Consider the following 115,343-nt stretch of genomic DNA (forward strand, 5'->3'; position numbering starts at 1 on the left):
AGTCCATCCTCGTCACCGACGACCCCCTCGCCTCCACCCTCAAGACCGAGTCCGACTGGGCCGTCAAGGCCAAGCTCCTCGACAAGCCCGACCTCACCGGCATCTACGACCTCACCCTGCTCAACAAGGTCCTCAAGGCCGCCGGCAAGCCCGAGCTCTCCGACGCCGGCCTCGGCGCCAAGTAGCCGACCGGCGCGGAGCGTCCGCGTGAGGGGCCGCCCGGGTCATAGTGGATCAAGACCCGGGCGGCTTCCGCCCCGCACGTACGACACACGGGGAGTTCCCTCATGCACCTCCACCGGAGCCGGTCCACGGCCCTGGCCACCCTCGTCGGGCTCGCTCTGGCCCTCACCGCCTGCGAGGGCTCCGGCTCCGCCGGCGGGGCGCCCGCGCCACCCGCCACCAGCCGCTCCGCGGCGGCCTCCGACGCCGCCCCGGCTCCGACGGCCACCGCGACGCCGGCCCCGACGCCGTCCGGCACCGCCGCCCCGACGTCCGCGGCGAGCCCCTCGCCGGACGGAAAGGGCGCCGAGGACGACGCCTACGCGTACACCCACCCCTGCTCCGCGCGGAACCTCACCGTCAAGGTCACCGCTCCGCAGGGCTTCCCGGCGACGGTCCGCGTCATCACGGTGACCAACAACGGCTCCACCGTCTGCGGACTCGACCTGCACCCCGCCGTCGGCTTCAGCGCCAAGGGCTCCACCCTCGGTGTCCAGGCGACGGCCCCCGACGGCCTCGGCGGCGCTCCGGCCCATCCCGTGCGGCCCGGCGCCACCGCCTTCGCCGCGGTGGACCTCAACCCGGCCGGCGTTCCCGGGCCCCTCGCCGACGAGATCCACGTCCTGGCCGACCCGAGCCACATGCCGAACGCGGACAGCACCAGCCTTCCGCTCGCCACGCCGGGAACGGTCGCCCGGCCCAAGGTCGGGCTGTACCACTTCAGCGCCCGCCAGTCCTTCGACACCCTCCGGTAGCGACCCGGAACTGGACCAGCCCGCGGCCGGAGGCTGACCGGGCCCCTTCCGGGCACACGGGTCGGCTCTCGCTCGGTGGGCTCGGGCTGTCCGACTCCTGGGGCGTTTCGACGGCTTCCTCGTCAGGACGGGGCGGGCGACGGGGGCGGGGCACCGCACGGGTGTGCGGTGCCCCGCCGTCGGCGGTGGTGAGGGTCAGCCGGTGGTGAGGGCGGTGTCGTCGATCACGAACGAGGTCTGGAGGCTGGAGTCCTCGGTTCCGGTGAACTTGACCGTGACCGTCTGGCCCGCGAAGGAGGACAGGTCGAAGGTCTTCTGCGTGTAGCCGGAGTTCTTGTCGAGGTTGGAGTAGCCCGCCAGGGTGGTGGAGCCGGCCTGCACGGTGAGCTTGTCGTAGGCGACGGTGGTGGTGGTCTCGGCGGTGTCGATGTGGAGGTGGAAGCTGAGGGTGGCGTGGCAGCCGGCCGGGATGGTCACCGTCTGGGAGAGCGAGTCGGTGTGGGTGGAGCCGTATCCGTCGAGCCAGGCCTTCCAGGAGCCGGAGTGGGCGGCCTCGCCGGCGCTGTTGTCGATCACGCCCGTGCTGGCGGTCCAGGGGGCGGTGCCGGTTTCGAAGCCCTGGTTGCCGAGGAGCTGGGCCGGGGTGCAGTTGCCGCCGGTGGGGGTGACGGTCCAGGTGAAGGAGGCGCTGCCGGTGGCGTTGGTGGTGTCCTTGGCGCTGACGGTGACGCTGTAGGTGCCCGCGGTGGTGGGCGTCCCGCCGATCAGGCCGGTGGAGGCATTGACGGAGAGGCCGGGCGGGAGGCCGGTGGCGCTGTAGGTGAGGGTCTGGCCGCTCGCGGAGTCGGTGGCCTGGATCTGGAGGGTGGCGGCGGTGCCCACGGCGGTGGAGCGGTTGCCGGGGTTGGTCACGGTGACGGTGTTGCCGCCGGTGGAGCCGCCGGTGAAGGCCGCGGTGCCCTGGGGGGTGCCCAGGCCGGTGGGGCCGTCGTAGCCGGGCTTGGCGGTGCACAGGTAGCCGCCGCCGCAGGAGCCGTTGGCGCCGCTGGTCACGTCGTTGAGGGCGGCGGTGTGGGCGTAGGGGAAGGACGCCGGGGTGGAGCCGGCGGCCGGGGTGCCCGCGAGGGCGTACACGGAGGCGATGATCGGCGCGGAGGCGCTGGTGCCGCCGTAGACGTTCCAGCCGCTGGCCTGGTAGCTGTCGTAGACCGCGAGGCCGGTGGCCGGGTCGGCGACGGCGGAGACGTCGGCGACGGTCCGCTTGGCGCAGCCGGTGTCGGTCTGCCAGGAGGGCTTGGTGGTGTAGGCCGAGCAGCCGGAGCCGGCGCCGTTGCCTCCGGAGCCGGTGCCCCAGACGCTTTCGGACCAGCCGCGGGTGGTGCCGCCGGCGCGGCTGAGGGAGGTGCCGCCGACCGCGGTGACGTACTGGGAGGCGGCCGGGTACTCGACGCCGTAGCCGCTGTCGCCGGAGCTGACGGTGATGGCCACGCCCGGGTGGTTGAAGTAGGAGGCGTCGGAGGCGGGGTCGGTGGAGTCCTCGCCGCCGCCGTAGCTGTTGGAGACGTACTTGGCGCCCATGGTCACGGCGCGGTTCACGGCGGCGCCCAGGTCCGCCATGGACGGCTGGTTCGCCTCGACCAGGAGGATGTGGCACTGGGGGCAGACGGCGCTGACCATGTCCACGTCGAGGGAGATCTCGCCGGCCCAGCCGGAGTCGGCGGTGGGGTAGCTCGTCCCGCCGTTCTGGTCGACCTTGCGGAAGCAGCCGTTGGCGGTGGTGCAGGCCGGCAGGCCGTACTGGGAGCGGTAGGCGGCCAGGTCGGACTCGGCGTTCGGGTCGTCGTAGGCGTCGATGATGGCAACCGTCGCCCCGGCACCGGCGGCGGCCGGCAGGGCGTAGGCGCTCTGCAGGTCGGCCGGGCCGTAGCCGGAGGGCAGGAGGCCCGGCGCGAGGCTCGCGTGCTGCGGGACGTCGGTGCGGGCCAGGGCGTGGCAGGCCATGAAGGCGCGCTGGGCCGGCTCGGAGCACAGCCGACGGGTGGGCGCGGCGGCGGGGGCGGTGGCCGGGCCGGCGGAGGGTCCGGCCGCGACGGCGGACGGGGACGCGAGGGCGAGCATGCCGCCGGAGATCAGGGCTGCCACCGAGAGTAAGGCGGTCGCGCCGCGACGGCTGGGCCGTGCGACGCGCTGGAACAGGGCGTTGCGCAAGGAACTGCCCTCCATGGGGGGTTGGTTGCCGCGTCGCAGGGATTCCGGGCAGGACGAAGCCATGACAGGTACATGACACCCGAGAGGCGGCGCGGGGGTGCGGATGGCGCGGATGCGGCGGTGCGCGTGCTGTCACCACGTGCAGTGGTGGCCAACGCCGAAGGTATGGAGATTCAGGCCAAGGGGACACCCGTCACATGGCAAAGGGTTGGCTCTGAAACAGTGTTGGCCGCGTATACCGTGTCTTCCATGGAGTCGGACGACGGCGCGGTCAACGATCTGGTGGCCCTGGGGCTCTCCCGCTACGAGGCGCTGGTCTACCTCGCGCTCGTCCGGCGGGAGTCCTACACCGCCGCCGAGGCGGCGCGCGCCGCGCAGGTCCCCCGGCAGCGCGTCTACGACGTCCTCGACGCGCTCGTCCGGCGACAGCTGGCCGTCCCCCGTCCGGGCCGGGTCACCGCCTTCTCGGCGGTCGCCCCCGAACTGGCCCTGGCGAGGCTGATGGCCCGTCAGCGTCAGTCCCTGGAACGCCTGGACCAGGTGTCGGTCGCGCTCACCCGGGCCCTGTCCCCCGTCTGGAACGACGGCCGGACGCACACCGACCCGCTCGACTACATCGAGGTCCTGCGCGATCCGCGGGCCATCGCCGCACGGTTCGCGCGCATCCAGGAGCAGGCCGTACGGGAGCTCCTGAGCCTCTGCAAGCCGCCCTTCGTCGCGCCGCCGGCCAACGACGAGGGCATCGAGGCCGTCCGCAGGCTGCGCCGGGCCGGCGGCACCGCCCGCGCCGTCTACACCCTCGACGCGCTCGACGACCCCGAAGTCACCGAGAACGTACGGCGGTTCGCCGCAGCCGGGGAGGAGTCCCGCTTCGCCGCGCGGCTCCCGCTCAAACTCGTCGTCGCCGACGCCTCGCTGGTCCTGTGCGACATGCCCGACCCGGTGGCCGGCACCCGTGCCACCACCGCCCTCTACATCGAGCACCCCGCCCTGGCGACCTGCCTGCGGATGGCGTTCCTCGCCGTCTGGGAGCAGGCCGAGGACAGGCCCGGCGCGCGCGGCGGCTGACGCCCCGGCACGGCGTCGCCGGTGGCGGTCACCGGCTCGCGTCGGGTCGCAGCTCGATGCGGTCGGGGGCCAGGTCGACCGCCACGCGGTGTTCCATGCCCAGGGCCGCCAGGAACTTCTGCGGGAGCTGGACGCGTCCCGAACGGTCGAGGACCACGTACTCGCGCTCGCTGACCGATTCCTCGCCGTGCTCGTCGGTGACCAGGCTGCGCAGGACCTCGCTGCTGGTGCGGCCGTCGCGGATCGCCACCGTGCGGCGGACCTCGCCCGCCACCATGGGGTCGTGCGTGACGATGACCACCGTCACGCCGAGCTCCTTGTTCACGGTGCGGAAGGCCTCGAAGACCGCCGCGGCGGTCTCCGAGTCCAGTTCGCCCGTGGGCTCGTCGGCCAGCAGCACCCTGGGGTCGTTGGCCATCGCCACGGCGATGGCCACCCGCTGCTGCTGGCCGCCCGACAGCTGCGCCGGGTGGCGGTCGGCCAGGTCGGCGATCCCGAGGGCGTCCAGCACCTCCGCGGCCCGGGCGGCCTGGCGGGCGCGGGCGCCGCGGCGGGCGCCTCCGGACCGCAGCTGCATGGGCAGGGCCACGTTCTGGGCGGCCGTCAGGAACGGCAGCAGGTTGCGGGCCGTCTGCTGGAAGACGAACCCGACGGCTTCGCGCCGGTAGCGCAGCCGGTCCCGCGCCGACAGCTCCAGCAGGTCGTAGCCGGCGACCGCCGCGCTGCCGGCGGTCGGGACGTCCAGGCCCGCCAGGATGTTCAGCAGGGTGGACTTGCCGCTGCCCGAGGCCCCGACGAGGGCCACCAGGTCGCCCTGGGCGACCGTCAGCTCCAGCCCCTGGAGGGCCTGCACCTCGATGCCGTCCGTGCTGAAGATCCGCACCAGGCGGTCGCAGACGATGGCGGCGTCCACCGCGGGGGTGCGCGGCGCCGTGGCGGCCGTCGCCCTGCGCCGGAGTTCCTCGTACGTCGGCTGGTCGGTGTTCAACGCTGGTCTCCCGCTCTCAACTCGGTGGTGATCTGCCGCCGCCCGGACGTCGCCGCCTCGACGAGCACGGCCGCGGCGACCAGGGCGGCCAGGCCCAGGGCCGGTGTCAGCACGGGCCCCGCGGTGAGCCGTACTCCCGTCGGCACGTTCGCGCCGACCAGCGTGGACAGGTCCATCGCCGGGCCCAGCAGGGCCACCGCGGCCGCCGCCACCAGGGCTCCGCCCAGCGCGGCGGCGACGGTCTGCGGCAGGGCCTCGGCGAGGATCAGCGCCACGCCCTGGCGGCGGCGCAGCCCCATGGTGCGCAGCCGGGCCAGCAGGGCCGCGCGTTCGGGGACGGTCCGCAGCAGCGTCAGGAGGACGGCCAGCAGGGCGAAGCCGGCCGCCGCGGCCACGCAGGACCAGAACAGGCGCTCGGCCGAGCCCTGCAGGGGATCGGAGCCCAGCTCGGCGACGTACTCGGCGCTGGTGCGCACCAGGTACCGCTCGCCGCTCTGCCGTGCCCCGGAGTCCGGGTCCCGGCCCGCGGCCGGGGCCGCGGGCCGGTCCGGTGCGGGGGCGGCGGCGGGTGACGCGGCCGGCGTGGTGGGGCGGGCGGCCTGGGTCAGGGCGCGCAGCCGGTCCGCGTCGACGGGGCCGAGGGCGAGCCACAGGTTGGGCCGGGCGCCGCCGGGGACCAGGGCCGTCGCGGGGCCGGCCGGCAGGACGACGGTCTCGCCGCCCGGGCCCGTCGGCGCGGGGGTGCAGTCGATGGTGCCGGCGGCCCGGACCCGCAGCTCCCCGCCCGCTCCCGGCCGCAGGGCGTGGGTGCCCGGGCCGGCCCGGGCGGCCAGTCCGGCGCTGAACAGCACCGGCACGGGGGCGTCGGCGGAACCCGTGGCGCCGCCGCCGAGCGGGTCGGGGTCGAAGGCGCCGCAGCCCAGGGAGCGGGACAGGGCCGCGTAGGCGGCGGGCTCCGCGACGACCAGGGTGACCCGGGTGCGGCCCTCGGCGGTGCCGAGGACGAAGGAGTCGTCGTCCGTCCACAGCGCCACGGACGTCCGCACGCCCGGCAGTCGCTCCGCCGCCTCGACGAGCCCGTCCGGGAGCGCCCTGCCGCCGACCGAGGAGATCGCCGCGTCGCCGCCGATCGTGCGGTGCGCCCCCTGGACGCGGGCCGCGTCCACCGAGTCCATGATCGCCGCCCCGAACCCGCCGGTCGTGACGGCCAGGAGCAGCGCGAGGAGCGGCAGGACGGCGGGGCCGGTCCGGCCGCGGCCGGGCGTACGGGCCCTGCGGCCGCCCGGGCCGCGCGCGGCCCGTACCAGCCCGAGGAAGCCGACCAGTCCGCGGCGGTGGCCTGCGGCGCGGGCGAGCCATCCGGTCAGGAGCGGCAGGAGCCGGGCCAGGAGCAGTCCCCCGCACAGCGCGAGCAGCAGCGGTGCGGCGATCAGCAGGGGGTCCGGGTCGCCGCCGGCGGGGGCGACCCCGCGCCGGCGCACCTCCCACACGGCGGCGCCGGTGGCGGCGAGGGCCAGCAGCTCGGCCACGGGCCGGCGCCACCGCGCGGGCGGCCGCGGCGGGGTCAGCAGGACGGCCGCGCGGACCGGAAGGACCAGCAGGGCGAGCAGGGCGACGGCCCCGGCGGAGAGCAGCGAGGCCGCGAGCCGGGGCGTGGGCAGCAACAGGACGGCGAGCGCGGTGGCCGCCGCGGCCGCCGGGAGCACGGTGACGGCGCCCTCGCCGAGCAGCCGGGCGACGATGCCGGAGCGTGAGCCGCCCCGGGCCAGCAGCAGCCTCAGCTCGGCCTCGCGGCGGTCCGCGGCGAGTGCGCCGGCCAGGCACAGGACGACGAGGGCGACCCCGGCGACCCCGGCGGGCCCGATCGCCGCGAGCGGGGCGGCGGCCCGGCTGCGGGCCCGGGCCTGGGTGAACAGCTCGGGCAGCCGCGAGTTGGTGCGGAGCATGTCCCGCCCGGTCTGCGTGACGAGTTCGGCGGCGACGGGTCCGGTGACGTACGAGGCGATGTCCTGCTCGGTGACGGCGAGCCGGTCCGCGCGCAGCCGGCCGGTGTCCACCGGCAGCCGCCAGAAGTCCTCGGCGGTGGAGCTCCAGCCGTCCAGGCGGGGGAGGTCGGCGGCGCCGACGAGGGCGTCGGCGCCCCAGTACATGTTCTCGCCCTGGTAGTACTCGCAGGCGAAGGCGAGGCATCCCAGGTCCACCCAGTAGTCCTCGGTCTCGTCCGGGACCGTGTAGAGGCCGACGATCTCCGCGCGGAGGCCGCCGCCGGGCACGCGCGAGGTCGTCAGGACGGTCCCGAGGCCGGCCCCGATGGTCCGGGCGGCCCGCTGCGAGAGGGCGATGCGCAGCGGGGGCCCGTCGCCGGTACCGGCGGCGCCGGGTGCCGCTCCCGCGGCGGGTGCGTCGTCCGGCCACTGTCCTTCCACCAGCCGTACGTGGGCGCGGGAGTCCCGCACGTAGAGCAGCCGCGTCACGGGCGGCAGGCCGGACGGGGCGGAGAGTCCCGGGTTCAACAGTTCGCGGCCCTTGACGGTCCAGGTGCCGTACACCACCGCGTCCGGGTCGACGCGGAAGCTGCCTCCGGTGTGGGCGAGCAGGGTCCCCCGCGTCGCGTCGAGGGGACCGGTGCCCTGCCCCGTCTTCGGGGGCGGGGCGGTCGCCACCAGGCTGGTGTAGGCGGGTCCGCCGCGTTCCAGGAAGGACCGCAGTGCCCGGTCGGCGCCCCGGTCCTGGGCGCGTGGCAGCGCGGCGGCCAGCAGGACGGCGACGAAGGCCAGGACGGCGGCGAGCAGGCTGCCCAGCCGCGCCGCCCGCAGCCGGGTCCTGACCCACGGGGCGGGCCGCGGGCCGGGCCGGGCAGCGGCCGTGGACGGCGCGGCGGCGTGGTCCGGGGCCGGGGAGGACTGCGGGGTCGTGGACGGCGGCGGGGTGGTCACATGTCCTCCACGGGGCGCAGCCGGGCGGCGATGTCGCGGCCGCGGGGGCCGCCGAACGCGGCCGACAGCAGGGGGACGGCCGCGATGGCGGCGGCCGTGAGCAGGGTCTGCCCGAGGGGCATGTCCACCCGTACGGGCGGGAACGGCCGGGTCGCGGCCGGTGTGAGCACCACCAGGGGCGCCATCAGATGGACGAGGGCGACGCCCAGCCCGGCCCCGACCGCGGTCCCGAGGACGATCAGGGCTCCCCCCTCGGCGGCGGCGGCCCGGGCCAGCGACCGGCGAGGGGTGCCGAGCGCGAGCAGCACCGAGAACTCCCGCCCGCGCACCCGGCGTTCGGCGGCGGTGGCGGTCGCGAAGCCGATGGCGGCGAGGACGGCGCAGGCGGCGGCGAGGGCGGCCAGCGCGCTCTGCGGGCCGGCGCTCAGCGGGTCGTCCAGCAGGCCGGCGGTGATCTCGGAGCCGAGCTCGACGCGTTCGGTCCTGACCCCTGTGCGGAGCGCGTCGGCGACGCGGGCCGGGACGGGGTCGGTGGCCGAGGCGGCGGGCAGCCACCACTCGGTGGGCGGGGCCGGCTCCCGGCCGGCCGTTTCCAGGAGGAACCGGCCGAGGGTGCCCAGGTCGACGGCGAGGGCCGTTCGTCCGGCCACGGGGAGGGCTTCGACGGCGGCGGTGATCCGCAGCGGGACCGTCACCCCGCCGACGGTCACGTGCACCGTGTCGCCGGTGGAGGCGCCGAGGGCGCGCAGGTAGCGGGTGGTGGCGACGGCGGGGACGGGGGTGGCCACCGGGGCGGCGGGGGTGGGGAACAGCAGGGCGTGGACGCCCTTGTCGGTGCCGAACCCGCCCCAGTAGCGCAGCCGCAGCAGGTCGGTGGAGCCGGGTGCGGCGGGCGACAGCACGGGGAGGCCCGAGGAGCGGGGCTCGGAGGGGGGCGCCAGCTGCCAGCCTCCGGTGGCCCCGGGGCCGGCCGCGGCGGGTGCCGCGGGAGACGCGACCGGTGCGGCCGTGCCGTCGGCGGTGTCGGAGGCGGCGATCCGGCGCAGGGTCAGTTCGGAGCCGTCGCCCGCGGGGCCGCCGTCCCCGGCGTACGAGAGCTGGACGCCGGCCAGCGCCAGCGGGGTGGCGGCGGAGCCGATCGGGGCGTCGGTCAGGGCGTCCAGGGGGAACCGGAGGGTGGCGTCGCCGCCGGCGGGCAGGGGGACCCGCGGTGTCGTGTGGGTGACTCCGTACCGGTCGCGCAGCAGCAGGCTCACGGCGGACCGGCTGGTGCCGGCGGACCGTACGGTCACGTCGAGGTCGACGCGGCGGGGCGAGCCGGGCAGGGTGACTCCGGGAGGTGCCGCGGGGGCGGCTCCCGTCCGGCCTCCGGCGGCATCCGGTCCGGGTACGGCGAGCGGGGCGAACAGCTCCCGCATGGGGCGCCCGCCGCGCAGGTCGGCGCGCAGGGGTACGTGTTCGCCCGCCTTGACGGCGTCCAGGGCGAGGAGGTCGGCGGTGCCCCCGCCCGGCAGCGGCTGGGCCTGGCGGACGACCGGGATCAGGCGGTCCCCGCCCGGGAGGGACCCGTAGCGTCCGCCCTGTCCCATCGGGGACATGCCGCTGTCGGAGATCCGCAGTCCGCCGGCGGTCGCGAAGTCCGCCTGGTCGCGCTGGGAGGCGGACCAGGCGGTGTGCTGGCCGAGGGCGAGGACCCCGCTGGAGACGGCCAGGACGAGCAGCAGCACGGGCCCGGTGGCCCGGCCGGGCCGGCGGGCGAGCTGCCAGCCCGCCAGGGCGGGGCCGAGGCCCCGGCCGCGCGCCGCGAGCCGTCCCCCGGCCCGCGCGGCGAACGGCAGCAGCCGCAGGACCAGTAGCGTGCCCGCGCACAAGGCGAGGACCGGGGCCGCGACGAGGACCGGGTCCACGCCGAGCCCGCCGTCGGCGGGGCCGGTGTCCGGGGTGGCGCCGTCGACGCCCCCGTACTGGGACAGCTGCTGGTGGCAGAGGACGGCGAGGGCGACCACGGCCAGGTCCAGTCCGGAGCGGGCGGCGCCCGTCACCAGGGCCTGCCGGCTGCCGGCGCGGCGCAGGACGGCGGCCGAGGCGCCGCGCAGGGCGGCGGGGAGGGTCGTGAGCAGGACGCAGGCCAGGGCGCAGCCGGCCGCGACCGGCCAGACCAGCCAGGTGTCGGGGATCTCCAGGTGGACCCGGCCGAGCGGGCCGAACCGGCCGAACAGGCGCAGCAGGGGCGGTGCGAGCAGGGGTGCCAGGACGGCGGCCGGGAGGGCGAGCAGCAGGGACTCGGCCGCGCCCAGGGCGCCGAGGCGCCGGCGGGAGGCGCCGCGCGCGGTGAGCAGGATCCGCTCCGGTTCCTGGCGGGCCGTCACGAGGTGGGCGACCAGGAGGAGGGCGGCGGCGGAGAGGACGGCGAGCTGGAGGGCGCCGACGAGCAGGGTGGACCGGGCTACGAGCAGTCCGGAGTCCAGTCGGGCGAGCAGTTCGGGCAGTTCGGTGGCCGTCTGGAGCGAGGTGGTGCGCTTGAGGGCGGCGCCGGCGGGGCCGGCCGCGGTGCGGACGGCCCGGGCCTCGGCGCCGGTGATCGTGCTCAGGTCGGGGGTGAGGAGGGTGCCGCGGTAGTCCTGTAGGACGCCGCCCTCGGTGAAGGCCGTGTCGTCCACCATGAGCGGGCCGTAGGTGGTGAAGCTCGCGACCTGGATCTCGCGGCCGCCCAGGGGGTCGAGCCGCCAGTACCCCGAGTCGGGGTCGGTGGCCCGGTAGACGCCGGTGACCAGGACGGTGAGCGGGGGCCCGCCGAACCGGTCGTCGAGCCGGACGGTCGCGGGCAGGGCGGACTCGGCGAGCCCGAGGCGGGCGAGCGCGGTGCGCGGCAGCGCCGCCTGGAGCGGCCGGTCCGGGGCGCCGGCGGGGGCGGCCGCGGGCCGGGGCCAGTCGCCGGCGAGCAGCCGTACGTGGTCCCGGCCGAGCGCGGCCAGGACGGTCAGGTCGGCGTCGTGGCCCGCGGCGGCGGCGCCGGGGAGCCCGTAGGAGCGGCTGCGGGCCACGCTCTCGGAGGCCACCGGCAGCTTGCCGAACACCTCGCCGGCGAAGGCCCGTACCGCCTCGTCGTCCTGGGCGCGCGAGGAGACGGGCCGGCCGCTGGTGACGGCGACGGTGGTCCGTGACCGCTCCGGGCCGGTCAGCGCCCGGCGCAGCCCCTCCTGCGCCACGCCGTCGGTGAAGGCGGCGAGCGCGGTCAGCGCGGTGGTGGTGATCAATACGGTGAGCAGTGCGGCCACCGCGAGGGGCCAGCGCCCGCGCAGCCGGCGCACGACGAAGCCGAGCACGTGTTCCGATCCTCCCCCGTCCGGACTCTCGCTACCGGATAGCGGACGATGCTGTCAGATTCGGATCATGGACGGAAGGGACTTGCGTGAAGAGTGAGACAGGTGCGCAAATGTGAGCAGAAAACGACAGCGGCCCTCCGTACGGGAGGCAGGGGGCCGGGAGCGCCGCGCACACGACTCCACGGGGGATCACATCTCATGACGGTCCATCAGCCCACGACGGCGACGGACACGGCGGCGGACACGGCGGCGGAGGGGCACGGCGACGGGCCGATCGTGGTGGTGGACGACGTGCACCACAGCTTCGGCAGCGGAGCGCAGGCCGTCCACGCCCTGCGCGGGGTGTCCTTCGAGATCCGGCGGGGCGAACTCACTGCCCTGCGCGGCCGGTCGGGCTCCGGCAAGACCACCCTGCTGAACCTCGTCGGCGGCCTCGACACCCCGGCCGCGGGGCGGATCACCCTCGACGGCACCGACCTGGCGTCCCTCGACGAAGCAGGCCTGCTCGCCCTGCGCCGCGACCGGATCGGCTTCGTCTTCCAGTCGTTCGGCCTGATCCCCGTCCTGTCCGCCGCCGAGAACGTCGGCATACCGATGCGGCTGCGCCGCGTCCCGGCCAGGGAGCGCGAGGAACGCGCCCGCACCCTGCTCGCCCTGGTCGGCCTCGCGGACCACGCCGAGCAGCGCCCCGGCGAACTCTCCGGCGGCCAGCAGCAGCGCGTGGCGGTGGCCCGCGCCCTGGCCAACGACCCCGAGCTGATCATCGCGGACGAACCCACGGGCCAGCTCGACCTGGAGACCGGCCGGTCGATCATGGAACTCCTGCGCGCGGTGGTCCGCGGCAAGGGGGTCACCATCCTGGTCGCCACGCACGACCCGAACCTGATCGAACTCGCCGACCGCGTCGTGGAACTCCGCGACGGCCGCATCCTCGCCCCCGGAGCGGACGCCGGCCCGCCCGCCGGGGCTTAGGCCGTCTCTTCGGTGGACGGCTGGGCTTCCGGGTGCGTGCCGGGGCGCTCGCGCCAGAACGCACCCGACGCCGCCCGGCGCACCAGCATGAGCACCACGCCGGCGCCGACCAGGAAGAGGGCGATGACCAGGGGCGCGCCCAGCCCGAACCAGGCGGTCGCGCTCGCCGAGTTCCGGGGGTCCGCCATGTCGAGGACCGACTCGGCCAGCAGCCAGACCAGCAGGGCCGCGCCGGCCAGCGGCCCCACGCCGAGCAGCAGGAAGGGGCGCAGGCCCCGGGTGAGCCGGCGGCGGTACCAGACGGCGCAGGCGATGCCGGTGAGGGCGTAGTAGAAGGCGATGAGCAGCGAGAGCGCGGTGAGGGAGTCGGCGAGGGCGTTCTCGCTGATCCGGTGGATGACGACGTACCAGACGATGGCGGTGCCGGTGACCCACCAGGTGCTGATGGCGGGCGTGCCCCGGCGGGTGTCGATCCGGGCGAAGCGGGCGGGCAGGGCGTGGCGGCGGGCCATGGACAGGGCGGTGCGGGAGGCGGGGATGATGGTGGTCTGCGTCGAGGCGAGGGCCGAGGTGGCGACCGCGAGGAGCAGGATCCAGTCCCAGCCGCCGAGCACCTCGTGGGCGAGGGCGGCGAAGACGTCCTCCTCGGTGTCGGCCCGTCCCGCCAGGTAGGCGGTGCCGGCGTAGGCGACGACGGCGACGGCCACGGACAGGTAGGTCGCGAGGAGCACGACCGTCGACCAGATGCCCGCCCGGCCCGGGGCGTTGGCGGAGTCCTTGGTCTCCTCGGTCAGGTTGAGGGCCGATTCCCAGCCCCAGTACGCGAACACGCCGAGCAGCAGCCCGCCGGTGAGGGCGGAGCCGCCCGCGCCGAAGGGGTTCAGCCAGCCGGCGGCGGGGCGTACGGCGTCCAGGCTCCCGGTGCCGGCGTGGACCCGGTACAGGGCGACGGCCGCGAACACGACGAGGCAGACGACCTGGAGCAGGACGAGCGCGTTCTGGAAACGGGCCGAGGCCTCGGTGCCCCGTACGCACAGCCAGGACATGACCAGGATCAGCAGGACGGTCAGGGCCTCGCGGACCGCCGCGTTCCCGGCCAGGCCGTCGGCGCCGACGGCGAGCAGCCCGAAGCCGACGGCGACGTCGGCGAGCGAGCCCACGACGAGCACCCCGGTCATCGCGATGGCCCAGCCGCCCAGCCATCCGGTGGTGGGGCCGAGGGCGCGGGTGGCCCAGGAGAAGGTCGTGCCGCAGTCGGGATCGGAGCGGTTGAGGTAGTGGAAGGCGGAGGCGATGAGCAGCATCGGGACGAAGGAGGCGAGCATGACGCCGGGGGCGTGCACGCCGACCAGGGCGACCAGGGGTCCGATGACGGCGGCCAGCGAATAGGCGGGTGAGGTGGCGTTGAGGCCGATGGCGAGGGCGTCGAGGAAGCCGATCGCGTCCGCCTTGAGCGCGCCGGCCGGGGCGGTGGGGGTGGTGGCCGTCGCGGGTTCGGTGGCCGTCGCCGGTTCGGTGTGCTGCCGGGCGGCGGTCTCCGTGGGGGTGTCTGCGGCCATCGTCCCTCGCTGTGCTGAGTGCGGTGTGGGGGCCGCGCCGCTGCCGGGCGCGGTGTGAACAGGGCGTGAACTGCGACGAGGAAACCCGCGCGGCCGCTCGGGGGTCAATGGTGTTGGCATAAGGGCCGCCGGACGGGGCGGCGCGGGGGGTTCAGCGGGGGCGCGGCGCCTGGAGCCTGGCCTCGGCGCTCGCGAGGAGCATGTCCAGGGCGACCGGGTAGGCACTGTGGTTCATCCGGGCCGCGAGCAGGCGTCCGGTGGCGGCGATGTGCGGGTACTCGTCGGCCGGCAGCCGGGCGTAGGTGGACTCCCACTGCTGCTCGTCGGAGAGCCGCGAGGCCTCGGTCAGGGCGAGGGCGCCGGCGTCGAGGGCGGCGAAGGCCAGGCTCTGGTCGATGAAGGCGTGGTAGATCAGGACCGCTTCCGGGTCGGGGAATCCCGCGGTGCGCAGGATGCCGAGGACGGCCTCGTCGGCGGCGATCTCGCGGGGCCGGCCGGTGACGCGGCTCGCGGTCAGCACGGCCGCCTGGGGGTGGGCGAGGTAGGCGCCGTGGATGCGCAGCCCGAGTTCTCGCAGGTCGGAGCGCCATACCCCGGAGGCGGACCATCCTTCGAGGGCCCGGCCGATCAGTTCCTCGCCGATGGCGAGGGTCAGGCCGTCCATGCCGTCGAAGTACCGGTAGAGGGTGCTGGGGTCGGCGCCGAGGGCGGCGCCGAGCCGGCGGGCGGAGAGGCCGGCGCTGCCGTGTTCGCGCAGCATGCGCAGGGCGGTGTCGACGATCAGCCGTTCGGACAGGACGACGCCCTGCCGGGTGGGGCGCCGCCGTCTGCGGGCGCCCTCGGGAACCACTTGCTTGGCCATGGGTGGACCTTATGCCAACACCATTGACCTTATCTCGCGGGCCCGGCTTTCATCCCTCGCACGGGGCACGGACCGTTCGTGGACCCCACCGAGAGAGGGTTTCGTCATGCGTGTTCTGCTTGTGGGCGCCGGCGGCGTCGGTACCGCGATCACCCGGATCGCGGCCCGCCGGGACTTCTTCGACCACTTCGTGGTCGCCGACTACGACCTCGCCCGCGCCGAGGCGGCGGTGGACGCGCTCGGCGAGGGATCCGGCCGGTTCTCGGCCCGCCGGATCGACGCCTCCGACGGGGCCGCGGTGGCCGCGCTCCTCACCGGCGAGCGGTGCGACGTGCTGCTGAACGCGACCGATCCCCGCTTCGTGATGCCGCTGTTCGAGGCGGCCCTCGCCGCGGACTGCCACTACATGGACATGGCGATGTCGCTGTCCCGCCCGCACCCCGGCCTGCCGTACGCCGAGTGCGGGGTCAAGCTCGGCGACGAGCAGTTCGCCCGGGCTGAGGCCTGGGAGAAGTCGGGGCGGCTGGCCCTGGTGGGCATGGGCGTGGAGCCCGGCCTGTCGGACGTGTTCGCGCGGTACGCGGCGGACGAGCTGTTCGACGAGATCGAGGAGATCGGCATCCGCGACGGGGCGAACCTGACCGTCGAGGGGTACGACTTCGCCCCGTCGTTCAACATCTGGACGACGATCGAGGAGTGCCTGAACCCGCCCGTGGTCTACGAACGCGACCGCGGCTGGTTCACCACCGAGCCCTTCAGCGAGCCGGAGGTCTTCGACTTCCCGGAGGGCATCGGCCCGGTCGAGTGCGTCAACGTGGAGCACGAGGAGGTGCTGCTGGTCCCGCGCTGGGTGGACGCGCGGCGGGTCACCTTCAAGTACGGGCTGGGCGAGGACTTCATCGGGAAGCTCAAGACCCTGCACGCGCTGGGCCTGGACTCCACCGGGCCGGTCACGGTGCGCGGGGCGGACGGCACCCCGGTACGGGTCTCCCCGCGCGACGTGGTGGCCGCCTGCCTGCCCGACCCGGCGACGCTGGGCGGGCGCATGTCGGGGAAGACCTGTGCGGGCACCTGGGTGAAGGGCACCAAGGACGGCCTGCCGCGCGAGGTGTACCTGTACCACGTGGTGGACAACCAGTGGTCGATGCGCGAGTACGGGTCGCAGGCCGTCGTGTGGCAGACCGCGGTCAACCCGGTGGTGGCGCTCGAACTCATGGCCGGCGGGGTCTGGGACCGGTCCGGGGTGCTCGGCCCGGAGGCCTTCGCGCCGCGCCCGTTCCTGGACCTGCTGACGGCGTACGGCTCCCCGTGGGGCCACCGCGAGCAGGGCTGAGCGGCGGCCCCACGGGGCGGGCGGGGTCAGTGCCGGGCGTCCGCGCGGGGCCGCTCCAGGACGAAGGTGTCGACCGGGGTCAGCTCTCCGTAGGGGCCGTCGAAGGTGTAGTACGTGACGTGCATCCGGGTGCGTCCGCTGCCGCGGGTGCCCGGGTCGACGTCGAAGGCGGCGAAGCCGTGGGGGTGGACGCGGTCCTGGACGGCGCGCCAGGGGGCGTCCTCGGTGAGGTAGACCGGCTTGCGGTGCCGGCCCTCGGGTTCCTTGCCCACCTCGACCACGACCCGGCCCTTGGGTTCCTCGAACAGGTCGTCCTGGGTGGTGGCGAAGTTGCCGCCGCCGCCGATGATCATGTGCACGGTGCCCTTGCCGGTGTCGGCCACGTCGGTGGCGGTGGACACCGGGATCGGGGTCCGGGTGTCGTTCGGCAGGGCGCCGCGGACCGGCAGCGAGCGCTCGTAGTAGTGCTCGTGGCCGCAGAGCACCAGGTCGACCCCGTAGGCGTCGAAGAGCGGGCCCCATTCCTGGCGCACCCCGAGGTCGCTGCCGCCACTGCGGTGGCTGGAGATCATCGGGTGGTGCATGAAGACGACGATCCAGTCGATCCCCCGGTCGGCCCGCGCGGCCTTCAGCTCCCGCTCCAGCCACCGGCGTTGCACGCCATCGGAGTATCCGCGCAGGTAGAGGTCGCCGCTGTCGACGATGGCGACGTCGTCGTTGGCCAGGCTGACGAACCGGACCGAGCCGACGGTGAAGGCGTACCACAGACCCCGCGTCGCGGGGTCGGCGGCCGAGGCGGCGCCGGGCAGGGCGAAGTAGGTCTGGTAGCCGGTGAGGCCGAGGGGGCCATTGCCCTTCTCGGTCTCGCCGTTGCCGACGCAGGGCATCCAGGGGCGCAGCCGCGCCGAACGGCTGTTGCCGATGAACCAGTCGGCCCAGGTCGCCACGCGGTCCTCGCCGATGGCTCCGGCCACGCCCGCGTAGCACAGGTCGCCGTTGACCAGGTTGAACAGCGGAGCGACCCGTTCCACCGCGGCCACGATGTCGCCGGACGCCTCGGTGCCGCCCTGGGTGCTGGTGTAGAGCGGGAAGGGGCCGAGGGGCGGCGGGGTGTCCTTGGTGGGCCACTTGAGGGTCCGGCGCAGGTTGGGCGTGCCCTGGTCGCCGAAGCTGGTGAAGGTGAACGCGGTCCGGCCGCGCGGCGCCGTGGTGAACGACCCCGTCTCCTGCGCGGCTCCGTCGTGCCCGGCCGAGTACAGGTAGGCGGTGTCCGGCCGCAGCCCGGTGATGCGGGCGTGGTGGACGTACACCTCGCGCTGGGAGAGCCCGTCGCGGTAGGTACGGGTCTCCGCGTCGACCACCCGCCCGGAGCCGCCGTCCGGCGACCCGAGGCGCACCCGCGGGCGCCGCACGGACTGGGGGCTGATCCAGGAGACGGTCATCTCGGTGGCGGGATCGGCCCCGAACTGGAGGTGCAGCCCGGCCACACCGGGCACTCCGATACGGCTGGGCGTGCGCTGCAGCAACGGCGCCCCCGCCGCCGGCGGTCCCCCGGCGGCCGCGGCGCTCCCGCCGCCCCCGACGACGACGGCGGCCGCTCCGGCGGTCGGGCCGGTGAGTAAGGTCCTGCGCGGAATCGACATGGAACGCCTTCTCTTGAACGGAAGTTGACCGCGTGAACCCTAGGCGTGATCGACCGCTCCCAGGCCCGCGCACCTCACTCTTGAACGAAAGTTTCCACGCCGGCGTCCGCGGGGTCCGTCCGGAGCGTGACCGTGAAGCTCCGGCCGTAGGCCCGGCGGGTGTCCACGTCCAGGCGGGTTCCGGTGGGGACGTGGCGTACGCGCACCTGTGGGTCGCCCTCCACCGGCCGCAGCCACCGGCCCGCCAGCAGCACCCCCACGGCGGGCCGCCCGGTGGTCGGGTCGGAGACCGCCACCCGTACCGTGCCGGGGGCCGCGCCCTCGGGCCGCCGGCCGACGATCACGGAGCCGGGCCCGTCCAGGCGCAGGGCCGCGGTCCCGTGGGCGCCGGGGGCGAAGCAGTTCGCGGCGAGCAGACCGAGGCCGGTGTGCGCCACGGCCTGGAGGCGGGCGGTGTTGGCCAGCACCCGCAGGGGCCCGCCCCGCCGGCCGTAGCCGCGCAGCCGCTCCTCGTCGGCGTGCGGCACCAGGGCCCACGCCGCCCGCAGCGGCGGCGCGCCCGCCGGCCGGTCGAAGGCCGCCGTGAACACCCGCCGGGTAACGGGGGCGGCCGGGTTCGCCAGGCGCAGCGCCCGGGGGCTGCCGGTGACGAGGTCCAGGCCGACGCGTACGGGGGGCGCGTCGAGGAACAGGTAGCCGACGGCCGTGCCCCGGGTGGGATCGGCGTACCGCAGCCACCGCAGGCCGCACGGGGCCGTTCCCCCGCCGGACGCCGCCCAGGGGCGGCCGTCGCGGAGGGCGCCGGTGACGAGGATCCGGTCGTCCGGGTGCGCCGTGCGGGCGTCGACCGTCGTCGTCACCGCGCGTCCCGCGCGGTCCCCGACGTCCGCCGCCAGGACGACGATCTCGTCGTCGAAGAGGAACCAGGACTTGGTCGCCGTCGCGCCGCGGTACACGGTGAAGCCGGGCGGCAGCAGGGCCCGGTCCCGGAACGCCGCGTCGTCGCTCTGGACCATTCCCGCGGCGCCGTACGCGCCGAGGACCGTCCCGCCCGACCAGGCGGCGGTGCCGCGCGGGAAGTACACGTAGGCGTTCTGCGCATCGGAGGAGGCCGTGAACGCCGGGACGTGCGAGGGGTCGTCGTAGTACAGGGCGCCGCCGTAGAGCTCGGGCACGGTACGGCGGCGCTCGACGGGGGCGCTCACGCCGGGCAGGCCGTAGGGGGAGACGGTGGCGTAGTGGCCGACGTCGTGGCCCGGGCCCTGGTCCTCGCCGGACAGGTACAGGCGGTGGGCCCCGTCGCCCTGGAACCACGGCATGAGGTTCTCGCCGTTCAGGTACTCGTACTTGGCGGTCCGCGTGGAGCTGCGGGCCACGACGAAGGCGTAGCCGGGGCGCCGGTGGACGGTCCGGTCCATGGCGTTGAAGGCGAAGCTGCCGCGCCGGGGCGCCAGGTCCGCGGGGCGCACGGCGGGATCGGCGAGGAGGTCGGCGTAGCGCGCGAAGGAGAGCGGGGAGACGAACGCGGCCGGGTCGCCGTCGACCCGGCAGCCGGCGCCCAGGTGCCTGGCGTAGGCCCGCAGGACCCGCGCCCGGGCTCCCGTGGTGAGCGCGGACAGCCCCAGGACGGCCTCGCACACGGCCCGTGTGTCGGCGTACCCGCCCTGCGGGCGGGTGAGGGCCCGGCCCTTGACGGTCTCCGTCATCCAGCCCTCGAAGACCAGCGGGGCGAAGCCGTCCCGGACCCACCCCGCCACGGCCGCCACCGCGTCCGGCCCGGGCCCCAGGCCCGTCCCGTCGAGGAGGGACAGCGCCTCCACGACGCGCGTGAGCAGCGCCGTGCCGTAGGAGCCGGTGGAGGCGACGCAGCCGTGCTGCACGAACGAACCGTCGCGGTGGAAGCCGTCGGTGACACCGTGCCTCGGGGCGTACGGGTCGAGGGGCGCGAGCACCGTCAGCTGGTCGGCGACGGCTTTGCGGATCCTGGCGGGGTCACGGAGCAGCGCCCCCTGCACCATGCGGTTGGTGGTGATGTCGGCGAGGTTGGCGGCGGTGTGGAACCGCGAGTCCAGGTCCACGTCACCGCCCGTGCCGTGACCCAGTCGCCGGTCCATCGCCGCCGTGTACGCCGCCGTCAGCCCGGGGTACAGCGCGGCGGCCTCCGGTGCGAGCAGCGCCAGGGTGCGCCCGGCGTGGCGGGGGATGCCGATCTCCCACGGAAACCAGTTGCCGTGGTTCGCCGGGGCCCGGTCGCCGTAGTGCTCCTCGTACAGGCGGACCAGCCCGCCGAGCACCCTGCGCCGGGCGGCCGGGTCGCCGGACGGGCCGGGCGCGGTGCCGTCGGGGAGGCGGGTGGCCAGAGCGATCCCGTACAGCCGCCGGTACGTCTCCTCCAGCCGCGCCTCGGAGTCGCCGAGGGGGAGCCCCGCGAAGAGCTCCCGTCCCGTGGCCCGGTCCATGGCGGCGAGGTCGGCCCGCGCCGCCCGGGCCAGGGCGCGGAGCGGCTCCCGGGTCTCGGGCCGGCGGTTGGAGGCGGCGGTACCCGCGAGCAGGTCCACGAGGTTGGCGAGCAGCCGAGCACACGGGGCGTCGTCCTGCGGGACGCCGTCCCGCCCGGGGCCGCCGGCGGCGGACCGGCCCCGGAGGACCGGGGGGACACCGGCGCAGGACAGGGCGTTCAGCAACCGCCTGCGCGTCACGTCCACCGGCACCCACTCTTCCGCCCGCCCGGGCCGCCCGCCGTCGGCCCGTCGGCCTGTCGGCCGGAGCCAGCCAACCACGCGCGGCGCCCGGCATGAGGGGTCCGACACGCCCCGGGAGGGCCCGGGCCCCGGCACCGGGTCGGGCCTTGCCGTGGAGGCAAGTGACGTTCCAGGGGCTGCTTTCGCGGGCGTGGACGTCACCGTCGGGGCGATGTGCACGGGGCCGCGCCGTCGCGGCGCGTGCCGTAGCCGTAGCCGTAGCCGTAGCCGTAGCCGTAGCCATTGGCACGGGGATGCGCCGTGGGGGGTGACCGTCGGGAGGCCACGGGCGGGCGGCTCCGGGACGCGGCCGCCGTGCGGGTGCCGGCTGCGGGAGCGGGGGGGGAGGCGTGCCCGGGGTCCGTCCGGCGCGAAGGCGCCGGCGCGCGGGGCGGGGTGTCCCGTCGCCTCGCCCCCCGACGCCCCCTGGCGGCGGCGCCCCCGGTCGTGCGGGTGCTGCACGCCGAGCCGCGGGCGGACCCCGCCCGGCTGGAGGAGGCCCGCGCGCCGGCCGACGCCGTCCCCGCGGCGCGGCGCGTGCCCGGGGCGCGCGGGGCCGTCCGGGAGGCGGTGGGCAGTGGGGAGGCCGCCCCGCCGCTGGATGTCCGTGCCCCCGGCGCGGCGCGGGCCCCGGGTGCGCGGGGAGGCGGCGGCCGGCGGGGAGGCCGCCGCGCCGCCGGATGTCCGTGCCCCCGGCCCGGGGGGTGCATGGGCACCTGGTGCCGCCGGCTCGGCCGTGGGGGCCGGGGCGGTGGGGGCGTCCCCTTCCGTTCGGGCCGCCCCTGGCCGCGTCCGCCGCCCGGCTGCGGGAGTCGGGGATCGGGGCGGCGACACGGTCGCCGTCCACGCACGGCGCACGCCGGCGCTGGCCCTCGCGCTGGTGGCCGTCGCCCGCGGCGGCGCGGCCTTCCTGGCGTGCGACTCCGCACCCGGCCGGCCGCCTGCGGCTCCAGGCCGGGCAGGCGCGGGTGAAGGCACGGCTCGCCTGCGACCCCGAGGGCGTCCCCGACGGGCTCGCGGACGGCCTGCCGGTGATCGACGTGCTCGGCGGCGCCCCCGGCACCCCCGACAGCCGGTCCACGCCGGCCGACGCCGGCGCGGCCGCCTACGTCGCCTTCAACCACCCGGCCGCGTCGCCGTCCCGCGGGAACGCGGGCGGGCGCGGACGGCCCGGCCGGCCGGATCCAGGGACCCGGCTGCGGCTCGTCGTCGCCGTACGGCCCGGCCGCCGGCCCGGCTCGCGGTCATCGGCTGCCAACGGCCGCGCCCGCACGGCCGACCGCGGTCAGGGGTACAGCCGGAGCCCCTCCACCCCCATGGGGCAGGGCAGGACACCCGCTTGCGCCTCCGACTTCCGGGTAGCCGCACCGCATGGACACCACGACCGAAACCACGCCGCTGCGCGCCGTCGCACTCGTCTGCACCCTCGCGCCGTCGCCGAAGCCGTCCAGTTCCCAGCTGCTGGCGGAGCAGACCATGGCGGCCCTGGCCGATCACGGCGTCACCGGAAAAGTGATCCGGATCGCCGACCACGACGTCAAACCCGGCGTCCAGGCCGACATGGGGGACGGCGACGCCTGGCCGGAGATCCGCGACACGATCCTGGGATGCGACATCCTTGTCCTGTCCACGCCCATCTGGCTCGGCCACCCCTCCAGCATCGCCCAGCGCGTCCTGGAACGCCTCGACGCCGAACTCGGCGAGAGCGACGACGAGGGGCGGATGCTCACCTACGGCAAGGCCGCCGCCGTGTGCGTCGTCGGCAACGAGGACGGCGCCCACAAGGCCAGCGCGGACCTCTTCCAGGGCCTCAACGACGTCGGCTTCTCCCTCGCCCCGAACGCCGTCACGTACTGGGTCGGCGAAGCCATGCAGGGCACCGACTACCAGGACCTCGACAAGACTCCCGAGAAGACCGCGGCCACGACCCGGACCCTCGCCGCGAACACCGCGCACCTGGCGCGCCGGCTCAAGTCCGCCGTCTACCCGCCCTCGTCCTGAACACCCGCCCCCGATCCTGCCGGAAGGAGACCGTCATGCCCTCCGACGACCGGACCCCCCGCCTCACCGATCCGGTGACGCTCCACCCCCGTCCTCCGTTCCCCGAGCAGAACCAGGACCATCCCGGCTCGACCGCGGCGATGGACCCGCGCCCCGACCACGGCGAGGACACCTACGAGGGCCACGGCCTGCTGGAGGGCCGCAAGGCGCTGGTCACCGGCGGCGACTCGGGGATCGGCCGGGCCGTCTGCCTCGCCTTCGCGCGCGAGGGGGCCGACGTCGTCCTCGCCCACCTGCCCGAGGAGGCCGACGAGGCGGAGGAGACCGTCCGCCTGGTCCGCGGGGCCGGCCGCACCGCCGTGGCCGTCGCCTGCGACATCCGGCACGAGGACGAGTGCACCGCGCTCGTCGGCCGGACGGTGGACGAGTTGGGCGGCATCGACCTGCTCGTCAACAACGCCGCCTACCAGATGTCCCAGCCCGACGGGATCGAGGCGATCACCACCGAGCAGTTCGACCGGGTGATGAAGACCAACCTGTACGGGATGTTCTGGCTCACCAAGGCCGCGCTGGCCCACATGCCCCGCGGCGCATCGGTGATCAACACGGCTTCCGTGCAGGGCTACCAGCCCAGCCCGCACCTCCTCGACTACGCCATGACCAAGTCCGCGATCATCTCCTTCACGCACAGCCTGGCCCAGCTGCTCGCCGAGCGCGGCATCCGGGCCAACGCCGTCGCGCCGGGACCGGTGTGGACCCCGCTGATCCCCGCGACGATGCCCGACCCGACGGAGTTCGGCGAGCAGTCACCGCTGGGCCGGCCGGCGCAGCCCGCGGAGATGGCACCCGCGTACGTCTTCCTCGCCTCCGACCGGGCCTCGTACATCACCGGCGAGATCGTCAACGCCACCGGCGGAACCCCCCTGCCGTGACTCCGGACGAGGCCCTGCGCCGGATCGCCTTCCTCCTCGAATGGCGCGGGGCGTCCCCGTACCGGGTGCGGGCCTTCCACACGGCGGCCGACGCCGTCCGCGGCCTGCCCCCGGGCCCGGTGGACGTCGCCGAGGCCGAACGGCTGCGCGGGGTGGGGCCGGTCACCGCCGAGGTGATCTCCCAGGCCTCGGCGGGCGCGGTGCCGGCCTACCTCGCCCGCCTGCAGGCCGAGGCCGGCCCGGAGGCCCGGGCCGGCTGGCGCCTCGCGGCGGCGAGCACCGGGGACTGCCACCTGCACTCCGACTGGTCGGACGGCGGCAGCCCGCTCGACGACATGGCCGCCGCGGCCCGCGCCCTGGGCCACGAGTGGGCCGTTCTGACCGATCACTCGCCACGGCTGACGATCGCCCACGGGCTCAGCCCCGACCGGCTCAGGAGCCAGCTGCAGGCCGTGGCCGCCGTGAACTCCGAGCTGGGCCCGGACTTCCGGCTGCTGACGGGCATCGAGTGCGACATCCTGGAGGACGGCTCGCTCGACCAGGAAGAGGACCTGCTGGCCCGGCTGGACGTCGTCGTGGCGTCCGTGCACTCCAAGCTCCGCTCGGAGCCCGGGCCGATGACGGCCCGCCTGCTGGCCGCGGTCCGCAACCCGCACGTCGACGTCCTGGGACACTGCACGGGACGCATCGTCACCGGCCGGGGGCGCCCGCAGTCCCGCTTCGACGCCGAGGCCGTGTTCGCCGCGTGCGCGGAGTCCGGCACCGCCGTGGAGATCAACTGCCGGCCCGAGCGGCGCGACCCGCCGGACGACCTGCTCGCGCTGGCCGCCGCCGCGGGCTGCCGCTTCGCCGTGGACACCGACGCCCACGCGCCCGAACAACTGCACTGGCAGAGCACAGGCTACGCGCGGGCGGCCCGGATCGGGCTGGGGCCGGACCGCCTGATCACCACCTGGCCGCTCGGACGGCTGCTGGACAGCAGAACCGGCACCCGATGAACGCCGTGTATGTCGGCCGGATGTCGGCGCGGACGGCGGCCTGTCGGCGTGGTGTGGGCGGCCTCCGGGAGCGTGGAAGCGGGCGTGGCCGCCGGGAACGTGCGGGCCCGTCCGCGTTCCTGACCACACCGAGCTCCCGGGAGCCCTCCATGCCGTCCGCGCCCTCCGTACCCCCGACCCCTCGGTGGGACGTCCACCGGCTGCCCCGCGCCGAAGGGAAGACCTTCCTGGTCACCGGCGGCAACGCGGGCATCGGGTACTTCGTCGCCGAGCAGCTCGCCGGCACCGGGGCCACGGTCGTCCTCGGCAGCCGCGACGGGGCGAAGGCCGCGGCGGCGATCGCCTCCATCGGCTCGCGCGTGCCCGGCGCCGAGGTGAGGCACGTGCCGCTGGACCTGGCCGATCCCGCTTCGGTCTCGGCCTGCGCGGACGCGCTCGGGCTGGACCGCCTGGACGCGGTCGTCCACAACGCCGGCGTCGCGCTCGACCACCCGCCGCGCCGCGCGACCCGGGACGGCCACGAGCTGATGTTCGCGACGAACCACCTGGGACACTTCGCGCTGACCCACCACCTCGCCCCGCTGCTCGCGGCCGCCCCGGGGAGCCGGATCGTCACCACCGGCAGCTTCGCCGCCAAGTCCGAACGGCTGGACCTCGACGACCTCCAGAGCACGCACGACTACCGGCCCAAGCGCACCTACGCGCGCTCCAAGCTGGCCCAGATGCTGTTCGCCCTCGAACTCGACCGCCGCCTGCGGGCCGTCGGCAGCACGACGCGGAGCGTGCTCGTGCACCCCGGCGGCGCGCTCGACTCCCTCACCCCCTCGCGCCCGCCGGTGCACGTCCGCACCGCCGGCGCGCGTCTGGGCCACTTCCCGCTCCGCCTCGTCGTCCAGGGCAAGGACGCCGCCGCATGGCCCGCCGTGCGGGCCGTGCTCGATCCGGGCGTGCGCGGCGGCCGGATGCTGGCTCCCCGAGCGTTCGGGCTGCGCGGCACGCCCAGGACCGAGCCCCTCTGGAGCCACCTCGCCGACAGGGAGACCGCGGCACGCCTCTGGTCGGCCAGCCGCGACCTGACCGGCACCGACCCGGCGTTCCCGGGCCACGGCCCGGCGGGCGGGCCGGACCGCGCCGCCCCCTCGCTCCCGCACGGCTTGTGAGGGGCCGTCGGGAGTGAGGGGGCGGCGTGGCAGGACGGCTTTGTGTCAGCGGACCGTGACGGTGACTCCGGACGAGGAGACGTCACCCGACTGCACCCGGAGTTCCTCCAGGCCCTTGGTGTTCAGCTTGGCGTCCAGGGCGTAGCTGCTGCCGTTCTTGACGACGGTGTCGGCCTTGAGCGTGGTCCACTTGCCGTTCTTCTTGTGCTGGAGGACCACCTTGCTCCCTATTTTCAGGCCCTTGCTGCGGCCTGTGACGTGGACCTTCTCCCCGGCCTTCACTTCCTTCTTGTCCACGGTGATGGTCAGGCCCGCCTGTTCGGCGCTCGTGCTCGTGCTCGCCTTCGGGGAAGGCGAGGCGGCGGCGTACGCGGTCGCGGCGCCGCCCGCCAGCAGCGTCGCGGTGAGGGTGGCGGAGGCAAGGGTGCGCAGGATGGACTTCACGGTGGCTCCCGTCTGGGGCTGGGCAGGAATCCCCCCTCGCGCTCCGAGGCTAACCAGCCGCCGGGCCGCGGGCGCCGGAATGCTACGCCGAACGGGTGGCGGCCCACGGCGGCGCCGACGCCCCCCGCCCCATCGTTTCTGCATGCCGCCCCATCACTCGGCCAGGTGGTTTGAGCCGGGGATCCGTAGGCCTGGTCTGGGCGTGGACCCCCCGGGCCGGGAGCCTGGGAACGGGCGGTCGGGCCGGCCGCGTCGGGGAGGCGGGAGTCAGCAGATGAAGGTCAACTTCGCGAAGTTCCAGGGCTCACTGCCGTACGCCTCCGAGCTGTACGGCGTCTACCAGCCGCTGCTCGGGTGGCGCTCGGCGCGGCTCGCCGAGCGGTTCGGCACCACGGGCCCGGCCATGCGCCGCTCGCTCGCGGCGGCGCTCACCGATAACATGCGCCCCTCCTATACCGTGACCCCGGCCTCCGCCGCGGCCGCCTCGCCCGCCGTGGCGATCGACCCGGGCGCCCCGGTGCCCTCGGTCGCCTCCGCCGTGCCCGCCACCCTCGACTCGCTGGTCACCCGGGCGCTGCTGGCCCGGATCAAGACGGCGGACCTCGCCGATCCGGCCGTCTGGGACCGTCTCGTGGGGCCGGGGCCCGACGGGCTCGCCGCTCTGCTGCGCATCGCGGAGGAGAAGATCGCCCAGGGCGGGGTCATCGTCCACGCCACCACCTCCGACGGCCGGCGGGCGGCGGCCACCGCGACCGCCGCCGCCGACTCCACGGCCCTGGCCGCCGCCCAGGAGTCCCGGGTCGCGGGAGCGTTGAAGAACCTCCAGGCCGCCGGCCGCTACGACGTCCTGCACGCGATGTTCGCGACGGGCGGCCACCGGGTGGACGTGCCGGAGGTCGACGCCCTGGCCGCACTGCTCGGCGGCGGACCGCCCGTGTCCCCGGGAGCGCGGGTCGGCCCGGCCGCCACCACCGCCGGCCTGCCCGAGGCGTCGTTGTCCCCGCTCGGTGTCGTCCACCTCTTCCGCCAGTACTTCTTCGAGTTCGACTCGTTCCTCGGCCCCCCGGTCCAGCACATCTGGCTCAGCCCCGGCTCCGCGGTCGAGCTGATCGAGGTCTCCACGCGCCGTACCCTCACCGAGCGGACCACCGAGGCCTCGGAGGAGGTCACCCAGCGCAGCGAGCAGGAGAGCCGCTCCGAGGACGAGCTGTCGGCGTCGGTCAGCGAGGAGAACCAGAGCAGCAGCAAGTTCGGGGTGAGCCTGGAGGCGAGGACCAGCGGCAAGCTGGGGGTCTTCAACACCCAGGCCACCGCCCGGACGAGCTACGACTCGGCGGACGCGCGCAAGACCGCCAAGGAGCAGACCCACAAGCAGCTGCGCCAGCAGACGATCAAGCTGTCCACGGAGATCAAGCGCAGCTTCAGGTCGACGTTCAAGACGGTCGTGGAGACCACCGACACCTCCAGCAAGCGGTACCTGCTGCAGAACACCACCGACAAGCTCGTCAACTACGAACTGCGGCGCAAGATGCGCCAGGTGGGGGTCCAGGTCCAGGAGATCGGCACCCAGCTGTGCTGGCAGACCTACATCGACCGGCCGGGCGACGAACTCGGGGTCGCCGAGCTGGTCCACGTCGCGCAGCCCCCGCAGGGGCAGGTCCAGCCCGCCCAGCTCGTACCGATGCCCGAGCAGTACCAGGAGACCGTCGAAGGCACGTACAAGGGGCCGGACGACGACTACTTCGACGATGCGCTGGCGGACCTGCTGCTCTATCCGAAGTACGGGTACGAGTACAAGAGCCACACCAACGTGCAGTGGCTGAGCAGCAACGTCGCCGATCTGCGGGTCAGTCAGTTCGCGGAGGGCAGCAGCCGGCTGAGGCTGCGGATCGTCGGGCACAGCGGGGACGACGGCGAGATGTTCCCCTACCGCTTCACCGTCAACTACGGTCCCACCTCGGCCTATGTGGAACAGGTGAACAAGGTGAACGCCGAGCGCCTGAAGGAGGTCGACCAGGAGAAGGAACGGCTGGCGAAGGAGGCGTTCTTCAAGGCCGCCCAGGAACGGGTCAAGCTCGCCGCGGGCATCAGCCCCCGCCGCTTCGAGGATCTGCGGGAGGAGGAGCAGATCGTCGTCTACCGCAGCCTGGTCCGCCAGCTCTTCAAGGGGAAGGGCCTGTCCGGCATCAGCAGCCAGACCCAGCACATCATGGCCGAGCTGGTCCAGACATTCTTCGACGTCGACCGCATGCTGTACTTCGTGGCCCCCGAGTGGTGGGTGCCCAACAAGCTGGCCGTGAAGGAGAACCTGGGCTTCGACGGCTCGGGGACCACGGAGAAGGAGTTCGAGAAGAGCACCGTCGTCGGCTGGGGCGGCACCAGCAACACCGGCGAGGACTACTACATCACCGCCGACTCCCGGCCCGCCCGGCTGGGGAGTTCCCTGGGCTGGCTGCTCCAGCTCGACGGCGACAACCTGCGCAACGCCTTCCTCAACGCCCCCTGGGTCAAGGCCGTCGTCCCGATCCGCCAGGGGCACGAGTTCGAGGCGCTGCACTGGCTGACGAACGCGGGCGTCGAGGGCACCGACGGGCTCGACGCGCTGTACGCCGAGTCGGTGCCGGGCGAGCGCGGCCGCATGCTGCTGGTGCTCAAGCGGTACGCCTGGAAGGACCCGGCGCTCACCGCCCGCTACCGCGACCTGCCGGCCGAGGCGCTGACCGTCCACGACGCCGTCCGCTACCTGGCCGTCGTGGTCGGCGGGGACTGGCAGAAGTCACGGGTGAAGATCAGCGACCGTCTTCCGGACGGCACGCCCGTGAACTACCTGCCCACCGACAAGGTCTACGAGCGGGGCTTCGATCCGCTCGGCGACGGGTTCGAGGCGGACGGCGCCGAACCCTTCCAGGTCTTCGACCAGTGGATCGAGGTCATGCCGACCGATCAGATCGTCGCCACCGAGGTCCGCTACGACCCGAAGACCGGGATGCAGCTCTGAGATGGCGACGACCCTCCTCACCCTCGCCGTGACCGACGTCCTCGGCCGGCCGCCGCAAGCCGGGACCGTCGCCGAGGTGACGCTGACGTGGACGGACGCGGCGGGGCCGGTGACCCAGCTCGTCACCGTCCCGCTGGACCGCCCCGTCACCCGGGCGGTCCCGGCGGAGGAGTGGAGCCGTATCGACCTCGACGTCGCCCACCCCGACTACGCGCCGGAGTCGGTCACCCTCACGCGCAGCCCCGGCGCGCCGGTGTACTGGGACAACCGGGGCGCCGTGGTGACCCGTGACGGGGACGAGCTCCTCCTCACGATGGAACTGGGCCGCGTCCGCCAGTCGCCGGTGACCCCGCCGCCGTACACGGGGACCAAGGCGCGGGGCGACCAGCCGGGAGTCTTCTTCCGGGAGACGGCCGGCCAGCCGAGGAGGTACGCGGTGCTGAACACGCCGGGCCCGCCCGCCACGCCCCTGTGGCTGGAGAAGGCGACCGTCCGCACGCTCACCGACGCGGCGCCGGCCCGCGCCGAGCAGGACGGCTGGGACCGGCTGCGCACCACCGACCAGGTGGTGGCGCTGACGGACACCGGGGGCTTCCTCTGGCTGGAGTACGGCGGCGACGCCGACGCGCGGCCGCCGCAGCCGCGCTTCCTGGTCGCCGTCTGGGCCCCGAAGCGGCCCCCGTCTGCGGGCCCGTCTGCGGTCCCGTCCGACTGCATGGACGTCGTCTGCTACTTCACGCCCTCCACCGAGACGCACGGTTACCCGGTCTCCGCCTACCCCTTCCGCACCCACTACCCGTACAGCGTCAAGAGGGACACCACGGCCGACCAGCCGTACGTCGTCGTGGGCTACCGGCACCTGCTGCGGGACCTCAATCTGGTCCAGGCGCAGCACGTCTCGGGCCGCCCTGCGGTGGTCGTCGTCCCGATCCTGCCCGCCCTGCCCCCGGGCAAGGACAACGAGAGGTTCGCCTGGCAGCCGTTCAACTCCCAGGAGGGGATGCACCGCCTCCTGCTGGAGGTCGTACGCTTCCTGCACCGCTTCGGCTACGGCGGTTCGGGCACCGATTTCAGCCGCTGGCAGGGCAGCACCGCGCCGGTCGGCTCGCTGCCCCCGCTGCCCGCCGCGCGCCGCAGCAGTCCGGTGGCCACGCCCCCGCCGGCCCTGGGCAACGTCACGGTCTCCGGGTTCAGCAGCGCGATCACGGGCCTCTTCCCGCTCCTCACCCGCAGGGAGATCTCGCTCCCCGAGCACTTCCCACGCCACCTCTTCGGCGGGGACGCGGCGGCGTTCGACGCGGTCTGGCGCGAATGGTGGGACCTCGACCTGGAGCTGAAGACGGAAGCCACGGGCATCAAGGCCGCCGACTACGAACGGCAGCTCCTCCAGTGGTTCGCCGGCGGGAACGACCGCCGGCTGCGCCTGTACCACTGCGACCACACGATGGGTGACACCCCGCCGGCCCGGCGGTTCGCCGCCCTCTCCGCACTCCCCCACAAGGCCAGTGCCCTCCCCGGCCTCGCCGACACCTGGCACTCCGAGGACGGCCGCTGGACGGCGGCGTTCTACCGGACCAGGCTCCTGCGCGCCAGGGCCAGCCCCGACGACGTCCTCCCCCTCTTCCCCCTGGAATCGGCCCCCACCACCTTGACCCACCCCTTCACAGCGGCCCTCGGCTTCGGCCACGCCTCGAAACTCCGCGCCGTCTGAAACGGACCGGTCAGCCCCGGTTCGTCAGGCCGTGAACGGCTCCGCATCGGGCACGCCCCGACCGGCCGCCGATCCGGCGGCCCGCTCGATCTTCGCGAAGTGGGCCGCACGGGCCCCCGCGTCGATCGGCTTCTCGTGTTCGGCGCGCAGCCCGGTCCGGCCGTCGAGGCCTTCGCGGAGGATGTCGGCCTGCCCGGTGTGCCGGACGCACTCGCCGAGGACGTGGACCATGACGGCGAACAGGTTCGTGTCGGCATGCGGCTCCGGCCACCACGGCACATGGCCGGGGGCGTCGAGGGGAAGCTCGCGGATCGTCGCGTCCGCGTGTCCCCACGTACGCCGGTAGAAGCCGACGATCTGGTCCCGGGTCTCCTCCTCGGTCGCCCACAGATCGCTGCCGTCGGAGTCCTGCCACCGGGGCAGCGGTTCCGGGGACGGGCGGCCGAAGACCTCGCCGAAGTACCTGGCCTCGACGGTGGCCACGTGTTTGACCAGGCCGAGGAGGTTGGTCCCGGTCGCCGTCAGAGGCCGGCGGGCGTCGTACTCGGACAGCCCGTCGAGCTTCCAGAGCAGCGCCGTGCGGTCCCGCCGCAGCCGCCCGCGCAGGGTGTCCTTCGCGAAGTCGTCGATCATGCGGCATGAGCCTGCCATGAACCGCCCACCACCTCAAGATCCCTCCCCGCCGGCCGGGCGGCACTCACACCGCGCGCCTGACCGGCTCCAGCCCACGGTCTGCGAACCGGCGAACTCAGTACGTGGGGCAAAGGTGCGTACGGACCGCGTCACGGATCTTGGCCGCCTTGGCCGGCCCGAATCCGTCCGGGTGGTTGGGCGAGGTGAACCTCTGGTTGGTGAGGTCGATCTGCTTCTGGTCGTCCTTGGGGAAGTTGGCGATGGACTCGCACTGGTTGCGGCCCCGGTCGACTGCCTTGTCGGGCTTGGTGTTGACGATGTCGGGATCGATGGCGGTCAGGGCCGCGAGGTACTTCGTCTGCGTCGCCGCATCCGGCTTGGGCGGAATCCCCTTGCCTTGGGGCGTCGTGCTCCCGGTCGACGGGCCACTGGCCGCCGCGGGCGTGCCGGGAGCGCTCGGTGCGGCAGCGGGCGGTGTCTTCGCCAAGGGCTTGTCGGAGGGCTTGTCGGTGGTCTTGTCGCTGCCGCAGGCGGTCAGGCCGGCGGCAACGACGAGCGCTGACAGTGCTGCTGCGATGGCGGTGCGGTGCTTCACGATTCTCCCCTGTGCCGTGACTGTGTGCACAGGTGTTGATCGCTCACCGTGGTCAATGGTTGTACGGTCGGCGCCTCTTTTCGGGACGCTGCCGCTGGTCCGCGGTCTCAGGGCGCGCGGTGGGCGTATAGGTCACGGAGCAGGGCGATCTCCGCTCCGTGGTGGATCACCTCGCGGTTGATGTGCAGGACGAGCGTCGCCATCGGCTCCTGCGCGTAGGCGCCCTCCGCCTCGCCGCAGGGGCGCGCCAGCCCCTCCGTGCCCATGGAGCGCACTCCGGCGGTCCACCGCGCGTACGCGGTGTCGAGCTGCTCCAACGCCTCTGCCGCGGTGCCCGGGTACGCGTACGTCATGTAGTCCACGGCCGGTCCGCCGAAGTGCGAGGCGCCGCGAACCCCCAGCACCCCGACGAGGAGGTGGCCGAGGCGCCAGGCGATCGTGGTGACCGGCGGGGAGACCGGCTCCGGATGGGCCCAGTCGATCGTGAAGGCGCCGGAACCAGCCTGCACCGGGGCCGTGCCGCTGCCGCGCGGCCGCACGGACCAGCAGTCCGGTACGGGTTCCCAGAAGAACTCGTCGTCGGTGAGGCCGTCCAGCCGCGGCCGCAACTGGTGGTGCCAGTGCCAGTCGAGCTGGTCGGCGAGGAGGGTGTTCCAGTCCGGTTCCATGGGTCCCACGCCAGGACGGCGTTCCTTCCGATCGAGTGCCACGCGCGCCGGCGCGGCCCGGAGCTACCCGTCCGTGCCGGTGCGCGGCGGGAAGGCGAGGCCGGTGGGGGTGTTGAGGCCGACGGGGTTCAGCACGGTCTGGGTGCCGTCCGGGCGGAGGCGGAGCACGCGGTTGTTGAAGGCGTCGGCCACGTAGAGGGTGCCGCGGTGGTCGAGGGCCAGACCGAGCGGGTCGCTCAAGCCGGTGAAGGGCACGGTGGTCTGCGCACCGGTCGCGGCTGCGATCTTCACCACGCGGTTGTTCCCGCTGTCGGAGACGTACAGGTCTCCGGTGTCGCTCAGGGCGAGCCCGGTGGGCTGGGAGAGTCCCTGGGCGGGGACGGTGCTCTGGCCGCTGCCGTCGGCGGGTACTTTCACGACGCGGTCGTTGACGAAGTCGGAGATGTAGAGGTCCCCGCCGGGTGTCAGGGCCAGTCCCCAGGGGTGCAACAGCCCGGTGGCCGGGACCGTGGTCTGGCCGCTGCCGTCGGCCGGCACCTTCACGACGCGGTCGTTGAAGCTGTCGGCGATGTAGAGGCTGCCGGACGCGTCGACGGCGAGGCCCAGCGGGCGCGAGAGCCCGTCGGTGGGAACGGTGCTCTGCCCGCCCCCGTCCGGCAACAGCTTGAGCACTCGGTTGTTTCCGGTGTCGGCGATGTAGAGACTGCCCGCCCGGTCCCATGCGAGACCCGTGGGGCGTACCAGGCCGTCGAGGACGAGTACGCCCGGGCCCCCGCCGTGGGTGGGCAGGGCGACCACGCGGTTGTTGCCGTAGTCGGACACGTACAGCCTCTGGCCGCCGTGCTGGTGGTGCCCGTCGTGCGCTTGGGCGGCGTCCACGACCTGCGCGGGCAGCACGCACAGGAGCAGCAGTCCGGCGAGGGCGGCGCGCCGCCGGATCAGCCGCCGCCGGATGCGGCCGGCGGGGGCCGGGGGTTCGTCTTCGTACGGCCTGACCGTGATGCGTTCCACGATTCACCCACCTGTTCCGTGACCGGCCGGCAGCCCTCCGACGTGCCGGCCTGCTCCCGCCGACCCTAGGCAGCGGCTGCGGACGTCACGAGAGCCACGCCGCCAACGGCGCCGCGCGCCACTCCGATGCCCGGCGGCGGAGTCAGTCCTGCGGTGCGCGGCGGCAGGCGCTGGCGGCGTCGGCCGCGGGGACGTGTTCGTTGCGCAGGATGCGGTAACACGACCGGAAGGCGCCACCCTCGTGCGAGGCGCCGGCCGTACACGCGTCGTCCACGACCTGGACGTCGGCACTCGGGACCTGCTCCAGGACGTGGTAGTAGCAGCCTCGCGGCGTCGCGCTCGCGCTCGCGGTCGGGGTGAGGGCCGCCGTCCCGCCGAGGGCGAGGGCGAGGCCGCCGGCGACGGCGGTGGCACGCTGGAGCAGGTTCATGACGGTCGGATCTTCCGTTCGATGGATTCGGGGCAAGCCTGGGCGTGGAAGCCGGCCGGTGGGGGCCCGTGCCAGTCCAGGCACAGAACGGTGGCGTCGTCCCGGGGCGGACGTCCGCCGTAGGCGTCGGTGACCGCGCCGACCAGCGTGCGGACCACCTCGCGGGGGTGCTCGGCGGCGGTCTCGCGCAGGAGGCCGGGCAGGTCGACCGTTTCGGCGTCGCGTTCCTGCATTCCGTCGGTGTAGAGCAGGAGGCGGTCACCCGGTTGCAGGTCGAGGTCCTGGACCCGGTAGGTGCCCTGCTGGGCGACGCCGAAGGGCAGGTCCACCGCCAGGCTCGGTTCGGTGACGGCGCCGTCGCGGAGCCGCAGCGGCCACGGATGGCCCGCGTTGACGAGCTGGGCGCGGGTGCCGTCGAGGGCGATGCGCAGGAGCTGCCCGGTGGCGATGCTGCCCCGGCCGTGGTCGAGGAGGGCCTGGTGGAGTTGGCGGGCCTGTTCGGGGAGGTCTTCTCCGGCGCGGCGGGCGCCGCGGGAGGCGTTGACGAGGAGGGTGGCCATCAGGGACGCGCTGACGTCGTGGCCCATCGCGTCGGTGATCGACAGGTGCAGGGTGTACTGGTCGAGGCTGTAGTCATACGTGTCGCCGGCGATCTCGGACGCCGGGACCAGGGCGCCGGCCAGGGTGAACTGGGGTGCTTCGCAGGCCGAGGCGGTCGGCAGGAGCTGGCGCTGGATTTCCGCGGACAGGCTCACCCTGGTGGTGCGGTTGGCCCAGTGGTAGAGGTCGGTGAAACGGCGGTCGGTGACGATGACGTAGGCCAGCGCGTGCGCGGCCTCCTGCACCTGGGCCAGGACGTCCGGTGTGGCGCCGGTGAGGAAGAGTTCCAGGACGCCGATGGTGTCGCCGCGGTTGGTGACCGGCGCGAGGACCCGCTGACCCTGCTCGCCGTCGGGTGCCAGGACCAGGCGCTGGTCACGCAGGACCTCGTCGTAGGCGCTGCTGCCGGCCAGGGGCACCTGCTCGGCCCGGTCCTCCTGCTGCTGGGTGGCCGTGTCGTGGACCCGCAGCAGACGCCGGCCGACGACATCGACGAACAGGAACGACACGTACCGGGCGCCGAACCGGTCGCGCAGATGACGTGCCACCACATCCAGGGAATCGACCGGGGCGGCGGTTTCCGCCGCGGCCAGCACCTGGGCCAGTCCGATCCGGCCGCCTTCCACACCAGCCTCCCGAATCGCCGCTTCTCCTGGCCGTCCGGCCGACACCATCACCACCATCACCACCAGAGGGTCCCGCCATCCTGGCAGCCATCCGCGAGGTCCCATACGCCGACGCCTCCCCGCCGGCCATGGCCCCGACGAGAGCCACGCATCTGCGTCACGATAGGAGGGACACGGCGGCAACACGGCCAGGGCAGGCGCGTACAGCGGAGAGACCATCCGCTTGGCGTCCCTCACCAGGCGCTCGGCGGGTGCGACCGGGCCGACGCTGAGGATTCCATCGGGCAGGGGATGGCCCAGAACCAGCCGTGGTCGGGCAGCGAGTACCGCATCAGTCCCCCAGGTGGCTACGTTGCGCGGCCGCGTCCGAACCGGCCGAACGCCGTCTCCCCCGGCGGCACTGTCCGTGCCACGATGGGGCATGTGACCCGTGACGCGTCGCCGCAGGCGATCCCAGAGGTCCCCGGTACCGCCCCGGCGGTCACATCGCCCCTGGCGGGGTGGGAGAGGAGACCGCTGACGGTCGGCGCGGAGGAGGAGTACCTCCTGGTCGACCCGGTGACACGGGAGCTGCGGCCGGAGGCACCGAAGGTGGTGGCGGAGGCCGCCGGCGAGCTCGGGGACCGGGTGACCACCGAGATCACGGGCTACCAGGTCGAGGTGCGCACCGACCCGCACTCCCGGCTCGACCTGTTCGCCGAGCAGGTGCGCTCGATGCGCGCGGCCGTGGTGCGTGCCGCCGCGCGCCACGGCCTGGGCGTGATCTCCAGCGGCACACCGGTCCTGCCGCATCCGCTCCCGCCCCCGATGACCGAAGGCCTCCGCTACGCCAGGAGCGTCGCCGCGTTCGGCGCCCTGGACGACGAGCAGAGCATCTGCGCCTGCCACATCCACATCGGCGTCCCCGACCCGGAAACGGCCCTCCAGGCCGGCAACCATCTGCGGCACCGGTTACCGGCCCTGATCGCGCTGGCGGCCAACTCCCCCTTCTGGCAGGGCCGGGACACCGGCTACGCGAGCTGGCGCACCATGGCCTGGGCCCGCTGGCCGGCCGCGGGTCCGCCCCCGTACGTCGAGTCGCGGGCCCACTTCGAGAGCCTGGTCGCCGCTCTCACCGCGACCGGAGGCATCCTGGACCGCGGCGGGCTGTACTGGGACGTCCGGCCTTCCCACCACGCACCCACCCTGGAGGTCCGGGTCGCCGACGCCGGCGCCTGCGCGCAGGACACCGTGCTGCTCGCGGCGATCGTCAGGGCCCTGGTCGACACCGCCCTGGCCGACATGGAAGCCGGACGGCCCGCCTTCCGGCCGTCCGCCGAGGTCCTGCGCGCCGCCTGCTGGCGGGCCGCCCGCGACGGCCTGACCGGCGAAGCCGTCGATCTGCGCAGTCACCGTCTCGTCCCCGCGACCGCCGTCGTGGACGACCTGCTGGCGGACGTCCGGCCGTCGCTGCGGCGGCACGGGGACCTGGAGACCGTGACGGCGGGCTGGGCGGCGCTCCGCGCCGCCGGCGGCGGCGCCGACCGCCAACGGGCCGCACACCGGGACCGCGACGACCTCACCGATGTCGTCGACCACCTGATCCGCGCCATGACCGCCGAGTAGGCCCGCGCTCGGGCTTGGGCCGGACGAGTGTCGCGAAGTCCGGGAACCCGACGGCACGTCGCCCCGCCTCCTCATGGGGTGGCGTGGGCGCACCACGTTCGGGGGCGCCCGTCACGAAAGTCGTCGGTCGCGGGAACTGCGGCCCTTCGCCGTCCGACCAGTGGGATGTGGACGGCGGACGCCCGCCGCTCCACAGGGTTCGGAACGACGGAAGGCGTGGGATGGGCGGGCTGGACGTACGCATGAGGGCGGTCGCCTGCCGGCACGGCCGGGTGGAAGCCGTCTCCGACGTGAACCTGGAGATCGCCGCCGGTGAGCGCGTGGCGCTGACCGGGACCAACGGCTCCGGCAAGACCACGTTGCTGCGTGCCGTCCTCGGCCTGCACCGCCAGGTGACGGGATCGATCGCGGTCGGCGGCCGGGAGACCGGATCCCCCGCCGAGTGGGCCTGGCGGCGCCGGGCCTGTGCCTGGATCCCCCAGAAGCCGGCCGCCGGCCGTTTCCCCCTCCTCGGCGCCGAGTTGCTCGCCGGCAGTGCCGCTCCCGAGGACGCCGGGGAAGCCGCCGGTCGGCTGGGGGTCGGGGCTCTGGTCGACCGGCCGCTGCACACCTTGTCCGGCGGACAGTTGCAGCGGATGTACCTCGCCCGAGCCATCGGCTGCGTCGCGGCGGGCGCCCAGGTGCTGCTGGCGGACGAACCCACCGCCGCCCTCGACTTCGACGGTCAGGCGGAGGCGGCGGACGTCCTCGCCTCGCTCCCGGTCACCCTGATCGTCGTCACGCACGACCGTGCCCTCGCGGAGCGCTGCGACCGCGTACTGGAGATGGCCGCGGGCCGGCTGCGGGAGGTCCGGTGACCCCGGTGACCCTCGCCACCGCCGACCTCGGTGCCCTCCTCCAGCTGCTGCCCGTCCAGCGGGCCGGGCTCGCGCTGCTGCTCGCTGCGGTCGGCCTGCCCGTCATCGGGGTGGTCATCGTCGGGCTCGACATCATGCCGGTCCGGTTCGCCATGATGCACGTCGCGCTGCTGGGCATCGCGGTCGGACTGCTGACCGGCCTCGACCCCATGCTGTGCGCGCTCGTCGCCTGTGCCCTGGCGGGAGCCGGAGTCGCTCCGCTCGCCCGGACGTCCGATGGGCTGTCCGGGGCCATGGGCCTGCTGATGAGCCTCGCCATCGCCGCCGCCCTGCTGCTTCTCGCCGTGTCGGGGGTCAACGCCTCCGGGGCCTTCGCCCTGCTGTGGGGGTCGATCCTCTCCGTCGGCACGCCCGACCTCGTCGTGCTCGCAGTGCTGGCCGCGGTCGTACCCGGCCTGTTCTGGTGGCGGCGGCGCGACGTCGGTCTGCTCCTCTACGACCGGGAGCTCGCCCAGTGCTCCGGCGTTCCGGTCCGGGCTCTGACCACGGCGCTGCTGGTGCTCGTCGCGATCGCCGTCGCCGGGGCCATCAAGCTCACCGGGGCCCTCCTCGTCGATGCCCTGACCCTGCTGCCCGCGCTCGCCGCGCGCCGCCTGGGCGGCTCGCTGAAGTCGATCACCCTCTGGGCGGTCGGTATCGGCGTGAGCGTCAACGCGGCCGGGTTCCTGCTGGCCCTGTGGCTGGACTGGCCGCCCGGCCCCGTACTCGTCCTGACGGCGGGGGCAGTCGTCCTCGCCGTCCATTTCCTTCCCGAACGGAGAATCAGCTCATGGCGCGCACCCGCGTCCGCATCACTTCCCTCCTCGCACTGAGCGCGGCACTCGCCCTCGTCACCGGCTGCGGGAGCAGCACCGACCCCGGACCGGCAGCCGACGGCTCCGCGAAGGCGGGCGCTCCGGCCGCGGGGAGGGGCAAGCCCGTGGTGGTCGTGACGACCACCTGGGAGGGCGGGTTCGCCAAGGCCGCGGGAGCCGAGGACGTCAAGGTCATCGTGCCGCAGTCCGTCCACCACGCCCCCGATTACGACCCCAGGCCCTCGGACCTCGCCGCCGTGGCCAAGGCCGACTTCGTGCTGTACGCGCCCTTCGAGCCGTACGCCGCGAAGATCAAGGAGGCGGCCGGGTCGAAGGCGAAGCTGGTGGAGGTCGACCTCGACAACGACCCGGACAAGGTGAAGGCCGAGGTGGACAGGCTGGGCGGTCTCTTCGGCACCCGGGACGCGGCCGCCAGGTGGAAGGCCGGGTTCGACATCGAGTACGCGAAGCTGAACAAGGACGTCCAGGCCGCGTGGCCCGGCGGCAGGAGCCCCTCCGTCGTCACCCAGGTCTTCACGGGCTGGGCGGCGAAGCTCGCGGGCGCCACCACGGTGGGTACCTACGGGCCCGAGGCGGTGACCCCGGCGCAGCTCGCCGAGCTCTCCGCGAAGAAGCCGTCCCTGGTGCTGGACAACGCCCACATGTCGACGGGGACGGTCCTGCCCGACTCGGGCGCCAAGCAGGTCAGGATCGTCAACTACCCGGGTGAGGACCTGGACCTGCTGCCGGTGTACCGCGACGCGGCGGCCGAACTGAGGAAGGCCATGGGCACCTCCTGAGCACCGGCCGCACCGGCCACAGCCGCGCGATGCGGTGGCCGCTGCTCGACGGGGAGGGGCGGGAAGGCGTCTTGCACGCCTTCCCGCCCTGTGCCTAGCGGGACCACACCGTCCCGCGCGCCTCGTATTCGAGCATGGTCTCGATGTTCGTGGCCGTGTCCGGGCCGAGGTGGCGGCGTACGAGCCACAGGGCGAGCTCCAGGCCCGAGGTGATGCCCCCGGCGGTGACGAGGTCGCCGTCGTCCACGACGCGCGCGCCCTTCAACACGCCACCTTGGGCTTCGAGGTCGGGGCGTGCCTTGTGATGGGTGGTGCACGGCCGTCCGCGGGTCAGTCCGGCGGCGGACAGCAGCATGACCCCGGTGCAGAGGGCACTGATGGTCAGGCCCGGGCGGGGCGCCGCCCGCAGCGCGCCCGGGAGGGTGCCGCGCCGGATCTCGGCCCAGACGCCCGGGGCGTCACGGCGGGCGTAGCCGCCCCCCGGTACGACGATCACGTCCGCCTCGTCCGGGGCCCAGCCGTGGTCGACGCGGACCCGGGTGCCGTACGACGCCTGGACGGATCCCGGTCGTGAAGAGGTGACGTAGCGGACCTCCACCGCCCGGTCCGTGAAGAGACGGGCGGCGGAGAAGACCTCGTACGGGGCGGCGAAGTCGAGTTCCTCGACGCCGTCGAACATGACGATGTGGACGCGCAGGGGGCTTCCGTCCCGTGCCCTGGCGGGTCCGGCAGCGAGGCCTGTGGCGCCGACGGCGCCGATCGCGGCCGACGCGCGGAGTAAGCCCCTTCGGTTCATGCGGTGTTCCTGCTTCCTGTGTGTCGGTGCGGCGGTTCTGTGGGGTGGCCGGTCATCCGGCCTGGGCGAGCGGCGCCGGGGCCGTCAGCCGTTCGCGCAGTGCCGCCCGGTCGGGCTTGCCGGCCGCCGTCAGGGGGATCTCGTGGACGCCGAGGAGGCGTTCGGGGTGTTTGTGCCTGTCCAGGCCCCGGGCCGTCAGGTGGTCGGTGAGGGAGCCGAGCGTCAGCGGCCCGGTTCCCCTGGGCACGACGCAGGCTGCCAGGCGTTCGCCCATCAGGGGGTCGGCGAAGCCCACGCACACCACGTCCCGGACCTGCGGGTGGGAGCGGAGTTCGCGCTCGACCTCGGCGGGGCTGATGTTGGCGCCGCCGCGGATGACGATGTCCTTGAGGCGTCCGACGACGTGCAGGACGCTGTCGGCGTCGAGGTAGCCGAGGTCTCCGGTGCGGACCCAGCCGTCGGGGGTGCGGTAGCGGGCGTCCAGGTCGGGGGCGCCCACGTAGCACAGGGGCGTCATGGGGCCCCGGGAGATGATCTCCCCGATGCGGCCGTCGGGGAGCGGTTCGTGGGTCTCCGGGTCGGCGATGCGGATCTCGGCGACCCGGGGGTCGGGATGGCCGGCCACGACGCCCGAGGCATCCGTCGGGGGCACGGTGTTGGTCAGTCCCGTGTGGCAGTTGACGCCGTCGGCGGACCCGTAGAGGTTGACCACCGGGCACCCGAAGGCCTTCGCGGCGGCCGCCGCGGTGCCCTCGTCGAGGGGAGCTCCGCCCAGGACCAGGGCGGTGGGGGCCGGCAGCGTCTCGCCCGTCGCGTCGAGGCGTTCGAGCATCATGCGGACCATGGTGGGCACGCCGAGGACGTGGGTCGGCTCGTGCTCGCGCATCGCCGCGATCGCGGTTTCCGGTGAGAAGTGGTCGAGCAGGACCAGGGTGCCTCCATGGCGGGCCAGGGTGACGGCGGTGCCGTTGGAGCCGAAGGCGGAGGCGAGCGGTACGAGGAAGAGGCAGCGCGGTGGGGTCCCGTCCGGGATGAGGGAGGCGAGGAAGTTTCCGCGTCCGCCGGCCAGCGCGTTGTGCGAGTAGGCGATCATCTTCGGTTCGGCCTCGGAGCCCGAGGAGACCAGGATCCGGGCGGCGCTGTCGGGGTCCGGGCGGGCGGGGACGAAGCCGGTGGGGTCGCAGCGCATGAGGTCCGGCCACGACGCCGTTCCCTCGGGTGCGGTGCCGGGGCCCACGGCGATGACGTGCCGCAGGGCGGGCAGTGCGCGGGAGAGCGTCCGCAGGTCGGCGGCGTGGTGGAACTCGCGGTGCTCGATCGCGGCGATGACGGCGACGGCTTCGGCCCGGCGGAGCAGGCACTCGGCTTCCAGGGTGCCGCGGCCGACGGGGAAGGGCAGGGCGACGGCGCCGAGGGCGGCGAGGGCCAGGTCGGCGATGACGGCGCTCCGGTTGTTGGGCAGTTGCACGCCGACCACGTCGCCCGGGCGTATGCCCAGGCCTCTGAGGCCGGTGGCCAGACATCGCACCTTGCGGTCCAGGGCGGTGTAACAGAGTGCGCCCTTGGCGTCGAGGACGGCGGTGTGGTGCAGGTCGGCGATCTGGCGGGCCCGGAAGAGGCTGTAGAGGTCGAGGTCGGGGCAGGTCCCGTCGACCACCCAGGAGCGGCGGAGTTCGGCGGGCAGCAGGTCGTGCAGGGCGACGGTCACGCGAAGCTCCAGGGGGCGGGAACGGCGGGGGCACCGTGCGCGTCGCGGCTGATCGAGCCGGCGAAGCGGGTGTCGTGGTGCAGGTCGGCGAGGTCGGTGGTGACCTCGGTCGCGGCCAGGCCGCGGCGGCGCAGCAGGGCGAGGGCGTCACCGGTGGACAGTCCGGTGAGGTCGTGGGCGGCGGCAGCGGCGGCGCTGTCGTCGGCGGGGGCGATCCAGCCGTCACCGGTGGGGAGCGGTCGGCGGAAGCCGGCCGGGCGGCGGGGGTTCTTCCCGCGGGCCACCCGCGCCAGGGCGGGAGCGGTGAGGGTGTCGGCCGCACCGAGGAGCGAGGAGTCCACGCGCACGCCCTGTCCGGTGCGCTCCCGCAGCAGCAGTCCGGCGAGCACGGCTTCGGCGCCGTGCAGCCCGCCGAGGACGTCGAGGAGCGTCATCAGGGACGGTGCGGGCGCCTCGCCTTCGGGGCGCACGGCCTCGCCGACGCCGGTGCGGGCCTGGACCATGAAGTCGGTGCCCATCGGGGCGTCTTCGATCCGGTCCGCCCATCCGCCGGTGTACGCGTACACGAGGGCGGGATGGTGCCGCGCGAGGTCATCGGAGTCGAGGCCCAGCTCGGCGGCCTTCCCCGGCGCCCAGTTGTGGAGGAAGACGTCGGCTTCGGCCACCATCTCCTCGAGCCGGCGGCGGTCCGCCCCGGACTTGATGTCGATCTCCACCGCCTTCTTGCCCCGGTTGAGGGCGAGCCAGCGCGCGGAGATCCCCGAGCAGGCCGGGGGCATGCCGCGCAGCGGGTCCCCGCCCGGCGGCTCGATCCGGACGACCTCGGCACCCAGCAGGCCCAGCAGGTGCGCGGCGAGCGGAGCCTGTATGCGGCGGCCCGCCTCCAGCACGGTCAGTCCGGCCAGCGGCCCGTCGGCGGGGGACACGGCGGCCGGCGATGCCGCGTCGGGCTTCCCCCGGTCTGCCGTGTCGAACGGCTGGAACGACCACGGGGCCGCGCCGTCGCCTTCCGCATACCGCTCGGCCAGCGTGCGCAGCACGCACACCTCGGCTCCCGACAGCTCGGCCGCCCGCCGGATCCGGTCCAGCGGGTTCGCCCGGGTCACGGCGTGCAGGGCTTGCGGGAAGGGGGCGCAGGCGGTGGCGTAGCGGAACTGGAAGGGCCGCCAGCCCGCCCGTATCGCATCGGCAGGGGCGTCGAGGTGGCGCCAGAACCCCGCCCACGCACTCGGGTCGAGCGTCTCCAGCTCGAACAGGACACCTTCGGCGGAGGGGAAGGGCGGTCCTCCGGGGGCGAGTTCGGCGGCTTCGGCCTCGTCCGCTCCGGCCGCCGCGAGGTACTGGGAGACGGCGAGGAGCCCGGCCCGGTCCGCGCCGACGGTGACCGGCGACGCGGTGGCTCCGCGGGCCTGGCCGATCAAGCCGGCGAGCAGCCCCTGGACGGCCAGCACGCCGGTGCCGGTCGAGACGTAATCCGCGGCCAGTCCCCGCGGGCTGCCGTCGCGCCGGCCGTGTACGGCCATGACCCCCGTGGCCGCTTGTACGGTCGCCTCGTCGACCAGACCCTTCTCCACGTCACCCCAGGTGACCGTCGCGTGCGCGGGCTCGAAGCCGCCTCCGGTGAGCGTGAGGGCACCGGAGCCTTCCCAGGGTCCGGCCGTGTCCTCCTGAGCTCCGAGCAGCCGCAGGTGGTCTGCGACGACGCTCGTGATCCGCGGGGGCCCCGAGGTGTCGAGGCCCAGTGGGCCGAGGCGCAGGGTGTCGAGCGGCCTGACCGTCTGCGTTCTTGCTGGGGGCGCCATGCCTCTCCTCTCCCGGTGCGGCGGTGCCGTCACCGAGGTCGTTGCCAAACGCGGGAACCCGGGAGCGTGCGCACCCGACCAGTTCCACGGACAGACAGTCGGACAGACGTTCCCAGGAGTTCCCGGGAAGCAGGGAGAGCGCGTTGCCGGTTTCAGGCCTGACGAGGAACGAGCCGCACCCATCGACGGCGCGGATCAAGGAATTGCGGGAGCGGATCGATCGGTTCGTCCGCACGCTGATGATCCCGAGGGAACCGGTGCTCGACGCGGGCGGCCCCCGGGCGGAGGCGGCCATGGCCGAGGTGCAGGACCGCGCCCGCAAGGAGGGCCTGTGGGCCCTGCCCCTGCCCGCCGAACTGGGCGGCGGAGGCCTGCCCTTCTCCCTGTACGCCCAGCTGGCCGAGGCGGAGGGCGCGAGCGACCACGGGCCAGCCGCCCTCGGCTCCGCCCCCCTGCTCGACGTGACGATGCTGGGACGGCACGCCTCGAACGAGGTCCGCGAGAAATACCTGGAACCACTGGTCTCCGGCCGGATCCGCGCCTGCTACGCCATGACCGAGCCGGACGTACCCGGCACCGACCCCTTCCTGACCGCGACCCGGGCCGGCCGGGAGAGGGACGGCACCTGGCGGATCGCCGGCCGCAAGTGGTTCACCTCCGGCGCGGCCGGCGCCGATCTCGTGACCGTCATGGCCCGGACCAGCGGCGCACCCGGCGACCGCGAGGGGCTCTCGCTCCTCCTCGTCCCCACCGACTCCCCCGGCTTCCGCATCGTCCGCGAACTGCCCGTACTCGGTGCGACGGGCCAGTACGAGATCGCACTCGACGACGTCCGGGTGCCGGACCACCACCTGGTGGGCGGTGAAGGCCGGGCACTGGACGTCGCCGGCGAACGGCTGGCCCTCGGCCGCACCCTGCGCTGCCTGAGATGGCTCGGCCAGGCGCAGCGCGCCTTCGACCTCCTGTGTGAACGCGCCGCCACCCACCGCGGCTCCCGCGGCCCGCTCGCCGGCCACCAGCTCGTACAGCAGCACGTCTTCGACGCCCTGCTCGCGCTGCGCACCACCCGCCCCCTGGTCCACGAGGCGGTGGCCCTGGTCGCCGCCGGACAGGACGCCCGTACCGAGGTCGGCCTGGCCAAGGTGGCCGCCGCCCGGATGCTGCAGCAGGTGGCCGACTCCGCCATCCAGGTCCACGGCGCGGCCGGCCTGGGCCCGGACACCCCGCTTCCCGCCCTGTTCCGCGGCGGGCGGGCGGCGCGGATCCTGGACGGTCCGGACGAGCTGCACATCACGTCCGTGGCCAGGAGGGTTCTACGGGGCTACGCCGCCGGGCCCGTCACACCCGGGTGAGGTCGACGAGGCCGTCCAGTGCCGCCAGGCCGAGGGCCAGGAAGAAGTCCCCCCAGACCAGCTCGTGCCGTACGGCGAGACCCTGTGCGGCGTCGTAGCAGCCGTCCAGCAGCATCCCGGCCGGACCCCGGACGCCGTCGCGCGTGAGATGCGCCCCGGCCAGCCGGCTCAGGATCGCCGTGCCCCGGTCCGCGCACGCGGCGGTCCACGGTCCCGGCACACGGGCGAGTTTCAGCAGGGCGACCGCCGTGATCGCGGCTGCCGAGGTGTCGAGCGGCCCGTCCGGGGCGTCGTCCCCGGCCGACGGGATCAGCGGCCCCGCCAGGACGCCGTCCCGCGCCAGCAGCCGCTCGGCCGCTTCCGCCGGCCTCGCCCTGCGGTGCGCGGCGAGCGGCGGCCGCAGGAGGGCGTCGGCCGTCGCGAGGAGCAGCCACGCCCGACCCCGGCTCCACCCGGGCCGTGGTTCCTCGCACGGCAGCCAGGCCCGGGTCGCGCCGTCGAACCGCCAGGCGGGGGCCCGCTCCTCCCCCGCCTCACCGAGGCACAGGTCGAGGTGCCGGCGCAGGTGCGCCGCCGCCCCCGCCACGCCTGCCGGCCCGGCTGTCGCCAGCAGGGGCACCATGCCGGGTACGCCGTCCACGCGGGCCAGCATGCGAGGGCCGCCGAACGCACCGCCCCAGGGCACCATGCCGTGTTCGGGGTCGAGCGCGGCGAGGCAGGCCCGCGCCGCCCGGGCCCGTAGGGCGGCAGCCGCTTCGTCGCCGTCGGCGAGTGCCGTCCCGTACCAGAGGATCAGGCCGCGGGTCGCGGTGTCGGCGTCCGCCCACGGTGCGAGGCGGGCGGTGCATGCGGCGGCGGAACGCCGGTCGGCGTCGTCACCGGTGTGGCGGGCCCTCAGCCACAGCAGGCCGGCCCAGAAACCACCGGCCCACGAGCCGCGCCCGGTCGTCGTCCAGACGCCGTCCTCGGGGGCGGCGTACAGCGGGAAGCGGTCCCCCACCTCCGCCCGGGACCGCGCCACCCGGTCCATCACGGCCGCCAGCGCCTGCTGCGCCCAGTCGTGGGAACTCACGCGCCGCGCTCCCGACGGTCCCGACGGGCCCACAGGAAGGCCACGGCGCCCGCCACCGCGAACTCCGCCGCCACCAGCAGCCAGCCCACCCCGTACCGGCCGCGCTCCGCGAAGGCCCCGAACAGCGACGGACCCACGGCGAATCCCGCGAAGAACCCGGCCGCGACCAGCGCGGAGTCCTGGCCGGCCCGCCCGGCGGCGGCCCGCTGCATGACCAGGACCATGGAGACGGCGTTCCCGGAAACGGCGAACACCCCCACCGCCACGACGCCGAGCCACACCAGCGGACCCGCCACCCGCGCGGCCCCCAGCAGGACGGCCGCCCCCAGAGCGCCGCACGCGAGCCATCCGGGCAGCCGTTCGGCCCGCCCCGGGCGGGCGGCCCTGGACCACCCCACCCGGCCGGCGATCCCGGACACACCGAGGACGGCGACCAGGGCGGCGGCAGCGGTGGGACCCATCCCCAGCCGCTCGGTGCCGTAGAGCGCGACGTACGTGTTGACCGAGGCGATGCCCGCGCCGAGGAAGAGCGAGAACACCGCCAGCCAGGCCACCATGCCCCGGGGCACGAGCGCGGCCCCGGGCGGGGACGGAGGTGGCGGTGCGTCGTCCGGCAGTGACCGCAGCGCCCAGCCGGCCGCCAGCAGGGCCGCGCCGGAAGCCGTCCACACGGCGGCCCGCCAGCCCAGGCCGCCCGCGAGGGCCGCCAGCGGCAGCCCGGCCGCGAACGCGCCCCACTGGACCCCCGACTGCTTCAGACCGGTCACCTCTGCGCGCCGGGCCGGCGGGACGGCGGCCAACACCGCCTTGTTGGTTGCCGGGTTGGCCAGCGCCTGCGGTACGCCGCCCAACGCGACCGCACCCAGCAGCAGACCGGTCCCCGGCGCGGCGCCGATCAGGCCGAGCGCGAGGGCGGAGACCAGCAGCAGGAGCACCAGCGAGCGGCGCGGACCGACCCGGTCCACGATCCGCCCGCCCACGGGCGACAGCACGGCGGCCGTCGCGAAGCCGATCGTGGTGGTCAGCCCCAGCACCGTCGGTGAGATGCCCAAGTCGTCGACCAGGCGTGGTCCCAGCGCCCCCAGCAAGAACAGCTGCAGCATCGAGAACGCCATGGCACTGGTCAGCAGCGCCGTCAGGCGCCGGGCCGCCGGCCCCTCCAACTTGGCCGGATCCAGAGCCCCTTGAGCTGGTGCCACGGAGTTCTCCCCTTCCCGTAGGGTGCACGCATGCGCCGACTGGGAAGGCAGTCGGGTGGCACAGCCCCGGAGTTCCCGCTCTCCTCTGTGCCGTGCGCCACAGCCGACCGACACCCGTCGCGCCACCGGCAGGATGAGGACTTGTCATGAAGTGCGCACCCGCCTGCCCGGTCCCGGATCCCGGTGCGAAGATGAACGCGCCATGACGCCAGGCCACTGTTCCCGAGCCGCACGGGCTGCGATGTTCGCAGTCGTCTGCGTGCTGCTCGCGACGACCGGCCACGTCCTCATGTCGGGCCGGGACGTACCGTGGTGGGCCGCGCTGGCCGCCCTCGCGGCGACGGCGACGGCCGCCTGGGCCACGGCGGACCGCGAACGCGGACTGCTCGCCGTCACCACGGCGACGGTGGCCGTCCAAGCCGTGCTCCACACCGGGTTCACCCTGGCGCAGTCCCTCCTCACCCCGGCCCCCGCCACCCCGCCGGCACCGGGTGCCGCTCCGGCCGGCGACCACGCCCATCACGCGATGCCGTCCATGCGGATGGACGGCATGCGCATGGACGGCATGCACGGCATGGACGGCATGCACGACATGGCGTCCGCGGCATCTTCCGCAGCCGATGCCGTGATGCCCTCCACCGGGCATGACATGGCCGGGATGTCCCCGGTCGGGATGCTCGCCGCGCACCTCCTGGCCGCCCTCCTGTGCGGCCTCTGGCTCGCCTACGCCGAGCAAGCCGCGTTCCGCCTCCTGCGTGCCGTCGCAGGATGGCTGCGGGCACCGCTGTGCCTGGTGTTCGGCCCGTTCGCGCCGATCCCGCACCGGTCGTGCGTCCGCATGCGCCGGACCCGGGACCGGCAGGTCCTGCGCCGCCTGTTCCTCGTCCACGCCATCACCTCGCGGGGTCCTCCGACGGGAACCGCTGTCCTGTGACAGCCGGCTCCCCGAGCGGACGCTGACGGCACGCACCGCGCCGTCGCGCCTCGGGCATCGGCCATGCCCTCCGGCAGGCCGTACCCCTTCATCGGCTTCCGCCCCGCGCGAAGCCGAACTCCCCTTTGCCCTAAGGACCTTGTGGCGATGACCCCTGCCCTGACCGAGCAGCTCCCCACCTCCGGCGAACCGACGCGCCGCCATGCCCCGAACCCGGAGGCCGAGGTGACACGCCTGGCTCTGGAAGCCCGCGACGGCGACCCGGCCAAGGTCGACCGCTTCGTGCGCACCCTGCACCGGGACGTGTGGCGTTATGTGGCGTACCTCAGCGCGGACGCCCAGGCGGCCGATGACCTCACCCAGGACGTCTTCCTGCGCGCGCTCGCGGCGCTCCCCCGGTTCGAGGGCCGCTCCTCGGCCCGCACCTGGCTGCTGTCGATCGCCCGCCGCACCGTCGTCGACAGCGTCCGCCACGCCGCCGCCCGGCCTCGGGTGTCACACCACCAGGACTGGCAGATCGCGGCCGAGCAGGCGCAGCCGCGGGGCGTACCCGGATTCGAGGACGGCGTCGCCCTGGCCGAACTCCTGGCGCTCATCCCGGCCGAACGCCGGGAGGCCTTCGTCCTCACCCAACTCCTCGGCCTGGGTTACGCGGAGGCCGCCGAAGCGGCCGGCATCCCGATCGGCACCGTCCGCTCCCGGGTGGCCCGCGCCCGTACCGACCTCGTCGCGCTCCTGACGGACGCGGACCCCGCGCCTCCCGCCGCAGGACTCCGGCCCACGCCGCGGACGGACCGGCGGGGCCAGGGCGCCGGCGGGCGCCTGGTCGCGGTTTCCCGGGGGTGACCCGCCCGGCGCGGCCCTTCCCCGGCGGCGGATGCCCGCATCACCACCGGGGGAGGGCCGCGTCGCCGAGGACCCTCCTGCCGTGGGGGTCACGGGCGTGCCGGCCGGGACTCCGGGTGCAGGGCCGCGTATTCAAGGGGTGCGGAGGGGTCGATGGACAGGTCCAGCTGTGCCGGTTCGGAGCCGGCGCGTACGAGCAGGTCGCCGACGGCCGCGATCATCGCCCCGTTGTCGGTGCACAGGGTCAGCGGCGGCACCCGGAGCTCGACTCCGGCGGCCGCGCAGCGCTCCTCCGCGAGGGCCCGTACGCGCGAGTTGGCCGCGACGCCTCCCACCACGACCAGCGTCCGCACGTCGTACGCGCGGCAGGCGGCCAGGGCCTTGCGGGTCAGGACGTCGGCGACGGCCTCCTGGAGGGAGGCGGCACCGTCGGCCAGCGGGAGTTCCTCCCCGGACTGCCGGTGCCGCTCCGCCCACCGCGCGGCGGCGGTCTTCAGCCCGGAGAAGGAGAACGCGTACGGGTCGTCGCGCGGGCCGGTCAGCGGCCGCGGGAACGCCACCGCGCACGGGTTGCCCGTACGGGCGGCCCGGTCGATCGCGGGCCCTCCGGGATACGGCAGCCCGAACACGCGGGCCACCTTGTCGAAGCACTCCCCCGCCGCGTCGTCGACGGTGTCACCGAGGTGCAGGATCGGGTCGCGGACGAGGTCCCGCACGAGCAGCAGCGAGGTGTGTCCGCCGGACACGATCAACACCATGCACGGGTTCGGCAGCGGCCCGTGCTCCAGGGTGTCCGCCGCCACGTGCCCGGCCAGGTGGTGGACCCCGTACAGCGGCACCCCGGCCGCGAAGGCGAGCGTCTTCGCCCCGGCCAGACCGACCTGAAGCGCGCCGGAGAGTCCGGGACCGGTGGTGACGGCGACGGCGTCGATGTCGCGCAGGCGCAGCCCTGCCTGGTCGAGGGCCTCCTGGACCACCGGGGGGAACGCCTGGAGGTGCGCGCGGGCGGCGATTTCCGGCACCACCCCGCCGAAGCGGGCGTGCTCGTCCATGCTCGACGCCACGACGTGCGCGAGCAGCCGTCCGCCGGACACGATCCCCGCGCCTGTCTCGTCGCACGACGACTCGATGCCCAGCACCACCGGAGCGCCCACGCCAGCCTCTTTTCGCACACTCTTCGTTCTTGCAAGCTATATGCAACAAGGTACCGGGTGGAGCCGCCTTCGCCGGCCTTCAGCTCCAAGGCTGCTGGACCAGCCAGCTGGTGTCGGCGGCCCAGTCGGTGGCGCTGTCCCAGGCGTTGCTGCCGCCGTTGCTCGCTATGTAGGCCGTGTACGCGTAGTGGCGCAGATACTTGGCGGGGTAGTTGGCGGACTGGAACGAGGCTCCCCGGCCGCTGTTGCCCGGAGTGGGGCAGAAGGTGGCGTCCTGGGCGAAGGTGCCTCCGCCGTCATCCGCGTTCAGGTAGAGCTGGAAGTTGCGGTGGCGCAGGAACCGGCCGGGTACGTCGGCGGACTCGAAGGAGAGGCAGGAGGTGTTGGCCAGGCCGGCGCGGACGGTCCAGGTGGCCGCGGCCTTGGCGGCGGCGGGGCTGGAGGAGTCGAGGGTGGAGAGGACGACCTTGGCGTCGGTGTCGTCGTGGCGGAGGTAGCCGGTGGTGCAGCAGGAGGTGGTGGCCCGCAGGGAGATCCGCGCGCCCGGGGTGAGGGAGCCGGGCGTGCCGGTCGGGGCGCTGCTGTAGCCGGCTGCGGCGATGTTGGCCTGGACGGCGTTCTCGGTGGCGTCGGAGGGGTATCCCGAGGTCATCACGCCTTCATAGAAGGTGCCCGCGCTCCCGTTGCTGTTGTCACCGCCGATGCCGAGGATGATCGCGCCCTGCTTCTTCATCGGGTTGTAGCCGGCCACGTTGGGGCGCACACCGCTGTAGTAGGTGGACAGGCTGCCCGCCTGGGCGTTGCCGCCGCGGATGGCCCACTGGTTGGGGCCGCCCTTGACGAGGGCCGTCTGGAACCGGTTGGCGATGCTCGGATCGCTGGCGTTGTAGCCGCGGTTGACGCCGGAGAACAGGCCGTTCTCCAGGTCGGCCATGACCCAGGGGCCGGCGCCGCTGCCGTAGCCCCAGCCCTTGTTGTCGCCGAAGTAGATGGCTTCCATGGTGCCGTTGCCGTCGTCGTTTCCGGTGGTCTCGGCGTTGCCGTAGTCGAAGCAGCAGCCGCCGTTGAAGTGGGTGCCGTCCAGCACCGCGTACATGCCCTCCGGCTGGTCTCCGGTCGCGATGCCGGTGGTGTGGTTGTTCCGGTAGCCGGTGCCGGGGGCCACATAGACGCCGTACGCCTTGTGGCCGGCGAGGGTGACCGGCGCCTCGACGGCGTTGGCCAGGTTGTCGCTGCCGCCCGCGGCCGGGCCGGGGAAGTGGCCCCGGGGGGCCTGGGTGAGGTGGTTGCCCTTGCCGGTCTGGTCGTACAGGGCGGTGATGACGCAGCTGGTGCCGGTACAGAACGCGTCCTGCGCCGCCGCGTCGGCGTAACCGCCGCTGCCCAGTGGGCCGATGTCCTCGACCGCGTTGTCGGAGGCCCGCCTCACCTGGTAGAGCGGGCCGCCGTACGCCGCGTACAGGGCCCGGGTGGTGCTGTGGGCGGCCACGCAGGGAGTGGCGCCCGCGGCGTAGATGTCACAGGGGCCCTGGGTGACGGCCTGCGAGGGGCCGGTCGCGGCCACGAGCAGCCCGGCGGCGAGGACTGCGGCGGAGCAGGCCGCGCGCACGGCGCGCCAGCCCTTGCGGGTCCGTGGTCCGGTCATGGTGATCTCCTTCAGGGAGGTGGGGCGGAACCGGCGCGTCCCGGGTACGGGACGGTGCCGGGGCGGTGGCGCTCCTTCGCCGAACGGAGGAAGGGCCTCCTCGCCTTCTTGTTAGCGCTAACAATTCGCATCGAGCGACGGGCGCAGAATGACGACCTGAGAGACCCTCACTATCGCCAGCGCCCCGAAGCACCGTCAAGGACCGTGCACGGAAGTATCCCGCTGCCGCATGCGCACACCCGGTACGCTCACACGCGATCCTTGTGAGCGCTCACACTCACCAGGGCGGCAATGGCCCGCCCGACCGCCTCCGGCGCTCCCTGCGACCCTGCCACCGGCGTGGACGCGGCGGCGGGGCTGTGCGAGCCTGGGCCCCATGTCGATCACCGCCACCGTCGCGGTCCTGCTCATCGCAGCCGTGCACGTCTACATCATGGTCCTGGAGATGTTCCTGTGGACCGGCCCGAGGGCCCGGGCCGCCTTCGGGACCACCCCCGCGTTCGCCGCCGAGACGAAGACGCTCGCGGCCAACCAGGGGCTCTACAACGGATTCCTCGCCGCGGGCCTGGTGTGGGGTGCCGTCGCGTCCGATCCGGTGGGTTTCCAGGCGAAGGTGTTCTTCCTGGCGTGCGTGGCCGTGGCCGGAGCGTACGGTGCCGCCACGGCCAGCCGGAAGATCCTTTTCGTCCAGACCGTGCCGGCCCTCGTCGCGCTGGCCCTGGTGCTGGCGGCCCGGTGACGACCGGGGGACGTCGGGCCAACTAGTAGAAAAATTAAGGGACTTGGCATTGACGGGGCTTGCTCTACGCGCGTCATCATGGGCCGCATGAGGATTCCCCCACGCATCGCGGCCTTCGGTGGAGCCACCGCCGTCGCCGCCACTCTCCTCGCGGGACCGGCCGCCCACGCCGCCCCCGCGTCCGTCACCTCCACGGCCTCCGCCGCCGTGAAGGCCGTCGGCAGCGTCTGCTACTCCGCGCTGCCTTCCCAGGCACACACCACGCTGACCCTCATAGACCAGGGCGGCCCGTTCCCCTATCCCCAGGACGGCGTCGTCTTCCAGAACCGCGAGCGTCTCCTGCCCGCGCACACCGCCGGCTACTACCACGAGTACACGGTGATCACCCCGGGCTCGCCGACCCGGGGGGCGCGCCGGATCATCACGGGGCAGGCGGCGCACGAGGACTACTACACCGCCGACCACTACGCCTCGTTCCGCCGGGTGGTCTTCGGCTGCTGAACGCCGGACGTCGCACGCAGGCGGGCCCGCCCGGGAAGTCCGGGCGGGCCCGCCACCGCGATGTCAGCGCTGCAGTGTCAGCAGGCCCGGCCTGTAGGGCCACAGGCCGTAGTCGCCGCCCACCCTGGGGTCGCGCCCCTGGTAGAGGAACTGCAGGTTGCAGGGATCGACGGTGAAGGTCTGGTCGGCGCTGGTGCGGATCAGTTCGCCGTGGCTGATGTCGTTCGTCCAGCCGGCGCCGCTGTTGGCCTTGCCGGCGAAGGGGTTGCCCTCGGTCGCGGCCTGGGGGGTCCAGGAGCCGTCCAGGCTGGTGGCCGTGAACGAGCGGAAGTAGCGGCCCTGCGCGCCGATCGCCTCGACGATCATGAGGTACCGATTCTGGCCTTGGAGCTTGTAGACCTGCGGCGCCTCGAACAGGTTGTCCGTCGTGTCGCTCATGACCACGGTCGAGGTCGTGCCGAAACTGCCCGGGAAGTTCCCGATCGGCATGCCGGCCCGGTAGATCCTGCCGTTGTCACCGGCGAAGAACAGGTACATGTCCGTCCCGTCGCCGATGAGCGTCTGGTCGATGGGTCCGGTTCCGGTGCCGGCGATGCTTCCGGAGAAGAGCTCCTGCTCCGCCGACCAGCCGTTCGGGTTGGTGGGGTCGGTCGACGTCCGGTAGGAGAAGGCGGTCCTGCCCCACTGGTAGGCCAGCACCCAGATGTTCTTCGGCGCGAAGTAGAAGAGCGTGGGCGCGACCGCGGAGGAGGACATCCCGTTCTGGGCGGCGGAGGCCATGTCCGGCCAGTTGGTGAAGAGGCCGAAGTTCATCGAGCCCCAGTTCGCCCCCGTGTCGTGCGTGGTCGCGTAGACGAGCTGCCGGCCGTTGTAGGGGGCGACGGTGAAGTCCTTGAGCGAGGCCCACCCCGGCTTGGGTTGCGCCAGCGGGCCGGTCGACGTCCAGCGGTACGACGACGGGAGGGCGCAGGTGCCGGGGGTGGTGCCGCCGACCCGGACGAGCTGCCACTGCTGGTTGGTGCCGCCCCAGTCGTCGTACTGGACGACGTTCGCGTTGTCCGCGGTGGAGCCGCCCTGCACTTCGAGGGCCTTGCCGCTGTGGCGCGCGACGAGCCGCACGTAGCCGTCGGGGCTGTCGGCGAGCCGCCACTGCTGGTTGGTGGCGTTCGCGTCGGTCCACTGGACGATCGGGGCGCCGTTCGCGGTGGACCTGTTCTGGACGTCCAGCACCTTGCCGGAGTGCCGGGACGTGATGCGGTAGTAGCCGCCGCCGGAGTCGACGAACCGCCACTGCTGCTGGTTCTGGTCGTTCCTGGTCCACTGGGTGATGCGGGCCCCGTCGCCCGTGGCCAGGTTGTAGACGTCCAGGGCCTTGCCGCTGTTGCGGTTGACCAGCACGTACGAGGCGTCGGGGTCGACGGCCGTCGCCGCCGCGCCGGCGGGCTGCGCGCCGAGGAACGCGGCCAAGAGCAGCAAGGGCGCCAGCAGGGCGAGCAGACGTCGTGTGAGGCGGGCTGGGGACGGAGGGCGAAGCCGCATCGGAGAGCTCCTTCGGGGTGGGGGTGCGAGGGGGTTGTTAGCGCTAACAATTTTGGGGTGGCCAGTACGCCCGTCCCGTGCGGACGGGTCAGCCTTTGGTGGCGCCCGCGGTGAGGCCGCCGATCAGCTGCCGCTCGGCGACGGCGTAGAACGCGAGGGCGGGGACCATGGCGAGCACGATGTAGGCGAGGACGAGCGCGTAGTCGGTCGAGTACTGGCCCTGGAACTGCTGGACTCCGACCGGGACCGTCTGCCAGGTCGGGCTGTCGAACACCAGCAGCGGCAGGAAGAAGTTGTTCCAGCTCGCGACGATCGCCAGCACGGACACCGTGCCGAGCGCCGGGCGTGCCATCGGCAGCAGGATCCGCCAGAAGAAGCGGAACGGGCCGCAGCCGTCCATGACGGCCGCTTCCTCGACCTCCGCCGGGATGGTCCGGAAGAAGCCGCGCAGGATCACGATCGTCGTGGGGAGCCCGAAGGCCGCCTGCGGGAGGATCACCCCGAGCGGGTTGTCGAGCAGGCCGAAGGTCCGCAGCAGCAGGAACAACGGCAGGACGGCCACCGAGAACGGGAACATCAGCCCGACCGTGAACAGCGTGTAGAAGAGCTCCCTGCCCCGGAAGGCGTAGCGGGCCAGCACGTACGCCGCCATCGCGGAGGCCGCCACCGTGCAGCACGTCGTGCCGATGGCGATGCCCGCGCTGTTGGCGACCTGCCGCCAGAACATGGCGTCGCCGAGAATGCCGGTGTAGTTGCCGGCCTTCCACCGCTCGGGCAGCCCGAACGGGTTGGTCGTCAGCTCGCCGGTGCTCTTGAACCCGGAGACGACCGCGTAGAGGAGTGGCGCGGCGACGAACGCGCCGATCAGCCAGACCACGGCGTGCAGGGACAGGCCTCGTGCCGTCCTGCGGGCGTTCACCGGCCGCCTCCCGAGGTGACGGCCCCGCGCAGGTCCCGGCGGAGCACGTAACGCTGGTAGAAGAGGGAGAAGATCAGGCAGATCATGAACAGCACCACGCTGATCGCACTGGCGTAGCCGACCTGGTGGCGCTTGAACCCGAACTGGAACATCGAGATCGCCATCGTCTCGGAGGAGTGGTTGGGTCCGCCCGCGGTCATGACCCACACGAGGTCGAAGAGCTGGATGGCCCCGATGATCGAAAGGAAGGCGCTGATCCGGATCGTCGGGCCGAGCAGCGGCAGCGTCACGTGCCGCAAGCGCTGCCAGGGGCCGGCGCCGTCGAGGGAAGCGGCCTCCAGGACCTCGCCGGGGATGCTCTGCAGTCCGGCGAGGAAGAGCATCATGTGGAAGCCGAAGTACTTCCAGGTCATGACCACGAACAGGGTCGGCACGACCGTCGAGGGATCGGCGAGCCACCTCCCCCGCAGCCCCTCCAGGCCGAAGGCTCCGGCGAGGTGGTCGGCCATGCCGGCACCGGGGAGGAAGATCATCGTGAAGAGGACCGCCGTGACCACCTCGGACAGGATGTACGGCGCGAAGAACAGCATCCGGTAGACGGCCCGCCCGCGCAGCCTCTGGTTGAGGAGGACGGCGGTGAACAGCGCGAAGGGCAACTGCACCGTGACCGACAGGACGATCAGGTACAGCCCGCGCTCCAGGTCACCGAGGAAGACCTGGTCGTGGAACAGACGGGCGTAGTTCCCCCACCCGACGAAGTCGTCCATGGGGCCGGTCCCGCTCCACTTGAAGAGGCCCGTGTAGACGGCGACGGCGATCGGGGCGAGGACGAAGACGAGGAAGAGGACCAGAGCCGGGACCAGGAACCAGGCCACCGCGGCCCAGCTCCGCACACCGCGCGGGATGGACACGGCGTCAGGCACCCTTCGCTGCCTCGGTGATCGCCGTGGTGACCTGCTCAGGGGTCTTCCTGCCCGCGATGAGGTCGGCCACGCTGTCGTTGACCTCCTGGCCGACCGCCGGTGGGTAGGCCTGGTCGAGGAAGAGCTGGAAACCCGTCGCCCCGGCCAGGGTGTCGGCCACCGCCCTGCGGTTGGCGTCGGTGATCGCGCTCTGCGCGCCTTTGACCACCGGCAGGTAGCCGTTGGAGGCCAGCAGCCTGGACTGGTTCTCCAGGACGAAGAACTTCAGGAAGTCCAGCGCCTCCTTCGGGGCGCCCTTGCGCAGCGCGAAACCGCCGCCGCCGCCGAGCACCTCGGTGACCTGGCCCGCGCCGCCGTCGACCGTCGGGAAGGGAAAGAAGCCCAGGTCCGCTCCGAGGTCCGCGCCCGCGTCCTTCTGGACCGACGGCGCCCACTGGCCCATCAGCTCCATGGCCGCCTTGCCGTTGCCCATGGTCGCGGCCTGGCCGCCGGGAGTGGAGTAGCCGGCGCCGAGGAAGCCCGGCTGGAACGGCTGGAGGTCGACGAGTTCCTTGAGGTGGCCGCCCGCCCGGACGAAGCCCGCGCCGGTGAAGTCCTTGGCGGCGGCGGCCTGCCCCAGGGCGGGGAGTCCCGCGACGCGCATCGCCAGGTAGGCCCAGTAGAAGTGGCCCGGCCATTTCTCCTTGCCCGCGAGGGCGATCGGTGTGACGCCCGCCGCCTTGAGCTTCCTGACGTCTTCGAGGAGCTCGGCCCAGGTGGCCGGCGGAGCGGTGATGCCGGCCTTGGCGAAGAGCTTCTTGTTGTACCAGAAGCCCACCATGCCGACGTCGTAGGGCACCGCGTAGGTCCGGCCCTCGAAGCGGTAGGCCTGCAGGGAGACCGGGGTGAGGTCGGAGGCCCAGCCGAACGCGTCGGTGAGGTCCTCGACCAGTCCCGCGTCGACCTGCTGCCGCAGCACGCCGCCGCCCCAGGTCTGGAAGACGTCGGGGAGCCTTCCCGACGAAGTGACGGCCGCGAGCTTGGACTTGAACGCCTCGTTCTCCAACGAGGTCGTCTTGATCACGATGTTCGGGTGGGCGGCCGTGAACGCCGTGGACAGCTGCGGGAACAGGGACTTGCCCGGTTCCGTGGTGGCGATGTTCCACCAGGCGAAGGCCACTTTGCCGTCGAGCGCCGACACCGGACCCGAGCCGCCGTCGCCGCAGGCCGCGGTGAGTGAGGCCGACAGAACGGTCAGGCCCGAGAGCGCGAGGAAGCGTCGTCGACTCGGGGGTGTGCTCGCCATAGGACCTCCGGGGTGAGGAAAGCCGGTTCGAGTTCGAAATGTTTCGTAACTTTCTCGAATTCGCGCTGCCACAAACTAGGAACGTGAAGCCCTCTGGTCAAGCCTTCTGTCCGAATCGCCTTTCAGAGAAGCCCACTTACTGCTTGACAATCGGGTCGTGCCAACCGGAAACTCCTCGAAAGTTTGCGATACCTGTCGGCAGCCCGAGGCGTCGACGCGGAGGAGAGAAGTTGAGCGAACAGCGTCCGACCCTGGCCGTCATCGCCGCCGAGGCAGGGGTCTCCCAGGCCACCGTGTCCAAGGTGCTCAACGGCCGCGCCGATGTCGCGGCTTCGACACGCGAACGGATCGAGGGCCTGCTGCGGTCCCACCACTACCTCGCGCCCGGCCGGCAGGGCAGGGCCCGCAGGTCGGGCCTGGTCGACCTGATCATCGGCGGCCTGGACAGCGCGTGGGCGGTGGAGATCCTGCGCGGCGTCGAGGCCGAGTGCGCCCGGCGCGGCGTGGGCACCGTCGTCTCACTCGTCCCGCCGGGCGAGGCCACGCCGTCGAGCTGGGCCGCCCTGCCGGTCCTGCACCACAGCGACGGCGTCATCCTCGTCACCGCCTCGGTCACCCGGGCCCAGCGCGCCCAGATCGAACAGGCCGGGGTGGCGCTGGTCGTCATCGACCCGATCGACCTGCCGGACAACGGTGTGCCGAGCATCGGCGCCACCAACTGGGCCGGGGGCCTCGCCGCCACGGAGCACCTGCTGGAGCTGGGACACCGCCGGATCGCCGCGATCGGCGGGCGCAAGGAGATGCTCTGCAGCCAGGCCCGCATCGACGGGTACCGCGCCGCGCTGGAGCGGGCCGGGATCGAGGTCCGTCCCGAACTGATCCGGTTCGGCGACTTCCAGCACGAGGGCGGGTTCCGGCGCGCCCGGGAACTGCTCGCGCTCCCCGAGCCGCCGACCGCCGTCTTCGCCGGAAGCGACCAGCAGGCGATGGGCGTCTACGAAGCGGCCCGGCAAGGCGGACTGAGCGTCCCGGGAGACCTCAGCGTGGTCGGCTTCGACGATCTGCCGATGTGCGGATGGCTGTCACCACCGCTGACGACGGTGCGCCAGCCGCTGGAGGAAATGGGCCGGCTCGCCGCCCGCGCACTCTTCCAGCTGCTGGACGGCCAGTCCCTGGTCAGCCCCCGGATGGAGCTCTCGACCGAGCTCAAGGTCCGCCTCTCCACCGCCCCGCCCCGTCTCTAGGAGAACTCCTTGACCGAGCCCTGGCGCGACCCCCTGCTGCCCGTGTCCGTGCGCGTCGCCGATCTGCTGGAACGGATGACACTGGAAGAGAAGGCCGGGCAGCTCACCGCGTTCTGGGCGCGGCCCTCGGATCCTGGGGCACCGGTCGCGCCCGTGGAGGACGATTCCGGCGAGTCCGCACCCGGGCTCGACCAGGTCGCCGCCCACGGACTCGGCCAGCTCACCCGGGTGTTCGGCACCGCGCCGGTCACCGCGAAGGCCGGGATGGAGCGGCTCGCCTCGCTCCAGCGGCAGGTGACCGCCTCGGGCCGCTTCGGGATCCCGGCGGTCGTGCACGAGGAGTGCCTGACCGGGTTCATGACGTGGGGGGCGACGGTCTTTCCCGCGCCGCTCGCCTGGGGCGCTTCCTTCGACCCCGGGCTCGTGCGCCGGATGGCCGCCGCGATCGGCGCGGGGATGCGGCGGGCCGGTGTCCACCAAGGGCTGGCTCCGGTCCTCGACGTGGTCCGCGATTACCGCTGGGGCAGGACCGAGGAGTGCATCGGCGAGGACCCCTGTCTCGTCGGAGCGATCGGCACCGCCTATGTGCAGGGCCTGGAGGGCGCGGGGATCGTGGCGACGCTCAAGCACTTCGCCGGGTACTCGGCCTCACGGGCCGGCCGGAACATGGCCCCCGTCGCCGTGGGGCCCCGCGAGTTCGCCGACGTGCTGGTCGAGCCTTTCGTACGGGCGCTGCGCGAGGGGGGCGCCCGGTCGGTGATGAACAGTTACACCGATGTGGACGGCGTCCCGGTGGCCGCCGACGAACGGCTGCTGACCGGGCTGCTCAGGGATGAACTCGGCTTCACGGGTACGGTCGTCGCCGACTACTACGCCGTCTCCTTCCTGGAGACCCGGCACGGCGTCGCCGGTTCGCGCGGCGCGGCCGGCGCGCTGGCGCTGACCGCCGGAATCGATGTCGAACTGCCCACGGCCCGCTGCTACGGCGAGCCGCTGACCGCACTCGTGCGGTCGGGAGCCGTACCGGAGGAGCTCGTCGACCGGGCCGCGCGGCGGGTCCTGCTGCAGAAGGCGGAACTCGGCCTGCTCGACCCCGGCTGGGAACCCGCCGCGCCCGAGGCGGTCGACCTCGACCCGCCGGAGAACCGGGCCCTCGCCAGGCTCCTGGCCGAACGGTCCACCGTGCTGCTCACCAATGACGGCACCCTGCCGCTGCGGCCCTGCCGGGTCGCGCTCCACGGGCCGTACGCCGACGAACCCCGCTCCCTCCTCGGCTGCTACGCCTTCCCCAACCACGTCGCGGCTCCCGGCGAGGCCGGGCCGGAGATCCCCACGCTCGGCGAAGCGCTCGGCGCCGCCGGGTTCACCATCACCGCGGACGACCCGGACGTGAACGTACTGGTGCTCGGGGACCGGGCCGGCCTGTTCGGCCGGGGCACCTCCGGAGAGGGCTGCGACGCCGAGACCCTCGACCTGCCCGGCGACCAGGCCGCACTGGCCTCCGCCGTCCTGGACTCCGGTGTGCCGACCGTGCTGGTCGTCGTCTCCGGACGGCCCTACGCGCTGGGCAGGGCGGCCGAGCGCGCGTCGGCCGTCATCCAGGCCTTCTTCCCCGGGGAGGAGGGGGCGACGGCGCTGGCCCGGATCATCAGCGGGGCGGCGGAACCGTCCGGACGGCTCCCCGTCTCCCTCCCCCGCCGGGCCGGCGGCCAGCCCGGCACCTACCTGCGCGGCAGGCTCGGCGGGCGCACCGACTGGAGTTCGGTGGACCCGACCCCGCTGTTCCCCTTCGGACACGGGCTGAGCTGGACCAGGTTCGCCTACTCGGAGCTCGCGGTGGATGCCGAGGCCCCGACGGACGGGGCCGTCACCGTCTCGGCCACCGTGCGCAACGTCGGCGGGGTGGCCGGGACCGAGGTGGTCCAGCTGTACCTCTCCGACCCCGTGGCGTCCGTCGTCCGGCCGCAGCGGTGGCTCGCCGGATTCGCCCGGGTCGAGCTGGATCCGGGCGCGGCCGCCCGGGTCGCCTTCTCCGTCCATGCCGACCGGACCTCCTTCACCGGGCTCGACCTGCGCAGGCGGGTGGAGCCCGGGGAGATCGGGGTGGCCGTCGGGCGGTCCAGCGGCGACCTCCCGCTCCAGGGCTCCTTCACCCTGCGGGGGCCGGTACGCCATCCGGCCGCCGACCGGGTGCTGTCCGTGCCGGTCGATGTCGTCCCGGTGCCATGACCACGTTGTTCGATGATCCCGTCTCCGGTGACCCCGTCCTGCCCGGGTTCCGGCCCGACCCGTCCGTCTGCCGGGTGGGCGCGGACTACTACCTGGTGACGTCCAGCTTCGAATGGTCCCCGGGCCTTCCCGTCTTCCACAGCCGTGACCTCGTGAACTGGCGGCGCATCGGATCCGCGCTCGACCGGGCGTCCCGGCTCGACCTCGCCGGCTGCCCTCCCTCACGGGGGCTGTTCGCGCCGACGATCCGGCACCATGACGGGCTCTTCCACCTCGTCTGCACGCTGATGGACGGTCCCGGTCACTTCGTCGTCACGGCGACGGATCCGGCGGGGCCGTGGTCGGAGCCGCAGTGGCTGGACGGCGAGGGGTTCGACCCGTCGCTGTTCTTCGACGACGGACCGGACGCGGGCGAGGCACGTGCCTGGTTCACCGCCGCCCGGGTGGTGGACGAGGCCGCCGGCCGCACCGAGATCTGGATGCGCGAGTACCTGCCCCGCGAACGACGGCTCACGGGACCCGAGTACGTCCTGTGGTCGGGGAGCCGCCCGGGGGCCCGCTGGTCGGAAGCCCCGCACCTCTACCGGATCGACGGCGCCTACCTCCTGCTCACCGCCGAGGGCGGCACCGATGTGGACCACAGCGTGGTGGCCGCCCGCGCGGACCGGGTGACCGGCCCCTACGAGGGCGCCCCCGGCAATCCGGTGCTGCCACCCGCCCGGGGCCCGGTCACCTGCACCGGGCACGCCGACCTCGTCCGCACCCCGGACGGCGACTGGCGGGCCGTCCTGCTGGGCGTCCGGCCGGGCTCCGCGCTCGGCCGCGAGACCTTCCTCAGCCGGATCACCTGGAACGACGGCTGGCCGGTCTTCTCCCCCGTCCGCCACACGGGCCCGCGCCGCCCCCTCCACGACACGTTCGCCACCCTCTCCGCCGACTGGAACACCCTGCGCACCCCACCGGCGCCGTTCTGGACCACCGGCGACGGGCTGCGCCTGCGGCTCCGGCCCGAACGCCTCGGCGAGCGCACCACCCCGTCCCTCCTGGCCCGGCCCCAGGAACACCCCGACTGCGACGTCTCCACGGAACTGCGCTTCGCTCCCGCCGCACCGGACGACGAGGCGGGCCTCGCCGTGGTCCTCGACGACGACACCCATCTCCTCCTCCTGCGCACCACCGAAGGACTCAGCCTCCGCCACGGGCCCGAGGTCCTGGCCCGGGTTCCCGTCCCCCAGGGCCCCGTACGCCTGGGGGTCCGCATCCGCGGCTTCCACCACACCTTCAGCCATGCCGCACCCGGCGGCGCCTGGCAGGACCTGCCCGCCGTCGAAGCCTCCTTCCTCACCCCCCTGTTCACCAGCGTCCAGCTCGGCCTCTACGCCACCTCCAACGGCCGCCCCTCCACCCACCACGCGCACTTCCCGTGGTTCGGCATCACCTACCCGAGCCGGGAGCGACCGCCCGGACACCGGGGTGGGTGACGCGCGGCCCACGGCCCCGCTCCGGGCAGCGCACTCCCCCCAACCGGAAGCGCTTCCCCTTCCCCCCACCGGAGGACCAACCATGCGCACATCCGTCCGAGCCGCATCCACCCTGCTGGCCGCAGTCCTCGCCGGCGGTCTCGCCCTGCTCCCCGCCGGCCCGGCGTACGCCGCCGACCCGACCACGATGACCAGCGGCTTCTACACCGACCCCGACAACTCCGCCCTGCGGTGGACCGCGGCGAACCCCGGCGACGGCCGGGCCGCGGCGATCCGGACGTCCATCGCCAACACCCCGGCGGCCCGCTGGTTCGGCAACTGGAGCGGCGACATCGCCTCGGCCGCCGGCTCCTACACCGGCCGCGCGGACTCCGCCGACAAGCTGCCGGTCCTGGTCGCGTACAACATCCCCGACCGGGACATCTGCGCCGGTCAGTCCGGCGGCGGCGCCGGGAGCCGCGCCGCCTACGAGAGCTGGATCGCCGCCTTCGCCGGCGGCATCGGCAGCCACCCGGCCGTCGTCATCCTCGAACCCGACGCCCTCGGACACGAGAGCTGCATGACGGCCGCCCAGATCGCCGAGCGCAACGCCATGCTGAAGTACGCGATCGCCCAGTTCAACGCCAAGGCCCCCAACACCTGGGTCTACCTCGACGCCGGGAACGCCGGCTGGATCGGCGCCCCGGCCATGGCGCAACAGCTCGCCGCCGCCGGGGTCGCCGGGGCACACGGCTTCGCGCTGAACGTCTCCAACTACTTCACCACCGACCAGAGCACCTCCTACGGCAACGCCGTCAACGCGACGCTGCGCTCGTACGGCTATACGAAGCCGTTCGTCATCGACACCAGCCGCAACGGCAACGGCTCCAACGGCGAGTGGTGCAACCCCGCCGGCCGCCGGACCGGTACTCCCAGCCGGCGTGGCGGCGGTGCCGAGATGCTGCTGTGGATCAAGATCCCCGGGGAGTCCGACGGCAACTGCGGCGTCGGGGCGGGCTCCTCGGCCGGGCAGTTCCTGCCGGAGGTCGCCTACAAGATGATCTACGGCTACTGAGCCCGCACGCGGATCCCTTCACGCCGCGCTCCACTCCTTCCGTGCCCTTCCTTCCGTGCTCTTCCTTCCCTGTTCTCTCTCCTGGAGGTTCATTCATGGGATCGAACGCCCTTCCCCCGCCCCTCGTCCGCCGCAAGACCCGGGGATTACGCGCGGCCCTGGCCGTCGCCGTCCTCGGTGCCACCGCCGTGCTCGCCGCTCCGCCGGCCTCCCAGGCCGCCGAGGGCACGCTCGGTGGCGCGGCCGCGCAGAGCGGGCGCTACTTCGGCGCCGCCATCGCCTCCGGCCGGCTCGGCGACGGCGCGTACACGTCGATCGCGGGCCGCGAGTTCAACTCGGTGACGCCCGAGAACGAGATGAAGCCCGACGCCACCGAGCCCCAGCAGGGCCAGTTCAGCTTCGCCGCAGGTGACCGCGTCTACAACTGGGCGGTGCAGAACGGCAAGCAGGTACGCGGCCACACGCTGGCCTGGCACTCGCAGCAGCCCGGCTGGATGCAAAACCTCGGCGGCGGCGCGCTGCGCCAGGCGATGGTCAACCACATCAACGGCGTGATGGCCCACTACAAGGGCAAGCTCGTCCAGTGGGACGTCGTCAACGAGGCCTTCGCCGACGGCAGTTCAGGGGCCCGGCGCGACTCCAACCTGCAGCGCACCGGCAACGACTGGATCGAGGTCGCCTTCCGCACCGCCCGCGCCGCCGATCCCGGCACCAAGCTCTGCTACAACGACTACAACATCGAGAACTGGACGTGGGCCAAGACCCAGGCGGTGTACGCCATGGTCCGGGACTTCAAGCAGCGCGGCGTGCCGATCGACTGCGTCGGCTTCCAGTCCCACTTCAACAACGACAGCCCCTACGACAGCAACTTCCGCACCACCCTGCGGAGCTTCGCCGCCCTCGGCGTCGACGTGGCCGTCACCGAACTCGACGTCCAGGGCGCCCCGGCCACGGCCTACGCCAACGTGGCCAACGACTGCCTGTCCGTCCCGCGCTGCCTCGGCATCACCGTCTGGGGCGTGCGCGACACCGACTCGTGGCGGTCGGAGCAGTCGCCGCTGCTGTTCGACGGCAACGGCAACAAGAAGCCGGCCTACACCTCCGTGCTGGGCGCGCTGAACGGCGCCGGCTCCTCCACCCCGACCCCCTCACCCGGTTCCGGGCCGGTCAAGGGCGTAGGTTCGGGCCGGTGCCTTGACGTGCCCGGTGGCGTGACCACCGACGGCACCCGGCTCGACCTGTGGGACTGCAACAACCGCGGCAACCAGCAGTGGACCTACACCGCCGCGGGCGAGCTCAGGGTCTACGGCGACAAGTGCCTGGACGCCGCCGGCACGGGCAACGGTACCAAGGTCCAGATCTACGGCTGCTGGGGCGGCGACAACCAGAAATGGCGCCTGAACTCCGATGGATCCATCGTCGGCGTCCAGTCCGGCCTCTGCCTTGACGCCGTCGGCAACGGCACCTCCAACGGCACCCTGATCCAGCTCTACTCCTGCTCGAACGGCGGCAACCAGCGCTGGACCCGCACCTGAAGCCCGCCCCGGCGAGGGTGGCGATACCCTCGCCGGGGCACGGTTCCTCAGGAGCAGACCGCGCCCCCGAGCGTGAAGCGCGCCGGGGGCGCGTTGGTACCCGAATACGTCGCCTGGAAGCCGAAGCTCGCACTGCCGCCGGGCTCCAGCGTGGCGTTCCACCCGGCGTCCCGGGCGGTGACCGTGCTGCCCGACTGGCTCACCGTGGCGTTCCAGGCGTTGCCGATCCGCTGGTCACCCGCGAAGCTCCAGCCGAGGGTCCAGCCGGAGACCGCCGAGGTGCCGGTGTTCCGCACGCTGACCGTCGCCGTGAAGCCGTTGCCCCAGGCGTTGTCGATCCGGTACGCCACCGTGCAGGAGGCCCCCGCCGTGTCGTCGTCCGCCTCCGTCGCCGTGAACGTCGCCGACTGGACGCCGGGGCCGCCGGCCGTGAACGTGGCGCTGCCCGGCGACGCGTCGGCGTCCTGTGCGGCCGAGACGGGTACCTGCTGCGCCGTCGCCCAGTTGCCGGGGGTGAACACCAGGGTCGCGGCCGCGGACAGATCCGGGTCGCCCGAGGTCCGGGCCACGGTCACCGTGACATCGCGCGCGGGCGCCGCCGAGAGCCGTACGCCCACCGCCGCCGAACCGCCCTCCGGGACCGTCACGGCGGCCGGTGCCACCTGGACCACGGGCACCGCCGGGGCGCCGCGCCGCTCGGCGGCGAAGGCCGCCAGCCAGGCCAGCGACGCGTTCCAGTTGATCGCCACCTCGTTGGTGGAGTACGAGCCGATGTCGTCCACGTAGCACGCCGCCGGCGCGCAGCCCTGGAGCTTCTCCTTGGCGACCGGGTCCTCCAGCGCCGCGTTCGGGCCGCCCGCGAAGGAGCCGGCCGGCGGGTGGGGCAGTGAGGCGTCGTTCTGGTGTGCCCAGAACCGGTGGTGCTGGTTCTCGGAGTGGCGTGCGCCGTAGCCGGTGACGTAGGAGAGGTCGAGCGCGTTGCGGCCGAGCAGGTAGTCCAGGGACTCCAGTGCTCCGGCCCGGTAGCGCTGCTGGCCGGTGAGTTCGTACGCGACGGCCATCACCATCGCGTTGTTGGTGACGGAGCTGTTGGAGCCCCACGCGTACCCGGTGGCGGGGAGCGGCACCGGGTAGCCCTGTCCGGCCATGGTGGAGAGGTGGCCGTCGGCCGCCGTGGTGAGCAGACCGCGCAGCCGGGCGATGTCGTCGGCGGGCAGGCCCACGCCGGGGACGGTGGCCAGGGTGATACGGCCGAGGGTGGCCGTGCCGCCCCACCAGAACCCGTCGACGGGCTTGGTGTGGTGCGGGGAGGAGGTGACGGCGTCCCGGTACTGCGACTCCCCGGTGGTGGCCAGGAGCTCCGCCGCCGCCCAGTAGAACTCGTCGGAGACGTCGGCGTCCTCGTACGCGCCGCCGCCGGTGTTGTCGCTCGCCGGCGCGAGGACGTTCGGGTTGGCTTTCGCGGCCGACCAGGCGCGGCGGGCCGCGTCGAGGCAGCGCGCGGCGAACGCGCTGTCGTACGGCGCGTACACCCGGGCACACTGCGCGGCCGAGGCCGCGAGGTTCAGCGTCGCGGCGGTCGACGGCTTGTGCAGCTCGCGCTGCTCGGGATCGAGATCGGGCCGGGTCGGCAGGGCGGTCCACTGGGCGTCGTGCATCTTGTGGAAGGCCATCCCGGCCATCGGCTTCCCGGCGGGAACCTGCATCCGCAGCAGGAACTCCAGCTCCCAGCGGGCCTCGTCCAGCACGTCCGGTGTACCGTTGCCGCGCTCCGGCACCCGCAGCGTCGCATCGCCGAGCGCCGCGTCGCCGCCCGTCCGGCGCGCCCGCTCGAAGGAGTTGACCATCTCCCAGACGGAGATGCCGCCGTTGACGACGTACTTGCCCTGGTCGCCCGCGTCGTACCAGCCGCCGTGCGCGTCGATGCGGTAGTCGCAGACCCCCGGCTGGCAGGGGACGTCGCTGTCGCCCTTGTTCGGGGCGACGCCCAGGTGCCCGGCGGGGCGGGCGTAGGCGCTGCCGCCGGCCAGGGCGGCGTCGATCGCGATGCCGCTGCGCTGCTGGTAGAAGAACGACATGCTGTCCGCGCGCAGTGCGTCGTACAGCGACGGGGAGATGGCGAAGGGGTGGCTGGTGCGGCCGTCGACGCCGAGGGTGTAGCCGGTGCCGGTGCCGGTGTACGCGCCGAAGTCCACCAGGTGCGTGGACTGGCCGGACGCCTGGTCGGCGCCGTGCAGGGTGGTGGTGCCCGAGGCGACCACCGCGCCTGCGGCGTCGCGCAGTTGCCAGCCGAGGGGGGTGGTCGCGGCGCTGGTCACGGTGGCCCGCTTGGGGCCGTCGGGGAGGTAGCCGAGCTGGTTGACCCGGACGGGTGTGTCGGCAGCGGCGGCCACGGGGGCGGCGGCGGCTGCCGGAACGGTCAGGGCGGTCGTGGACAGGCCGCCGACGGCGAGCGCGAAGCCGGCGAGTACGGCGGCCGCGCGGCGGGGCACGCCGCGCGCGGGGGTGGCAGGAGGCACGGGTGGAGCCTTCCTAGGCTGGGGTGTGGGAGCGCTCCCAATCAAGCCAGCAGCCGGACGGACCGTCAAGTGTCCTTGCGTTGAGGGGAGTTGATGCGCCACAGCGCAGGCGGACTCAAAGGCCGCTCACCGTGGTATCGACGTCGCGCGGGGCCGTCCGGACACCCGTGGCACGCCGACGAGGTGGCGCTCCCCTCCCGCACCCCTCGTCGGCGTGCGGTCTCAGCTTCCCCCGGTGCGGGGGGCGTTGCCGTAGTAGGCGTCCGGTCCGTGCTTACGGGTGAAGTGGCGCTCCAGAAGGTGCCTCGGCGGCTCGGAGACGCCCCCGAGGCGGAACCCCAGCGCCAGGGTGTGCAGCGCCATCTCCGCCACGGCCTCGCAGACGACGGCGTTCTCCAGTGCGGCCTTCGCGGTGGCGCCCCAGGTGAAGGGGCCGTGCCGTGAGACGAGCGCTCCGGGAACCTCTTCGGCCCGGCGGGGGTCGGTGCCGAGCCGGGCGACGATCACCTGGCCGGTGTTGTACTCGTAGTCCTTCGCGCACTGCTCGGCGGTGAGGTCCTCCGTCACGGGGACGGGCCCGTTGAAGGTGTCGGCGTGCGTGGTGCCGAGCATGGGGATGGGGCGGCGCGCCTGGGCGAAGGCGACGGCGTGCACCGAGTGCGTGTGGGTGACTCCCCCGATGGAGGGGAACGCCCGGTAGAGGCACCGATGGGTTTCGGCGTCGGTGGAAGGCCTGAGGTGCCCCTCGACGACCCTCCCGTCCTCCAGCGCCACCACCACCAGGTCCTCCTCGGTGAGGTCGGCGTAGGAGATCCCGGACGGCTTGATGACGAAGACGCCGGCGTCCCGGTCCACTCCGCTGACGTTTCCCCAGGTGAGAGTGGCCAGCCCGGCCTCGGGGATACGAAGGTTGGCCGCGAGGACCTCGCGGCGGAGCTTCTTGAGGTGGGTCTCGCTCACTGCACTCTCACCGTCTTTCCGCCGGCTGGACTGATCGGGGGCCGCGCCGGCACCGCGGATGGGCTGCGGTGGCCCCGCTTGAGATTGTGAACGCTAACAAGCGATAAGCTCAAGGGATTACGAGGAGATTCCCGCTCACATCCCGCAGAGAACGCTGCATAATGTGAGCGCCAACATCGATACCCCGCCGACCGTCCCGCGGCCGGTTCGGTACCTTGGGGGAAGGCCGCTCGATGAGGAAAGGAAGAGAGTTGACCCAGCTCCCGGACGTCTCGCGAGCGCCCACGATGACGGACGTCGCGCGCGTCGCAGGCGTGTCCCACCAGACCGTTTCGCGGGTGCTCAGCGACCACCCGAACGTCAGCGCCAAGACCCGGGCCGCGGTGACGCAGGTCATCGAGCAGCTGGGCTACCGCCGCAACTCGGCCGCCCGGGCCCTGGCCACGCGCCGGACCCACACGCTGGGCGTCATCGCCGTGAACACCACGCTGCACGGGCCCGCCAGCACCGTGGCGGGCGTTCAGGAGGCGGCTCGCGACCGCGGCTACCTGACGTCCGCCGTCACGCTGCGGACGGCCACGCAGACGGCCCTCGCCGAAGCCATGCAGCACCTCGCCGGGTGGGGGGTGGAGGGGATCGTCGCCGTCACTCCGCAGCGCGCCGCGGTGAGGGCCCTCGCGGCGCTGGAGGCACCGTGCCCGGTGGTCACCGTGGAAGGCGGCCACACCCTGGCGCTGCCCGGGGTGTCGCTGGACCAGAACCTCGGCGCCCGCATGATCACGGAGCATCTCCTCGCCTCGGGCCACTCCACCGTCTGGCATGTCGCCGGCCCCGCCGACTGGCTGGAGAGCGAGGCCCGCACCCAGGGCTGGGAGGACGCGCTGCGGGACGCCGGAGCCGAGGTGCCGCCCCTGCTGCGCGGCGACTGGAGTCCCCTGTCGGGATACCAGGCCGGCCAGCAGCTCGCGGGGCGGGTCCGGGCGTCACGAGGAGGAGCGGGGCTCACGGCGGTGTTCGTCGCCAACGACCAGATGGCCCTCGGTGTGCTCCGCGCCTTGCGGGAAGCCGGACTGCGCACGCCCGAGGACGTGGCGGTCGCCGGGTTCGACGACATCCCCGAGGCGGAGTTCTTCCCGCCCCCGCTGACGACGATCCGGCAGGACTTCGCCTCGCTCGGCCGCGACAGCATCGGTCTGCTCCTGGACCACATCGAGGGCCGGGCCGACGAGCCGACGCACCTGGTGGTGGCGCCCGAGCTCATCGTGCGCGCCAGCACGGCCCGCAGGATCGCCCTCCCCGGCGAATGACCGCCTCGGCGGGGCGCCGCCGTACCGGACGGGCCTGCGGCGTGTCCAGCGGATCGTGGGCGAGCGGGTCGTTGCCGTCCCCCCGCCGGCTGCGCTGTCAGCCCGTTCGCTAAGGTCTACAGCCATGATCGAGAGCCAGACCGAAACGTGGCCGGAACCTCCCCTCGCCGGCACCGAGGCCGCAGCGATCCTCGGCGCCCTCGAACGTCAGCGGGCCACCGTCGCCTGGAAGTGCTCCGGCCTGGACGCCGCCGGGCTTCGCGCCTCGCTCGGCACGTCCGCCATCACTTTGGGCGGCCTCCTCAAGCACCTGGCCCACGTGGAGGACAGCCACTTCGCCCGGTTGTGGCTCGGCTCCCCCGTCGGTGCTCCCTGGGACGGCGTCGACTGGGACAGCCGGCCCGACTGGGACTACCGGTCCGCAGCCGAGGACACCCCCGAGCAGCTGCGCGCGCTCTGGCAGGAATCGGTGGCCCGTTCACGTGCCATCGTCGAGCAGGCGCTCAGCGCGGGCGGGCTGGACCAACTCGGCGCCTACACCGCCCGTAACGGCGAACGCCCCAACCTCCGCCGTATTCTTCTCGACCTCATCGAGGAGTACGCCCGCCACGCCGGTCACGCCGACCTCATCCGTGAATCCGTCGACGGGCTCACGGGCGAGGACCCGCCGAGGTGAACGGAAGTACCGTGCGGAGCGGGCGGTCATAGACGGCAGGCCGCGGTCCGGAGCCCCCACGGCACCGGACGGCGGATGCGGTCGCGGCGCCGCCCGTTCCGGGCACGGCCCGCGGCCCGGCGTCAGCGCGTGGTGGGCCGGCGGCCGCCCATCAGGCGTTGCAGCACGATGAAGACGAGCAGCAGGGCACCGATGACGATCCGGGTCCACCAGGAGCTGAGGGTGCCCTGGAAGTTGACCAGCGTCTGGATCATGCCGAGGACCAGCACGCCGAGAGCGGTGCCCAGGACGAAGCCCGAGCCTCCGGTCAGCAGCGTGCCGCCGATCACGGTGGCGGCGATCGCGTCGAGTTCCATGCCCAGGGCGTGGAGGGCGTAGCCGGAGAGCGTGTAGAAGGTCAGCAGGAGGCCGCCGAGCGCGGAGCACAGGCCGCTGACGCCGTATACGGCCATCTTGGTGGTGCCCGTCGGCAGACCCATCAGGCGTGCGGAGGACTCGTTGCCGCCCAGCGCGTAGACGTTGCGGCCGAATCGCGTGTGGTGCAGGACGACGAAGGCGGTCACCAGCACGGCGAGGGCGATCAGCACGGGGATCGAGACGAACAGTCCGCCCGGGCCGTAGAGCCTGGTCTGGGCGACTCCGGCGGTGACGGGATCGTTGATCGTGATGGATTCGGTGCTGATCGTGTAGCAGAGCCCGCGGGCGAGGAACATGCCGGCCAGGGTGACGATGAACGGCTGGATCTCGAAGGTGTGGATGATCCAGCCCATGAGCGCCCCGCTCCCTGCGCCGACCAGGAGGACCAGGGGGATCACGGCGGCCAGGGGCCAGCCGTGCGACTCGACCAGCCAGGCGGTGATCATGGTCGAGAGGGCCACCATGGAACCGATGGACAGGTCGATGCCCCCGGTGAGGATGACGAAGGTCGCGCCGACCGCGACGACCAGCAGGAATCCGTTGTCGATCAGCAGGTTCAGCACGACCTGCGCGGAGAGGAAGCCCTCGTAGCGCACGGATCCGACGCCGAACATGACGGTCAGCAGGACCGCGGTGACGATCAGCGGGATACGGGTCCGGGCACGCGGCGAAACGGTCGCGAAGGTGCGGGCCGTTCGCGCGGCGGCGTTTACGGTGCCGGTACTCATGCTCGTACCTCCTGCTCCTGCTGCGGGGTGGTGCCCGCCGTGGCGGGGGATCGGGGAGAGGGGACCCGGCGGCGGACGACCTTGGCCCGGAAGACCGGGGACTGCACGAGGCAGACGATGACGACGACGAAGGCCTTGAAGACGAGAGTCGTCTCGGGAGGGACGCCGAGGGTGTAGACAGTGGTGGACAGGGTCTGGATGATCAGGGCGCCCAGGACCGTCCCGCCGAGGGAGAAGCGCCCTCCGGTCAGGGCGGTCCCGCCGATCACGACCGCGAGGATCGCGTCGAGCTCGATCCACAGGCCGGCGTTGTTGCCGTCGGCGCTGGAGACGTTCGAGCTGATCATCAGCCCGGCGACGGCGGCGCACAGGGCACTGAAGACGTAGACCAGGGCGAGCAGACCGCCGGCCCGGACGCCCACCAGGCGGCTGGCGGTGGGATTGCCGCCGACGGACTCGATCAGCATGCCGAGGGCACTGCGGCGGGTGACGAAGGAGGTGAGCACGACGAGGACGGCCGCCAGCAGGACGGCGAACGGGAGGAACAGCCAGTAGCCGCCCCCGATCATCTTGTAAGGGGCGCTGGTCACGGTGATGATCTGGCCGTCCGTGATCAGCTGGGCGACGCCGCGGCCCGCGACCATGAGGATCAGGGTGGCCACGATGGGCTGCACCCCCAGACCGGACACCAGCAGTCCGTTGGCCAGGCCCAGCACGAGCGCGACGGCGAGCGCGAGGGCGACGGCCGTGAGCGCGGTGGCGACGCTGCCGGGACGCGCCGCGGTGGAGAGGTGTCCGCAGGCGAGCGCGCCGGCGATGGCGACGGTGGAACCCACCGAGAGGTCGATGCCGCGGGTGGCGATGACGAGGGTCATGCCGAGCGCCACGAGGACGAGGGGCGCGCCGAAGCGCAGGATGTCGACGAGGCTGCCGTAGAGGTGGCCGTCACGCACCCGGACCGAGAAGAAGTCGTGGTGGAACGCGAGGTTGCCGAGGAGCAGGGCGAGCAGGACGAGCGCGGGCCACAGCAGGCGGTGGCCGGCCGTTCGCCGGCCGGGGCCGCCGGCGGCCCCGGATGTGGCGGGCTGGGGGGTCATGAGTCCGTTCCGGTGGCGATGGTCGTCAGGAGGCGTTCGGGCGTGACGGTGTCGTCGTTCGCCAGGGTGGCCACCATGCGGTGGTCGCGGAGGACGGCGATGCGGTGGCTCAGGCGCAGGACCTCTTCGAGTTCCGCCGAGACGAACAGCACGGCGGTGCCTTCGTCCGCCAGGCGGGCCACGAGTTTCTGGATCTCGGCCTTGGCCCCGATGTCGATGCCCCGGGTGGGTTCGTCGAGGATCAGGAACCGGGGGTCGGTGAGCAGCCAGCGCGCGAGGAGGACCTTCTGCTGGTTGCCTCCGCTGAGGTGGCGTACCTGTGCTTCGGGGTCGGCGGGGCGGATGTCCAGGGCCTCGATCCAGTGCCGGGCCAGTTCTTCCTGTTTCGCCCGGGTCAGCGGCCTGGTCCAGCCGCGGGCGGCCTGGAGGGCGAGGACGATGTTCTCGCGGACCGTGAGCTCGCCCACCAGCCCCTCCGCCTTGCGGTTCTCGGAGCAGAAGGCGATGCCCCGGGCGATGGCGTGGCGGGGGCTGCGCAGGAGCACCTTCCTGCCCTCGATGGTCACCTCTCCGCCGTCCGCGCTGTCCGCGCCGAACAGCAGGCGCGCCGCCTCGGTGCGGCCTGAGCCCAGCAGGCCGGCCAGTCCGATGACCTCGCCGGCGTGGATGTCGAGGTCGTAGGGTTCGATCGAGCCCTTGCGGGTCAGCCGTCGGGCCCGGAGGAAGGGCTCGCGGGGCGCCCGTTCGGCCCCTGGTTCGTGGGCACGGCCCGACAGCTGGTCGAGGGTGGCCAGTTCTCCGCCGATCATGCGCTGGACGAGTGTCACCGGGGTGAGCTCGCCGATGGGGTACTCGCCTTCGAGCCGGCCGCCGCGCAGGACGGTGACGCGGTCACAGAGGTCGAACACCTGGTCCAGGAAGTGCGTGACGAACAGGATGGCCACCCCGCGGTCCCGCAGGCGCCGCACCAGCCTGAAGAGCTGGGCCACCTCCTCGCGGTCCAGGCTGGAGGTGGGTTCGTCCAGCACGAGCACCTTCGCCGAGACGTCCACCGCCCGGACGATGGCGACGAGTTGCTGCACCGCCAGGGAATGCGCGTCGAGGAGGCCCGCGACGTCCAGGTCGAGCTCCAGCTCGGTCAGCAGCTCGGCCGCCCGCCGCCGCACCGCGGACCAGTGGACGAGGCCGAACCGGCGCGGTTCGCGCCCGATGAGGATGTTCTCGGCGACCGAGAGGTTGGGGCAGAGGTTGACCTCCTGGTAGACGGTGCTGATTCCGGCCCGCTGCGCCTGGAGGGGGTCCGTGAACGCGTGGGGCCGGCCGTCGACGAGGACGGTGCCGCCGTCGGCGGGGTGGACACCGGTGAGCACCTTGATCAAGGTGGACTTCCCGGCGCCGTTCTCGCCCATGAGGGCGTGCACCTCGCCGGGGAAGAGCCGCAGGGCGACTCCGTCGAGGGCGAGTACGCCCGGGAACCGCTTGCGGATGCCGTGGGCTTCCAGGACCGGCCGCGGGGCGCCGGCGCCCGTGGGCGGCGGGGTGGACGGAGGTGTCATCCGCCCTCCTCTCGTGTGGGGGTGGAGCGGGCTCGGGCGGCGGCGGGGGCCGCCGCGCGTCAGTAGTTCCGGGACGGCAGCGCGGCCGCGGCCTTGTCCTGCGGGAACACGCCCTCCTGGGTTTCGACCCGGGCGGGCACGCTCTCGCCCGCGACGACCTTCTTGGCCAGTTCCATCAGCTGGTCACCGAGGAGCGGGTTGCACTCCACCACGACGTTGATCTTGCCCTCGGTCATCGCGACGAAGGCGTCCTTGATCCCGTCCACCGAGATCACCTTGATGTCCGTACCGGGCTTCTTGCCGGACTCCTCGATGGCCTGGATGGCGCCGAGGGCCATGTCGTCGTTGTGGGCGTAGAGGACGTCGATGTTCTTCTGGGACTTCAGGAACGCCTGCATGACCTCCTTGCCCTTGGCCCGCGTGAAGTCGCCGGACTGGGAGGCGACGATCCTGAACCTGCCGTCGGCCCGGATGGCGTCGGCGAAGCCGGCCTTGCGGTCGTTGGCGGGTGCGGAGCCCGTGGTGCCCTGGAGTTCGACGATGTTGACCGGGCCCTGCTGGTTGGCGTAGGCGGCGGTCAGCCACTCCCCCGCCGACCTGCCCTCCTTGACGAAGTCCGAGCCCAGGAAGGTCTTGTAGAGGGAGGTGTCCTTGGTGTCCACGGCGCGGTCGGTCAGGATGACCGGGATGCCCGCGTCCTTGGCCTCCTTCAGCACCGTGTCCCAGCCGGACTCCACGACCGGGGAGAAGGCGATCACGTCGACCTTCTGCTGGATGAACGTGCGGATCGCCTTGATCTGGTTCTCCTGCTTCTGCTGCGCGTCGGAGAACTTGAGTTCGATGCCGGCCTTCTTCGCCGCCTCCTGAACGGATTTCGTGTTGGCGGTACGCCAACCGCTCTCGGCGCCGACCTGGGCGAAGCCCATGGTGATCTTGCCTCCGGAGCCCGCCTTGGCCCCGGTGGCCGGGCCCGGGGCGGGGCCGGCGGCGGGGCCCTGGGTCGAGCAGGCGGTCAGCGCCGAGGAGGCGAGGAGCGCGGCGGTGAGGACGAGGACTGCTCTGCGAGCCATGACGGGTGTCCTTTCGGGGTGTGCCGTCGAGAAGGGGAGCCGTCGCATTGTGAGCGCTAACAAGTGCGGTTCTCAACCCTCTTGCGCACGTTACCTGTCTGTTATCACGCCCGATGCGGCATCGAGTGACGCAGCAAGCGATCTGGCGGCACCCTCTTGCCCCTCGGCATTGTTAGCGCTCACACTTCATGGCGTCCGACACCACCGCTCCTTCGAAAGGCACTCAGTTGACGTCACCCCACCTCCTCACGCCCACCCCCCGTTCCGGGGAGCCGGAGCGGTACACGGTCGGTGTCGACTTCGGCACCCTGTCGGGCCGCGCCGTGGTGGTGCGGATTCGCGACGGGCAGGAGCTGGCGGCGGCGGTCCACACCTACCGGCACGGCGTGATGGACCGGTACCTGCCGCACGGCGGTGCACCACTGCCTCCGGACTGGGCCCTGCAACACCCCGAGGACTGGCGCGACGTCCTGCGCCGCGCCGTCCCGGCGGCCGTGGCGGCGGCCGGAGTCGATCCGGCCGCGGTGATCGGCATCGCCACCGACTTCACCGCCTGCACCGTCCTGCCCACCCTGGCCGACGGGACCCCCCTCGCCGAGACGGAGCTCGCGGGACGGCCGCACGCGTGGCCCAAACTGTGGAAGCACCACGCGGCCCAGCCGTACGCCGATCGCATCAACGAACTCGCCCACGCCCGCGGGGAGAAGTGGATCGCCCGCTACGGCGGCCGGATCTCCGCGGAGTGGCAGTTCGCGAAGGCCCTCCAGGTCCTGGAGGAGGATCCGCTCGTGTACGACACCTGCGCGCGGTGGATCGAGGCCGCCGACTGGATCGTGTGGCAGCTCACCGGAACCGAGTCCCGCAACGCCTGCACCGCCGGATACAAGGGCATCCACCAGGACGGTGCCTACCCGAGCGAGGAGTACCTGGCCGGGCTGAACCCCCGGTTCGCCGACTTCGCCCGCACCCGCCTCGCCTTCCCGCTCTCCGCGCTGGGCTCACGCGTGGGTTCGCTCACCACCGAGGCGGCGGCCTGGACCGGGCTGCGCCCCGGGATCGCCGTGGCCGCGGGCAACGTCGACGCCCACGTCACGGCGGCCGCGGCCCGGGCCGTGGAGGACGGCCAGCTGCTCGCCATCATGGGCACGTCCACCTGCCACGTCGTGAACGCACCCGTCCTCGCCGACGTCCCCGGCATCTGCGGTGTCGTGAACGGCGGGATCGTCGAGGGGACCTACGGCTACGAGGCCGGACAGAGCGCGGTCGGCGACATCTTCGCCTGGGTACTGGACCAGGGCGTCCCACCGGACTACCTCGCCGAAGCGGCCGAGCGCGACGAGGACCTGCACACCCTGCTGACCCGGAAGGCCGCCGGCCAGCCGGTCGGCGGCCACGGACTGGTCGCCCTCGACTGGCTGGGCGGAAACCGGTCGGTCCTCGTCGACCACCACCTCTCCGGAGTCATCGCGGGTCTGACCCTCGCGACCCGCCCCGAGGACGTCTACCGCGCGCTGCTCGAAGCCACCGCGTTCGGCACCCGCGTCATCGTGGAGGCCCTGGAGACGGGCGGCGTACCGGTGCGCGAGTTCATCGTCGCGGGCGGACTGGCCAGGAACGAACTGCTGATGCAGATCTACTCCGACGTGCTGCGCCGCCCGGTCTCCCTCGCCGCGTCGGACCAGGCACCCGCCCTGGGGGCGGCCATCCACGCCGCCGTGGCCGCGGGCGCGTACGGCGACGTACGGACGGCCGGCGCCGCCATGGGCCGCCGGCTTCCGGCCGTCTACACGCCGGACGCCTCCCGGGCCGATGCCTACGACACGCTCTACGCCGAATACCGGCTCCTGCACGACCGTTTCGCCGCCGACGGCCAGTTGCACCGCCTGCGGCGCATCCGCGACACCACCCACACGGCGAACTGATCCGCGCCGCCTTCCGCCCTCCCCGCCCGCCCGCTTCGACGCGCCGCGGGACGTCACCTCCAGGAGTCCATGTGCCCAGCCGAACGTCTCCCGCCCAGGAAATCTGGTTCCTCACGGGCAGCCAGCACCTGTACGGGGAGGAGACCCTGAAACAGGTCGCCGAACAGTCGCGGCACCTGGCCGCCGCGCTGGACGACGCCTCCGGCATTCCCGCACGTGTCGTGTGGAAGCCGGTACTCACCGACGCCGACGCCATCCGCCGCCTGTGCCTCGACGCGAACGCCGACGACCGGTGCACCGGGCTCATCGCCTGGATGCACACCTTCTCTCCGGCGAAGATGTGGATCGCCGGACTGGACGCGCTGCGCAAGCCGCTGCTGCACCTGCACACCCAGTCGAACGTGGCCCTGCCCTGGGACACCATCGACATGGACTTCATGAACCTCAACCAGGCCGCCCACGGCGACCGCGAGTTCGGCCACGTCCAGGCCCGACTCGGGGTGCCCCGCAAGACCGTGGCCGGACACGTCACGGACCCGGTGACGACCGCACGGGTCGCCGTCTGGGCGCGGGCGGCCGCCGCACGCGCCGAACTGGCCACCCTCAAGGTCGCCCGCTTCGGCGACAACATGCGCGATGTGGCCGTCACCGAGGGGGACAAGGTGGAGGCCCAGCTGCGCCTCGGCGTCTCCGTCAACACCTACGCCGTCAACGACCTGGCGGAGGTGGTCGACCACGCCCAGGAGAGCGAGGTGGCCTCGCTCGTCGAGGAGTACGCGGACCTGTACGACCTGGCGCCGGAGCTTCGACGGGGAGGCGAACGGTACGAGTCGCTGCGCTACGCGGCCCGCATCGAGGCCGGCCTGCGCACCTTCCTCGCGACGGGCGGCTTCCGGGCCTTCACCACCAACTTCGAGGACCTGGGCGGACTGCGCCAACTGCCCGGCCTCGCGGTCCAGCGGCTCATGGCCCAGGGGTACGGCTTCGGAGGGGAGGGCGACTGGAAGACCGCCGTCCTGCTGCGCGCCCTCAAGGCGGCCGCCACCGGCCTCCCCGGCGGTACCTCCTTCATGGAGGACTACACCTACGACATGACACCGGGCAACGAGCTCATCCTCGGCGCACACATGCTGGAAGTGTGCCCCACCCTCTCGACCGCCAGGCCCCGCTGCGAGATCCACCCCCTGGGCATCGGCGGGCGGGAGGACCCGGTCCGGCTGGTGTTCGACGCCGCCCCCGGCCCGGCCGTGGTGGTCGGCCTCGCCGACCTCGGCGACCGGTTCCGCCTGGTGGCCAACGACGTCGACGTCGTGACACCCCCGCATCCGCTGCCCGCCCTGCCCGTCGCCCGCGCGGTCTGGCGGCCCCGGCCGGACCTGCGGACCTCCACCGAATCCTGGCTGACGGCCGGCGGACCCCACCACACCGTCCTCAGCACCGCCCTGACCTCCGACCACCTCGACGACCTCGCGGAAATGCTCCGCCTGGAGCTCCTCCTCATCGAAGAGGGCACCACCCCGAAGCAGTTCCGTCGCGAGCTGCGATGGAACCAGGCGTACCACCGGCTGGCACTGGGGTTCTGAACCGGGGACAGGGGTGGGGGAATTCCCGAGCGAAATGCTTTCGGTCCTCCCCGTACCTTGACGCGGCTGGGCGCCGTCCGCACAGTGGGAGCGCTCCCACTCGTTTGCGAGTCGCGCACGGTCACTCCGTGCCACGGCCAGGACGGCGCCCCACCCGCGGACATGCGCTCCCGGCCAGGCCGTGGCCCGGTTCCGACGCCCGTGCCCTCCCCGTTCGACGGAACGCCCCCCAGCGGCGCCGGGCCCCCGCCTGCGCGCCCGACCTGAAAGGCACCCCGCGAAATGAGCCGCATCATCCCCCGCACCGCGTTACTGGCGGCCCTCGGCCTCGTCACGGCCGCGGGCGCCACAGCCACCGTCTTCGGCACCCCCGCCGGCGCCGCCACCGCCGGCTGCAAGGTCGAATACCAGATCACGAACCAGTGGAACACCGGGTTCGGTGCCAACGTGGTCGTCACCAACACCGGAGACCCCGTCGCCGCCTGGACCCTGGAGTGGACCTACGGATCCGGCCAGCAGGTCACCCAGGGCTGGAACGCCGCCATCACCCAGTCGGGGGCGGCCGTGACGGCCAAGAGCCTCTCGTACAACGGGTCGCTGGCCACCGGCGGTTCGACGTCCTTCGGGTTCAACGCCTCCCACAACGGCACGAACGCCGTGCCCGTGGCCTTCAAGCTCAACGGGGTCACCTGCAACGGCGCCACCGATCCGACCCAGCCCCCCACCACTCCCCCGACGACCCCGCCCACGACGCCCCCGCCCTCGGGCGGCAAGGTCGACAACCCCTACGCCGGCGCCCGGGTGTACGTGAACCCCGAATGGTCCGCCAAGGCGGCCGCCGAGCCGGGCGGCACGAGGGTGTCGAACCAGCCCACCGCCGTCTGGCTCGACCGCATCGCCCTCGTCACGGGCACCAGCGGCAAGATGGGCCTGCGCGACCACCTCGACGCGGCCCTGGCGCAGAAGGGCAGCGGCGAACTCGTCGTCCAGCTGGTGATCTACGACCTGCCCGGACGGGACTGCTCCGCGCTCGCCTCCAACGGAGAACTGGGCCCGACCGAGATCGACAAGTACAAGACGCAGTTCATCGACCCGATCGCCGCGATCCTCGCCGATCCCAAGTACGCCGGCCTGCGGATCGTCACCGCCGTCGAGATCGACTCGCTGCCGAACCTCGTCACCAACGTCTCGGGCCGCCCGACGGCCGTCCCGGCCTGCGACGTGATGAAGGCCAACGGCAATTACATCAAGGGCGTCGGCTACGCGCTCAACAAGCTGGGCTCGATCGCCAACGTCTACAACTACGTGGACGCGGGCCACCACGGCTGGCTCGGCTGGGACGACAACTTCACCGCCTCCGCGGAGATGTTCAAGCAGGCGGCGACCGCCGAGGGCTCCACCCTCTCCAAGGTGCACGGCTTCATCGTGAACACGGCCAACTTCAGCGCGCTGAAGGAGGACCACTTCACGATCGACGACTCGGTGGGCGGCACCTCCGTACGCCAGTCGAAGTGGGTCGACTGGAACCGCTACACCGACGAGCTGTCCTACGCCCAGGCCATGCGGGCCAAGGCGGTCTCGCTGGGCTTCGACGCCGGCGTCGGCATGCTCATCGACACCTCCCGCAACGGCTGGGGCGGCACGGCCCGCCCGACCGGCCCCGGCGCGACGACCAGCGTGGACTCCTACGTCAACGGCGGGCGCTACGACCGGCGCATCCACCTCGGCAACTGGTGCAACCAGGCGGGAGCCGGGCTCGGCGAACGGCCGCAGGCGGCGCCGGCCCCCGGCATCGACGCCTACGTGTGGATGAAGCCGCCGGGCGAGTCGGACGGGGCGAGCAAGGAGATCCCGAACAACGAGGGCAAGGGTTTCGACCGGATGTGCGACCCCACCTACACGGGCAACGTCCGCAACGGCAACAGCATGTCGGGCGCGCTCCCGGACGCACCGCTCGCCGGACAGTGGTTCTCCGCCCAGTTCCGGGAACTCATGAAGAACGCCTACCCGGCCCTGTGACGGACCGCCGGTGAAGGGGCCGGAGCCGTACGGAGCCACCCGGGTCCCGTACGGCTCCGGCCCGCCCGCGCCCGGGCCCCGGCAGCGCCCGGAACCGGCGCACCCCCACCGCTCAGGAGGAATCCCGCACGACCAGCTCCGTGGGAAGGACCCGCCGATGCTCCTCCCCGGCCGCCGCACCGGCTCCGGTCCCCTCGGCGATCTTCCGCAGGAGCAGCCGCGTCATCGTGCGGCCCATCTCCTCGATCGGCTGGCGCACGCTCGTCAGGGGCGGATCCATCAGGCGCGCCACCACCGAGTCGTCGACGCCGACGAGGGCCACGTCCTCGGGGACCCGTCGGCCGGCCTCGCGCAGCACCCCGCGTGCTCCGGCCGCCATCACGTCGGAGGCGGCGAAGACGGCGTCCAGCCCGGGGGCACGCTCCAGCAGGGCGCGCATCGCCCGCCTGCCGCCCTCCTCGGTGAAGTCCGCGGTCGCCACGAGCGACTCCTCGGGGGCGAGCCCGGCCTCGGTGAGGCCCGCGCGGTAGCCGCCGAGGCGGGCGCGGGCCACGTACATGTCGAGCGGGCCGCTGATGGTCGCGATCCGGCCGCGGCCCCGGCCCACCAGGTGGGCGACGGCGGCGCGGCCGGCGCCGACGTTGTCGGAGTCCACGTAGTCGACCGGTTCGGCCTCGGAGCGCCGTCCGTTCATGACGACCGGCAGGCCCAGTCGCGCCACCCGGTCGGGCAGGGGGTCGTCCCCGTGGACGGATGCCAGCAGTACGCCGTCGACCCGCTGGGCGGCCAGGTAGTGTTCGAACCACCGCCGCTCCGCCTCGGTCCGGACGAGGGTGAGCAGCAACTGCTTGTCCGCCTGGGCGAGTTCGGCGCTGACTCCGCGGATCAGGTCCAGGAAGTACGGCTCCGAGAACACCCGGGCCTCGGTCTCCGGGATGACCAGGGCGACCGCGTCGGTCCGGCTGCCGGCCAGCGCCCTGGCCGCCTGGTTGGGTACGTACCCGAGCTCGGCGACCGCGCGGGCTACGGCTTCCCTCGTCTGCTCGCTCACCCTCGGCGAGCCGTTGATGACCCGGGACACCGTGCCGCGGCCGACGCCGGCCAGGGCCGCGACCTCTTCCAGGGTCGGCCTGCCGTTCCGCTGTCCGCTCACGCCTCTCGCACTCCCCTCGCGCCTCGCACTCCGCGTCGGCCCCGATCCGGTGGATCCGGCGCGCACGATGGACCCTGCCGCGTCGCGCGGCACACCTTACGCCGAGGAGCGCCACCGGAGCGTCATGGGAGCGCTCCCACATTACCCCTGAATGCCCCAACACACCACACAGGAATCCGTGTTCACCTCTTGACACTCACGCCCGCCAGGCAGGAACCTTCCGGCAGCGGCGTGGGAGCGCTCCCATCGATCGGGGCGCACCAGACGTCGCTTCAGGTCCGCGCGGTGCTCGCCGAGCCGCGAACGAGCCGCCGGACCCTTGCGCACGACCAGCACCGCCTTGGACGAGGAGAGTGGAATGCGCACTTCCAGTAGCAGACGGGGCCGCGGCCGCCGCACCGCGCCCATCACGGCCGTCGCCGCGGCCACCGCCGCGGCCTTGCTCACCGGCTGCGGAGGCGATGGCGGCGGGAACGCCGACGCGGACGCCGGCGGACAGATCACGCTGCGGATCGCGACCTACGGTTCCTTCGGCTACGACAACGCCACCGGGGCGAAGCTCTACGCCGCGTACGAGAAGTCCCACCCCCACATCAAGATCGAGGAATCGAACGTCGCGGACGGCCAGAAGTACTGGGACACCCTCAAGCTCCGTCTCTCCCGCGACAGCGGCCTCGCCGACATCCAGGCTCTGGAGGTGGGCTACATCGCCGAGGCCACCGGCCCGGCCATGGCGGACAAGTGGGTCGACCTCGGCACGACCGGCGGCGCGGACCTGGGGGCCTTCCTCGACTGGAAGGTCAAGCAGGCCACCACGGGCGACGGCAGGGTCATCGGGCTCGGCACGGACATCGGCCCGATGGCCATCTGCTACAACAAGGACCTCTTCGCCCAGGCCAAGCTGCCGACCGAGCGTACGGAGGTCGCCAAGCTCTGGGCGGGCGACTGGGCGAAGTTCCTGGCGGCCGGGGAGACCTACAAGAAGAACGCCCCTGCCGGGACCGCGTTCCACGACTCCGCCGGCGGGCTGTTCAACGCGGTGATCTCCAGCGAGGCCGTGCAGTACGCCAACGCCAAGGGGGAGCTGGACTACGAGAACAGCCCCGGCGTGAGGAAGGCCTGGGACACCGCCGTGGCGGCGGCCCAGGGCGGACTGACGGCCAAGCTGCGCCAGTTCGACGAGAAGGGCACCTGGAACGCGGCCTTCAAGAACTCGCGCTTCGCCACCGTCGCCTGCCCCAGCTGGATGACCGGCATCATCAAGGAACAGGCGGGACCGGAGAACCAGGGGAAGTGGGACATCGCCGCGCCGCCCGTGGCCGGGAACTGGGGCGGCTCCTTCCTCGCCGTGCCGAAGTCGGGCAAACACGTCAAGGAGGCGGCCGAACTCGCCGCCTGGCTCACCGCTCCGGCCCAGCACGCCAAGGTCTTCGGCGTGAACGGCAACATCCCGTCCTCCAAGGACACCCTCGCCTCCCCCGCGGTCCAGGACGCGAAGCTGCCGTACTTCGGGGACACCCCGGTCGGCAGGATCTACTCGCAGGCCGCGGCCGGGATCACGCCCGCCCCGATCAGCCGCTGGGACGGCCAGGTGAAGACCTTCCTCACCGACAACGGCATTCTCGACATCGAGCAGCGGGGCACCGATCCGGCGAAGGCCTGGGAGAACGTGCGGAAGCTGGTCGCCGACAAGATCGACCGGTAGCGCGGGCAGCCGTGACGGCCCGCCGCCCGCCGCCTCCCCCGGTGAGGCGGGCCGTCGATCACCAGCACCCTCGCAGCACCGCACGCATCGACCTGGAAGGACGCCCCCGTGGCCACCTCCGTACGGGCGGCGGGCGACGGCTCCGCGCCGCCCGCCGCACCGGTTCGGCGCCGCAGCGCCGGCCCCGGCTCCCCCGGCCGGCGGCCTCCCGGCCGCAGCGGTTGGCGCAGCACCCTGCACCGCCTCGACCTGAAGGCCGTCCCGTACGTCTTCGTCGCCCCCTTCTTCCTCACCTTCGCCGCCTTCGGGCTCTTCCCCCTGATCTACACGGGCTGGCTCTCGCTGCACCGGGTAGAACTCGGCGGCCGGGCCCAGTGGAAGGGACTGGAGAACTACGCTTCCCTGGCGACCAGCGAGTTCTTCTGGAACGCGCTGGCCAACACCTTCACCATCGGTCTGCTCTCGACCGTGCCCCAGCTGCTGATGGCCCTGGGCCTGGCCCATCTGCTCAACCACAAGCTCCGCGGCCGCGGTTTCTTCCGGGTCGCGGTCCTCGCCCCGTACGCCACCTCCATCGCGGCGGCGACGCTCGTCTTCGCCCAGCTCTTCAACACCGACTACGGTCTGATCAACACGGTCCTGGGCTGGGCCGGCTTCGCGCCGGTCGACTGGGAGTCCTCCAAGTGGCCCGCGCAGATCGCGATCTCGACGATCGTGACCTGGCGCTGGACGGGCTACAACGCGCTGATCTATCTGGCGGCGATGCAGGCCGTACCACAGGACCTGTACGAGGCCGCGGCGCTGGACGGGGCTTCGCGCCTGCGCCAGTTCCTCAGCGTGACCGTCCCCTCCATCCGGCCGACGATCCTCTTCACCGCCGTCGTCTCGACCATCGGCGCCACCCAGCTGTTCGGCGAGCCGCTGCTCTTCGGCGGCAGCGTGGGGATCAGCGGCGGCAGCGGCAACCAGTTCCAGACCCTGAGCCTGCTGATGTACGAGAAGGGCTGGGTGACCGGCGCGCTGGGCCAGGCCTCCGCCATCGCCTGGGTCATGCTCCTGCTCCTCCTGCTCATCGGGGGCCTGCGGATCCTGATCTCCCGACTGCGCACGAAGGCGGGGAACTGAACCCATGGCCCGCACACCCGAGACGACCGCCTCCAGGGCGCCGCGCGCCGGACGTCTTCGCACGTCGGCCGGCCGTCGGCACCACGCGGGGCCGCTGACCTACGTCCTGCTGGGCCTCGCCGCCCTGATCTCCCTCTTCCCCCTCTACTGGAACCTCGTCGCCGCCTCCCACACGGGCGAGCGGGTGGTCAAGGCCCCGGCGCCGCTGCTGCCCGGACCCAGGCTGCTCGACAACCTCTCCTTCGCCTGGAACCAGGTCGACATGGGCGAGGCCCTGGTCAACACGACGATCGTGGCCGGCCTGGTGGCCCTCTCGACCGTCCTGTTCTCCACGCTGGCCGGATTCGCCTTCGCCAAACTGCCCTTCAAGGGCCGGGGCGCCCTGCTGGCCCTCGTGGTGGCCACCATGACGATCCCGCCGCAGCTCAGCGTGATCCCCCTCTACCAGATCATCACGGACCTCGGCTGGGTCGACCAGCTCCAGTCGGTCGTCCTGCCCTCCCTGGTCGCCGCCTTCGGCGTGTTCTTCATGCGCCAGTACCTGATCGAGGCACTCCCGGTGGAGCTCGTGGAGGCGGCCAGGGTGGACGGCGCGCACAGCCTCCGCATCATCTGGCACGTGGTGTTCCCCGTGGCCCGGCCGGCGATGGCGGTCCTCGGGATGCTCGTCTTCGTCCAGGCCTGGAACGACTTCTTCTGGCCGTTCATCGCACTGACCCCCGACGGCAACCCGACCCTGCAGGTCGCCCTGGCCGGCCTCGGAGCGGGCAACCACACGGTCGACCAGGCCGTCGTGCTGACCGGCGCGCTCCTCTCCACGCTGCCCCTGCTCGTGGTCTTCGCCGTCCTCGGCAAGCACATCGTGGGCGGCATCACCGCGGGCGCCGTCAAGAACTGACGGCGCCGTACGACGTCATCCGGCACCCCTCTGTCCAAGCTTGCGTTGGGAGCACTTCCCCATGACCGTGCCCGAGACCCGGCCACCCACCGCCACCCGCACCTTCCCGTCCGGCTTCCTCTGGGGCGCGGCCACCGCCGCGTACCAGATCGAAGGCGCCGCCCGCGAGGACGGCCGGACCCCGTCCATCTGGGACACCTTCTCGCACACCCCCGGCAAGGTCTTCGAAGGCCACACCGGTGACGTGGCCGTGGACCACTACCACCGGTTTCCCGAGGACGTCCGCCTCATGTCCGAACTCGGCCTGGGGGCGTACCGGTTCTCCGTCTCCTGGTCCCGCGTCCAGCCGACCGGCCGGGGTCCCGCCGTCCAGAGGGGCATGGACTTCTACCGCCGGCTCGTCGACGCACTGCTCGCCGCGGGCATCGAGCCGGCGCTCACGCTCTACCACTGGGACCTGCCCCAGGACCTGGAGGACGCGGGGGGCTGGCCGGAGCGCGGCACCGCCGAGCGGTTCGCCACGTACGCGGGCCTCGTGGCGGACGCCCTCGGAGACCGGGTGAAGCGCTGGACGACGCTCAACGAGCCCTGGTGCAGCGCGTTCCTCGGCTACGGCTCGGGTGTCCACGCCCCGGGACGGACCGATCCGGTCGCCGCCCTGCGCGCGGCCCACCACCTCAACCTCGGACACGGCCTCGCCGCGCAGGCCCTGCGGGCCTCGCTCCCCGGCGACGCCCAGCTCGCGGTCTCCCTCAACCTCCACGCGGTCCGCCCCCTGACCCCGGCCGCCGGGGACTGGGAGGCGGCCCGCCGCATCGACGCCGTCGGCAACCGGATCTGGCTGGGGCCGATGCTGGAGGGCGCGTACCCGCGGGACCTGTTCGCGGACACCGCGCACCTGACCGACTGGTCCTTCGTCCGGGACGGCGACACCGCGGCGATCCGCCAGCCGCTGGACCTCCTGGCCGTGAACTACTACACCCCGACGGTCGTCTCGCACGTCGCGCCGGGCGCCGAGCGGCCGCAGGACGACGGCCACGGCGACAGCGAGCACTCGCCCTGGCCCGGGGCGGACGACGTCGCCTTCCACCGGGCGCCGGGTGAACGCACCGCGATGGGCTGGTCGGTCGACCCCGACGCGCTCTACGACCTGCTCACCCGCACCGCCGCCCGCTATCCCGGCCTGCCGCTCGTCGTCAGCGAGAACGGCGCCGCGTACGCGGACGAGGTCGGCCCCGACGGCAGGGTGCACGACCCGCGGCGCGCCGCGTACGTCCACGCGCACCTCGAAGCCGTGCACCGGGCGATCACCGACGGTGCGGACGTGCGCGGCTACTTCCTGTGGTCGCTGCTCGACAATTTCGAGTGGTCCTACGGCTACGGGAAGCGCTTCGGGGCCGTTCACGTCGACTACGACACCCTGGAGCGCACGCCCAAGTCGAGCGCGCTCTGGTACTCCCGCGTGGCCCGGACGGGACGGCTGCACGCGCCGGGCTGGGCGTAGCCCCGCAGGCCTCGGAGGATCACCCGGCCCGGCGCACGGGCAGGCGGGTGGGGTCGGCGATGATGCGCTGCACGGTCGACCACGCCGCGCCCAGTACCGGTCCGCGGCGCCCCAGGGCGGAGGGGCGTACCGCCTCGGGGGGCCAGGGCCGGACGGTGACCCGGGCGGCCAGTTCGGTGCGTATCGGCGGGAGGAGCCAGTCGGCGAGTTCGGCGTAGGCACCGCCCAGGACGAGGCCGTCCGGGTCGATCAGGTCCACCGCCGAGACGAGGGCGAGACCCAGGGCCCGTCCGGCGCGGTCCAGGGCCCGCAGGGTCGCCGCGTCCCCGGCGGCCGCCCGCTCGGCCAGCACGGTCACCGGGTCGCCGGCGCCGGCCAGCCCCGCCTGGCGCAGGACGGCCGCTTCGCCCGCGTACTGCTCCAGGCAGCCGCGTGCCCCGCAGGGACAGGGGGCGCCCTGCGGGTGGACGGGCAGGTGGCCCAGTTCGCCCGCGAACCCGCGGGCGCCCCGGAACAGCCGGCCGCCGATGACCAGTGCGGCGCCGATGCCGGCGTCGGCGGAGACGTGCACGAAGGTCTCGGCGGGGTGTCCCTGGTGCCGCTGCTCGGCGAGGGCTCCGAGGTTGGCCTCGTTCTCCGGCTCGGGCACGGTGTCGGGGTCGGGCCAGTGGTCGGCGGGGCGGACGGCCTTCCAGCCGAGGTTGGGGGCGTGGGCGACCAGTCCGCCGGGGGCGTTCGGCACCACCCCCGGGACGGCCAGGACGCGGCCCTCGACCCGCAGGCCGAGGGCGGCGGCCTCGGACTCCGCGTCGGCGGCGAGCGCGGCGGCCTCCTTCAGCACCTGTCCGGCCGGCCGGCCCGCGTTGGCCCGCTCCACCCGGCGCCACACCCGGGGTTCGCCGCGCAGGTCGGCGATGCACGCGGCGAGATGGGTGACGCCGATCTCCAGGCCGAGGCCCGCGGGGCCCCGGTCGTTGAGGGCCAGGGCCCGCCCGGGGCGGCCGACTCGTCCGCTCGGGGCGGTCTCCGTCTCGGTCAGGGCGCCGCGGCCGATCAGCTCGTCGGCCAGGGAGGAGACGGCCGGCCTGGTCAGGCCGGTGTGTCCGGCGACGTCCGCCCGGGAGAGCGGGCCGTGTGCGGCGACGGCGCCGAGCACCGCGGCGAGGTTCTGCCGGCGCATCCCCCGCTGGGAGGCGGGTGCGGTCTGCGCGGCCCCGCTCGGCCTGCCGAGCGCGGTCATCGCCCCGGTCCCTCCTGTCGCCCGTCCGGCGGGGCCTCCTGCAGGGCCCGCGCCCGCCGCAGCGTACCGGTGATCCGTTCGAGTGCGTCGTCGTCCCGGGGTACGGGCTCCAGGATCCGGCCCTCCGTGGTCCGCCAGCGCCGGGCGACGGCGTCGGCGGGCTCACCGGTGAGCAGGGCGGCGGCCTGTGCGGCGGCCCCGAGCGCGACGAGTTCCCGGGCCTCGGGCACCTGGACGGCCCGGCCGGACAGCCGCAGGACCGTGCGCTGCCAGGCCCGGCCCGCGGCTCCGCCGCCGATCAGCAGGAGGGGTTCGTCCGCGGCGGGGTCCTCGCCTCCGGCGCGCAGTACGTCGTCCAGGGCCGTGAGCAGGGCGTGGGCGGCGCCGTCGTAGGCGGCCTGGAGCAGCCGGCCGGGTGTCGTGTCGTGGCGCAGCCCGTGGACCAGACCGGAGGCGCCCGGGAGGTCCGGGGTGCGTTCGCCGTCGAGGTAGGGCAGCACCACCACCGTGCCGCCTTCCTCGACGTCCTCGCGGTCGCGGCCGGTGAGGGCGGCGAAGCGGTCCACGGCGAGGGTGCAGTTGAGCGTGCAGGCGAGCGGCAGCCAGTCGCCGAGGGCGTCGGCGAATCCGGCGACGGTTCCGGTCGGGTCGGCGGGCCGGGTCCGGCCGACGGCGTAGACGGTGCCCGAGGTGCCCAGGCTCAGGACGGGCCGGCCCGGGGTGAGGCCCAGCCCGAGGGCGGCGGCCATGTTGTCGCCGGTGCCGGTGGCGACGAGCGCGCCCTCGCGCAGGGGCGTCCCGGCGCGGACGAGGCCCGCCCGGGCGCCGGGCGCGAGGACTTCCGGCAGGAGGGCGGAGTCGAGCCCGATCCGGGCGAGGACCTCCCGGTCGTATCCGTCGGGGCCCCACCAGCCGGTTCCCGACGCGTCACCGCGGTCCGTCACCGCCTCGCCGGTCAGCCGCTCCGTCAGGAAGTCGTGGGGAAGGCGGACCGCGGCGACGCGGTCCGCGGCTGCGGGCTCCCGCTCGCGCAGCCAGGCCCACTTGGCGGCGGTGAAGGCGGCCGTCGGGACGCTGCCGGTGCGCCGGGCCAGCTCCGCCGGGCCGCAGGCCGCCGCGAGTGCGGCGGCCTGCGGGGCGGAGCGGACGTCGTTCCACAGCAGTGCGGGGCGCACGGGCCGGCCGGCCGTGTCGAGGGTGACCAGGCCGTGCTGCTGGCCGGCGATCGAGCAGGCGGCGGCCCGGTCCGCCCAGCCGGTGGCCGCCACGGCCTCGCCGAACGCCCGCCACCACTGTCCGGGGTCGCTCTCGCGTCCGGGGCCCGCGCTGACGGTGTGCGCGGCACGGCCCTCGCCCAGGACGGCGCCGGTCTCGATGTCGACGGCGAGGGCCTTGGTGGACTGGGTCGAGCTGTCGACACCGATCACGACACGCTGTGCGGGCATGGGGTCCCTCCGGTGGGGTTCCTTCTGGCGTCCCGGCATACTAATTTGTTTTTCGCCCTTACAAATAGACCTCGGCCCGATCCGGAGCGCCCCATGAGCAGCGACCCGCTCGTCCCCGTCCCCGCGCACAGGTTCACCTTCGGTCTGTGGACCGTCGGCTGGCAGGGGCGGGACCCCTTCGGCGACGCCACCCGGCCCGCCCTCGATCCGGTCGAGAGCGTGCACCGGCTGGCCGAGCTCGGCGCCTACGGGGTCACATTCCACGACGACGACCTCATCCCCTTCGGTGCGGGCGACGCCGCCCGGGAGCAGGCGGTCAAGCGCTTCCGCACCGCCCTGGACACGGCCGGTCTGAAGGTGCCGATGGCCACCACCAACCTCTTCACCCACCCGGTGTTCAAGGACGGCGCGTTCACCGCCAACGACCGCGGTGTGCGCCGGTACGCGCTGCGCAAGACGATCCGCAACATCGACCTGGCCGTGGAACTCGGCGCCTCGGTCTACGTCGCCTGGGGCGGCCGCGAGGGCGCGGAGTCGGGGGCGGCCAAGGACGTGCGCACGGCCCTCGACCGGCTGAAGGAGGCCTTCGATCTGCTGGGCGAGTACGTCGAGGAGCAGGGCTACGACCTGCGCTTCGCGATCGAGCCCAAGCCCAACGAACCGCGCGGGGACATCCTGCTGCCCACCATCGGCCACGCCCTGGCCTTCATCGGCGCGCTGGAGCGGCCTGATCGGGTCGGGCTCAACCCGGAGGTCGGCCACGAGCAGATGGCGGGGCTGAACTTCCCGCACGGCATCGCGCAGGCGCTGTGGCACGGCAAGCTGTTCCACATCGACCTCAACGGCCAGAGCGGGATCAAGTACGACCAGGACCTGCGTTTCGGCGCGGGCGACCTGCGCCAGGCCTTCTGGCTGGTCGACCTGCTGGAGTCGGCGGGCTACGACGGCCCGCGCCACTTCGACTTCAAGCCGCCGCGCACGGAGGACCGCGAGGGCGTCTGGGCCTCCGCGGCCGCCTGTATGCGCAACTACCTGCTCCTGGCGCAGCGCGCCCGCGCCTTCCGGTCGGATCCGGAGGTCCGGGCCGCGCTCACCGCCTCCCGGCTGCCCGAACTCGCCCTCCCCACGGCCGAGGACGGCCTGGCCGGGCTCCTGGCCGACCGGTCCGCCTTCGACGGGTTCGACGTCGACGCCGCCGCCCGGCGCGGCATGGCCTTCGAACAGCTGGACCAGCTGGCCCTCGAACACCTCCTCGGCGCCCGCTGACCCGGCGCACCCACGGGCCGGGCCGTGCCGCCCGGCGGCCCGGCCGTGGGGCGGGGTTCCCGGAAAGGGATTGTTAGCGCTAACAATCAGCGCGTCAAGGGCCTTCAAGACCCTTGACTGGGCCCTTGTGAGCGTTAACACTCAGGTTCCGCCCGACCGTTCCCGGTTGTCCCTGCCGGGGCGCGCCGTGCCGGTCGCGGACCATCACTGGAGGAACTGTGCGGAAGCTTTCAGCGGGCCTTGCCGCCCTGGGCCTGTCGCTGGCGCTGGCGGCCTGCGGCCAGAGCGCCAACGGAGCGGGCGACGGAGGGGGCGCCCGCGACGCCAAGGGCGGCCTCATCGGCATCGCGATGCCGACCAAGTCGTCGGAACGCTGGATCAACGACGGCACCAACATGGTCAAGGAGTTCCAGGCCAAGGGCTACAAGACGGACCTCCAGTACGGCGACAACGTCGTGGAGAACCAGGTCTCCCAGGTGGAGAACATGATCACCAAGGGGGCGAGACTCCTGGTGATCGCCGCCATCGACGGTTCCTCGCTCACCAACGTGCTGCAGCGCGCCGCCGACGCCCACGTCCCCGTCATCTCCTACGACCGGCTGATCCGCGGCACCGGCAACGTCGACTACTACGCGACCTTCGACAACTTCAAGGTCGGCGTCCTCCAGGGCAGTTACATCGTCGACCGGCTCGGCCTCAAGGACGGCAAGGGCCCCTTCAACATCGAGCTGTTCGCCGGCTCTCCGGACGACAACAACGCCGCGTTCTTCTACAACGGCGCGATGAGCGTCCTCCAGCCGTACATCGACGACAAGAAGCTGGTCGTACAGAGCGGCCAGACCTCCCTCGCCCAGATCGCCACACTGCGCTGGGACGGCGGTCTGGCCCAGTCCCGGATGGACAACCTGCTGAGCAAGTCGTACACGGCCGCCCGGGTCGACGCCGTGCTCTCGCCGTACGACGGCATCTCGATCGGCATCATCTCCTCGCTGAAGGGCGTCGGCTACGGCACACCGGGCCGTCCGCTGCCCGTCGTCACGGGTCAGGACGGCGAGCTGGCCTCGGTGAAGTCGATCATCGCGGGCGAGCAGACCCAGACCGTCTACAAGGACACCCGGCAACTGGCCAAGGCCGCGGTGCAGATGGGCGACGCGCTGCTGACCGGCGGCAAGCCCGAGGTCAACGACACCCGTCAGTACCACAACGGGGTGAAGACCGTTCCGGCGCAGCTGCTCCAGCCGGTCAGCGTCGACAAGGACAACTACCGCGAGGTCCTGGTCGAGAGCGGCCAGTACACCGCGGACCAGCTCAAGTAGCAGCCGGCGGGTGCGGTGCCCGGGGCGACCCCCCGGTACCGCGCCGCCCCGACGATACGGACGCACAGCCATGGCCCGACCCGTTCTCGAAATGCGGTCGATCAGCAAGACGTTTCCCGGTGTCAAAGCCCTCTCCGAGGTCAACCTGACCGTCGCCGCCGGCGAGGTGCACGCGATCTGCGGTGAGAACGGCGCCGGCAAATCCACCCTGATGAAGGTGCTCAGCGGGGTGTACCCGCACGGCGGCTACGAGGGCGAGATCTCCTTCGAAGGCGCCCCCTGCCGGTTCCGGGACATCCGGGCCAGCGAGCAGCGCGGCATCGTGATCATCCACCAGGAGCTCGCGCTGGTGCCGTACCTGTCCATCGCCGAGAACGTCTTCCTCGGCAACGAGCACGCCACCCGGGGTGTGATCGACTGGCACCGGACCCTGGCCCACACCGCCGACCTGCTCCGGCAGGTCGGACTCGACGAGAGTCCGCACACCAGGATCGCCGACCTCGGCGTGGGCAAGCAGCAGTTGGTCGAGATCGCCAAGGCGCTCGCCAAGAAGGTGAAGCTGCTCATCCTGGACGAGCCGACGGCCGCGCTCAACGACGAGGACAGCCGCAAGCTGCTCGACCTGATCCTCGAACTCAAGGCCCGCGGCATCTCCTGCATCCTCATCTCGCACAAGTTGAACGAGATCGCCCGGGTCGCCGACGCCGTCACCGTCCTGCGCGACGGGCGGACCATCGAAACCCTCGCCATCGGCCCCGAGGGCGTCTCCGAGGAGCGGATCATCCGTGGCATGGTGGGCCGCGACCTGGAGCACCGCTACCCCGAGCGCACCCCGCGGATCGGCGAGGTCGCCTTCGAGATCGAGGACTGGAGCGTCCGGCATCCGATCGACCACCGGCGCAAGGTGGTCGACGGGGTCTCGCTGAACGTCCGGCGAGGCGAGATCGTCGGCATCGCGGGCCTCATGGGCGCCGGCCGCACCGAACTGGCCATGAGCGTCTTCGGCCGCTCCTACGGGCGCTACACCGGCGGGCGGGTGCGGCTGGACGGGCGCGAGATCCGCACCCGGACGGTGCCGGAGGCGATCGGACACGGCATCGCCTACGTGACCGAGGACCGCAAGCAGCTCGGCCTCGACCTCAACGCCGACATCAGCCGCAACATCTCGCTGAGCGCCCTCGGCAAGGTCGCCCGGAGGGGCTGGGTCGACCGGCACGAGGAGGCGAGGATCGCCGAATCGTTTCGGCGGACCATGAACATCAAGGCTCCCTCGGTGCTCGCGGAGACCGGCAAGCTCAGCGGAGGCAACCAGCAGAAGGTCGTCCTCAGCAAATGGATCTTCGCCGAACCGGAGGTGCTGATCCTCGACGAGCCCACCCGGGGCATCGACATCGGCGCCAAGGCGGAGATCTACACCGTCGTCGCACAACTCGCCGCCCAGGGCAAGGCGGTGCTCGTCATCTCCTCGGAACTCCCCGAACTCCTGGGCCTGTGCGACCGGATCTACACCATGGCGGCAGGCCGGATCACCGGTGAGGTCAGCCGTGCGGACGCCACCCAGGAATCCCTCATGCGGCTCATGACCATGAGCGCGGCATCCCCCGACAAGCAGGTGTGAGGCATGGCGCAGACCCGAACCACCCCGGACTCCACACCCGGCACGCCGAAGACCGGCCGACCGCCCTCGGCCGGTGCCGTGCTGGCCGGCGCACTGCGCGGCAACCTGCGCCAGTACGGGATGCTGCTGGCGCTGGCGCTGATCGTGCTGCTGTTCCAGTTCTGGACGGGCGGCATCCTGCTCCAGCCGCTCAACATCACCAATCTGATCCAGCAGAACGGCTACATCCTCATCCTGGCCATCGGCATGATGATCGTCATCATCGCCGGGCACATCGACCTGTCGGTCGGGTCGCTCGCCGCCTTCGTGGGAGCGGCCGCCGCGGTGATGATGGTCGAGCACAGGACTCCGTGGCCCCTGGCGCTGGCGGCCGCGCTGCTGATCGGGGCCCTCGCCGGAGCCTGGCAGGGATTCTGGATCGCCTACCTCGGGGTCCCTTCGTTCATCGTGACGCTGGCCGGCATGCTGCTGTTCCGCGGGGGGACCCAGATCCTCCTCCAGGGCCAGTCGGTGGCGCCGTTCCCCAAGGGTTTCCAGAACATCAGCAGCGGCTTCCTCCCCGAGGTCGGCCCCCACACCGACTACCACAACCTCACCCTCCTGCTGGGCCTCGCGGTGCTGGCCGTCGCGATCCTGCAGGAGGTGCGCGAGCGGCGGCGGGCCGCCTCGTACGGGCTGCGGCCGCTCCCCGCCGGGTTGTTCCTGGTGAAGCTCGGCGCGATCGCCGCGGCCGTGGCGGCCTTCACCCTGCTGCTGGCCAGCTACCACGGAGTGCCGATCGTCCTGCTGCTCCTCGGCGTCCTGCTGGCCGTCTTCGGATACGTGATGCGCAACTCGGTCCTCGGCCGCCACACCTACGCCATCGGCGGCAACGAGGCGGCGGCGCGGCTGTCCGGGGTGAAGAGCAAGCGGGTCGTCTTCCTGGCCTTCGTGAACATGGGCGTCCTCGCGGCCCTGGCCGGGATGGTCTTCGCCGCACGGCTCAACGCCGGTACGCCGCAGGCCGGCATCAACTTCGAGCTGGAGGCGATCGCCGCCGCCTTCATCGGCGGCGCCTCCGCCAGCGGCGGTGTGGGTACCGTCCTCGGAGCGCTCACCGGCGGTCTGGTGCTCGGCGTGCTGAACAACGGCATGTCGCTGGTCGGCGTGGGTACCGACTACCAGCAGGTGATCAAGGGGCTGGTCCTGCTGGCCGCCGTCGGCTTCGACGTCTACAACAAGCGCAAGGCCGGAGCCTGACACTCTGGCCGTGGCCGCCGCATGCTTCAGGGTCCGGGGGGCGTCGTGGTCTGTTCGTCGTTCAGGCGGGCTCGCCACTCGCCGACGTGTTCGTCGGGCAGGGAGGCCAAGCGGGCGATCTCGGCGTCACTGCGTCCGTCGGACCAGGCCAGGATCCGTGTCACGGTGCGGTTCCGTCCGGCGCGGAAGTCCTTGAGCAGGTTCTCCAGGCGTTCGATTTCCTCGCCTTCGAAGCGGAGCTGCTGGTCGACGCCGGCGCGCTCCTCCGCGCGCAGGTTCCGGAGGTAGGTGTCGAGTCCGGTCAGGACCAGCCCGTGTTCGCGCGCGGTGTTCTGGAACCTGTCGGCCAGGTCGATCAGCACGCAGTCGGAGACGTCGGCGAGGTTGGCTCCGGGGGGTTTGGCCGCCTCCCAGGTGCTTTTGCCGGTCTCCGTGGTCTCCAGCCAGGTGCGGGCGTCCGTCGGGGTGCGGTCGCCGGACGCCTGTGCGCGGTAGGCGTACAGGGCGGCGCGGTGGCCGTAGAAGGTGAAGCCGTCCTCGATGCGTCGCTCGGCTATGTGGCAGGTTCTGCCCGGTACTCCCCCGTAGCCGGTGGCGGGGTGGTAGTCGGCGTAGGCGTCGAGTTCGGCGTCGGCGGCCACGGCCCAGGAGGGGTCGCACAGCTCGGGGTTGGCGGCCAGGAAGTCGCCGACCTCGACGCGCCAGGGCGGGACCGGGGTCATGCGCGGTGCCGGCCAGCGGAGTTCCCCGGAGGGCTCGAAGGCGGGGGTCGCGGCCTGCTCGATGTCGTCCCATGCGGTGGCCGCCTCGGCCGACCATTCCAGCTCGCCTCCGGGCCCGATCCGGTGGATCGAGTCCACGAGTCGCTGCACGGCGGGCAGGACGCGCTCCGCGAGCGCGTGCAGTTCCTCGGCGCTGAAGAAGTGCCAGGTGCAGCCCCGTTGTTCGTCGTGGCTCAGGTGGCCGAGAAGCTGCACCATGATGGCGGGCTCGGGGACGGTCCCGTCTCCGAGTGCCCTGCGGGGGACGCCCGGGATCCGGCTGCCGGGGGACTCCTGCGGGGCCCGCCAGTCGGTGTCGCCGAACCAGACGGCACCGCCGCGGGCGTCCACCGCCAGCCACTGCCGGTAGCCGACTCCCGGGCCGTAACGCTGGTCCTGCTGCTCGGCGTTCTCGTCGTGCCATACGTATTCGGGCGGGGGCGGGTCCAGCTCTGCGGCCAGGAAGCCGTCCTCGGGGCGGTAGCCGGTGAGGACGCGCGCCGTTGGGGCCGCGCAGTCGGCTGAGGTCATGAGGGGTTTCCTCTCGGTGGAACGTCAACCGCGGCAAACATAGTGGGCCCGTCAGACAATAGTTTAACTTTCAGCCACCGCGTCCGGTAGTCGGACACGGTGGGAAGTCGGGCGCTCCGGTGGGGTCTACGCGCGTGCGGAGCCCGGCAGGTTGGCCGCTTTTCACGTTACGAGAGCGCTGCCAGCGCCTGCGCGGCGAGCATCTCCTCCAGGTCCAGGACGGCGCGCGGGGTGTGCCGGGTGTCGATGCGGACGGCGTAGATGAAGCGCGTCAGCCGCGGCTCGGCCAAGGGGCGTGCCACGACCTGGGTGTGGGTGCGGGGCAGGGCGAGTCGCGGCATGACGGCCACGCACAGGCCCGCGGCCACGAACCCGAGCACGGTGTTGAAGTCGTCCCCCTCGTATTGCAGGCGGGCCTGGAAGCCGGGCGTCTGGGCCATCTGCGAGAGCAGTTCCAGGCGCAGCGCGGCCTCCGGAGCGGCGATCCACGTCTCGGAGGCGAGGCTGGCCAGGTCGATGACCTCCCGGTCGGCCAGGCGGTGGTGTGCCGGGACGACGGCCACCACCGGATCCCGTGCGACCAGCGTCCGGCGCAGGGTCCGGGGCGGCGGGACGGGGATGAAGTCGTAGTCGTAGCTGAGGGCCAGGTCCATGTCCCCCCGCTTGAGCCGGTTGTAGCCGGCCTCGGGCTCCAGCTGGCTGAGGCTGACCTGCACGTGGGGGTAGGCGGCATGGAGCCGGGCCAGCGCCTGCGGAACGATGCCGGTGGCGGCCGAGGCGAAGGCGCCGAGCCGGATCCGTCCGGCCGTACCGGCGCGCATGGCACCGAGTTCGACCGAGGCCGCCGCCAACGCGCTGCGGACGCCCTGCTCCGCGCCGAGGAGGACTTCGCCCGCCGGCGTGGCGCGCACCGGGCGGCGCTCGAGCACCCTGAGGCCGGTGCGGCGTTCGAGTTCGGCGATCTGCTGCGAGACGGCGGGCGCGCTGTAGCCGAGTTCGCGTGCGGCGGCGCTGAAGGAGCCGTGCCGTACGACGGCTTCGAGGGTGGCGAGCAGGCGGGGGTCGAGTCCGTACACGGGGTTAAGGCTCACTTATCTGTCGCGAAGATGTGTTTTCTTGTGATTGGAGATGAACGCCAGGAGGATTCTTGCCAGCGGCGAGAAAAACGCAAGCCTGCGTCCTCGGCCCGCGAACTCCCCTCCCCGCCGTCCCGGCGACCTCCGCCTGTACCGCCTCGCCACCCCGCCGCAGCCTGCCGTGGCGGGGGCGTTCGGTTCGGCTCCGGCTGTCGACGGTCACCCCTCATGCCCCGAAAGGAAGTGGTATGCCCCAGCCACCGCTCATCGGAATCACCACCTACCTCGCCCACGCGCAGTGGGGTGAGTGGGACCTTCCCGCGGCAGTGCTGCCCGCGGCCTACGCGGACTGCGTCCGGGCGGCCGGCGGCCGCGCCGTACTGCTGCCGCCGGACGCGCCGGGGGCCGCGGCCGACGTGGTCGAACGCCTGGACGCGATCGTCCTGGCGGGCGGCGAGGATCTCGATCCCGCACTGTACGGGGCCGTGCCCCATCCGCGGACCGGGCCGCCGGTGCGCGAGCGCGACAGGTGGGAGCGGGCGGTACTGGCCGCCGGCCTCGCCCGCGACACACCCGTGCTCGGGGTGTGCCGGGGGATGCAGCTGATGAACGTACACCAGGGCGGCACCCTCATCCAGCACCTGCCCGACAGCGTGGGTCACGACGGCCACAACCCCTATCGGGGCCACTTCTGCGCCCACGCCGTGACCACGGTGCCCGGGACACGCGTCGGTACCCTGCTGCCGGGGACGCACCAGGTCGCCACGCACCACCATCAGGCGGTGGACCGCCTCGGCGCGGGGTTGATCGTCGCCGCCCGTGCGGCGGACGGCACCGTCGAGGCGATCGAGAGCACCCGGCACCGCTTCGCCGTGGGCGTCCAATGGCACCCGGAGATGGGCGTCGACGCGCCGGTCGTGCGGGCCCTGGTGGCTGCCGCGGGCTCCGCCGAAGGCAGCGGTCGCGCCCGGACGGCCGGACGGAACGCGCGCACGGTGCGAAGCGTGCCGGGCCGGATTTTCCCGACACAGGTGTCTTGACACCCCGGGGCGCACCCCGCAGGATCACACCGTGAACCTGTCAGACAGCCAGACAGGTGGTCCCGTTCCGCGGCGCGTCAGTGCCATGGAAGCGGTCTTCGGCCACCTGCGCAGCGCCATCGAGCGCGGTGAGTACGTCGTAGGCGACAAGCTCCCCTCCGAAGCCGAGTTGTGCCGCACCCTCGAAGTCAGCCGGCCCGTCCTGCGGGAGGCCCTGCGGGCCCTCCAGGCCATGGGGCTGACCGTCTCCAAGAGCGGCAAGGGCACCTTCGTCGTGGCCAACACGGTCGAGGACCCCACCTTCGGCGACTACGCCGCCAGCGACCTGCTGGAAGTACGCCGGCACGTCGAGATCCCGGTCGCCGGATACGCGGCGCTGCGCCGCACCCCCGAGGACCTGGACCACCTGGGCCATCTGCTGGACCGGATGGAGCAGGAGACCGACACCACCGCGTGGGTGGCGATGGACACCGTCTTCCACCTGGCGGTGGCCGAGGCCTCCCGCAACCCCGTCTTCCGCCGCGTCATCGAGGAGATCCGCGACGCACTGGCGCGTCAGTCGACCTTCCTCAACGAACTGGGCGGCCGGCGCGAGCAGTCCAACTGCGAGCACCGGGCGATCCTGGAAGCGCTGGTCGACGGCAGCGAGCACGACGCGGTGGAAGCCATGTCCCACCACCTGCTACGGGTCGAGACGACCCTCACCGACATCGTGCGCCCCCAGCGCACCACCGCCCTCACGGAAGGCAGACCCGAGGCGTGAGCGAGCAGTTCCTCAAAGACGAGAAGCGCCCCACGACCCGTCACGTCGACGCCGGCGACACCGGCTACAGCAAGTCCTTGAAACCCCGGCACGTCAACATGATCGCCATCGGGGGTGCGATCGGCACCGGGCTCTTCCTCGGCGCGGGCGGACGCCTCGCCGACGCCGGCCCCTCCCTGTTCGTCGCCTACGCCGTCTGCGGGATCTTCGCGTTCCTCGTCGTACGCGCGCTCGGCGAACTCGTCCTGTACCGCCCGTCCTCCGGCGCCTTCGTCTCCTACGCCCGGGAGTTCCTCGGGGAGAAGGGCGCCTACACCGCGGGCTGGATGTACTTCCTGAACTGGGCGACCACCGGCATCGCCGACATCACCGCCGTGGCCACCTACACCCACTACTGGCACCTGTTCTCCGACGTCCCCCAGTGGGTGATCGCCCTCATAGCCCTGGCCGTGGTCCTCACCGTGAACCTCATCTCGGTGCGGATCTTCGGCGAACTGGAGTTCTGGTTCGCCATCGTCAAGGTCAGTGCCCTGGTCGTCTTCATGGGGATCGGGATCTTCCTCCTGGTGACCCGGCACCCCGTCGACGGCACCGTGCCCGGCCCCGCTCTGATCACCGACAACGGCGGGATCTTCCCCAACGGCCTGCTTCCCATGCTGCTGATCGTCCAGGGCGTCGTCTTCGCCTACGCCTCCGTCGAACTGGTCGGCGTCACGGCCGGTGAGACCGAGAAGCCCGAGGAGATCATGCCCAAGGCGATCAACTCGATCATGTGGCGGGTGGGTCTCTTCTACGTCGGCTCGGTCATCCTGCTGTCGATGCTGATGCCCTGGAACAGCTACAGCGCCGGCCAGAGCCCGTTCGTGACCGTGCTCTCCCACATCGGCGTCCCCGCGGCCGGCGACGTGATGAACCTGGTCGTCCTCACCGCGGCCATGTCCTCCCTCAACTCCGGCCTCTACTCCACCGGCCGCATCCTGCGCTCGATGGCCGTCAACGGCTCCGCCCCGCGCTTCACCGCCCGGCTCAGCCGCACCCAGGTCCCCTACGGTGGCATCCTCCTCACCAGCGGCATGTGCGTCCTGGGCGTCGGGCTCAACTTCGTGGTCCCCGCGGACGCGTTCGAGATCGTCCTCAACCTCGCCGCGATCGGCATCCTCGCCACCTGGGGCATGATCATGCTCTGTCACCTCCTCTTCTGGCGGAAGACCCGCAGCGGAGAACTCACCCGCCCCTCCTACCGCCTGCCCGGCTCCCCGTGGACCGAACTCGTGACGCTGGCCTTCCTCGCCTCCGTCCTGGTCCTCATGTACGCCGACGGAGGCGCCGCGCGCACCACCGTGCTGTGCGTACCGCTGATCGCCGCGGCGCTGGTCGCCGGCTGGTACGCGGTCCGCGGCCGCGTGGCCCGCGCCGCCGCCGGGAGCGACAGCTGACCCGGACGCCACCCGTCCTCCTGCGCCGGGGGTGGCGGTCACCGCCGCCCCCGGTCAGCAGCGACCCACCACAGAACGAGGCAGTGATGCGCAGCAGTTTCCTCGCGGACGCGCCCGCGATCCGCGAGCCCCGGCACGCCCCCGTCGCCCACGTCATGCGGGGCGGTCTGATCGAGGGAGTCCACTACGGCTCCGTGGTCGTCCTCGACGACCACGGCGGCGTCAGGTTGGACATCGGCGACATCGAGGCCGCCTGCTACCCGCGGTCGGCCCTCAAGCCGGTGCAGGCCGTCGCCATGGTACGGGCCGGCCTGCCGCTCGACGGGGCCCTGCTCTCCCTCGCGCTGGGCAGCCACTCCGGCGAGGAGCACCACCTCGCGGGGGTCCGGCTGATCCTGGAGCTGGCCGGCCTCACCGAGGACGACCTGCGCAACGTCCCCGACCTCCCCTACGCCCCGGCCGTCCGGGACACCTGGGTGCGGGAGGGCCGCGGGCCGTCCCGGCTCGCCCAGAACTGCTCCGGCAAGCACGCGGCGATGCTCTACCTGTGCAAGCTGTCCGGCTGGCCCCTGGAGACCTATCTCGATGCGGACCACCCGCTCCAGAGGACGATCGCCGAGGCCGTCGAGGACCTCACCGGCCAGCACATCGCGAACGTCACCGTCGACGGCTGCGGTTCCCCGCTGTTCGCGGTGTCCTTGCACGGCCTGGCCCGCGCCGCCGCCCGCATCGCCACAGCCGCGCCGGACACCGCCGAACACCGGGTCGCGGCCGCGCTGCGCGTCCATCCGGAGATGGCCTCCGGCACCGGGCGGGACACGGCCGAACTGATGCGCGCGGTGCCCGGGCTGCTGGCCAAGGACGGCTTCGAGGGCGTCCAGGTCGCCGCACTGCCCGACGGCCGAGCCATCGCCGTGAAGATCGCCGACGGGGCCGACCGGGCGCGCACTGCGGTGACGGCCGTCGCCCTCGCGACGGCGGGAGTCGAGCCACGGCTGCTCACCGGGTTCGCGGGCGGGCCCGTGACCGGCGGCGGCCGGACCGTCGGGGGCATCCGCCCGGTGGCGACCCTGAACCCGCCCGGCGCCCCCGCCATCGCCGCGACCGCCTGAGCCCCGCTCGCCCCTTTCCCCCCTTTGATCCGCCCACCTCAGGAAGAGGACCCGCACCCCCATGACCGCCTCCAGCCGCAGTGAACACGACCTGCTCGGAGACCGCGACGTCCCCGCCGACGCCTACTGGGGCGTCCACACCCTGCGCGCCATCGAGAACTTCCCCATCACCGGCACGCCGATCTCCACCTACCCGCACCTGATCGACGCCCTCGCCGCCGTCAAGGAGGCCGCGGCCCTCGCCAACGCGGAACTCGGCCTGCTGGAGCCCGCGAAGGAGGCCGCGATCGTCGCCGCCTGCCAGGAGATACGCGGCGGCAAGCTCCACGACCAGTTCGTCGTGGACGTCATCCAGGGCGGCGCCGGCACCTCGACCAACATGAACGCCAACGAGGTCATCGCCAACCGGGCGCTGGAGCTGCTGGGCCGCACCAGGGGCGAGTACGGGCACCTGCACCCCAACGAGGACGTCAACCTCGGCCAGTCCACCAACGACGTCTACCCCACCGCCGTACGCATCGCTACCGTGTTCGCGGTGCGCGGCCTGCTCGACGCCATGGCCGTCCTGCAGAACGCCTTCGCCCGCAAGGCCGCCGAGTTCCACGATGTCCTGAAGATGGGCCGCACCCAGCTCCAGGACGCCGTGCCGATGACACTCGGACAGGAGTTCTCCGCTTTCGCCGTCATGCTGGACGAGGACCGCAGCCGGCTCGCGGAGGCCCAGGGCCTCATCCACGAGATCAACCTCGGCGCCACCGCCATCGGCACCGGCCTCAACGCCCCGCCCGGGTACGCCGAGGCGGCCCGCCGCCACCTCGCCGCCATCACCGGCCTGCCCCTGGTCACCGCTCCCGACCTGGTCGAAGCCACCCAGGACTGCGGCGCCTTCGTCCAGATGTCCGGCGTCCTCAAGCGCATCGCCGTCAAGCTGTCCAAGACCTGCAACGACCTGCGCCTGCTGTCCTCCGGGCCCCGCGCCGGACTCGGCGAGATCAACCTGCCTCCGGTCCAGGCCGGGTCGAGCATCATGCCCGGCAAGGTCAACCCGGTGATCCCCGAGGTCGTCAACCAGGTCGCCTTCGAGGTCATCGGCAACGACATCACCATCACCATGGCCGCCGAAGCCGGACAGCTCCAGCTCAACGCCTTCGAGCCGGTCATCCTGCACGCGCTGTCGAAGTCCGTGACCCACCTCCGCGCGGCCTGCCTCACCCTCGCGGAACGCTGCGTGAGCGGTATCACCGCCAACACCGAGATGCTGCGCGCCACCGTCGAGAACTCCATCGGCCTGGTGACGGCCCTGAACCCGCACATCGGCTACACCGCCGCGACCGACATCGCCAAGGAGGCCCTCGCCACGGGCCGGGGTGTGGCCGAACTCGTCCTGGAACGGGGCCTGCTCCCGGCCGAACGACTCACCGCCCTGCTGCGGCCCGAGGTCCTCGCGGGCACCGGCCCGGCCCGTCCCTGACGGGGCACGGGCCCGGTCCTCCTCTCGGTGGGGGGACCGGGCTCGCGCGCCCCTCGCCGGTGGTCAGGCGTGCTTGTCCGCGGGCTGGTGGGTGGGCTGCACCGACCAGCTCGGGGGTTCGTCGTTGCCCGAGTCCTCGTCGCTTTCCGCGTCGGCGAAGGTCGCGTGGACCTTGTCCGGGGCGTGGTGGACCGGGGCGTAGACGGCGTAGAGCTGAAGGGGCTCGTCGCCGATGTTGGTGACGTTGTGCCACGTGCCGGCGGGTACGAAGATAGCCCAGCCGTCCTCGACCTCCTGGTCGAAGTCGAGGCGGTCCTTCGCGCTGCCCATCTGAACGCGGCCGCGGCCCGCGTCGAGCCGGAGGAACTGGTCGGTCTCCGGGTGGGCCTCCAGGCCGATGTCCTCGCCCACCGGAATCGACATGAGGGTCAGCTGGAGGTACTTCCCGGACCAGGCGACCGAGCGGTAGTTGGCGTTCTCCAGCGTCGCCCGCTCAAGGTCGAAACTCTGAGGTTCGGGCCCGATGTCCTTGATGGTCATGCTTCTCTCCTGGTCGACGGAGGTGGTACGTACGCGTTCGGGCGCAGGTTTTGCGCCGGGCCAACCTTCCCAGACTCACGGGGCCGTCATGGCCCGACGCCAGTGACACTCAAGCCGGGCGGTCAGGGGCGCCAGGACCGAGGGGCGCCCGCGCCACGAATGCGTCGGTGCCCGTCCTCCGACTATGCTCCGGACCGTTGCCACCGCCTCGCGTCAGGACGGCGGATGCCGCCACAGCGTGAGAAGGTTCGGGAAATACCGTGTTGATCGGGCGTCAGGACGAACGGGCGGCCATGGCCGCGGCACTGTCACCGGAAGCGGAGACGGCCTCGCTGCTGCTCCTCGGTGATCCCGGGGTCGGCAAGACCGCGCTCCTCGACACGGCGGTGGCCGAGGCCCTTTCCGCCGGGACCAAGGTACTCCGGGTCCGCGGCAACGCGGCGGAGACCGAGCTCGCCTTCGCCGGTCTGCACCAGCTGTTGCTGCCCGTCCTGGACCGGGTCGACGGGCTGCCCGCCCGACAGGGCGCGGCGCTGCTCGGCGCCTTCGGGCTCGGTGACGACCCGGCGCCCCCCGACCACATGATGATGAGCCTGGCCGTGCTCACCCTCGCCTCACAGGTGGCGTCGACCCAGCGCCTGCTGCTCGCCGTGGACGACGCGCAGTGGGTCGACCCCGGAAGCTGCCAGGTGCTGGGCTTCCTCGCGCGCCGCCTCGCGGGAGAGCCGATCGGCCTGCTCGTCGCGGCGCGCGGCACCCACCGACCCGACTGGCTGGACCGGTCGGTGCCCGAGCTGGTGGTACCGGCGCTGTCCTCCGCGGAGGCGGAGGAACTCCTCGGCACCCAGCCGGACCCGCCCACCGGCTCCGCCCGGCGCAGGGTGCTGGCCACCGCCGCGGGCAACCCCCTGGCGTTGGTGGAGCTCTCCCGTTCTGCGGCCCGGGACGGGGCACTCCCGACGGGCCGTCAGGTCCCGGTCACCGACCTGCTGGAGCGGACGTTCGCCGCGCAGGTCGACGCGCTGCCCGAGACGACGCGCGAGGCGCTGCTGGTCGCGGCGGCGGCCGAGGGCGCCGGCCTCGCGGCCGTGTCGAGGGCGCTGCCGCCCGGTACCGACATGGACGTCTGGCTGCCCGCGGAGGAGGCGGGGCTGGTCCGCCTGCACGCGGACCGCCTGGACTTCCGGCACCCGTTGGTCCGTTCGGCGATCTACAGCGCCGCCCCGTTCACCGTACGCCGCCGCGCGCACCTCGCCCTGGCCGCCGCCCTGGAGGGCGACCCCGACCGCCGGGCCTGGCAGTTGTCCGCGGCGACGGTGACCCCCGACGCGTCCGTCTCCGGCGCCCTGGAGGCCACGGCGATGCGCGCCTTCGCCCGGGGGGCCATGTCGGAGGCCGTCGCCGGTCTGGAACGGGCCGTACAGCTGAACCCCTCCCCCGGCGAACAGACCCGGCTGCTGGCGACGGCCGCCTACGGCGCGATCCTGGTCGGTGACATCCCGCAGGCGGAGGCGCTGGGCGCCCGCGCCACGGAGCTCAACACCGATCCGGCGGCGGCCCCGTACATCAACGCGCTCACCGGTCTGATAGCCATGCTGATGATGCGCATGGACTGCGCGTTCGCGCTCGTCGTGCCGGAAACGGTGCGTGACGCGACGCAGATCGACGCGAGTACCTCGACCATCGCGACGGGCATCGTCTACCACTCCGGCGACCCCGCGCAGAGGGAGCGCATCCGCGCGGTCCTGGCCACGCGCCCGCCGACGACGGAGCCCGCGCACGCCTTCCACCTGTGGGACATCGGCGTGACCGACCCCTTCGGCGGCGGGAGCGCCGTCCGCGGCCGGCTGTCGGCCGCCGCGTCCGCCCCGGGCCGGGCCCCCACGGAGACCCACACGCTCGGGGTGCTCAGCATGGTCCTGGACGAGACGGAGACGGCGGTCGCCCTGCTCCGCGAAGTGGCCAACCCGCAGTGGGAGGACGCGGACGCCTTCCATGCCGGGATGACCGCCGCCGACCTGGCGTGGGCCAACCTGGAAAGCGGTCGCTGGGCCGACGCACGCCTGGGTGTCGAGCGGTTGGCCGGGCGCTTCCTCGCGGGTGAGCGCAGCCACGGCGCGGCGCGCGCGCTCGCCGTGCTGGCCACGCTCCGTGCGCTGACGGGAGAGCCCGAGACGGCCCTGCGGCACGCGACGGCGGTGCTGGCCGTGACCGAGCCGGCCGGGGTGCTGGGCACCGTCGTCCGGGCCCGGCGGGCGGCGGCGCTGGCGGCGCTGGCGCTCGGCGACCCCACGACCGCCTTCCACCACCTGCGGAGCCTGTTCGACCGGTCGGGCGCTCCCGTGCACTACCACCTGTCGTGTTACGCCGTCGCGGACTTCGCTGCCGCGGCCGTTCTCACCGGCCGCGCCGAGGACGCGGCGACGGCCCTGGAGTACGTGTCCGCCGAGGTCGCCGACGGGGCGTCGGTGCGCCTGCGCCAGATCCTGGACCGCGCCGGCGCGCTGCTCGCCGCGCCGGACGGGGCCGGTTCCCGGTTCGAGGCCGCGCTGGCCGATCCGGCCGGCCGGCGGTGGCCCTTCGAGCGGGCCCAAGTGTGGCTGGAGTACGGCGAGTGGCTCCGCCGCCGGCGCCGGATCGCCGAGGCCCGGGACGCCCTGTCCAAGGCCCGCGACCTGTTCGAGGGCCTGGGGGCGGTGCACTGGAACCAGCGTGCCCAGGCCGAACTGCGCGCTGCCGGGGTCGATGTCGCGTCCGCTCCCCGCGACGGCCTGAACACCCTGACCCCGCAGCGCCGGCGGATCGTCCGGCTGGCCGCGCAGGGGCTGACCAACCGCGAGATCGGCGAGCGGCTCTTCCTGTCGCCGCGGACGGTGGGGACGCACCTCTACCAGGCCTTCCCGGTCCTGGGCGTGACCTCGCGCAGCCAACTGCGCGACGTGGTCGATCAGGACGCCACCGGCTGACGCGGGCAGCGCGCGGCGGGCACGTCGCACGGCGGAGCCAAGTCACATGACGGATGGCACCGACGACGGGCGGAACAAGACTGGACGCAGCAGTCAGTCCAGTCCCACGGCATCACGGACCGCGCATCCCTCCGCTTCGGCGCGGTCACACACGGTGCCCGCACGAACGCGCCAAGGAGTCACGATGTCCGTCGTGCTGTCCACCCTCCCCCTGTCGGCCACCGAGCGGGCCGAGTACTGGCACAGCGTGGTGTCCGACACCTTCATACCGCTCGACGTCTCGCTGCACGAAGCCGAGCCCTCGGTGGGTACGATCGCCAGCGACCGGCTCGGCCCCCTGCAGATCTCCGTCGTCGAGGCGGGCCCGCAGACCGTGACGCGTGACAGACGCCTGATCTCCCGGGGCGGTGCGGAGTACGTCACGGTCACCCTCCAGCACCGGGGGACCGCCAGGCTCACCCAGGACGGACGCCAGGCCCTGGTCGGACCCGGCACCTTCACGTGTTCCGACGCCGGGAAGCCCTACAAGAGGGAGCAGCCGGACGACTTCCGTTTCACCGCCTTCCGGGTGCCGAAGCAGGGGCTCGGGGTGTCGGACGGGGACCTGCGGGCGGTGACGGGGACCGTTTTCGGCGACGACCGCGGGACGGGCGGGCTGGTGGCCGGGTACCTGACGCGGCTCGCCGAACGGGCCGCGGGCTTCGACCCGTACACCGGCCGACAGCTCGCGATGACCGCCGCGGACCTGCTGACCGTCCTCGTACGGGAGCGACAGGGACGGCTGAACCCCCACGCGTCGGAGGCGGCCCGCGGGATGCTGGCACGGGTCAAGGAGTACGTCCTGCTGCACCTGGCGGACCCCGGCCTCAGCCCTGAGACGATCGCGTCGGCGCACCACATGTCCGTGCGGTACCTGCACAAGCTGTTCCAGGCGGAGGAGGTGACGGTCGGACGCTGGATCCAGCGCGAGCGCCTCGACCGGTGCCGCCGTGAGCTCGCGAGGCCCTCGGGTTCCGCGCCGAACGTGGCGGCGGTCGCGCAGCGTTGGGGTTTCGTGAGCCCCTCCCACTTCAGCCGGGTCTTCCGCGCCGCGTACGGCATGTCGCCCCGGGAATGGCAGTCGAGCGCCCGGCAGGCGTGAGGGCGGGCGCCTTGCCCGTCGGTGCCCCGCTGCTGGCGTCACAAGGTCCGCCGCACTCCCGCATGGCGTTCGAGGTTGCGCAGCTGCACCGCCAGGTCGCCCTCGACGGCGGTGTGGGCGGGCCCGCTGCGCCCGATGGGCAGCACTTCCTCGCTGCGCATGTCCTCCAGCATCAGGGCGAAGGCGGCGTACGTGGCGACGAGCGCCACCAGGAGCCCGAGGACCCCGGAGACCCGCGTGAGCCATTCGACGCCGGTCAGCCCCGCCAGCCCGGTGGCCAGCCACCGGGGCCCCGAGACGACGAGGACGAGCCACAGGGCGCGCTTGGGCCGGGTCACCGCCGCCATCAAGGTCCCGAAGCACAAGAACGCCAGGTTGAACACGCCCAGCACCCGCGGTCCGCCCGCCGCGCCGGTTCCCACCACCAGGGAGTACGCCAGCCAGCTGCCGGCGAACGTGCCCATGAGGGTGGCGGCGATCACGTCCCTCGCCCCGAAGGCGAGCACGCTCACCAGGAGTTGGAGGGCGAACGCGGGCAGCACGCACAGGGCGACGGCCCTGCGGTCCGCGGCTTCGAGGACTCCGAGCTGGAGGCATCCCGTCATCACCGAGGCGATCGCCACGGTGAAGAAGCCGAGGGGCATCGGTGACGCGATGGGGCGCAGGGTGATCCGGGTCATCGACCGCAGGTCGGGTTCGAACCGGCGCCCGGCGGGCGGGCCTTCGTCAGGGGGTGTACTCATCTGTCGGTCTTCCTCGGCTGTCGGTGCGGGCTGTCGGTCCTCGGGGCAGGGCGTCGGCGGCCCGTCAGGGCGCGAAGCAGGGGTCGGTGAAGGGCGGGGAAGCGGGCGTCCCGGGGCCCGAGCCGCGCGCGGCGCGCCACCGGCGGTGGTCCTCGGATGCGGCGACGGCCTCGGCCATGCGGAGCGCCTGCTGCGCGCCCGGGGACTCGTGGCCGGCGGACTGGTCGCGCCCGGACTGGTCGCGGCCGGACTGATAGCCGCCGAAGCGGGCCACCGGGGCCCAGGCCGGGCTGACGGGCGGGACGGACTCGTCGAGGCCCTCGTACTCCGCGCTCGCGTAGACGATCCGGCCGCCGACGACGGTGAGCACGGACTCGATGTCCGGGATCGCGGACTCCGGCACGGTGAAGAAGTCGTGGTCGAGGATCGCGAGGTCGCCGTAGCAGCCTTCCCGCAGGACGCCCTTGACGTCCTGTTCACCGGTGAGTTCCGCGCCGCCCCGGGTGTAGAGGCCGAGGGCGGTCTCCCGGTCGATCAGGTTCGCGGGCGGGTAGAGGGCGGTGCCGCCGACGGTGCGGCCGGTCACCAGCCAGTGCAGCGAGACCCACGGGTTGTAGGACGACACCCGGGTGGCGTCCGTTCCGGCGGCCACGGTCAGCCCCCGGTCGAGCATGGCTCGTACCGGCGGGGTGTGGGAGGTGGCCTCCGCGCCGTAGCGGTCGAGGAAGGCCGCCCCCTGGAAGGACATCCTGTTCTGCACCGACAGCGCTCCGCCGAGGGCCGCGATGCGGTCGAGGCTGTCGGCCGAGACGGTCTCGGCGTGGTCGAAGAGCCAGCGGTCGCCGCCCGGGAAGAGGCCTTCGGCGGCGAGCTTCTCTAACACGGCCAGATCCCGGCGGATCGTCTCGTCGTACGTCGCGTGGAGTCGGAACCCCCAGCCGTTCTCTCTGAGCAGCCGGACCGCCTGCTCGAACTCCGTCTCGAAGTCCGCGGCGAGCTCGGGCCGCGGCTCCGAGAAGTTCTCGAAGTCGGCCGCCGCCCAGGTCAGGTTCTCGCCGGCGCCGTTGAGGCGGAGCCACTCGTCCCCGTCGTGCGGTTTCACCGTCTCGATCCAGCGCTTGAGGTCGGCGAGCTCCTGCCCGGCCGTCTGCGGGAACAGGTGGTAGGCGATGCGCAGGGACAACTCCCCCGAGCGGGCCAGGTCGATGACGGTGGCGTAGTCGTCGGGGAAGGTCTGGAAGCCGCCGGCGGCGTCGACCGCCGAGGTCAGTCCGAAGCGGTTGAGTTCGCGCAGGAAGTGGCGGGTGGAGGTGCGCTTGTCCGTGACGTCGAGCGTCGGGGCCTTGGCCAGGGTCGAGTACAGGATCAGGGCCCCGGGAGCCGCCAGGAGCACCCCGTTGGGCTCGCCGTCCCGTCCCCGGACGATCTGCCCACCCCGCGGGTCGGCCGTCTCGCGGGTGAATCCGGCGGCCCGCACGGCGGCCCGGTTCATCAGCGCCGACTGGTAGAGGTGCAGGACGAACACCGGGGTGTCGGGCGCGGCCGCGTTCAGTTCCGCCACCGTCGGCATGCGGCGTTCGGCGAACTGCTCCGCGGTCCAGCCGCCGACGACGCGGATCCACTGCCCCTTGGGCGTGCGGCCCGCCTGCTCGCGCAGCATGGCCAGCGCGTGGCGCAGGCTCCGTACGCCGTCCCAGCGCAGCTCCAGTACGTAGTTCAGGCCGCCGCGGATGACGTGCAGGTGGGAGTCGTTGAGCCCGGGGACGACCCGGCGGCCGAGCGCGTCCACGATCCTGGTCGCGGGCCCGACGAGGGCGGCGAGGTCGCGGTCGTCCCCGAGGGCCACGACCCGGCCGTCACGGAGGGCGACCCCGCCGGCCGTGGGGCGGGCCGGGTCGCCGGTGTACACCTTGGCGTTGCGGACGACGAGGTCGGCGGCGGGCCGGTGCGGGTCCCGGGCGGGCAGGACACCCGCCACGGGCATGCCCGTCGTGCCGGGCGAGGGCGTCGTACGGTTCACGCCAGGGCCTTGCGCAGGGTGTCGGCGGCCAGGCCGATGGCCAGGGACGCGGCCGGCGTGTCGCGGAGCGCGTTCAGCATGACGAAGTCGTGGATGGCGCCCTGGACGCGCAGCGCGGCGACGGGGACGCCGGCGGCGCGGAGCTTGGCGGCGTACGCCTCGCCCTCGTCGCGCAGGACGTCGGCCTCGGCGGTGATGACGAGCGCGGGGGGCAGGCCGGTGAGCTGGTCGAGGGAGGCCCGCAGCGGGGAGGCGGTGATCTGTGCGCGCTCGGCCTCGTCGGTCGTGTACTGGTCCCAGAACCAGCGCATGGCTTCGCGGCGCAGGAAGTAGCCGGTGGCGAACCGGTGGTAGGAGTCGGTGTCGAAGGCCGCGTCGGTCACCGGGTAGAAGAGGACCTGGTGGACGAACGTCACGTCGCCGCGCTGCTTGGCCATGAGGGTGAGGGCGGCGCTCATGTTGCCGCCGACCGAGTCGCCCGCGATGGCGACGCGGGTGCCGTCGAGGTCCTTGTGGCGGCCCTCGCGGGCGATCCACTGGGCGACGGTGTAGTTCTGCTCGATGGCGACGGGGTAGCGGGCCTCGGGCGACAGGTCGTACTCGGGGAAGACCACCGCGGCGCCGGCGCCCACGGCGAGTTCCCGCACCAGACGGTCGTGGGTGTGGGCGTTGCCGAAGACCCAGCCCGCGCCGTGGAGGTAGAGGACGACGGGAAGGGGGCCGGTGAGGCCGCGCGGGCGGACGATGCGGGCGCGTACCGCCCCGGTGGGTCCGCCCTGGACGGTGACCCACTCCTCGTCGACGGGGAGCAGGGCGACGCCCTCGCCGTTCTGGACGTCGTCCACGGCCTTGCGGCCTTCGGCGACGGGGATCTGGTACAGGTACGGGGGCTGGGCGGTGGCCTCGGCGAATGCCCGGGCCGCGGCGTCGAGTACGGGCGGGTGCTGGTCGGACATGGATCGGCTCTCCTTCACGAGGGGGCGGACGGAGGGTACGCGCCTGCTCAGGCGAGGAAGGCGAGCAGGGCGGCGTTGACCTCGGCGGCGTGGGTCAGGAGGAGCCCGTGCGGGCCGCCGGGCACGGTGACGAGCTCGGCGCCGGTGATGCTCTTCGTCAGCGGGATCGCGGTCGCCTCGATGGGCAGCGTGCGGTCGGCGTCGCCGTGGATGATCAGGGTGGGGACGTCGATGCGCGGAAGGTCCGCACGGAAATCGGTGAGCCAGGCCTGGACGCAGTCGAGGGTGCCCTTGGCGGAGGCGCCGACGGCGACGTTCCAGGAGGCCTGGACCGCCTGTTCGCTGATGCGCTCGCCGCCCAGGACGTCGACGTTGTAGAAGTCGGCGAGGAAGGCGCTCATGAACGCGAACCGGTCGGCGGTGATGGCGTCCTCGATGCCCTTGAAGACGCCCGCGTCCACGCCGCCGGGGTTGTCGTCCGTCTTGAGCAGGAAGGGCGGGACCACGCCGATCATGACGGCCTTGCTGACGCGCTCGCTGCCGTACGTGCCGAGGTAACGGGTCACCTCACCGGTCCCCATGGAGAACCCGACGAGGACGGTGTCGCGCAGGTCGAGGGCGGTGAGCACCTCGTGGAGGTCCGAGGCGAAGGTGTCGTAGTCGTAGCCGTCGGCGGGCTGGTCGGAGCGGCCGAAGCCGCGCCGGTCGTAGGTGATGACGCGGTGGCCGGCGGCGAGGAGGGCGGCGGTCTGCTTCTCCCAGGAGGCGCCGTTCAGCGGCCATCCGTGGATGAGGACGACGGGCTGTCCGGTGCCGTGGTCCTCGTAGGAGAGCTCGACGGGGGCGGAGTTGCCTTCGGCGACCTTGATGAACGGCATGGTGGAGTGCTCCTTCGATGGGTGGTGGGATTGCAAGACGGGCGGGTGGTGCGGGTGAGGGGTGGACGCGCTCGGCCAGGGTGTCCATGGAGGTGGGCCCGGCCGTACGGGCAAGGGGGTGTACGCGGACGGCCGGACCCGGTTCGGGGGTCCTGCGCTCAGCCGGTCCGTGCCGGACGGTGCAGGACGAGGCGGGTGAGCAGCCCGCTGCCGACGCCTGCCGCGAGGACGAGTGCCGTCCACCACAGCGGGTACGGCGCCAGACCCAGCGCCGCGTCGAGGGACCAGGCGCCGGGGCCGGTGGCGGCGAGGGCGGCGGCGCTGACGATCAGCACCAGGGGGTACTCGTAGCCGTCGTTCTGGACCCAGAGGCCGTTGTGCCACTTCACGCTGAGGGCGACGGTCATGACCCCGATGGCGCCGGTCGCGGCGAGCGGTGTGAGCAGCCCGGCGGCGAGCAGCGATCCCGATCCGATCTGGCCGGCGCCGGCCGCGAGGGCGGTGAGGGTACCGCCGCGGAAGCCGTCGGCGCGGAACTCGGCGGAGCCGCCGTCGAGCCCTCTCCCGCCGAGGTGCGAGCTGACCTTCTGCACGCCGTGGCCGGCGATGAGCAGGCCCACCAGCAGGCGCAGGACGAGGAGGCCGGTGTCCAAGGAGGTCAGCCGGCCGCGTGCGCGCCGATGACGGCCTGCGCGTACACGACGCCCAGGCCGTAGGCGCCGGCGTGGGCCTTGACGATCTCCATCACGGCCCCGTACGTCTCCTGGCGCGCCCAGTCGCGCTGGAGTTCGAGCAGCACCTGGACCCAGGTGACCGGTACGGCGCCGGCGGCCAGCATGCGCTGGAGGGCGTGCTCGTGCGCGGCGGGGCTGACGCCACCGGAGGCGTCGGAGACGACGTAGACCTCGTAGCCCTGCCCCAGGGCGGACAGCGCGGGGAGCACCAGGCAGACCTCGGTCCACAGGCCCGACAGGATGATCTTCTTGCGGCCGGTCGCCTTGACCGCCTCCACGACCGCCTCGTCCTCCCAGGCGTTCATCGTCGTACGGTCCAGCACCTCGTGCTTCGGGAACACGTCGGCGAGCTGCGGCAACAGGGGTCCGGAGAAGGACTCCGCGGCGACCGTGGTGAGGACGACCGGCACGTCGAACGCGCGGGCCGCCTTGGCGAGGCCGACCGTGCTGTTGATGATCGCGGCGCGGTCGCCGCTGCCGGTGCCGAAGAACATCTGCGGCTGGTGGTCCACGAACAGCATCACGGCGTTGTCGGGGGTGAGCAGGTCCTCGCTCGGGGCAGCCTGCACCGTGCTGGTCTCGAACATGTAGGGGTGTCCTCTCGGAGCGGTCGGATGTGAGCGCCGCCTGCCGCGTCCCGCGCGGCCCGGCACTCCTCGAACCTATGACCGTCCCGTCGGCCGACTTTTCCGCCCGCGCACCGGGGCTGGCCCCAGGACGCACGCTTCCCGGCCGCCGGCGCCCCGCGTGGCGCCCCCGGGGGAGGGACCCGACAATGAGATGGCCGGAAAGATCCACATGACGTCGACCGCAGCGCGGTGGAGGAGCACGGCGATCCATCGCGGGGGCGCGTGGGACGGCGGTTCGTTTCCCGCCGTGCCGTAGAGACGCAGGTGATGACCCATGTGCCGATGGCTCGCGTACTCGGGTACGCCCATGCTGCTCGACACCATCCTGTACAGACCGGCCCACTCGCTGATCGACCAGAGCCTGCACTCCAAGCTCGGAGTGGAGACGACGAACGGCGACGGGTTCGGTATCGGCTGGTACACGGACGAGATCGAAACTCCGGCGCTCCTCAGGGACGTGGGTCCCGCCTGGAACAACCGCAACCTGAGGGAGATGGCGGACCACGTCCGCTCACCGCTGTTCTTCGCGCACATCCGGGCGTCGACCGGGACGGCGGTGCAGCAGTCGAACTGCCATCCCTTCCGGCACGGCCGCTGGATGTTCATGCACAACGGGGCGATCGCCGACTTCCACCTGATGCGCCGGGACCTCACCCTGCTCGTCGATCCGGCCCTCTACGCCGATATCGG

At 73.1% G+C, this 115,343-nt stretch carries 89 protein-coding genes and 1 pseudogene (1 of these 90 running past the window's edge); 46 read left to right on the forward strand and 44 right to left on the reverse strand.

Annotation, left to right across the window (positions count from 1 at the left end):
- Together ACZ5NJ_RS29955 and ACZ5NJ_RS29960 are read left to right on the forward strand one after the other, a co-directional pair.
- Nucleotides 1–185 (forward strand): annotated as a pseudogene (locus ACZ5NJ_RS29955) (sulfate ABC transporter substrate-binding protein); the annotation flags it as partial.
- A 102-nt stretch (nt 186–287) separates the two neighbouring features.
- Entirely contained in the window at nt 288–977 is a 690-nt protein-coding gene (locus ACZ5NJ_RS29960) for a DUF4232 domain-containing protein (RefSeq protein WP_468768855.1), read from the forward strand.
- A gap of 195 nt (nt 978–1,172) precedes the next feature.
- Here ACZ5NJ_RS29960 and ACZ5NJ_RS29965 read toward each other — a convergent pair whose 3' ends face one another.
- Nucleotides 1,173–3,200 (reverse strand): putative Ig domain-containing protein, encoded by a 2,028-nt coding sequence (locus tag ACZ5NJ_RS29965; RefSeq protein WP_468768857.1) that lies wholly within the window; start codon nt 3,198–3,200, stop codon nt 1,173–1,175.
- 234 nt (nt 3,201–3,434) lie between these two features.
- Between ACZ5NJ_RS29965 and ACZ5NJ_RS29970 the strand changes: the two genes are divergently transcribed.
- A complete protein-coding gene (locus ACZ5NJ_RS29970) occupies nt 3,435–4,253 on the forward strand; it encodes a TrmB family transcriptional regulator (protein WP_468768858.1) in 819 nt (272 codons plus the stop codon).
- Nucleotides 4,254–4,281: 28 nt separating this feature from the next.
- On the opposite strand, the gene ACZ5NJ_RS29975 is transcribed toward ACZ5NJ_RS29970, so the two are convergent.
- Genes ACZ5NJ_RS29975 through ACZ5NJ_RS29985 form a run of 3 tightly spaced genes read right to left on the reverse strand, consistent with a single transcriptional unit; the run spans nt 4,282 to nt 11,503 of the window.
- Nucleotides 4,282–5,241 carry an ABC transporter ATP-binding protein gene (locus tag ACZ5NJ_RS29975; protein WP_468768860.1) on the reverse strand — a complete coding sequence of 320 codons (960 nt, stop codon included), beginning with the start codon at nt 5,239–5,241 and terminating at the stop codon, nt 4,282–4,284.
- Nucleotides 5,238–8,177, reverse strand: coding sequence for a hypothetical protein (locus tag ACZ5NJ_RS29980; RefSeq protein WP_468768862.1), 2,940 nt, complete (start codon nt 8,175–8,177; stop codon nt 5,238–5,240). Before ACZ5NJ_RS29980 ends, ACZ5NJ_RS29975 begins: the two co-directional genes overlap by 4 nt.
- Nucleotides 8,174–11,503: an FtsX-like permease family protein gene (locus ACZ5NJ_RS29985; RefSeq protein ID WP_468768863.1), complete on the reverse strand. Its 3,330-nt coding sequence runs from the start codon at nt 11,501–11,503 to the stop codon at nt 8,174–8,176. Before ACZ5NJ_RS29985 ends, ACZ5NJ_RS29980 begins: the two co-directional genes overlap by 4 nt.
- Before the next feature lie 198 nt (nt 11,504–11,701).
- Here ACZ5NJ_RS29985 and ACZ5NJ_RS29990 point away from each other — a divergent pair, with 198 nt between their 5' ends.
- Nucleotides 11,702–12,475, forward strand: coding sequence for an ABC transporter ATP-binding protein (locus tag ACZ5NJ_RS29990; RefSeq protein WP_468768865.1), 774 nt, complete (start codon nt 11,702–11,704; stop codon nt 12,473–12,475).
- On the opposite strand, the gene ACZ5NJ_RS29995 is transcribed toward ACZ5NJ_RS29990, so the two are convergent.
- Nucleotides 12,472–14,034: an APC family permease gene (locus ACZ5NJ_RS29995; protein ID WP_468768866.1), complete on the reverse strand. Its 1,563-nt coding sequence runs from the start codon at nt 14,032–14,034 to the stop codon at nt 12,472–12,474. The two genes, ACZ5NJ_RS29990 and ACZ5NJ_RS29995, sit on opposite strands and share 4 nt — an antisense overlap.
- A gap of 151 nt (nt 14,035–14,185) precedes the next feature.
- On the reverse strand, nt 14,186–14,896 hold the full coding sequence (locus ACZ5NJ_RS30000) for a TetR/AcrR family transcriptional regulator (protein WP_468768868.1): 711 nt from the start codon (nt 14,894–14,896) through the stop codon (nt 14,186–14,188).
- A gap of 106 nt (nt 14,897–15,002) precedes the next feature.
- On the opposite strand from ACZ5NJ_RS30000, the gene ACZ5NJ_RS30005 reads away from it, so the two are divergent.
- Nucleotides 15,003–16,229, forward strand: a complete 1,227-nt coding sequence (locus ACZ5NJ_RS30005; RefSeq protein ID WP_468768869.1) for a saccharopine dehydrogenase family protein — start codon at nt 15,003–15,005, stop codon at nt 16,227–16,229.
- A gap of 26 nt (nt 16,230–16,255) precedes the next feature.
- Here the strand turns inward: ACZ5NJ_RS30005 and ACZ5NJ_RS30010 are convergent, their stop codons facing one another.
- Both ACZ5NJ_RS30010 and ACZ5NJ_RS30015 read right to left on the reverse strand, forming a co-directional pair.
- Nucleotides 16,256–17,872, reverse strand: a complete 1,617-nt coding sequence (locus ACZ5NJ_RS30010) for a purple acid phosphatase family protein (protein WP_468768871.1) — start codon at nt 17,870–17,872, stop codon at nt 16,256–16,258.
- Between the two features lie 74 nt (nt 17,873–17,946).
- A complete protein-coding gene (locus ACZ5NJ_RS30015; RefSeq protein WP_468768872.1) occupies nt 17,947–20,577 on the reverse strand; it encodes a polysaccharide lyase family 8 super-sandwich domain-containing protein in 2,631 nt (876 codons plus the stop codon).
- A 1,407-nt stretch (nt 20,578–21,984) separates the two neighbouring features.
- On the opposite strand from ACZ5NJ_RS30015, the gene ACZ5NJ_RS30020 reads away from it, so the two are divergent.
- The 4 genes from ACZ5NJ_RS30020 to ACZ5NJ_RS30035 all read left to right on the forward strand — a co-directional run bounded on the left by ACZ5NJ_RS30020 (nt 21,985) and on the right by ACZ5NJ_RS30035 (nt 25,704).
- Nucleotides 21,985–22,614, forward strand: coding sequence for a flavodoxin family protein (locus ACZ5NJ_RS30020; protein WP_468768873.1), 630 nt, complete (start codon nt 21,985–21,987; stop codon nt 22,612–22,614).
- A gap of 35 nt (nt 22,615–22,649) precedes the next feature.
- Nucleotides 22,650–23,546 (forward strand): SDR family oxidoreductase, encoded by an 897-nt coding sequence (locus tag ACZ5NJ_RS30025; protein ID WP_468768875.1) that lies wholly within the window; start codon nt 22,650–22,652, stop codon nt 23,544–23,546.
- Entirely contained in the window at nt 23,543–24,544 is a 1,002-nt protein-coding gene (locus ACZ5NJ_RS30030; RefSeq protein ID WP_468768876.1) for a PHP domain-containing protein, read from the forward strand. The genes ACZ5NJ_RS30025 and ACZ5NJ_RS30030 overlap by 4 nt, the downstream gene beginning before the upstream one ends.
- 149 nt (nt 24,545–24,693) lie before the next feature.
- Nucleotides 24,694–25,704 carry an SDR family NAD(P)-dependent oxidoreductase gene (locus ACZ5NJ_RS30035; RefSeq protein ID WP_468768878.1) on the forward strand — a complete coding sequence of 337 codons (1,011 nt, stop codon included), beginning with the start codon at nt 24,694–24,696 and terminating at the stop codon, nt 25,702–25,704.
- A gap of 45 nt (nt 25,705–25,749) precedes the next feature.
- On the opposite strand, the gene ACZ5NJ_RS30040 is transcribed toward ACZ5NJ_RS30035, so the two are convergent.
- Nucleotides 25,750–26,148, reverse strand: a complete 399-nt coding sequence (locus tag ACZ5NJ_RS30040) for a hypothetical protein (protein WP_468768879.1) — start codon at nt 26,146–26,148, stop codon at nt 25,750–25,752.
- A 274-nt stretch (nt 26,149–26,422) separates the two neighbouring features.
- Between ACZ5NJ_RS30040 and ACZ5NJ_RS30045 the strand changes: the two genes are divergently transcribed.
- Together ACZ5NJ_RS30045 and ACZ5NJ_RS30050 are read left to right on the forward strand one after the other, a co-directional pair.
- Nucleotides 26,423–29,146 carry a hypothetical protein gene (locus ACZ5NJ_RS30045; protein ID WP_468768880.1) on the forward strand — a complete coding sequence of 908 codons (2,724 nt, stop codon included), beginning with the start codon at nt 26,423–26,425 and terminating at the stop codon, nt 29,144–29,146.
- Nucleotide 29,147: 1 nt separating this feature from the next.
- Nucleotides 29,148–30,857: a hypothetical protein gene (locus ACZ5NJ_RS30050; protein WP_468768882.1), complete on the forward strand. Its 1,710-nt coding sequence runs from the start codon at nt 29,148–29,150 to the stop codon at nt 30,855–30,857.
- A 24-nt stretch (nt 30,858–30,881) separates the two neighbouring features.
- On the opposite strand, the gene ACZ5NJ_RS30055 is transcribed toward ACZ5NJ_RS30050, so the two are convergent.
- The 6 genes from ACZ5NJ_RS30055 to ACZ5NJ_RS30080 all read right to left on the reverse strand — a co-directional run bounded on the left by ACZ5NJ_RS30055 (nt 30,882) and on the right by ACZ5NJ_RS30080 (nt 35,420).
- On the reverse strand, nt 30,882–31,490 hold the full coding sequence (locus ACZ5NJ_RS30055) for a DinB family protein (RefSeq protein WP_468768883.1): 609 nt from the start codon (nt 31,488–31,490) through the stop codon (nt 30,882–30,884).
- Nucleotides 31,491–31,605: 115 nt separating this feature from the next.
- The gene (locus ACZ5NJ_RS30060) at nt 31,606–32,085 is read right to left on the reverse strand and encodes a hypothetical protein (protein WP_468768884.1); all 480 of its coding nucleotides are present in this window, start codon (nt 32,083–32,085) and stop codon (nt 31,606–31,608) included.
- A gap of 107 nt (nt 32,086–32,192) precedes the next feature.
- A complete protein-coding gene (locus ACZ5NJ_RS30065; RefSeq protein ID WP_468769002.1) occupies nt 32,193–32,753 on the reverse strand; it encodes a DinB family protein in 561 nt (186 codons plus the stop codon).
- Between the two features lie 63 nt (nt 32,754–32,816).
- Nucleotides 32,817–33,764: a virginiamycin B lyase family protein gene (locus ACZ5NJ_RS30070; RefSeq protein ID WP_468768885.1), complete on the reverse strand. Its 948-nt coding sequence runs from the start codon at nt 33,762–33,764 to the stop codon at nt 32,817–32,819.
- Between the two features lie 142 nt (nt 33,765–33,906).
- Nucleotides 33,907–34,194: a hypothetical protein gene (locus ACZ5NJ_RS30075; RefSeq protein ID WP_468768886.1), complete on the reverse strand. Its 288-nt coding sequence runs from the start codon at nt 34,192–34,194 to the stop codon at nt 33,907–33,909.
- The gene (locus ACZ5NJ_RS30080; RefSeq protein ID WP_468768887.1) at nt 34,191–35,420 is read right to left on the reverse strand and encodes a PP2C family protein-serine/threonine phosphatase; all 1,230 of its coding nucleotides are present in this window, start codon (nt 35,418–35,420) and stop codon (nt 34,191–34,193) included. The genes ACZ5NJ_RS30075 and ACZ5NJ_RS30080 overlap by 4 nt, the downstream gene beginning before the upstream one ends.
- A 423-nt stretch (nt 35,421–35,843) precedes the next feature.
- Here ACZ5NJ_RS30080 and ACZ5NJ_RS30085 point away from each other — a divergent pair, with 423 nt between their 5' ends.
- The 4 genes from ACZ5NJ_RS30085 to ACZ5NJ_RS30100 all read left to right on the forward strand — a co-directional run bounded on the left by ACZ5NJ_RS30085 (nt 35,844) and on the right by ACZ5NJ_RS30100 (nt 39,536).
- Nucleotides 35,844–37,025, forward strand: coding sequence for a carboxylate-amine ligase (locus ACZ5NJ_RS30085; protein ID WP_468768889.1), 1,182 nt, complete (start codon nt 35,844–35,846; stop codon nt 37,023–37,025).
- 221 nt (nt 37,026–37,246) lie between these two features.
- A complete protein-coding gene (locus tag ACZ5NJ_RS30090) occupies nt 37,247–37,882 on the forward strand; it encodes a metal ABC transporter ATP-binding protein (protein ID WP_468768890.1) in 636 nt (211 codons plus the stop codon).
- Entirely contained in the window at nt 37,879–38,754 is an 876-nt protein-coding gene (locus ACZ5NJ_RS30095; RefSeq protein ID WP_468768892.1) for a metal ABC transporter permease, read from the forward strand. The genes ACZ5NJ_RS30090 and ACZ5NJ_RS30095 overlap by 4 nt, the downstream gene beginning before the upstream one ends.
- A complete protein-coding gene (locus ACZ5NJ_RS30100) occupies nt 38,712–39,536 on the forward strand; it encodes a metal ABC transporter solute-binding protein, Zn/Mn family (protein WP_468768894.1) in 825 nt (274 codons plus the stop codon). The genes ACZ5NJ_RS30095 and ACZ5NJ_RS30100 overlap by 43 nt, the downstream gene beginning before the upstream one ends.
- Nucleotides 39,537–39,630: 94 nt before the next feature.
- Here ACZ5NJ_RS30100 and ACZ5NJ_RS30105 read toward each other — a convergent pair whose 3' ends face one another.
- The 3 genes from ACZ5NJ_RS30105 to ACZ5NJ_RS30115 are packed head-to-tail and all read right to left on the reverse strand — an operon-like array spanning nt 39,631 to nt 43,842.
- Nucleotides 39,631–40,332, reverse strand: a complete 702-nt coding sequence (locus ACZ5NJ_RS30105; protein WP_468768895.1) for a DJ-1/PfpI family protein — start codon at nt 40,330–40,332, stop codon at nt 39,631–39,633.
- A gap of 52 nt (nt 40,333–40,384) precedes the next feature.
- Nucleotides 40,385–42,040 (reverse strand): class I adenylate-forming enzyme family protein, encoded by a 1,656-nt coding sequence (locus tag ACZ5NJ_RS30110; RefSeq protein WP_468768897.1) that lies wholly within the window; start codon nt 42,038–42,040, stop codon nt 40,385–40,387.
- The gene (locus ACZ5NJ_RS30115) at nt 42,037–43,842 is read right to left on the reverse strand and encodes a CoA transferase (protein ID WP_468768898.1); all 1,806 of its coding nucleotides are present in this window, start codon (nt 43,840–43,842) and stop codon (nt 42,037–42,039) included. Before ACZ5NJ_RS30115 ends, ACZ5NJ_RS30110 begins: the two co-directional genes overlap by 4 nt.
- Nucleotides 43,843–43,985: 143 nt before the next feature.
- Between ACZ5NJ_RS30115 and ACZ5NJ_RS30120 the strand changes: the two genes are divergently transcribed.
- A complete protein-coding gene (locus tag ACZ5NJ_RS30120) occupies nt 43,986–45,194 on the forward strand; it encodes an acyl-CoA dehydrogenase family protein (protein WP_468768899.1) in 1,209 nt (402 codons plus the stop codon).
- On the opposite strand, the gene ACZ5NJ_RS30125 is transcribed toward ACZ5NJ_RS30120, so the two are convergent.
- Together ACZ5NJ_RS30125 and ACZ5NJ_RS30130 are read right to left on the reverse strand one after the other, a co-directional pair.
- Complete coding sequence (locus ACZ5NJ_RS30125; protein ID WP_468768901.1) at nt 45,181–46,266, reverse strand: sugar ABC transporter permease; 1,086 nt, start codon at nt 46,264–46,266, stop codon at nt 45,181–45,183. The genes ACZ5NJ_RS30120 and ACZ5NJ_RS30125 overlap by 14 nt on opposite strands.
- Nucleotides 46,263–47,465 carry an MFS transporter gene (locus ACZ5NJ_RS30130; RefSeq protein ID WP_468768902.1) on the reverse strand — a complete coding sequence of 401 codons (1,203 nt, stop codon included), beginning with the start codon at nt 47,463–47,465 and terminating at the stop codon, nt 46,263–46,265. The genes ACZ5NJ_RS30125 and ACZ5NJ_RS30130 overlap by 4 nt, the downstream gene beginning before the upstream one ends.
- Before the next feature lie 241 nt (nt 47,466–47,706).
- On the opposite strand from ACZ5NJ_RS30130, the gene ACZ5NJ_RS30135 reads away from it, so the two are divergent.
- The gene (locus ACZ5NJ_RS30135) at nt 47,707–48,399 is read left to right on the forward strand and encodes a hypothetical protein (RefSeq protein WP_468768904.1); all 693 of its coding nucleotides are present in this window, start codon (nt 47,707–47,709) and stop codon (nt 48,397–48,399) included.
- 147 nt (nt 48,400–48,546) lie between these two features.
- Complete coding sequence (locus tag ACZ5NJ_RS30140; protein ID WP_468768905.1) at nt 48,547–49,245, forward strand: sigma-70 family RNA polymerase sigma factor; 699 nt, start codon at nt 48,547–48,549, stop codon at nt 49,243–49,245.
- An 89-nt stretch (nt 49,246–49,334) separates the two neighbouring features.
- Here ACZ5NJ_RS30140 and tsaD read toward each other — a convergent pair whose 3' ends face one another.
- Both tsaD and ACZ5NJ_RS30150 read right to left on the reverse strand, forming a co-directional pair.
- The gene (gene tsaD, locus ACZ5NJ_RS30145) at nt 49,335–50,387 is read right to left on the reverse strand and encodes a tRNA (adenosine(37)-N6)-threonylcarbamoyltransferase complex transferase subunit TsaD (protein ID WP_468769004.1); all 1,053 of its coding nucleotides are present in this window, start codon (nt 50,385–50,387) and stop codon (nt 49,335–49,337) included.
- A gap of 91 nt (nt 50,388–50,478) precedes the next feature.
- The gene (locus tag ACZ5NJ_RS30150; protein WP_468768906.1) at nt 50,479–52,044 is read right to left on the reverse strand and encodes an alpha-L-arabinofuranosidase B; all 1,566 of its coding nucleotides are present in this window, start codon (nt 52,042–52,044) and stop codon (nt 50,479–50,481) included.
- 376 nt (nt 52,045–52,420) lie between these two features.
- Here ACZ5NJ_RS30150 and ACZ5NJ_RS30155 point away from each other — a divergent pair, with 376 nt between their 5' ends.
- Together ACZ5NJ_RS30155 and ACZ5NJ_RS30160 are read left to right on the forward strand one after the other, a co-directional pair.
- Nucleotides 52,421–52,783 carry a DUF1304 domain-containing protein gene (locus ACZ5NJ_RS30155; RefSeq protein ID WP_468768907.1) on the forward strand — a complete coding sequence of 121 codons (363 nt, stop codon included), beginning with the start codon at nt 52,421–52,423 and terminating at the stop codon, nt 52,781–52,783.
- A gap of 87 nt (nt 52,784–52,870) precedes the next feature.
- Nucleotides 52,871–53,284: a guanyl-specific ribonuclease gene (locus tag ACZ5NJ_RS30160; protein WP_468768908.1), complete on the forward strand. Its 414-nt coding sequence runs from the start codon at nt 52,871–52,873 to the stop codon at nt 53,282–53,284.
- 63 nt (nt 53,285–53,347) lie between these two features.
- On the opposite strand, the gene ACZ5NJ_RS30165 is transcribed toward ACZ5NJ_RS30160, so the two are convergent.
- The 4 genes from ACZ5NJ_RS30165 to ACZ5NJ_RS30180 form a co-directional block, all read right to left on the reverse strand.
- Nucleotides 53,348–54,823 carry a non-reducing end alpha-L-arabinofuranosidase family hydrolase gene (locus tag ACZ5NJ_RS30165; protein WP_468768909.1) on the reverse strand — a complete coding sequence of 492 codons (1,476 nt, stop codon included), beginning with the start codon at nt 54,821–54,823 and terminating at the stop codon, nt 53,348–53,350.
- Between the two features lie 88 nt (nt 54,824–54,911).
- Nucleotides 54,912–55,742 (reverse strand): carbohydrate ABC transporter permease, encoded by an 831-nt coding sequence (locus tag ACZ5NJ_RS30170; protein WP_468768911.1) that lies wholly within the window; start codon nt 55,740–55,742, stop codon nt 54,912–54,914.
- The gene (locus ACZ5NJ_RS30175) at nt 55,739–56,653 is read right to left on the reverse strand and encodes a carbohydrate ABC transporter permease (RefSeq protein ID WP_468768912.1); all 915 of its coding nucleotides are present in this window, start codon (nt 56,651–56,653) and stop codon (nt 55,739–55,741) included. Before ACZ5NJ_RS30175 ends, ACZ5NJ_RS30170 begins: the two co-directional genes overlap by 4 nt.
- Nucleotides 56,654–56,657: 4 nt before the next feature.
- Nucleotides 56,658–57,950 (reverse strand): extracellular solute-binding protein, encoded by a 1,293-nt coding sequence (locus tag ACZ5NJ_RS30180; RefSeq protein ID WP_468768914.1) that lies wholly within the window; start codon nt 57,948–57,950, stop codon nt 56,658–56,660.
- Nucleotides 57,951–58,180: 230 nt separating this feature from the next.
- On the opposite strand from ACZ5NJ_RS30180, the gene ACZ5NJ_RS30185 reads away from it, so the two are divergent.
- The 5 genes from ACZ5NJ_RS30185 to ACZ5NJ_RS30205 all read left to right on the forward strand — a co-directional run bounded on the left by ACZ5NJ_RS30185 (nt 58,181) and on the right by ACZ5NJ_RS30205 (nt 65,493).
- Entirely contained in the window at nt 58,181–59,194 is a 1,014-nt protein-coding gene (locus ACZ5NJ_RS30185) for a LacI family DNA-binding transcriptional regulator (RefSeq protein WP_468768915.1), read from the forward strand.
- 9 nt (nt 59,195–59,203) lie between these two features.
- Nucleotides 59,204–61,423, forward strand: coding sequence for a glycoside hydrolase family 3 N-terminal domain-containing protein (locus tag ACZ5NJ_RS30190; RefSeq protein ID WP_468768917.1), 2,220 nt, complete (start codon nt 59,204–59,206; stop codon nt 61,421–61,423).
- Nucleotides 61,420–62,904 (forward strand): glycoside hydrolase family 43 protein, encoded by a 1,485-nt coding sequence (locus tag ACZ5NJ_RS30195; protein ID WP_468768918.1) that lies wholly within the window; start codon nt 61,420–61,422, stop codon nt 62,902–62,904. Before ACZ5NJ_RS30190 ends, ACZ5NJ_RS30195 begins: the two co-directional genes overlap by 4 nt.
- Nucleotides 62,905–62,986: 82 nt before the next feature.
- Complete coding sequence (locus ACZ5NJ_RS30200) at nt 62,987–63,958, forward strand: glycoside hydrolase family 6 protein (RefSeq protein WP_468768919.1); 972 nt, start codon at nt 62,987–62,989, stop codon at nt 63,956–63,958.
- A 95-nt stretch (nt 63,959–64,053) separates the two neighbouring features.
- A complete protein-coding gene (locus ACZ5NJ_RS30205; RefSeq protein WP_468768921.1) occupies nt 64,054–65,493 on the forward strand; it encodes an endo-1,4-beta-xylanase in 1,440 nt (479 codons plus the stop codon).
- A gap of 47 nt (nt 65,494–65,540) precedes the next feature.
- Here the strand turns inward: ACZ5NJ_RS30205 and ACZ5NJ_RS30210 are convergent, their stop codons facing one another.
- Together ACZ5NJ_RS30210 and araD are read right to left on the reverse strand one after the other, a co-directional pair.
- On the reverse strand, nt 65,541–68,012 hold the full coding sequence (locus ACZ5NJ_RS30210; RefSeq protein ID WP_468768922.1) for a glycoside hydrolase family 9 protein: 2,472 nt from the start codon (nt 68,010–68,012) through the stop codon (nt 65,541–65,543).
- 222 nt (nt 68,013–68,234) lie between these two features.
- Entirely contained in the window at nt 68,235–68,972 is a 738-nt protein-coding gene (gene araD, locus ACZ5NJ_RS30215) for an L-ribulose-5-phosphate 4-epimerase AraD (RefSeq protein WP_468768926.1), read from the reverse strand.
- A gap of 233 nt (nt 68,973–69,205) precedes the next feature.
- Here araD and ACZ5NJ_RS30220 point away from each other — a divergent pair, with 233 nt between their 5' ends.
- A complete protein-coding gene (locus tag ACZ5NJ_RS30220; RefSeq protein WP_468768928.1) occupies nt 69,206–70,279 on the forward strand; it encodes a LacI family DNA-binding transcriptional regulator in 1,074 nt (357 codons plus the stop codon).
- 124 nt (nt 70,280–70,403) lie between these two features.
- On the forward strand, nt 70,404–70,955 hold the full coding sequence (locus ACZ5NJ_RS30225; RefSeq protein WP_468768929.1) for a DinB family protein: 552 nt from the start codon (nt 70,404–70,406) through the stop codon (nt 70,953–70,955).
- Nucleotides 70,956–71,077: 122 nt separating this feature from the next.
- Here ACZ5NJ_RS30225 and yjfF read toward each other — a convergent pair whose 3' ends face one another.
- The 4 genes from yjfF to ACZ5NJ_RS30245 are packed head-to-tail and all read right to left on the reverse strand — an operon-like array spanning nt 71,078 to nt 75,823.
- A complete protein-coding gene (gene yjfF, locus ACZ5NJ_RS30230) occupies nt 71,078–72,100 on the reverse strand; it encodes a galactofuranose ABC transporter, permease protein YjfF (RefSeq protein WP_468768930.1) in 1,023 nt (340 codons plus the stop codon).
- Nucleotides 72,097–73,197, reverse strand: coding sequence for an ABC transporter permease (locus ACZ5NJ_RS30235; RefSeq protein ID WP_468768932.1), 1,101 nt, complete (start codon nt 73,195–73,197; stop codon nt 72,097–72,099). The genes yjfF and ACZ5NJ_RS30235 overlap by 4 nt, the downstream gene beginning before the upstream one ends.
- The gene (locus ACZ5NJ_RS30240) at nt 73,194–74,753 is read right to left on the reverse strand and encodes a sugar ABC transporter ATP-binding protein (protein WP_468768933.1); all 1,560 of its coding nucleotides are present in this window, start codon (nt 74,751–74,753) and stop codon (nt 73,194–73,196) included. The genes ACZ5NJ_RS30235 and ACZ5NJ_RS30240 overlap by 4 nt, the downstream gene beginning before the upstream one ends.
- Before the next feature lie 59 nt (nt 74,754–74,812).
- Nucleotides 74,813–75,823, reverse strand: coding sequence for an ABC transporter substrate-binding protein (locus ACZ5NJ_RS30245; RefSeq protein WP_468768935.1), 1,011 nt, complete (start codon nt 75,821–75,823; stop codon nt 74,813–74,815).
- A gap of 227 nt (nt 75,824–76,050) precedes the next feature.
- Between ACZ5NJ_RS30245 and araB the strand changes: the two genes are divergently transcribed.
- The 3 genes from araB to ACZ5NJ_RS30260 all read left to right on the forward strand — a co-directional run bounded on the left by araB (nt 76,051) and on the right by ACZ5NJ_RS30260 (nt 81,347).
- Complete coding sequence (gene araB / locus ACZ5NJ_RS30250) at nt 76,051–77,745, forward strand: ribulokinase (protein WP_468768937.1); 1,695 nt, start codon at nt 76,051–76,053, stop codon at nt 77,743–77,745.
- A 71-nt stretch (nt 77,746–77,816) separates the two neighbouring features.
- Nucleotides 77,817–79,328, forward strand: a complete 1,512-nt coding sequence (gene araA, locus ACZ5NJ_RS30255) for an L-arabinose isomerase (RefSeq protein WP_468768938.1) — start codon at nt 77,817–77,819, stop codon at nt 79,326–79,328.
- A gap of 282 nt (nt 79,329–79,610) precedes the next feature.
- On the forward strand, nt 79,611–81,347 hold the full coding sequence (locus ACZ5NJ_RS30260; protein ID WP_468768940.1) for a glycoside hydrolase family 6 protein: 1,737 nt from the start codon (nt 79,611–79,613) through the stop codon (nt 81,345–81,347).
- A 112-nt stretch (nt 81,348–81,459) separates the two neighbouring features.
- Here the strand turns inward: ACZ5NJ_RS30260 and ACZ5NJ_RS30265 are convergent, their stop codons facing one another.
- Complete coding sequence (locus ACZ5NJ_RS30265) at nt 81,460–82,500, reverse strand: LacI family DNA-binding transcriptional regulator (protein ID WP_468768941.1); 1,041 nt, start codon at nt 82,498–82,500, stop codon at nt 81,460–81,462.
- Between the two features lie 358 nt (nt 82,501–82,858).
- On the opposite strand from ACZ5NJ_RS30265, the gene ACZ5NJ_RS30270 reads away from it, so the two are divergent.
- From ACZ5NJ_RS30270 to ACZ5NJ_RS30285, 4 genes are all read left to right on the forward strand, one after another.
- On the forward strand, nt 82,859–84,205 hold the full coding sequence (locus ACZ5NJ_RS30270; protein ID WP_468768942.1) for an ABC transporter substrate-binding protein: 1,347 nt from the start codon (nt 82,859–82,861) through the stop codon (nt 84,203–84,205).
- 108 nt (nt 84,206–84,313) lie between these two features.
- A complete protein-coding gene (locus ACZ5NJ_RS30275; RefSeq protein ID WP_468768943.1) occupies nt 84,314–85,330 on the forward strand; it encodes a carbohydrate ABC transporter permease in 1,017 nt (338 codons plus the stop codon).
- 4 nt (nt 85,331–85,334) lie between these two features.
- On the forward strand, nt 85,335–86,228 hold the full coding sequence (locus tag ACZ5NJ_RS30280) for a carbohydrate ABC transporter permease (protein ID WP_468768944.1): 894 nt from the start codon (nt 85,335–85,337) through the stop codon (nt 86,226–86,228).
- 61 nt (nt 86,229–86,289) lie between these two features.
- The gene (locus tag ACZ5NJ_RS30285; protein ID WP_468768945.1) at nt 86,290–87,732 is read left to right on the forward strand and encodes a GH1 family beta-glucosidase; all 1,443 of its coding nucleotides are present in this window, start codon (nt 86,290–86,292) and stop codon (nt 87,730–87,732) included.
- A 19-nt stretch (nt 87,733–87,751) separates the two neighbouring features.
- On the opposite strand, the gene ACZ5NJ_RS30290 is transcribed toward ACZ5NJ_RS30285, so the two are convergent.
- On the reverse strand, nt 87,752–88,972 hold the full coding sequence (locus ACZ5NJ_RS30290) for an ROK family protein (RefSeq protein ID WP_468768947.1): 1,221 nt from the start codon (nt 88,970–88,972) through the stop codon (nt 87,752–87,754).
- The gene (gene xylB, locus ACZ5NJ_RS30295) at nt 88,969–90,417 is read right to left on the reverse strand and encodes a xylulokinase (protein WP_468768948.1); all 1,449 of its coding nucleotides are present in this window, start codon (nt 90,415–90,417) and stop codon (nt 88,969–88,971) included. The genes ACZ5NJ_RS30290 and xylB overlap by 4 nt, the downstream gene beginning before the upstream one ends.
- Nucleotides 90,418–90,510: 93 nt before the next feature.
- On the opposite strand from xylB, the gene xylA reads away from it, so the two are divergent.
- From xylA to mmsB, 4 genes are all read left to right on the forward strand, one after another.
- Nucleotides 90,511–91,683 (forward strand): xylose isomerase, encoded by a 1,173-nt coding sequence (gene xylA, locus ACZ5NJ_RS30300; RefSeq protein WP_468768950.1) that lies wholly within the window; start codon nt 90,511–90,513, stop codon nt 91,681–91,683.
- Between the two features lie 218 nt (nt 91,684–91,901).
- On the forward strand, nt 91,902–92,999 hold the full coding sequence (gene chvE / locus ACZ5NJ_RS30305; protein ID WP_468768952.1) for a multiple monosaccharide ABC transporter substrate-binding protein: 1,098 nt from the start codon (nt 91,902–91,904) through the stop codon (nt 92,997–92,999).
- 70 nt (nt 93,000–93,069) lie between these two features.
- A complete protein-coding gene (gene mmsA / locus ACZ5NJ_RS30310) occupies nt 93,070–94,617 on the forward strand; it encodes a multiple monosaccharide ABC transporter ATP-binding protein (protein ID WP_468768953.1) in 1,548 nt (515 codons plus the stop codon).
- A 3-nt stretch (nt 94,618–94,620) separates the two neighbouring features.
- Nucleotides 94,621–95,856 (forward strand): multiple monosaccharide ABC transporter permease, encoded by a 1,236-nt coding sequence (gene mmsB / locus ACZ5NJ_RS30315; RefSeq protein WP_468768954.1) that lies wholly within the window; start codon nt 94,621–94,623, stop codon nt 95,854–95,856.
- Between the two features lie 26 nt (nt 95,857–95,882).
- Here the strand turns inward: mmsB and ACZ5NJ_RS30320 are convergent, their stop codons facing one another.
- Both ACZ5NJ_RS30320 and ACZ5NJ_RS30325 read right to left on the reverse strand, forming a co-directional pair.
- A complete protein-coding gene (locus tag ACZ5NJ_RS30320; protein ID WP_468768956.1) occupies nt 95,883–97,148 on the reverse strand; it encodes a hypothetical protein in 1,266 nt (421 codons plus the stop codon).
- A 167-nt stretch (nt 97,149–97,315) separates the two neighbouring features.
- A complete protein-coding gene (locus ACZ5NJ_RS30325) occupies nt 97,316–98,224 on the reverse strand; it encodes a LysR substrate-binding domain-containing protein (protein ID WP_468768957.1) in 909 nt (302 codons plus the stop codon).
- Between the two features lie 248 nt (nt 98,225–98,472).
- Between ACZ5NJ_RS30325 and ACZ5NJ_RS30330 the strand changes: the two genes are divergently transcribed.
- From ACZ5NJ_RS30330 to aspA, 5 genes are all read left to right on the forward strand, one after another.
- A complete protein-coding gene (locus ACZ5NJ_RS30330; RefSeq protein WP_468768958.1) occupies nt 98,473–99,264 on the forward strand; it encodes a gamma-glutamyl-gamma-aminobutyrate hydrolase family protein in 792 nt (263 codons plus the stop codon).
- 31 nt (nt 99,265–99,295) lie between these two features.
- Nucleotides 99,296–100,027, forward strand: coding sequence for a FadR/GntR family transcriptional regulator (locus ACZ5NJ_RS30335; RefSeq protein WP_468768959.1), 732 nt, complete (start codon nt 99,296–99,298; stop codon nt 100,025–100,027).
- Nucleotides 100,024–101,463: an amino acid permease gene (locus tag ACZ5NJ_RS30340; RefSeq protein ID WP_468768960.1), complete on the forward strand. Its 1,440-nt coding sequence runs from the start codon at nt 100,024–100,026 to the stop codon at nt 101,461–101,463. Before ACZ5NJ_RS30335 ends, ACZ5NJ_RS30340 begins: the two co-directional genes overlap by 4 nt.
- An 86-nt stretch (nt 101,464–101,549) precedes the next feature.
- Complete coding sequence (locus ACZ5NJ_RS30345) at nt 101,550–102,575, forward strand: asparaginase (RefSeq protein WP_468768962.1); 1,026 nt, start codon at nt 101,550–101,552, stop codon at nt 102,573–102,575.
- 61 nt (nt 102,576–102,636) lie between these two features.
- A complete protein-coding gene (aspA, locus tag ACZ5NJ_RS30350) occupies nt 102,637–104,046 on the forward strand; it encodes an aspartate ammonia-lyase (RefSeq protein WP_468768963.1) in 1,410 nt (469 codons plus the stop codon).
- Nucleotides 104,047–104,109: 63 nt separating this feature from the next.
- On the opposite strand, the gene ACZ5NJ_RS30355 is transcribed toward aspA, so the two are convergent.
- The gene (locus ACZ5NJ_RS30355; protein WP_468768965.1) at nt 104,110–104,586 is read right to left on the reverse strand and encodes a cupin domain-containing protein; all 477 of its coding nucleotides are present in this window, start codon (nt 104,584–104,586) and stop codon (nt 104,110–104,112) included.
- 260 nt (nt 104,587–104,846) lie between these two features.
- Between ACZ5NJ_RS30355 and ACZ5NJ_RS30360 the strand changes: the two genes are divergently transcribed.
- Nucleotides 104,847–107,552 (forward strand): helix-turn-helix transcriptional regulator, encoded by a 2,706-nt coding sequence (locus ACZ5NJ_RS30360; RefSeq protein ID WP_468768966.1) that lies wholly within the window; start codon nt 104,847–104,849, stop codon nt 107,550–107,552.
- Nucleotides 107,553–107,736: 184 nt separating this feature from the next.
- The gene (locus tag ACZ5NJ_RS30365; protein ID WP_468768968.1) at nt 107,737–108,693 is read left to right on the forward strand and encodes an AraC-like ligand-binding domain-containing protein; all 957 of its coding nucleotides are present in this window, start codon (nt 107,737–107,739) and stop codon (nt 108,691–108,693) included.
- Between the two features lie 38 nt (nt 108,694–108,731).
- On the opposite strand, the gene ACZ5NJ_RS30370 is transcribed toward ACZ5NJ_RS30365, so the two are convergent.
- The 6 genes from ACZ5NJ_RS30370 to ACZ5NJ_RS30395 form a co-directional block, all read right to left on the reverse strand.
- The gene (locus tag ACZ5NJ_RS30370; protein ID WP_468768970.1) at nt 108,732–109,436 is read right to left on the reverse strand and encodes a GPR1/FUN34/YaaH family transporter; all 705 of its coding nucleotides are present in this window, start codon (nt 109,434–109,436) and stop codon (nt 108,732–108,734) included.
- 64 nt (nt 109,437–109,500) lie between these two features.
- Nucleotides 109,501–111,420, reverse strand: coding sequence for an amidohydrolase (locus tag ACZ5NJ_RS30375; protein ID WP_468769005.1), 1,920 nt, complete (start codon nt 111,418–111,420; stop codon nt 109,501–109,503).
- 32 nt (nt 111,421–111,452) lie between these two features.
- Nucleotides 111,453–112,412, reverse strand: coding sequence for an alpha/beta hydrolase (locus ACZ5NJ_RS30380; RefSeq protein ID WP_468768972.1), 960 nt, complete (start codon nt 112,410–112,412; stop codon nt 111,453–111,455).
- Between the two features lie 47 nt (nt 112,413–112,459).
- Nucleotides 112,460–113,290: an alpha/beta fold hydrolase gene (locus ACZ5NJ_RS30385; RefSeq protein WP_468768974.1), complete on the reverse strand. Its 831-nt coding sequence runs from the start codon at nt 113,288–113,290 to the stop codon at nt 112,460–112,462.
- A 158-nt stretch (nt 113,291–113,448) separates the two neighbouring features.
- Nucleotides 113,449–113,943 (reverse strand): DoxX family protein, encoded by a 495-nt coding sequence (locus tag ACZ5NJ_RS30390; protein WP_468768975.1) that lies wholly within the window; start codon nt 113,941–113,943, stop codon nt 113,449–113,451.
- 5 nt (nt 113,944–113,948) lie between these two features.
- Nucleotides 113,949–114,611, reverse strand: a complete 663-nt coding sequence (locus ACZ5NJ_RS30395; RefSeq protein WP_468768976.1) for a hydrolase — start codon at nt 114,609–114,611, stop codon at nt 113,949–113,951.
- Between the two features lie 316 nt (nt 114,612–114,927).
- Between ACZ5NJ_RS30395 and ACZ5NJ_RS30400 the strand changes: the two genes are divergently transcribed.
- On the forward strand, nt 114,928–115,343 hold the 5' end (the start) of the coding sequence (locus tag ACZ5NJ_RS30400) for a class II glutamine amidotransferase (protein ID WP_468768977.1). Its footprint extends 418 nt past the window's final position; the window shows 416 of its 834 coding nt (coding positions 1–416); it begins with the start codon at nt 114,928–114,930; its stop codon lies off the right edge, out of view.

This window comes from Streptomyces sp. NPDC032091 (assembly GCF_055580265.1).

What these genes read in the sequence shown, in the direction of transcription:
- ACZ5NJ_RS30160 (WP_468768908.1), top strand. Translation starts at nt 52,871, where the DNA reads ATGAGGATTCCCCCACGCATCGCGGCCTTCGGTGGAGCCACCGCCGTC.
- ACZ5NJ_RS30090 (WP_468768890.1), top strand. Translation starts at nt 37,247, where the DNA reads ATGGGCGGGCTGGACGTACGCATGAGGGCGGTCGCCTGCCGGCACGGC.
- ACZ5NJ_RS30055 (WP_468768883.1), bottom strand. Translation starts at nt 31,490, where the DNA reads ATGATCGACGACTTCGCGAAGGACACCCTGCGCGGGCGGCTGCGGCGG.
- aspA (WP_468768963.1), top strand. Translation starts at nt 102,637, where the DNA reads ATGACCGCCTCCAGCCGCAGTGAACACGACCTGCTCGGAGACCGCGAC.
- ACZ5NJ_RS30320 (WP_468768956.1), bottom strand. Translation starts at nt 97,148, where the DNA reads ATGACCTCAGCCGACTGCGCGGCCCCAACGGCGCGCGTCCTCACCGGC.
- ACZ5NJ_RS30260 (WP_468768940.1), top strand. Translation starts at nt 79,611, where the DNA reads ATGAGCCGCATCATCCCCCGCACCGCGTTACTGGCGGCCCTCGGCCTC.
- ACZ5NJ_RS30245 (WP_468768935.1), bottom strand. Translation starts at nt 75,823, where the DNA reads ATGGCTCGCAGAGCAGTCCTCGTCCTCACCGCCGCGCTCCTCGCCTCC.
- ACZ5NJ_RS30100 (WP_468768894.1), top strand. Translation starts at nt 38,712, where the DNA reads ATGGCGCGCACCCGCGTCCGCATCACTTCCCTCCTCGCACTGAGCGCG.
- ACZ5NJ_RS30345 (WP_468768962.1), top strand. Translation starts at nt 101,550, where the DNA reads ATGCGCAGCAGTTTCCTCGCGGACGCGCCCGCGATCCGCGAGCCCCGG.
- ACZ5NJ_RS30195 (WP_468768918.1), top strand. Translation starts at nt 61,420, where the DNA reads ATGACCACGTTGTTCGATGATCCCGTCTCCGGTGACCCCGTCCTGCCC.
- ACZ5NJ_RS29970 (WP_468768858.1), top strand. Translation starts at nt 3,435, where the DNA reads ATGGAGTCGGACGACGGCGCGGTCAACGATCTGGTGGCCCTGGGGCTC.
- ACZ5NJ_RS30225 (WP_468768929.1), top strand. Translation starts at nt 70,404, where the DNA reads ATGATCGAGAGCCAGACCGAAACGTGGCCGGAACCTCCCCTCGCCGGC.
- ACZ5NJ_RS30135 (WP_468768904.1), top strand. Translation starts at nt 47,707, where the DNA reads ATGTTCGCAGTCGTCTGCGTGCTGCTCGCGACGACCGGCCACGTCCTC.
- ACZ5NJ_RS30290 (WP_468768947.1), bottom strand. Translation starts at nt 88,972, where the DNA reads ATGACCGCGCTCGGCAGGCCGAGCGGGGCCGCGCAGACCGCACCCGCC.
- ACZ5NJ_RS30115 (WP_468768898.1), bottom strand. Translation starts at nt 43,842, where the DNA reads ATGGCGCCCCCAGCAAGAACGCAGACGGTCAGGCCGCTCGACACCCTG.
- xylB (WP_468768948.1), bottom strand. Translation starts at nt 90,417, where the DNA reads ATGCCCGCACAGCGTGTCGTGATCGGTGTCGACAGCTCGACCCAGTCC.
- ACZ5NJ_RS30165 (WP_468768909.1), bottom strand. Translation starts at nt 54,823, where the DNA reads ATGCGGCTTCGCCCTCCGTCCCCAGCCCGCCTCACACGACGTCTGCTC.
- ACZ5NJ_RS30020 (WP_468768873.1), top strand. Translation starts at nt 21,985, where the DNA reads ATGGACACCACGACCGAAACCACGCCGCTGCGCGCCGTCGCACTCGTC.
- ACZ5NJ_RS30205 (WP_468768921.1), top strand. Translation starts at nt 64,054, where the DNA reads ATGGGATCGAACGCCCTTCCCCCGCCCCTCGTCCGCCGCAAGACCCGG.
- ACZ5NJ_RS29995 (WP_468768866.1), bottom strand. Translation starts at nt 14,034, where the DNA reads ATGGCCGCAGACACCCCCACGGAGACCGCCGCCCGGCAGCACACCGAA.
- xylA (WP_468768950.1), top strand. Translation starts at nt 90,511, where the DNA reads ATGAGCAGCGACCCGCTCGTCCCCGTCCCCGCGCACAGGTTCACCTTC.
- ACZ5NJ_RS30235 (WP_468768932.1), bottom strand. Translation starts at nt 73,197, where the DNA reads ATGACCCCCCAGCCCGCCACATCCGGGGCCGCCGGCGGCCCCGGCCGG.
- mmsB (WP_468768954.1), top strand. Translation starts at nt 94,621, where the DNA reads ATGGCGCAGACCCGAACCACCCCGGACTCCACACCCGGCACGCCGAAG.
- ACZ5NJ_RS29990 (WP_468768865.1), top strand. Translation starts at nt 11,702, where the DNA reads ATGACGGTCCATCAGCCCACGACGGCGACGGACACGGCGGCGGACACG.
- ACZ5NJ_RS30355 (WP_468768965.1), bottom strand. Translation starts at nt 104,586, where the DNA reads ATGACCATCAAGGACATCGGGCCCGAACCTCAGAGTTTCGACCTTGAG.
- ACZ5NJ_RS30150 (WP_468768906.1), bottom strand. Translation starts at nt 52,044, where the DNA reads ATGACCGGACCACGGACCCGCAAGGGCTGGCGCGCCGTGCGCGCGGCC.
- ACZ5NJ_RS30395 (WP_468768976.1), bottom strand. Translation starts at nt 114,611, where the DNA reads ATGTTCGAGACCAGCACGGTGCAGGCTGCCCCGAGCGAGGACCTGCTC.
- ACZ5NJ_RS30075 (WP_468768886.1), bottom strand. Translation starts at nt 34,194, where the DNA reads ATGAACCTGCTCCAGCGTGCCACCGCCGTCGCCGGCGGCCTCGCCCTC.
- ACZ5NJ_RS30105 (WP_468768895.1), bottom strand. Translation starts at nt 40,332, where the DNA reads ATGAACCGAAGGGGCTTACTCCGCGCGTCGGCCGCGATCGGCGCCGTC.
- ACZ5NJ_RS29960 (WP_468768855.1), top strand. Translation starts at nt 288, where the DNA reads ATGCACCTCCACCGGAGCCGGTCCACGGCCCTGGCCACCCTCGTCGGG.
- ACZ5NJ_RS30375 (WP_468769005.1), bottom strand. Translation starts at nt 111,420, where the DNA reads ATGCCCGTGGCGGGTGTCCTGCCCGCCCGGGACCCGCACCGGCCCGCC.
- ACZ5NJ_RS30270 (WP_468768942.1), top strand. Translation starts at nt 82,859, where the DNA reads ATGCGCACTTCCAGTAGCAGACGGGGCCGCGGCCGCCGCACCGCGCCC.
- ACZ5NJ_RS30380 (WP_468768972.1), bottom strand. Translation starts at nt 112,412, where the DNA reads ATGTCCGACCAGCACCCGCCCGTACTCGACGCCGCGGCCCGGGCATTC.
- ACZ5NJ_RS30370 (WP_468768970.1), bottom strand. Translation starts at nt 109,436, where the DNA reads ATGAGTACACCCCCTGACGAAGGCCCGCCCGCCGGGCGCCGGTTCGAA.
- ACZ5NJ_RS30285 (WP_468768945.1), top strand. Translation starts at nt 86,290, where the DNA reads ATGACCGTGCCCGAGACCCGGCCACCCACCGCCACCCGCACCTTCCCG.
- ACZ5NJ_RS30280 (WP_468768944.1), top strand. Translation starts at nt 85,335, where the DNA reads ATGGCCCGCACACCCGAGACGACCGCCTCCAGGGCGCCGCGCGCCGGA.
- ACZ5NJ_RS30330 (WP_468768958.1), top strand. Translation starts at nt 98,473, where the DNA reads ATGCCCCAGCCACCGCTCATCGGAATCACCACCTACCTCGCCCACGCG.
- ACZ5NJ_RS30065 (WP_468769002.1), bottom strand. Translation starts at nt 32,753, where the DNA reads ATGGAACCGGACTGGAACACCCTCCTCGCCGACCAGCTCGACTGGCAC.
- ACZ5NJ_RS30010 (WP_468768871.1), bottom strand. Translation starts at nt 17,872, where the DNA reads ATGTCGATTCCGCGCAGGACCTTACTCACCGGCCCGACCGCCGGAGCG.
- ACZ5NJ_RS30385 (WP_468768974.1), bottom strand. Translation starts at nt 113,290, where the DNA reads ATGCCGTTCATCAAGGTCGCCGAAGGCAACTCCGCCCCCGTCGAGCTC.
- ACZ5NJ_RS30140 (WP_468768905.1), top strand. Translation starts at nt 48,547, where the DNA reads ATGACCCCTGCCCTGACCGAGCAGCTCCCCACCTCCGGCGAACCGACG.
- ACZ5NJ_RS30200 (WP_468768919.1), top strand. Translation starts at nt 62,987, where the DNA reads ATGCGCACATCCGTCCGAGCCGCATCCACCCTGCTGGCCGCAGTCCTC.
- ACZ5NJ_RS30005 (WP_468768869.1), top strand. Translation starts at nt 15,003, where the DNA reads ATGCGTGTTCTGCTTGTGGGCGCCGGCGGCGTCGGTACCGCGATCACC.
- ACZ5NJ_RS30025 (WP_468768875.1), top strand. Translation starts at nt 22,650, where the DNA reads ATGCCCTCCGACGACCGGACCCCCCGCCTCACCGATCCGGTGACGCTC.
- ACZ5NJ_RS30000 (WP_468768868.1), bottom strand. Translation starts at nt 14,896, where the DNA reads ATGGCCAAGCAAGTGGTTCCCGAGGGCGCCCGCAGACGGCGGCGCCCC.
- ACZ5NJ_RS30365 (WP_468768968.1), top strand. Translation starts at nt 107,737, where the DNA reads ATGTCCGTCGTGCTGTCCACCCTCCCCCTGTCGGCCACCGAGCGGGCC.
- ACZ5NJ_RS30155 (WP_468768907.1), top strand. Translation starts at nt 52,421, where the DNA reads ATGTCGATCACCGCCACCGTCGCGGTCCTGCTCATCGCAGCCGTGCAC.
- ACZ5NJ_RS30050 (WP_468768882.1), top strand. Translation starts at nt 29,148, where the DNA reads ATGGCGACGACCCTCCTCACCCTCGCCGTGACCGACGTCCTCGGCCGG.
- mmsA (WP_468768953.1), top strand. Translation starts at nt 93,070, where the DNA reads ATGGCCCGACCCGTTCTCGAAATGCGGTCGATCAGCAAGACGTTTCCC.
- yjfF (WP_468768930.1), bottom strand. Translation starts at nt 72,100, where the DNA reads ATGAGTACCGGCACCGTAAACGCCGCCGCGCGAACGGCCCGCACCTTC.
- ACZ5NJ_RS30045 (WP_468768880.1), top strand. Translation starts at nt 26,423, where the DNA reads ATGAAGGTCAACTTCGCGAAGTTCCAGGGCTCACTGCCGTACGCCTCC.
- ACZ5NJ_RS30240 (WP_468768933.1), bottom strand. Translation starts at nt 74,753, where the DNA reads ATGACACCTCCGTCCACCCCGCCGCCCACGGGCGCCGGCGCCCCGCGG.
- ACZ5NJ_RS30180 (WP_468768914.1), bottom strand. Translation starts at nt 57,950, where the DNA reads ATGGCGAGCACACCCCCGAGTCGACGACGCTTCCTCGCGCTCTCGGGC.
- ACZ5NJ_RS30035 (WP_468768878.1), top strand. Translation starts at nt 24,694, where the DNA reads ATGCCGTCCGCGCCCTCCGTACCCCCGACCCCTCGGTGGGACGTCCAC.
- ACZ5NJ_RS30220 (WP_468768928.1), top strand. Translation starts at nt 69,206, where the DNA reads ATGAGGAAAGGAAGAGAGTTGACCCAGCTCCCGGACGTCTCGCGAGCG.
- ACZ5NJ_RS29965 (WP_468768857.1), bottom strand. Translation starts at nt 3,200, where the DNA reads ATGGAGGGCAGTTCCTTGCGCAACGCCCTGTTCCAGCGCGTCGCACGG.